The organism is Pseudomonas sp. WS 5410, from assembly GCF_012985645.1.
GTDB classification, from domain to species: domain Bacteria; phylum Pseudomonadota; class Gammaproteobacteria; order Pseudomonadales; family Pseudomonadaceae; genus Aquipseudomonas; species Aquipseudomonas shahriarae.
The window spans coordinates 1-111119 of the sequence record NZ_JAAQWS010000019.1 but is presented as its reverse complement, the minus strand read 5'-3'; the positions used below and the strand labels follow the sequence as shown (position 1 = coordinate 111119).

Annotated in this window: 108 protein-coding genes and 1 pseudogene (1 of these 109 running past the window's edge); 49 read left to right on the top strand and 60 right to left on the bottom strand. The window is 62.1% G+C overall.

Annotated elements, in window-relative coordinates:
- Positions 1-1107, top strand: partial view of a cbb3-type cytochrome c oxidase subunit I gene (locus HBO24_RS23875; RefSeq protein WP_057959561.1) — the 3' portion only. It extends 315 nt beyond the left edge of the window; 1107 of the gene's 1422 nt are visible here — the last part of the coding sequence; its start codon lies beyond the left edge, outside the window; its stop codon occupies positions 1105-1107.
- A 72-nt stretch (positions 1108-1179) separates the two neighbouring features.
- Positions 1180-3021, top strand: coding sequence for a VWA domain-containing protein (locus HBO24_RS23870; RefSeq protein ID WP_170060451.1), 1842 nt, complete (start codon positions 1180-1182; stop codon positions 3019-3021).
- Here the strand turns inward: HBO24_RS23870 and HBO24_RS23865 are convergent.
- Positions 3015-3215: a protein DnrP gene (locus HBO24_RS23865; protein ID WP_115128083.1), complete on the bottom strand. Its 201-nt coding sequence runs from the start codon at positions 3213-3215 to the stop codon at positions 3015-3017. The genes HBO24_RS23870 and HBO24_RS23865 overlap by 7 nt on opposite strands.
- A complete protein-coding gene (locus tag HBO24_RS23860; RefSeq protein WP_057444811.1) occupies positions 3212-3931 on the bottom strand; it encodes a Crp/Fnr family transcriptional regulator in 720 nt (239 codons plus the stop codon). Before HBO24_RS23860 ends, HBO24_RS23865 begins: the two co-directional genes overlap by 4 nt.
- Positions 3932-4445: 514 nt before the next feature.
- Between HBO24_RS23860 and HBO24_RS23855 the strand changes: the two genes are divergently transcribed.
- On the top strand, positions 4446-5633 hold the full coding sequence (locus HBO24_RS23855) for an NnrS family protein (protein WP_170060450.1): 1188 nt from the start codon (positions 4446-4448) through the stop codon (positions 5631-5633).
- A gap of 10 nt (positions 5634-5643) precedes the next feature.
- On the top strand, positions 5644-6075 hold the full coding sequence (locus tag HBO24_RS23850) for a hypothetical protein (protein WP_057959566.1): 432 nt from the start codon (positions 5644-5646) through the stop codon (positions 6073-6075).
- 40 nt (positions 6076-6115) lie between these two features.
- On the opposite strand, the pseudogene HBO24_RS23845 reads toward HBO24_RS23850, so the two are convergent.
- Positions 6116-6553 (bottom strand): annotated as a pseudogene (locus tag HBO24_RS23845) (hemerythrin domain-containing protein); the annotation flags it as partial.
- 190 nt (positions 6554-6743) lie between these two features.
- On the opposite strand from HBO24_RS23845, the gene norR reads away from it, so the two are divergent.
- From norR to HBO24_RS23810, 7 genes are all read left to right on the top strand, one after another.
- The gene (gene norR, locus HBO24_RS23840) at positions 6744-8261 is read left to right on the top strand and encodes a nitric oxide reductase transcriptional regulator NorR (RefSeq protein WP_170060449.1); all 1518 of its coding nucleotides are present in this window, start codon (positions 6744-6746) and stop codon (positions 8259-8261) included.
- Positions 8262-8360: 99 nt separating this feature from the next.
- A complete protein-coding gene (pdxH, locus tag HBO24_RS23835; RefSeq protein ID WP_057439727.1) occupies positions 8361-9008 on the top strand; it encodes a pyridoxamine 5'-phosphate oxidase in 648 nt (215 codons plus the stop codon).
- A gap of 92 nt (positions 9009-9100) precedes the next feature.
- A complete protein-coding gene (gene moaB, locus HBO24_RS23830) occupies positions 9101-9655 on the top strand; it encodes a molybdenum cofactor biosynthesis protein B (protein WP_170060448.1) in 555 nt (184 codons plus the stop codon).
- On the top strand, positions 9652-10887 hold the full coding sequence (gene glp, locus HBO24_RS23825; protein ID WP_057439726.1) for a gephyrin-like molybdotransferase Glp: 1236 nt from the start codon (positions 9652-9654) through the stop codon (positions 10885-10887). The genes moaB and glp overlap by 4 nt, the downstream gene beginning before the upstream one ends.
- A gap of 64 nt (positions 10888-10951) precedes the next feature.
- Entirely contained in the window at positions 10952-11947 is a 996-nt protein-coding gene (locus HBO24_RS23820) for a peptidase U32 family protein (RefSeq protein WP_057959567.1), read from the top strand.
- Between the two features lie 10 nt (positions 11948-11957).
- On the top strand, positions 11958-12848 hold the full coding sequence (locus HBO24_RS23815) for a U32 family peptidase (RefSeq protein WP_170045655.1): 891 nt from the start codon (positions 11958-11960) through the stop codon (positions 12846-12848).
- Positions 12842-13309, top strand: a complete 468-nt coding sequence (locus tag HBO24_RS23810; RefSeq protein WP_057439724.1) for an SCP2 sterol-binding domain-containing protein — start codon at positions 12842-12844, stop codon at positions 13307-13309. Before HBO24_RS23815 ends, HBO24_RS23810 begins: the two co-directional genes overlap by 7 nt.
- A gap of 212 nt (positions 13310-13521) precedes the next feature.
- Here the strand turns inward: HBO24_RS23810 and ampC are convergent, their stop codons facing one another.
- On the bottom strand, positions 13522-14664 hold the full coding sequence (ampC, locus tag HBO24_RS23805; RefSeq protein ID WP_170060447.1) for a class C beta-lactamase: 1143 nt from the start codon (positions 14662-14664) through the stop codon (positions 13522-13524).
- Between the two features lie 132 nt (positions 14665-14796).
- Here ampC and HBO24_RS23800 point away from each other — a divergent pair, with 132 nt between their 5' ends.
- On the top strand, positions 14797-15675 hold the full coding sequence (locus HBO24_RS23800; protein WP_057439722.1) for a LysR family transcriptional regulator: 879 nt from the start codon (positions 14797-14799) through the stop codon (positions 15673-15675).
- Positions 15676-16233: 558 nt separating this feature from the next.
- Here HBO24_RS23800 and yghX read toward each other — a convergent pair.
- The 3 genes from yghX to HBO24_RS23785 are packed head-to-tail and all read right to left on the bottom strand — an operon-like array spanning position 16234 to position 18604.
- The gene (yghX, locus tag HBO24_RS23795) at positions 16234-17121 is read right to left on the bottom strand and encodes a YghX family hydrolase (protein WP_057959570.1); all 888 of its coding nucleotides are present in this window, start codon (positions 17119-17121) and stop codon (positions 16234-16236) included.
- A 46-nt stretch (positions 17122-17167) separates the two neighbouring features.
- Positions 17168-17662, bottom strand: coding sequence for a PaaI family thioesterase (locus HBO24_RS23790; protein WP_057959571.1), 495 nt, complete (start codon positions 17660-17662; stop codon positions 17168-17170).
- 51 nt (positions 17663-17713) lie between these two features.
- Positions 17714-18604 carry a DMT family transporter gene (locus HBO24_RS23785; RefSeq protein ID WP_170060446.1) on the bottom strand — a complete coding sequence of 297 codons (891 nt, stop codon included), beginning with the start codon at positions 18602-18604 and terminating at the stop codon, positions 17714-17716.
- A 92-nt stretch (positions 18605-18696) separates the two neighbouring features.
- Here HBO24_RS23785 and HBO24_RS23780 point away from each other — a divergent pair, with 92 nt between their 5' ends.
- Complete coding sequence (locus HBO24_RS23780; RefSeq protein ID WP_170060445.1) at positions 18697-20019, top strand: PLP-dependent aminotransferase family protein; 1323 nt, start codon at positions 18697-18699, stop codon at positions 20017-20019.
- A 19-nt stretch (positions 20020-20038) separates the two neighbouring features.
- Here HBO24_RS23780 and HBO24_RS23775 read toward each other — a convergent pair whose 3' ends face one another.
- Positions 20039-25015, bottom strand: a complete 4977-nt coding sequence (locus HBO24_RS23775; RefSeq protein WP_170060444.1) for a glycosyltransferase — start codon at positions 25013-25015, stop codon at positions 20039-20041.
- Between the two features lie 811 nt (positions 25016-25826).
- Here HBO24_RS23775 and HBO24_RS23770 point away from each other — a divergent pair.
- From HBO24_RS23770 to HBO24_RS23760, 3 genes are read left to right on the top strand one after another with little or no spacing between them, the layout of a single operon-like run.
- Positions 25827-27236 carry an NAD(P)/FAD-dependent oxidoreductase gene (locus HBO24_RS23770; RefSeq protein WP_170060443.1) on the top strand — a complete coding sequence of 470 codons (1410 nt, stop codon included), beginning with the start codon at positions 25827-25829 and terminating at the stop codon, positions 27234-27236.
- Positions 27223-28461, top strand: a complete 1239-nt coding sequence (locus tag HBO24_RS23765) for an NAD(P)/FAD-dependent oxidoreductase (protein ID WP_170060442.1) — start codon at positions 27223-27225, stop codon at positions 28459-28461. Before HBO24_RS23770 ends, HBO24_RS23765 begins: the two co-directional genes overlap by 14 nt.
- Before the next feature lie 25 nt (positions 28462-28486).
- Entirely contained in the window at positions 28487-29902 is a 1416-nt protein-coding gene (locus HBO24_RS23760) for a glycerol kinase (protein ID WP_170060441.1), read from the top strand.
- A 4-nt stretch (positions 29903-29906) separates the two neighbouring features.
- Here the strand turns inward: HBO24_RS23760 and HBO24_RS23755 are convergent, their stop codons facing one another.
- Positions 29907-30686: a DeoR/GlpR family DNA-binding transcription regulator gene (locus HBO24_RS23755; protein ID WP_057959577.1), complete on the bottom strand. Its 780-nt coding sequence runs from the start codon at positions 30684-30686 to the stop codon at positions 29907-29909.
- A 386-nt stretch (positions 30687-31072) separates the two neighbouring features.
- On the opposite strand from HBO24_RS23755, the gene eutH reads away from it, so the two are divergent.
- The 6 genes from eutH (at position 31073) to HBO24_RS23725 (ending at position 38456) form a co-directional block, all read left to right on the top strand.
- Positions 31073-32317, top strand: coding sequence for an ethanolamine utilization protein EutH (gene eutH / locus HBO24_RS23750; protein ID WP_057440016.1), 1245 nt, complete (start codon positions 31073-31075; stop codon positions 32315-32317).
- A 56-nt stretch (positions 32318-32373) separates the two neighbouring features.
- A complete protein-coding gene (locus tag HBO24_RS23745) occupies positions 32374-32730 on the top strand; it encodes a DUF1937 family protein (RefSeq protein ID WP_115128094.1) in 357 nt (118 codons plus the stop codon).
- A 192-nt stretch (positions 32731-32922) separates the two neighbouring features.
- A complete protein-coding gene (locus tag HBO24_RS23740; RefSeq protein WP_170060440.1) occupies positions 32923-33768 on the top strand; it encodes a DUF1989 domain-containing protein in 846 nt (281 codons plus the stop codon).
- A gap of 284 nt (positions 33769-34052) precedes the next feature.
- Positions 34053-34559, top strand: a complete 507-nt coding sequence (locus tag HBO24_RS23735; protein ID WP_057959580.1) for a sigma-70 family RNA polymerase sigma factor — start codon at positions 34053-34055, stop codon at positions 34557-34559.
- On the top strand, positions 34556-35521 hold the full coding sequence (locus HBO24_RS23730) for a FecR domain-containing protein (RefSeq protein WP_170060439.1): 966 nt from the start codon (positions 34556-34558) through the stop codon (positions 35519-35521). Before HBO24_RS23735 ends, HBO24_RS23730 begins: the two co-directional genes overlap by 4 nt.
- Before the next feature lie 97 nt (positions 35522-35618).
- Positions 35619-38456 carry a TonB-dependent receptor gene (locus HBO24_RS23725; RefSeq protein ID WP_170060438.1) on the top strand — a complete coding sequence of 946 codons (2838 nt, stop codon included), beginning with the start codon at positions 35619-35621 and terminating at the stop codon, positions 38454-38456.
- Between the two features lie 10 nt (positions 38457-38466).
- Here the strand turns inward: HBO24_RS23725 and HBO24_RS23720 are convergent, their stop codons facing one another.
- The gene (locus tag HBO24_RS23720; protein ID WP_170060437.1) at positions 38467-39276 is read right to left on the bottom strand and encodes a helix-turn-helix domain-containing protein; all 810 of its coding nucleotides are present in this window, start codon (positions 39274-39276) and stop codon (positions 38467-38469) included.
- Positions 39277-39388: 112 nt separating this feature from the next.
- On the opposite strand from HBO24_RS23720, the gene HBO24_RS23715 reads away from it, so the two are divergent.
- Together HBO24_RS23715 and HBO24_RS23710 are read left to right on the top strand one after the other, a co-directional pair.
- Entirely contained in the window at positions 39389-39700 is a 312-nt protein-coding gene (locus HBO24_RS23715) for a hypothetical protein (protein ID WP_057959584.1), read from the top strand.
- The gene (locus tag HBO24_RS23710; protein WP_057959585.1) at positions 39697-40128 is read left to right on the top strand and encodes an MAPEG family protein; all 432 of its coding nucleotides are present in this window, start codon (positions 39697-39699) and stop codon (positions 40126-40128) included. The genes HBO24_RS23715 and HBO24_RS23710 overlap by 4 nt, the downstream gene beginning before the upstream one ends.
- Here the strand turns inward: HBO24_RS23710 and HBO24_RS23705 are convergent.
- The gene (locus HBO24_RS23705) at positions 40118-40720 is read right to left on the bottom strand and encodes a glutathione S-transferase (protein ID WP_170060436.1); all 603 of its coding nucleotides are present in this window, start codon (positions 40718-40720) and stop codon (positions 40118-40120) included. The two genes, HBO24_RS23710 and HBO24_RS23705, sit on opposite strands and share 11 nt — an antisense overlap.
- 226 nt (positions 40721-40946) lie before the next feature.
- On the opposite strand from HBO24_RS23705, the gene HBO24_RS23700 reads away from it, so the two are divergent.
- Positions 40947-41129 carry a DUF2188 domain-containing protein gene (locus HBO24_RS23700; RefSeq protein WP_170060435.1) on the top strand — a complete coding sequence of 61 codons (183 nt, stop codon included), beginning with the start codon at positions 40947-40949 and terminating at the stop codon, positions 41127-41129.
- A gap of 37 nt (positions 41130-41166) precedes the next feature.
- Here HBO24_RS23700 and HBO24_RS23695 read toward each other — a convergent pair whose 3' ends face one another.
- Positions 41167-41451, bottom strand: coding sequence for a hypothetical protein (locus HBO24_RS23695; RefSeq protein WP_057440027.1), 285 nt, complete (start codon positions 41449-41451; stop codon positions 41167-41169).
- Positions 41452-41746: 295 nt separating this feature from the next.
- Here HBO24_RS23695 and HBO24_RS23690 point away from each other — a divergent pair, with 295 nt between their 5' ends.
- Positions 41747-42478 carry a tellurite resistance TerB family protein gene (locus tag HBO24_RS23690; protein ID WP_120732868.1) on the top strand — a complete coding sequence of 244 codons (732 nt, stop codon included), beginning with the start codon at positions 41747-41749 and terminating at the stop codon, positions 42476-42478.
- 728 nt (positions 42479-43206) lie between these two features.
- Here HBO24_RS23690 and HBO24_RS23685 read toward each other — a convergent pair.
- The 9 genes from HBO24_RS23685 to HBO24_RS23645 form a co-directional block, all read right to left on the bottom strand.
- Positions 43207-43935 (bottom strand): hypothetical protein, encoded by a 729-nt coding sequence (locus HBO24_RS23685; protein ID WP_170060434.1) that lies wholly within the window; start codon positions 43933-43935, stop codon positions 43207-43209.
- Between the two features lie 107 nt (positions 43936-44042).
- Positions 44043-46757, bottom strand: coding sequence for a magnesium-translocating P-type ATPase (mgtA, locus tag HBO24_RS23680; protein ID WP_115128100.1), 2715 nt, complete (start codon positions 46755-46757; stop codon positions 44043-44045).
- A 208-nt stretch (positions 46758-46965) separates the two neighbouring features.
- Positions 46966-47250 (bottom strand): hypothetical protein, encoded by a 285-nt coding sequence (locus HBO24_RS23675; protein WP_115128101.1) that lies wholly within the window; start codon positions 47248-47250, stop codon positions 46966-46968.
- Positions 47251-47555: 305 nt separating this feature from the next.
- Positions 47556-48167, bottom strand: coding sequence for a LysE family transporter (locus HBO24_RS23670; RefSeq protein WP_057440032.1), 612 nt, complete (start codon positions 48165-48167; stop codon positions 47556-47558).
- Positions 48168-48212: 45 nt separating this feature from the next.
- Complete coding sequence (locus tag HBO24_RS23665; RefSeq protein WP_170060433.1) at positions 48213-49040, bottom strand: AraC family transcriptional regulator; 828 nt, start codon at positions 49038-49040, stop codon at positions 48213-48215.
- 52 nt (positions 49041-49092) lie between these two features.
- On the bottom strand, positions 49093-49779 hold the full coding sequence (gene arsH / locus HBO24_RS23660; protein ID WP_057440033.1) for an arsenical resistance protein ArsH: 687 nt from the start codon (positions 49777-49779) through the stop codon (positions 49093-49095).
- Between the two features lie 12 nt (positions 49780-49791).
- Positions 49792-50262: an arsenate reductase ArsC gene (locus HBO24_RS23655; protein ID WP_057440034.1), complete on the bottom strand. Its 471-nt coding sequence runs from the start codon at positions 50260-50262 to the stop codon at positions 49792-49794.
- Between the two features lie 12 nt (positions 50263-50274).
- Complete coding sequence (locus HBO24_RS23650; RefSeq protein ID WP_057440035.1) at positions 50275-51558, bottom strand: arsenic transporter; 1284 nt, start codon at positions 51556-51558, stop codon at positions 50275-50277.
- An 18-nt stretch (positions 51559-51576) separates the two neighbouring features.
- Positions 51577-51933 (bottom strand): metalloregulator ArsR/SmtB family transcription factor, encoded by a 357-nt coding sequence (locus HBO24_RS23645; RefSeq protein WP_057444819.1) that lies wholly within the window; start codon positions 51931-51933, stop codon positions 51577-51579.
- Between the two features lie 175 nt (positions 51934-52108).
- Here HBO24_RS23645 and HBO24_RS23640 point away from each other — a divergent pair, with 175 nt between their 5' ends.
- The 4 genes from HBO24_RS23640 (at position 52109) to HBO24_RS23625 (ending at position 53812) form a co-directional block, all read left to right on the top strand.
- On the top strand, positions 52109-52324 hold the full coding sequence (locus HBO24_RS23640; protein WP_003212603.1) for a hypothetical protein: 216 nt from the start codon (positions 52109-52111) through the stop codon (positions 52322-52324).
- A gap of 91 nt (positions 52325-52415) precedes the next feature.
- Positions 52416-53111 carry an AzlC family ABC transporter permease gene (locus tag HBO24_RS23635; protein WP_170060432.1) on the top strand — a complete coding sequence of 232 codons (696 nt, stop codon included), beginning with the start codon at positions 52416-52418 and terminating at the stop codon, positions 53109-53111.
- Positions 53108-53419 carry an AzlD domain-containing protein gene (locus tag HBO24_RS23630; protein WP_057440036.1) on the top strand — a complete coding sequence of 104 codons (312 nt, stop codon included), beginning with the start codon at positions 53108-53110 and terminating at the stop codon, positions 53417-53419. Before HBO24_RS23635 ends, HBO24_RS23630 begins: the two co-directional genes overlap by 4 nt.
- Positions 53420-53458: 39 nt before the next feature.
- Positions 53459-53812 carry a hypothetical protein gene (locus tag HBO24_RS23625; RefSeq protein ID WP_057440037.1) on the top strand — a complete coding sequence of 118 codons (354 nt, stop codon included), beginning with the start codon at positions 53459-53461 and terminating at the stop codon, positions 53810-53812.
- Positions 53813-53948: 136 nt separating this feature from the next.
- On the opposite strand, the gene HBO24_RS23620 is transcribed toward HBO24_RS23625, so the two are convergent.
- The 11 genes from HBO24_RS23620 to HBO24_RS23570 all read right to left on the bottom strand — a co-directional run bounded on the left by HBO24_RS23620 (position 53949) and on the right by HBO24_RS23570 (position 63758).
- Positions 53949-54653, bottom strand: coding sequence for a YoaK family protein (locus HBO24_RS23620; RefSeq protein WP_057440038.1), 705 nt, complete (start codon positions 54651-54653; stop codon positions 53949-53951).
- Between the two features lie 79 nt (positions 54654-54732).
- A complete protein-coding gene (locus HBO24_RS23615) occupies positions 54733-56367 on the bottom strand; it encodes an ABC-F family ATP-binding cassette domain-containing protein (protein WP_170060431.1) in 1635 nt (544 codons plus the stop codon).
- A 146-nt stretch (positions 56368-56513) separates the two neighbouring features.
- The gene (locus HBO24_RS23610) at positions 56514-57551 is read right to left on the bottom strand and encodes a DNA topoisomerase IB (RefSeq protein WP_115128107.1); all 1038 of its coding nucleotides are present in this window, start codon (positions 57549-57551) and stop codon (positions 56514-56516) included.
- A gap of 66 nt (positions 57552-57617) precedes the next feature.
- Positions 57618-58697: a molybdenum ABC transporter ATP-binding protein gene (modC, locus tag HBO24_RS23605; protein WP_170060455.1), complete on the bottom strand. Its 1080-nt coding sequence runs from the start codon at positions 58695-58697 to the stop codon at positions 57618-57620.
- A 5-nt stretch (positions 58698-58702) separates the two neighbouring features.
- A complete protein-coding gene (gene modB, locus HBO24_RS23600; protein WP_170060430.1) occupies positions 58703-59383 on the bottom strand; it encodes a molybdate ABC transporter permease subunit in 681 nt (226 codons plus the stop codon).
- Entirely contained in the window at positions 59384-60136 is a 753-nt protein-coding gene (gene modA / locus HBO24_RS23595; RefSeq protein ID WP_057440042.1) for a molybdate ABC transporter substrate-binding protein, read from the bottom strand.
- Positions 60137-60246: 110 nt separating this feature from the next.
- The gene (locus HBO24_RS23590; RefSeq protein WP_170060429.1) at positions 60247-61311 is read right to left on the bottom strand and encodes a nitronate monooxygenase; all 1065 of its coding nucleotides are present in this window, start codon (positions 61309-61311) and stop codon (positions 60247-60249) included.
- Positions 61312-61394: 83 nt separating this feature from the next.
- On the bottom strand, positions 61395-62471 hold the full coding sequence (ada, locus tag HBO24_RS23585; protein ID WP_170060428.1) for a bifunctional DNA-binding transcriptional regulator/O6-methylguanine-DNA methyltransferase Ada: 1077 nt from the start codon (positions 62469-62471) through the stop codon (positions 61395-61397).
- Between the two features lie 87 nt (positions 62472-62558).
- Positions 62559-63227, bottom strand: coding sequence for a DNA oxidative demethylase AlkB (alkB, locus tag HBO24_RS23580; RefSeq protein ID WP_057440045.1), 669 nt, complete (start codon positions 63225-63227; stop codon positions 62559-62561).
- A gap of 31 nt (positions 63228-63258) precedes the next feature.
- Entirely contained in the window at positions 63259-63426 is a 168-nt protein-coding gene (locus tag HBO24_RS23575) for a hypothetical protein (protein ID WP_162947682.1), read from the bottom strand.
- A 29-nt stretch (positions 63427-63455) separates the two neighbouring features.
- A complete protein-coding gene (locus HBO24_RS23570; RefSeq protein ID WP_003173824.1) occupies positions 63456-63758 on the bottom strand; it encodes a DUF1883 domain-containing protein in 303 nt (100 codons plus the stop codon).
- A gap of 213 nt (positions 63759-63971) precedes the next feature.
- Between HBO24_RS23570 and HBO24_RS23565 the strand changes: the two genes are divergently transcribed.
- The 4 genes from HBO24_RS23565 to HBO24_RS23550 all read left to right on the top strand — a co-directional run bounded on the left by HBO24_RS23565 (position 63972) and on the right by HBO24_RS23550 (position 66379).
- Complete coding sequence (locus HBO24_RS23565) at positions 63972-64322, top strand: hypothetical protein (RefSeq protein ID WP_057440046.1); 351 nt, start codon at positions 63972-63974, stop codon at positions 64320-64322.
- A 182-nt stretch (positions 64323-64504) separates the two neighbouring features.
- Positions 64505-65155, top strand: coding sequence for a c-type cytochrome (locus HBO24_RS23560; protein WP_169960849.1), 651 nt, complete (start codon positions 64505-64507; stop codon positions 65153-65155).
- A complete protein-coding gene (locus HBO24_RS23555; protein ID WP_170060427.1) occupies positions 65152-66075 on the top strand; it encodes a c-type cytochrome in 924 nt (307 codons plus the stop codon). The genes HBO24_RS23560 and HBO24_RS23555 overlap by 4 nt, the downstream gene beginning before the upstream one ends.
- Before the next feature lie 73 nt (positions 66076-66148).
- Positions 66149-66379: a hypothetical protein gene (locus HBO24_RS23550; protein WP_057440048.1), complete on the top strand. Its 231-nt coding sequence runs from the start codon at positions 66149-66151 to the stop codon at positions 66377-66379.
- A gap of 9 nt (positions 66380-66388) precedes the next feature.
- Here the strand turns inward: HBO24_RS23550 and HBO24_RS23545 are convergent, their stop codons facing one another.
- The 11 genes from HBO24_RS23545 to HBO24_RS23495 all read right to left on the bottom strand — a co-directional run bounded on the left by HBO24_RS23545 (position 66389) and on the right by HBO24_RS23495 (position 75443).
- Positions 66389-66670 (bottom strand): hypothetical protein, encoded by a 282-nt coding sequence (locus HBO24_RS23545; protein ID WP_057440049.1) that lies wholly within the window; start codon positions 66668-66670, stop codon positions 66389-66391.
- Positions 66671-66825: 155 nt separating this feature from the next.
- A complete protein-coding gene (locus HBO24_RS23540) occupies positions 66826-67779 on the bottom strand; it encodes a fimbrial protein (protein ID WP_057959603.1) in 954 nt (317 codons plus the stop codon).
- 112 nt (positions 67780-67891) lie between these two features.
- Positions 67892-68440: a fimbrial protein gene (locus tag HBO24_RS23535; protein ID WP_057440051.1), complete on the bottom strand. Its 549-nt coding sequence runs from the start codon at positions 68438-68440 to the stop codon at positions 67892-67894.
- A gap of 11 nt (positions 68441-68451) precedes the next feature.
- A complete protein-coding gene (locus HBO24_RS23530) occupies positions 68452-68931 on the bottom strand; it encodes a fimbrial protein (protein ID WP_170060426.1) in 480 nt (159 codons plus the stop codon).
- A 13-nt stretch (positions 68932-68944) separates the two neighbouring features.
- Positions 68945-69436, bottom strand: a complete 492-nt coding sequence (locus HBO24_RS23525) for a fimbrial protein (protein WP_057444807.1) — start codon at positions 69434-69436, stop codon at positions 68945-68947.
- Positions 69437-69446: 10 nt separating this feature from the next.
- Positions 69447-70028 carry a fimbrial protein gene (locus tag HBO24_RS23520; protein ID WP_170060425.1) on the bottom strand — a complete coding sequence of 194 codons (582 nt, stop codon included), beginning with the start codon at positions 70026-70028 and terminating at the stop codon, positions 69447-69449.
- A 25-nt stretch (positions 70029-70053) separates the two neighbouring features.
- Positions 70054-70812: a fimbria/pilus periplasmic chaperone gene (locus HBO24_RS23515; RefSeq protein ID WP_115128117.1), complete on the bottom strand. Its 759-nt coding sequence runs from the start codon at positions 70810-70812 to the stop codon at positions 70054-70056.
- Positions 70809-73418, bottom strand: coding sequence for an outer membrane usher protein (locus HBO24_RS23510; protein ID WP_170060424.1), 2610 nt, complete (start codon positions 73416-73418; stop codon positions 70809-70811). The genes HBO24_RS23515 and HBO24_RS23510 overlap by 4 nt, the downstream gene beginning before the upstream one ends.
- Before the next feature lie 21 nt (positions 73419-73439).
- Entirely contained in the window at positions 73440-74000 is a 561-nt protein-coding gene (locus HBO24_RS23505; RefSeq protein WP_057440056.1) for a fimbrial protein, read from the bottom strand.
- A gap of 50 nt (positions 74001-74050) precedes the next feature.
- Positions 74051-74572, bottom strand: coding sequence for a fimbrial protein (locus tag HBO24_RS23500; RefSeq protein WP_169960843.1), 522 nt, complete (start codon positions 74570-74572; stop codon positions 74051-74053).
- 685 nt (positions 74573-75257) lie between these two features.
- Positions 75258-75443 (bottom strand): hypothetical protein, encoded by a 186-nt coding sequence (locus tag HBO24_RS23495; protein ID WP_029294643.1) that lies wholly within the window; start codon positions 75441-75443, stop codon positions 75258-75260.
- A gap of 309 nt (positions 75444-75752) precedes the next feature.
- Between HBO24_RS23495 and galU the strand changes: the two genes are divergently transcribed.
- Both galU and gorA read left to right on the top strand, forming a co-directional pair.
- A complete protein-coding gene (galU, locus tag HBO24_RS23490) occupies positions 75753-76592 on the top strand; it encodes a UTP--glucose-1-phosphate uridylyltransferase GalU (protein ID WP_057440057.1) in 840 nt (279 codons plus the stop codon).
- Positions 76593-76692: 100 nt separating this feature from the next.
- Complete coding sequence (gene gorA, locus HBO24_RS23485; protein WP_169960842.1) at positions 76693-78051, top strand: glutathione-disulfide reductase; 1359 nt, start codon at positions 76693-76695, stop codon at positions 78049-78051.
- Here gorA and HBO24_RS23480 read toward each other — a convergent pair whose 3' ends face one another.
- A complete protein-coding gene (locus HBO24_RS23480; RefSeq protein ID WP_170060423.1) occupies positions 78052-79059 on the bottom strand; it encodes a DNA-binding protein in 1008 nt (335 codons plus the stop codon).
- Positions 79060-79240: 181 nt separating this feature from the next.
- On the opposite strand from HBO24_RS23480, the gene HBO24_RS23475 reads away from it, so the two are divergent.
- The 3 genes from HBO24_RS23475 (at position 79241) to ahpF (ending at position 82549) form a co-directional block, all read left to right on the top strand.
- Positions 79241-80173 carry a site-specific integrase gene (locus tag HBO24_RS23475; RefSeq protein WP_170060422.1) on the top strand — a complete coding sequence of 311 codons (933 nt, stop codon included), beginning with the start codon at positions 79241-79243 and terminating at the stop codon, positions 80171-80173.
- A 132-nt stretch (positions 80174-80305) separates the two neighbouring features.
- Positions 80306-80869: an alkyl hydroperoxide reductase subunit C gene (gene ahpC, locus HBO24_RS23470; RefSeq protein WP_010210361.1), complete on the top strand. Its 564-nt coding sequence runs from the start codon at positions 80306-80308 to the stop codon at positions 80867-80869.
- Between the two features lie 126 nt (positions 80870-80995).
- Positions 80996-82549, top strand: a complete 1554-nt coding sequence (gene ahpF / locus HBO24_RS23465) for an alkyl hydroperoxide reductase subunit F (protein WP_057959615.1) — start codon at positions 80996-80998, stop codon at positions 82547-82549.
- A gap of 138 nt (positions 82550-82687) precedes the next feature.
- Here ahpF and gloA read toward each other — a convergent pair whose 3' ends face one another.
- Positions 82688-83209, bottom strand: a complete 522-nt coding sequence (gloA, locus tag HBO24_RS23460) for a lactoylglutathione lyase (RefSeq protein ID WP_057440061.1) — start codon at positions 83207-83209, stop codon at positions 82688-82690.
- Positions 83210-83401: 192 nt separating this feature from the next.
- Here gloA and HBO24_RS23455 point away from each other — a divergent pair, with 192 nt between their 5' ends.
- Positions 83402-83938, top strand: coding sequence for a DUF4946 domain-containing protein (locus HBO24_RS23455; RefSeq protein ID WP_120732894.1), 537 nt, complete (start codon positions 83402-83404; stop codon positions 83936-83938).
- Positions 83939-84139: 201 nt separating this feature from the next.
- Here the strand turns inward: HBO24_RS23455 and HBO24_RS23450 are convergent, their stop codons facing one another.
- A complete protein-coding gene (locus HBO24_RS23450) occupies positions 84140-84505 on the bottom strand; it encodes a histone-like nucleoid-structuring protein, MvaT/MvaU family (RefSeq protein WP_170060454.1) in 366 nt (121 codons plus the stop codon).
- 197 nt (positions 84506-84702) lie between these two features.
- The gene (locus tag HBO24_RS23445; protein ID WP_170060421.1) at positions 84703-86244 is read right to left on the bottom strand and encodes an EAL domain-containing protein; all 1542 of its coding nucleotides are present in this window, start codon (positions 86242-86244) and stop codon (positions 84703-84705) included.
- A 350-nt stretch (positions 86245-86594) separates the two neighbouring features.
- Here HBO24_RS23445 and HBO24_RS23440 point away from each other — a divergent pair, with 350 nt between their 5' ends.
- The 3 genes from HBO24_RS23440 to hppD all read left to right on the top strand — a co-directional run bounded on the left by HBO24_RS23440 (position 86595) and on the right by hppD (position 89189).
- A complete protein-coding gene (locus HBO24_RS23440) occupies positions 86595-87158 on the top strand; it encodes a fimbrial protein (RefSeq protein ID WP_170060420.1) in 564 nt (187 codons plus the stop codon).
- Between the two features lie 27 nt (positions 87159-87185).
- The gene (locus HBO24_RS23435; RefSeq protein WP_170060419.1) at positions 87186-87842 is read left to right on the top strand and encodes a fimbria/pilus periplasmic chaperone; all 657 of its coding nucleotides are present in this window, start codon (positions 87186-87188) and stop codon (positions 87840-87842) included.
- 270 nt (positions 87843-88112) lie between these two features.
- Positions 88113-89189, top strand: a complete 1077-nt coding sequence (hppD, locus tag HBO24_RS23430; protein WP_057440066.1) for a 4-hydroxyphenylpyruvate dioxygenase — start codon at positions 88113-88115, stop codon at positions 89187-89189.
- 49 nt (positions 89190-89238) lie between these two features.
- On the opposite strand, the gene rarD is transcribed toward hppD, so the two are convergent.
- Positions 89239-90120, bottom strand: coding sequence for an EamA family transporter RarD (gene rarD / locus HBO24_RS23425; RefSeq protein ID WP_170060418.1), 882 nt, complete (start codon positions 90118-90120; stop codon positions 89239-89241).
- A gap of 134 nt (positions 90121-90254) precedes the next feature.
- On the opposite strand from rarD, the gene HBO24_RS23420 reads away from it, so the two are divergent.
- A complete protein-coding gene (locus HBO24_RS23420) occupies positions 90255-90731 on the top strand; it encodes an Lrp/AsnC family transcriptional regulator (RefSeq protein WP_120732899.1) in 477 nt (158 codons plus the stop codon).
- Between the two features lie 33 nt (positions 90732-90764).
- Here the strand turns inward: HBO24_RS23420 and HBO24_RS23415 are convergent, their stop codons facing one another.
- The 10 genes from HBO24_RS23415 to HBO24_RS23370 form a co-directional block, all read right to left on the bottom strand.
- A complete protein-coding gene (locus HBO24_RS23415) occupies positions 90765-91775 on the bottom strand; it encodes an aldo/keto reductase (RefSeq protein ID WP_170060417.1) in 1011 nt (336 codons plus the stop codon).
- Positions 91776-91829: 54 nt separating this feature from the next.
- Positions 91830-93002, bottom strand: coding sequence for an acyl-CoA dehydrogenase family protein (locus tag HBO24_RS23410; protein WP_170060416.1), 1173 nt, complete (start codon positions 93000-93002; stop codon positions 91830-91832).
- An 8-nt stretch (positions 93003-93010) separates the two neighbouring features.
- The gene (locus tag HBO24_RS23405) at positions 93011-94651 is read right to left on the bottom strand and encodes an ABC transporter ATP-binding protein (RefSeq protein WP_170060415.1); all 1641 of its coding nucleotides are present in this window, start codon (positions 94649-94651) and stop codon (positions 93011-93013) included.
- Positions 94648-95499, bottom strand: a complete 852-nt coding sequence (locus tag HBO24_RS23400) for an ABC transporter permease (protein WP_170060414.1) — start codon at positions 95497-95499, stop codon at positions 94648-94650. The genes HBO24_RS23405 and HBO24_RS23400 overlap by 4 nt, the downstream gene beginning before the upstream one ends.
- Positions 95496-96824, bottom strand: a complete 1329-nt coding sequence (locus HBO24_RS23395) for an LLM class flavin-dependent oxidoreductase (RefSeq protein ID WP_170060413.1) — start codon at positions 96822-96824, stop codon at positions 95496-95498. Before HBO24_RS23395 ends, HBO24_RS23400 begins: the two co-directional genes overlap by 4 nt.
- A 14-nt stretch (positions 96825-96838) precedes the next feature.
- Entirely contained in the window at positions 96839-98080 is a 1242-nt protein-coding gene (locus tag HBO24_RS23390; RefSeq protein WP_170060412.1) for an acyl-CoA dehydrogenase family protein, read from the bottom strand.
- Positions 98081-98173: 93 nt separating this feature from the next.
- Positions 98174-99097, bottom strand: a complete 924-nt coding sequence (locus HBO24_RS23385) for an ABC transporter permease (protein ID WP_170060411.1) — start codon at positions 99095-99097, stop codon at positions 98174-98176.
- A complete protein-coding gene (locus tag HBO24_RS23380; protein ID WP_170060453.1) occupies positions 99094-100806 on the bottom strand; it encodes an ABC transporter substrate-binding protein in 1713 nt (570 codons plus the stop codon). The genes HBO24_RS23385 and HBO24_RS23380 overlap by 4 nt, the downstream gene beginning before the upstream one ends.
- A 16-nt stretch (positions 100807-100822) precedes the next feature.
- The gene (locus HBO24_RS23375; RefSeq protein ID WP_233092186.1) at positions 100823-102952 is read right to left on the bottom strand and encodes a TonB-dependent receptor; all 2130 of its coding nucleotides are present in this window, start codon (positions 102950-102952) and stop codon (positions 100823-100825) included.
- 232 nt (positions 102953-103184) lie between these two features.
- Complete coding sequence (locus HBO24_RS23370; RefSeq protein WP_120732901.1) at positions 103185-104087, bottom strand: LysR family transcriptional regulator; 903 nt, start codon at positions 104085-104087, stop codon at positions 103185-103187.
- A gap of 101 nt (positions 104088-104188) precedes the next feature.
- Between HBO24_RS23370 and HBO24_RS23365 the strand changes: the two genes are divergently transcribed.
- Complete coding sequence (locus tag HBO24_RS23365; protein ID WP_170060410.1) at positions 104189-104893, top strand: SDR family oxidoreductase; 705 nt, start codon at positions 104189-104191, stop codon at positions 104891-104893.
- A 112-nt stretch (positions 104894-105005) separates the two neighbouring features.
- Here HBO24_RS23365 and HBO24_RS23360 read toward each other — a convergent pair whose 3' ends face one another.
- Entirely contained in the window at positions 105006-106316 is a 1311-nt protein-coding gene (locus tag HBO24_RS23360) for an MFS transporter (RefSeq protein ID WP_032860575.1), read from the bottom strand.
- Positions 106317-106486: 170 nt separating this feature from the next.
- Between HBO24_RS23360 and HBO24_RS23355 the strand changes: the two genes are divergently transcribed.
- From HBO24_RS23355 to HBO24_RS23345, 3 genes are all read left to right on the top strand, one after another.
- Positions 106487-107587, top strand: coding sequence for a sugar diacid recognition domain-containing protein (locus HBO24_RS23355; RefSeq protein WP_170060409.1), 1101 nt, complete (start codon positions 106487-106489; stop codon positions 107585-107587).
- 112 nt (positions 107588-107699) lie between these two features.
- Positions 107700-108848 carry a glycerate kinase gene (locus tag HBO24_RS23350; protein WP_170060408.1) on the top strand — a complete coding sequence of 383 codons (1149 nt, stop codon included), beginning with the start codon at positions 107700-107702 and terminating at the stop codon, positions 108846-108848.
- A gap of 60 nt (positions 108849-108908) precedes the next feature.
- Entirely contained in the window at positions 108909-109421 is a 513-nt protein-coding gene (locus HBO24_RS23345) for a GNAT family N-acetyltransferase (RefSeq protein ID WP_115128132.1), read from the top strand.
- Here HBO24_RS23345 and HBO24_RS23340 read toward each other — a convergent pair.
- Entirely contained in the window at positions 109409-110110 is a 702-nt protein-coding gene (locus HBO24_RS23340; protein WP_057440073.1) for an aspartate/glutamate racemase family protein, read from the bottom strand. The two genes, HBO24_RS23345 and HBO24_RS23340, sit on opposite strands and share 13 nt — an antisense overlap.
- Positions 110111-110229: 119 nt before the next feature.
- Between HBO24_RS23340 and HBO24_RS23335 the strand changes: the two genes are divergently transcribed.
- Entirely contained in the window at positions 110230-110724 is a 495-nt protein-coding gene (locus HBO24_RS23335; RefSeq protein WP_057440074.1) for a hypothetical protein, read from the top strand.
- Positions 110725-111119 lie beyond the last annotated feature (395 nt).

The following is a 111119-nucleotide window of genomic DNA, read 5'->3' as shown; positions in this document are numbered from 1 at the left end:
GTGTTGACCATTCTCGGTTACTTGCTGGTGCCCTATGCGGCCCTGGCCAAGTTGACCCATAACGAACTGCTGCCGACCATGGGCCGTGAGTTCCTGGAACAGCCGACCATCACCAAAATGGGCATCGTGGTTGTCTGCCTGGGTTTTCTCTACAACATCGGCATGACCCTGCTCAAGGGCCGCAAGACCACCGTGAGCATGGTGATGATGACCGGGCTGATCGGCCTGGCGGTGTTCTTCCTGTTCTCGTTTTACAACCCGGGCAACCTGGCTCGGGACAAGTTCTACTGGTGGTGGGTGGTGCATCTTTGGGTGGAAGGCGTGTGGGAGCTGATCATGGGCTCGATGCTCGCCTTTGTGCTGATCAAGGTCACCGGCGTCGACCGCGAGGTCGTGGAAAAATGGCTGTACGTGATCATCGCCATGGCCCTGATCACCGGGATCATTGGCACCGGTCACCACTTCTTCTGGATCGGCGCGCCTGAGGTGTGGTTGTGGGTCGGCTCGATCTTCTCGGCCCTGGAGCCCCTGCCTTTCCTGGCGATGGTGATGTTTGCCTTCACCATGGTCAAACAGCGTCGCCGCCAGCACCCGAACCGGGCAGCCACGTTGTGGGCCAAGGGCACCACGGTCACGGCGTTCTTCGGCGCCGGGGTCTGGGGGTTCCTGCACACCCTGGCGCCGGTCAACTTCTACACCCACGGTACCCAACTGACCGCCGCCCACGGCCACCTGGCGTTCTTCGGTGCCTACGCGATGATCGTCATGACCCTGATCAGCTACGCCATGCCCCGCCTGCGCGGTATCGGTGAAGCACCGGATGCACGCTCGCAGACCCTGGAGATCTGGGGCTTCTGGATGATGGTCCTGTCGATGGTGATGATCACCCTGTTCCTCACCGCTGCCGGTGCCGTGCAGGTCTGGCTGCAACGCTGGCAAGTGGACGGTGTGGCGCTGCCGTTCATGGCCACCATGGACCACCTGACGGTGCTGTTCTGGGCACGCCTGGCCAGTGGTGTGGTGTTTCTGCTCGGCCTGCTCTGCTACCTGTGGAGCTTCCGGCAGCGGGGCAAGGGTTTGAACTCTGCCGCTCCCGTGACGGCTTAACCGGTAAACGTCAATCCCCAAGAGGGCGGCCCGGCAGGTTCTGCGGGCCGTTTTACGTCTGGAGCACTTCACATGGCCTTTACCCTTGAGTTGGAAGAATGGGTCGGCAGTGTCTGGCACCGCTTTATCACCCGCCGCGCCAGTGCCGACTTCCCCGAGGCGCGGGTCGATCTGGTCGACCGCCAGCGCAGCCTGGCCCTGTTGTTCCGCGCCCTGGGCGGCGCCCATGGGATAGCCGTGGAAGCCGCCAGCGAGCGCGATCTGCTGCTGCGGCGCAACCTGTTGATGCGCATCGCCGGCACCTGCCAGCAGGCGCCCCTGGCCTCGTGCGATGGTCATCGCCTGCGCCTGCCGGCAAGCCTGGCGGTGTTTCCCTCGGCCGCCCTGAACCTGGAACTGTACCGCTGGCTGGCGCTGCTGGCCGCGCACGCCGGGCCGATGACCCACTGGGCCCGGGACAACCAGCGCTGGACCTGGCTGCTGTTGCAGCGCTACCCGGCCATGCTCCCCAGTTATCAGCGCCTGGTGGACGCCCACCTGCAATTGCGCCCCGATCCCGCCACCCTCAACCCCGCCGAAGCTGCCGTAGAAAAAGCCTTGCGCAAGGCTCTGCGCGAACCCGGCAGCATCCGCCAGTTACCCCGCAGCGAGCGTGCCGCCTGGCCGTTGCCGCTGTGGCTGTATCCACCCTTGCACCTGCACAGCCCGCAGGCCGCAGATCAGGACGAAGAGGGCGACGACCTGGCAACCCGGCCCGGCGAACAGCAGGGCGCGCCTAAACAGGCCAACCGGGTCGACGACAACAGCCGCGACGGCGGCCTGTTGGTGGTGCGCCTGGAAAACCTGTTCAGTTGGACCGAGCATGTCGATCTGGACCGCTGGGCCGACGATTCCGAGGACGAAGATGCCGCGCGGGTCGCTGAAGACCTCGACCAGTTGAGCCTGTCGCGCCAGCGCGTGCGCAAGAGCGGCGGGCTCAAGCTGCACCTGGTTCTGCCCCCGGCCGACGTCGACGATATCCCCCTGGGCGAAGGCATCAAGTTGCCCGAGTGGGACTACCGCCAACAGTGCCTGCAAGCGAATTTCGTCAACGTGCAACTGATGCAACCCCGGGACAGTGCGCCCCAGCCGTTGCCGGCGCGCCTGTTGCCCCAGGCCGCGCGCTTGCGCCGCCAGTTCCAGCAACTGCGCACCGACCGCCAATGGCTGCGCCAACAGCCCCAGGGCGCAGAACTGGACCTGCAGGCGTGGTTGGACTTCCATGTCGAACGCCAACACGGAGCGTGCGCCGAACGTGGCCTGTTCAAGGAGCAGCGCCGCACCCGGCGGGACCTGGCCTGTTTGCTGCTGGCCGATTTGTCGATGTCCACCGACGCCCATTTGAACGATACGCAAAAGGTCATTGACGTGATCCGCGACAGCCTGTTGCTGTTTGGCGAAAGCCTGGTGGGCCTGGGCGATGCGTTTGCCTTGTATGGCTTCTCGTCTTTGCGTCGCCAGCAGGTGCGCCTGCAACAGCTCAAGTCATTCCAGCAACCCTACGACGACCATACCCGTGGCTGCATCCAGGGCCTGAAACCGGGTTATTACACGCGCATGGGCGCAGCCATCCGCCACGCCACCCAGACCCTGGGGGCCTGCAAGCAACGGCGCAAACTGCTGTTGATTGTGACCGATGGCAAGCCCAACGACCTGGACTTGTATGAGGGGCGCTATGGCGTGGAGGACACCCGCCAGGCCGTGATGGAAGCGCGGCGCCAGGGCCTGGTGCCGTTCTGCATCACCATCGACAAACAGGCCGGGGATTACTTGCCGTACATGTTCGGCGCCCACGGCTACACCCTGATCCGTCAGCCGGAGCAACTGCCGTTACGCTTGCCGCAGCTCTACCGGCAGTTGACCGAAGATCAGTAGAAGTCCCGGGGCAGCCAGAAAAACATCACGATGCAGAACACGGCCAGCCCCAGGCAGAACCATTGGAAGCGCTTGAGCCGCCGCGCCTCAAGGTGTGCGGTGGAGGCGGGCAGGGGCATGGCGCAGCGTTCGCAGGCCGTCTGCGTCGGCGGGTTGGCATGTTGGCAATACAGGCAGACCCGCACGGCGTTCATTCGAATTGCTCCAGGCGCAGGCGGTCGAGAATGGCGATCTGGCGCCCGTCCTGGGTGATGATTTTTTCGTCGATCAAGCGGCGAATGATCCGCGAAAACGTCTCCGGTTGGATCGACAGGTGTCCGGCGATCAACTGCTTGGCCATGGGCAGTTCGAACGAACTGTCGACGCTGTGCAGGCGCACCAATTGCGTCATCAGGTAGCGCACCACCCGGTGGGTGGCGTTTTTCAGCGACAGGGTCTCGATCTCGTTGACTCGCTGGTGCAGGCGCACACACAACTTGCCCAGCAGGGCGAAGGTCAGGCGGCTGTTGCTATGGAGCAGGCGCATATAGGTGGCGTTGGACAGGCGATACAACTGCGTGGGGCACACCGCTTCGGCGCAGGCCACGTAGTTGGGGGTGTCCATCAGCATCATCGCCTCGGCGAAGGTCTGTCGCTCGCCGATCACCTCAAAGACTTTTTCCTGGCCGTCCGGGGTCAGGCGGTAGACCTTCACCGCGCCGGCAATCACGAAGTAAAACGCATCGGCCGGTTCGCCCTGGCGGAACAACGGCTCGCCCTTGTCGACACTGAGCAGTTGACTGCTGGCCATCAACTCATCCATCTGCTCTTCGTTGAGCGGCTCGAACAGGTGATGGCTGCGCAGGATCTGATGATGCACGCGGTGCAAAACCCGGGGTGCATCCTTGGAACAGCTCAGGGACGGGATCATACAAGCCACAACGACAGGCCGCTGGCCGCCGCCATCATCGAACCGAGGATCACGAACCAGGCGAGGGGCGGGATGACTTTTTTCATGGTGACTCCGTGGGGGGCAGTAATAAGGGATAACCGGGTAGAGCAAGAGCTGGGCCAAGGCACGGGCCTTGTAAAACCTGGGCTGTAGCGCCTTGAGGGTCAAAATGACCTGGCCTTTAAGGGTTCTTTTAACCCTCTAATGGTTATTTAAACCCTCATATACAACGCCGCCCCCCTGTGGGAGCTGGCTTGCCTGCGATGGCATCGCTGCGGTGTAACCGCCAGACCGAGGTGTTTGCATCCCGGGCACGCCAGCTCCCACAGGGGTGGGGCGGCGCACCGGGGAATTCGGCCCGGCCCTTGCAACGCTTATCCTGCGACGGCCCCAAGGATAGTGCGCCGCCTCTGGACCCCGCTTGATCTGCGACAAGGGCCAGGGGCGGGCAATCCCGGATGATCGGGCCGGCAATGACTTGAGGAGTGGTGGTATGCAAGTGCTGGATCGACGCAAGGCTATGTCGATTACCCCGTTGTTTCGCCTGGCTTTCCGGCCATTTTTCCTCGGTGGCTGCCTGTTGGCGCTGCTGGCGATCCCCCTGTGGCTGCTGGCCCTGGCCGGCGATGCGGGCTGGCAGCCGGCGGGCGGTTGGCTGGCGTGGCATCGCCATGAGCTGCTGTTCGGTTTTGCCCTGGCAATCATCGGCGGGTTCCTGCTTACGGCGGTGCAGACCTGGACCGGCCGCCCCGGCATCAGCGGCATGCCCCTGGCGGTGCTGGCCGGGGTATGGCTGGCCGCACGCCTGGCCTGGCTGTTCAACCTGCCGTGGCCGCTGCTGGCGGTGCTGGAGCTGAGTTTTCCCCTGGCGGTCGCCGGGCTGATGGGCTGGACCCTGTGGAAAGTGCGGCAACAACGCAACTACCCGATTGTGCTGGTCCTGCTGTTGTTGGCCCTGGCCGATGGCCTGTCCCTGTATGGCCTGCTGCGCGGTGACGAAGGCTGGCAGCGCCAGGCGGTGTTGACCGGGTTGTGGCTGGTGGCGGCGATGATGGGCTTGATCGGCGGGCGGGTGATTCCGTTCTTCACCCAGCGAGGCCTGGGGCGCACTGAAGCAGTGAAGCCCTGGCCGTGGCTGGATTACCTGCTGTTGGCAGGCTCGGCGCTGGTGGCGCTGCTGTATGCCAGCGGCGTGGCGCTGATACCCAGCCTTTGGGTCGGCCTGTTGTTTGCCCTGCTGGGGCTCGGTCATCTGCTGCGCCTGGTGCGCTGGCACGACCCAGGCTTGTGGCGCGTGCCGCTGCTGTGGTCGCTGCACCTGGCCTATGCCTGGCTGGCCGTGGCCTGCCTGGGTATGGCGCTGTGGCACGTGGGCGTGCCCCTGAGCCCGAGCCTGGCGGTGCATGCGCTGACGGTCGGGGCAATGGGCGGGTTGATCCTGGCGATGATCGCGCGGGTCAGCCTCGGTCATACCGGCCGGCCTCTGACGCCGCCCAAGGGCATGACCCTGGCTTTCACGCTGTTGAACCTGGCCTGCCTGAGCCGGGTGCTGCTGGTGCTGATCTGGCCGTATGCCGCACTGTGGCTGGCGGGCCTGTGCTGGACCCTGGGCCTGGGCCTGTATCTATGGCGCTATGCCCCAATGCTGTGGCGTGCGCGGGTTGACGGCCATCCGGGCTAGGAGAACGGCAATGCTCTATTCGTGGTTATTGATTGTGCATCTGTTGGCGGCCATCGCCTTTATCGGCACGCTGTTCTTCGAGGTTTTCATCTGGCACCGCGCCCGCGAAGAGTTGGCCTGGTCGGCGCAGTTCACCAGCGAGCAAGCCATTGCCCGGCGTTCGCGGCAGGTGCTGCATGGGGTGGTGGTGCTGTTGTATGGCGCGGGCGTCGGCCTGGCCTGGCATTACCGCGGCGTGCTGGGCGCGCCCTGGGCCAGTCATTTTTCGGCGATGTTGAGCCTGAAGATCGTATTGGCGCTGAGCATCATCGGGCATTACCTGTTGCTCGCGTACTGGCTGACGCAAAAGCGCCTGAGCCCATTGCGGGCGGTATGGATTCGCCGCAGCATCCTTGGGCATATGGTGCTGATCGTGATCCTGGCCAAGCTGATGCTGCGCTGAGTCCTGTAGGCGCGAGCAAGCTCGCTCCTACGGAGAGGGTTCAGGCTGTTAGCGCACGAACAAACAACACGTCATTTTCCAGATGAATATGCTCCAGCAAGTCTGCATGAAACGCTTCCAGCCCTTGATACAGGGTGCGCCAGGTATTGCACGCGTCAGCGGGCGGCTGGATGCGATGGGTCAGCGCCAGCAACTGCTCCAGGGCCTGGCCGTGTTGTTCATGCTCATAGCGCATGACCTGGATCGGCGGCGCGGCCTGGGGGCCCATGCCCATTTGCAGCATCGGGAACAGCACCTGTTCCTCCTTGAGCATATGGCCCTCCAGTTCCTGCTCGATATCCCGCAACAAGTCGGCCAGGCCATTGGGGCAGGCCAGGTGATGGCCGTGGACCTGCTCGACGCGGCTGGCCAAGCGGATCAGTTCCGGCAGTTGTTCGCGGTGGCGGGCGTGGTAACGCTGCAGCAAATGCTCGATCAATTGCGCCTGGGGCAGGCTGTCCGGGGCGATGGCGTTCATCGGGTTTCCTCATCAAGTGAACAGATAAACCGGTGATTGCATGCCTTGTGCCACCGGCAAGTCATTGAAAAAAAGCGATTAATTTTTTGTAGTGGTCAGGAACACCCTGATGCTGCACGGTAGAACCGACCATACAAGGGTAGTAATGACCATGTTGCGTGAAAGTCTGTCGGCCGATCTGATTGTCGAACTGCCCAATGCTGTGCGCCTGCAACGCCTGGTGCAGACCCTGCGCGAGTATTTCCATAGCGGCGCCGTGGGCCTGTTGCGCCTGGACGGCGACGACAGCCTGCGCCCGGTGGCCACGGTGGGGCTGGTGCATGAGGCCCTTGGCCGGCGCTTTGTGATTGCCCAGCACCCGCGGCTGGCGGCGATCATGGCGTCCCGCGAGCCGACCTGGTTCGAACCCGACAGCCGCCTGCCGGACCCGTATGACGGGTTACTCGATACCCAGGTCGGCGAACCGCTGCCAGTGCATGACTGCATGGGCGTGAGCCTGTTCGTCGAAGGCCGGCCCTGGGGCGCGATCACCCTGGATGCGCTGCATGCCGGGACCTTCGACGCCAATGCCCGCGAGCAACTCAAGCGCTGCACCTTGCAGATCGAGGCCGCGGTGCGGGTCACACGCCTGGAGCAGGAAAACCGCAGCCTGCGCTTGTCGCGCAATGAGCCGCTGGCGGGTTTGCCCAGCGTCGAAGATGGCGAAATCCTCGGCCAGAGCCCGGTGCTGCATCAACTGCTCAACGAGCTGGATGTGCTCGCCGATTCGGACCTGCCGGTGCTGCTGCTCGGCGAAACCGGGGTGGGCAAGGAGTTGTTTGCGCGCCGCCTGCATCGCCTGTCGCGGCGCAGCAAAAAGCCGCTGATCCAGGTCAACTGCGCGGCGTTGCCGGAGTCGTTGGCCGAGAGCGAGTTGTTCGGGCATGTCAAAGGTGCGTTTTCCGGCGCCACCAGCGACCGTGCCGGGCGTTTTGATGCGGCCAACGGCGGCACGCTGTTCCTCGATGAAGTGGGCGAGCTGCCGTTGAGTGTGCAGGCCAAACTGCTGCGCACCTTGCAGAACGGCGAGATCCAGCGCCTGGGTGCCGACAAGCCGTTGCATGTGGATGTGCGGATTATCGCCGCGACCAACCGCCAACTGCCCGAGAGCATTCGCCAAGGATTGTTTCGCGCCGATCTGTACCACCGACTGTCGGTGTACCCGGTACCGATCCCGGCGCTGCGCGAGCGTGGCCACGATGTGCTGTTGCTGGCCGGGCATTTCCTGGAGCTCAACCGGGCGCGCCTGGGCCTGCGCGGTTTGCGTCTGTCTCCGGCGGCCGAGCAGACCCTGCTCGGTTATGCCTGGCCGGGCAATGTCCGCGAGCTGGAACACGTGATCAGCCGCGCCGCCCTGAAGCAGTTGAGCCGGGGTGGCAATCGCAACCAGATCATGACCCTGGAAGCCGAGCTGCTGGATCTCGACAGCACCACCTTGGCCCAGGCCCCTGTGCCTGAAGTGCCGGCGCCGGCGTTCCAGAGCTTGAGCGATGCGGTGGACGACTGCCAGCGCCAGAAGGTGCGCCAGGCGTTGAGCCTGTCCGGCGATAACTGGGCCAGCGCTGCGCGCATGCTTGGCCTGGACTCCAGCAACCTGCACAAACTGGCGCGGCGCCTGGGGCTCAAGTAACGGCCTGTGACGCCATGCCGCAGCGCGCAGTTGATCGCGATCAAGGTGCGCAGGGCGGCGGCTGATCAGACTGTGGCGAATTGACCGGAGGTTCGCCCCATGCCCCTTTCCCTGGCGCAGATGCGCCGCAACTACACCCTGTACGGTTTGCGGGATGACCTGGTACAGGACGATCCCCTCGTATTGTTCGGCCAGTGGCTGGAGCAGGCGCGCAAGACTGAAGTGGCGCCGGTGGAGGCCAACAGCATGGCCCTGGCCACCGTCGATGCCCAGGGCCGTGCCCATTGCCGGATCCTCTTGCTCAAGGGCTTCAGCGCTGAAGGCTTCACCTTTTTCGGCCACTACCAGAGCGCCAAGGGCCAGGAGCTGGCGAGCAATCCCAGCGCGGCCATGACCTTTTTCTGGCCGGGCCTGGAGCGCCAGGTGCGCATCGAAGGCACAGTCGTGCGTTTGGCGCCGCAGCTGTCCGATGAGTACTTCAACTCACGGCCCCTGGCCAGCCAGGTCGGCGCCTGGGCGTCGCCGCAAAGCCAGCCCCTGGCCCATCGCGCCGAACTGGAAGGCCGTCTGCGCGATGCCACCCAACGCTTTGCCGGGCAACCACCGCCGCGCCCGGCGGAGTGGGGCGGTTACTGCCTGCAACCCGAGCGTGTGGAGTTCTGGCAGGGCCGCGCCGATCGCCTGCACGACCGCCTCGATTACCGCCTGCACGACGGCACCTGGCAGCGCAGCCGCCTGGCCCCCTGAATTCACCTAGAGGTACCTCCTCGGAGGAATAGGCTCGCCGGCCTTTGCGGTGCAGGCTGGCGCCATTGCTCATTTATTCCGGGATTTTCACCATGGCACATCTGACTCAACGCAATTTCGTCTCAATGAATATCGCCGTACTGACCATCAGCGATACGCGCAGTTTTGACAGCGACACCTCGGGGCAAACCCTGTGCGACCGTGTGCAAGCCGCCGGTCACGCGCTGATTGACCGGGCCTTGGTGGTGGACGATATCTACCAGATCCGCGCACAGATTTCGCAATGGATCGCCGACCCCCAGGTGCAAGTGATCCTCACCACCGGCGGCACCGGCTTTACCGCGCGGGACAACACCCCGCAAGCGGTATTGCCGCTGCTGGACAAGCATGTCGAAGGCTTTGGCGAACTGTTCCGCCAGGTGTCCCTGCAAGAGATCGGCATGTCGACCCTGCAATCGCGCGCCCTGGCCGGCATGAGCAATGGCGTGCTGGTGTGCTGCATGCCTGGTTCGCCCGGCGCCTGCCGCACCGGCTGGGACAAGATCCTCCTGGGGCAACTGGACAGCCGCACCGGGCCCTGTAACTTCGCCCCGCACCTCAAGCCCCAGGCCGCGCAAGTGCTGGAACCTTGTGAGGCGCGGCCATGACTATATCGGTGTGTGAAAGCGGCGAACTGATCCCGGTGGATGAGGCCATCGAACGCCTGTTGGCCCAGGCACCGCCACCGCCGTCCACGCAGCAGGTGAAAACCGCCCAGGCCCTGGGCCGGGTGTTGGCCGGCGACATCTTTTCCCCGGTAAACCTGCCGGCCTGGGACAACAGCGCCATGGACGGCTACGCCTTGCGCGCCGCCGACCTGCCGGCCGAGGGCGGTTACCTGCGCCTGGCCGGGCGGATTGCCGCTGGCGAGGAGGCCGCGACGGCGTTGGGCAGCGGGCAGACCATGCGCATTTTTACCGGCGCACCCTTGCCGGCCGGGGCCGACACCGTGGTGCCTCAGGAGCGTTGCCGGGTCTATGGCCAACGCATCTGGTGCCCGCCGATGCGCACGGGTGAGCATGTGCGCAAGCAAGGGGAAGAGGTGACCCAGGGCGCCTTGCTGCTGCCGGCCGGCAAGCGCCTGCGCGCCCAGGAACTGGGCCTGCTGGCGGCTGCCGGGCTGGCCCAGGTCAAAGTCTATCGACCGTTGCGGGTGTGCCTGTTGAGCAGTGGTGATGAACTGCGCGAGCCGGGCGATCACCTGGCTCCAGGGCAGATCTACAACAGCAATCGCCACTGCCTGGCGGCCTTGCTGCAAGGCTGGGGCGTGGAGGTGCATGACTATGGGGTGATGGCCGACGAATTGGCCGTCAGCCGCGATGCATTGAGCCTGGCGTCCTCGGAATGCGACCTGCTGCTGACCTCCGGCGGAGTGTCGGTGGGCGAGGAAGATCACCTCAAGCAAGCTATCAAGGAACTGGGCCACGTTGATTTCTGGCGCCTGGCGATTCAGCCGGGCAAGCCCCTGGCGTTTGGCGATGTAGCCGGCAAGCCGTGGATCGGTTTGCCCGGCAACCCTTCGGCCGCACTGATTACCGCGTTGGTGGTGGTGCGTCCGTTTCTGTTGCGCGCCCAGGGTGTGACCGAGGTCACGTCAGTGCCGCTGCTGGTGCCGGCCGATTTTATCTGGGCCCAGCGCAACCGCCGTCGCCAATACCTGCGCGCACGTCTGACCCCGGGTCTCGACGGCCAGGCGCGGGTCACGCTGCACCCCCGGCAAAGCTCGGCGATGCTCAGCGCCGCGTGCTGGGCCGACGGCCTGGCGATTGTGGAGCGTGATCAGCTAGTGGAGAAGGGCGGGCTGGTGCGGTTCGTGTCTTTTGCCGAACTGATGCAGTAACCCCCTTTGATGGAAATCACTGTGGGGGCGGTGTTGGTGATGAATTTTCTGATGAGGATCAACCATGCAACTGGTCTGCCCGGCAGGCAATCTGCCTGCGCTTAAAGCCGCCGTGCGCCAAGGTGCCGATGCGGTGTACGTGGGGTTTCGCGATGACACCAACGCCCGGCATTTCGCCGGGCTGAACATGGACGACAAGCAGTTCGACGGTGCCGTCGCCCATATCCGCCAGCACCAGCGCAAGCTGTATGTGGCCGTCAATACCTACCCGCAGCCCAAGGGCTGGGAGCGCTGGCAACGGGCGGTGGACCGCGCTGCCGACCATGGCGTGGATGCCCTGATCGCAGGTGATCCGGGGGTGCTGCAGTACGCCAGCAGCCGCCATCCGCAAATGGCCTTGCACCTTTCCGTACAGGGCTCGGCTACCCATGCGGCGGCGTTGCAGTTCTACGCCGAGCGCTACGGTATCCGTCGTGCGGTATTGCCCCGGGTGTTGTCCCTGGCCCAGGTCAAGCATGTGGCCGCCAGCAGCTCGGTGCCGATTGAGGTGTTTGGCTTTGGCAGCCTGTGCATCATGGCCGAGGGCCGTTGCCACCTGTCTTCGTACATCACTGGCGAATCGCCGAACCTGTGTGGCGTGTGCTCACCGGCCAAGGCGGTGCGCTGGAGTGAAGACGCCGACGGCCTGAGTGCGCGGCTGAGCGAAGTGCTGATCGACCGCTACACCCCGGACGAGCCGGCAGGCTACCCGACCCTGTGCAAGGGCCGCTTCATGGTTGATGGCAAGCGCTTCCATGCCCTCGAAGAACCCACCAGCCTCGACACCCTGGACCTGATCCCCGAGTTGATCGCCATGGGCGTCGCAGCGGTAAAAATCGAAGGCCGCCAGCGCAGCCCGGCGTATGTCGAGCAAGTCACCGGGGTCTGGCGCGCCGCGCTGGACGCCCACCGCAGCGCGCCGGAGCGCTTTGTGGTCAAGGACCAGTGGCGCAGTGTGCTGGCCGGTCTATCCGAAGGCAGCCAGACCACCCTGGGCGCCTACCATCGTTCGTGGCAATGAGGAGCCGTACATGAAACTCAGCCTGGGACCGGTGCTGTTTTACTGGGATAAGCAACAACTGGGGCAGTTCTACTCCGAGATGGCCAGCCTGGCGCTGGATGTGATCTACCTGGGGGAAACCGTGTGCTCCAAACGCCGCGCGTTCAACCTCGATCAATGGTTGGGCCTGGGCCGCGAATTGCGCTCGGCGGGTAACGCGCAAATCGTGCTGTCGAGCCTGACCCTGATCGAGGCCGCGTCGGAGCTGTCGAGCCTGCGTCGCCTGTGTGACAACGGCGAGGTGTTGGTGGAGGCCAATGACATGGGCGCCGTGCAGCTGCTCGCCGAACGTAAACTGCCCTTTGTCGGCGGCCCGGCGCTGAATCTGTATAACGGCCACGCCCTCGTGCAATTGCTGGATGCGGGGATGATGCGCTGGGTGCCGCCGGTGGAATGTTCGGCCGCACTGATTGGCGATGTGCTGGAGCAGGTGCGTGAACTGGGCCGGCCGTTGCCTGAAGTCGAAGTGTTCGCCTATGGGCATCTGCCCCTGGCCTATTCGGCGCGCTGCTTTACGGCGCGGGCGGAAAACCGGCCCAAGGATGACTGCCAGTTCTGCTGCCTCAACTACCCGGATGGCATGGCCTTGACCAGCCAGGAAGGGCAGGCGCTGTTTACGTTAAATGGCATCCAGACCATGTCGGCGGATGTCACCAACCTGTTGGCCGACTATCCCGGGCTGGTCAGTTGCGGCGCCGACCTGCTGCGCCTGAGCCCACGGGCCCTGGGCATGGTGGGCATCGTCGAAGCCTTTGACCGGGTCCGCCAGGGGGCCACGCCGCCGTTGTTTGTCGAAGGTTGCAATGGCTACTGGCACGGCCAGGCCGGGATGTTGCGGGTCGAGGAGGTGGGGCTGTGCTGAATCGCAAACAATGGCTGCTCAAGGGCGCCGACCGCTTACTGCCGCTGATGCGCAAGGTGCCCTTTGTGGTGCAGCGCCTGGCGTTGCAACAGGCGCTGAATCGCTGCCTGGCCGAACCTTTGCGCGATGGCGGCTTTGAACTGCTGCGTGGGCGCTGGATGTGCCTGCGCATTCCCGACCTGGGCTTGCGCTGGTACCTGACCCTGGGCCGGGACGGACTGCGCATTGCCGAAAAGGCCGAGGCGCAGGTGACCATCAGCGGCAACTGGCGCGAGTTCCTGTTATTGGCCAGCCGTCAGGAAGATCCGGACACCTTGTTCTTTCGTCGGCGGTTGGTGATCGAAGGGGATACGGAGTTGGGGCTGGGCCTGAAGAACCTGATCGACAGCCTCGACCCGGATGTGCTGCCGCCCTGGTTGTGGCGCAATCTGGAGCGGGCCGGTAAAGGCCTGGCGGCGTGAGATAGCGCTGGCGCAGATCCCCTGTGGGAGCGGGCTTGCTCGCGAAAGCGGTGGGTCAGTCAACATCAATGTTGGCTGGGCCGACGTCTTCGCGGGCAAGCCCGCTCCCACATTTGATTTTCACTGCTTTGAGCATTGCGTTCGCTTAACTGACCGGCTTTAGGGCAAGCCCACTCCCACATTGGGAACATGCCGGGTTCAAAAAAGCTGGGCTATTGCTCCATGGCCTGCAGGATCGCATGGGCCGCTTTCACCCGCTCGGCATTGGGGTAGTTCTTGTTCGCCAGGATCACTACGCCGATGCCTCTGCTCGGTACATAAGCGATATAGGCGCCAAAGCCACCGGTCGAGCCGGTCTTGTTTACCAGGGTGTTGGCGCGCAGCGGCTGGGCGGGTTTCAGCCAGGTGACCGGGTGCGGCTCCATGGCCATGGGCGTCGAATTACCGGCGAGCAGTTCGTCAACACTCAGCGGGTAAGGGTACATCTCCCATCCCAGGCCCTGGGTGGTGTTGCCCACGGTGTAATAGCCGGTATGGGTGGCGGCGATGGCCTGTTGCAGCGGTTGTTCCAACGGCGTCGGGTCCATGTTCAGCGCCATGTAGCGGGCCAGGTCCGCCGGGCTGGTCTTCACCCCGTAGGCTTCGCTGTCCAGCGCCCCCGGGCTGACACGCAACGGCTTGCCGGCCTTGTCGTAGCCCTGGGCATACAGACCCATTTGCGCCTTGGGCACTGTGAGATAGGTGTGCTGGAGGCCGAGCTTGGGCAACAGGGTCTTTTCCATGGCCACATCGAACGGTTGCTGAAGGCTCTGCGCCGCCAGGTAGCCGAACAGGCCCAGGCTGGGGTTGGAGTACTGGCGGTGGGTGCCAGGGGGAAAAGTGGCTTTCCAGTGCTGGAAGTAGCCGATCATTTGCTGTGCATTGTCCGCCTCGCTGGGGAACTGCAACGGCAGCCCGCCAGCGGTGTAGGTGCCCAGGTTGAGCACGCTGATGTGATCGAACAGGCTGCCGCGCAAGGCTGGCAGGTAGTGGCTGGCCGGCTCCGCGAGCTGCAGCTTGCCAGTGGCCTGGGCATAGCCGGCCAGGGTGGCGGTGAAGGTCTTGCTCACCGAGCCGATCTCGAACAGGGTGTTCTCGCTGACGGGTTGCTGGTTGTCTTTGGTGGCAATACCGTAGTTAAAGTATCGGGCCTTGCCATCTTGCACGATGGCGACCGCCAGGCCGGGAATTGCCTGCTGCTGCATCAGCGGCTTGACGGTGGCGTCTACCACCTGACGCAGGTCGGCAGCGGCCATGCAGTTGCCGGCACCGAGCAATAGGCTGAGAATTGTGACGTTGCGCACATGTTGGTACATGATGTGGTCGCTTCCTTGAGGAGGGTCGGGTTAATCACTGCCTGCGCAGGCGCCGCCAAGATAGGCAGTTTGCCGGCCCCGGACAACCGATGATATCTCGCCCCAGTCATTAGAAAAATTTGGCCTTAGACCATGCTGCGTTCCCATTTACCCCTTAATGCATTGCGTGCTTTCGAAGCCTCCGCCCGGCATTTGAGCTTTACCCGGGCGGCCATCGAGCTGTGCGTGACCCAGGCGGCTGTCAGCCATCAGGTCAAGAGCCTGGAGGTACAGCTCAACGTCATCCTGTTCAAGCGCCTGCCCCGTGGCCTGATGCTCACCCGCGAGGGCGAGACGCTGCTGCCGGTGCTGCGCGAGTCCTTTGACCGTATCGCCCAGACCCTCGGCCAGTTCCAGGCCGGGCATTACCGTGAGGTGCTCACGGTGGGGGCGGTGGGCACGTTTGCGGTGGGCTGGCTGCTACCGCGCCTGGCGGATTTCCAGGCGCGCTGCCCGTTTATCGATCTGCGGTTGTCGACCCATAACAACCGCGTGGACGTGGCGGCCGAGGGCCTGGATTACGCGATCCGCTTCGGCGCTGGCGCCTGGCATGGCACCCATGCCTGTGAGTTGCTGGAGGCGCCGCTGACGGTGTTGTGCGTGCCGGCGATTGCCCGCCAGTTGCAAGGCCCGGACGATGTGTTGAAGCACACATTGCTGCGCTCTTACCGGGCGGATGAATGGAACCTCTGGTTCCAGGCCGCAGGCTTGCCCGCCGACACCCTGGTGCCGCGCAGTATCGTGTTCGATTCGTCCCTGGCGATGATGGAAGCGGCGTTGCAGGGCAGTGGCGTGGCGCTGGCGCCGGCGATGATGTTCTCGCGGCAATTGGCCCAGGACGTGATCCGCCAGCCCTTCGATGTAGGCATCAGCACCGGCAGCTACTGGCTGACGCGCCTGCAGTCACGCGCCGAAACCCCGGCGATGCTGGCATTCAAGCAATGGCTGTTGGAGCAGGTGAAGGGCCTGTAGGCGCCTGGCTTGCTGGTGACGGTGGCTTCTCGGACGCCATCGCAGGCAAGCCAGCTCCCACATTTGATTTGCGATGCGGCGCAAATGTATGTCCGGCAAAGATCCCCTGTGGGAGCGGGCTTGCCCGCGATGGCGGTGGTTCAGGCACTATTTTGGCGGCTGGTATACCGCCATCGCAGGCAAGCCAGCTCCCACATTTGAATTGTGATGCGGCGCAAATGTGTGTCCGGCAAAAGTCCCCTGTGGGAGCTGGCTTGCCCGCGATGGCGGTGGTTCAGGCACTATTTTGGCGGCTGGTATGCCGCCATCGCAGGCAAGCCAGCTCCCACATTTGAATTGCGATGCGGCGCAAATGTGTGTCCGGCAAAAGTCCCCTGTGGGAGCGGGCTTGCCCGCGATGGCGGTGGTTCAGGCACTATTTTGGCGGCTGGTATACCGCCATCGCAGGCAAGCCAGCTCCCACATTTGATTTGCGATGCGGCGCAAATGTGTGTCCGGCAAAGATCCCTTGTGGGAGCGGGCTTGCCCGCGATGGCGTCCGAGAAGCCACCGCCGCAATTACACGAGGTATTTACGGAACCAGCCCAAGGTACGCTCCCAGGCCAGGTTCGCCGCAGCATCGTCGTAGCGCGGGGTCGAGTCGTTGTGGAAGCCGTGGTTGGCACCTTTGTAGATATACGCTTCATAGGTCGTGCCAGCGGCCTTCAACGCCGCCTCATAGGCCGGCCAGCCTTCGTTGATCCGCGTATCCAACTCGCCGAAATGCAACATGATCGGCGCCTTGATCTTCGGTACGTCCTTGGCCTCGGGTTGGCGACCATAGAACGACACCGCCGCGCCCAGTTCCGGGTAGGCCACGGCCGCCGCATTGGTCACGCCTCCGCCATAGCAGAAGCCGGTGATGCCCACCTTGCCGGTGCTGGCGTCATGGTTCATCAGCCACTCAATGGCGGCAAAGAAGTCATTCATCAGCTTGGTCGGATCGACGGTCTGTTGCAGTGCCACGCCTTTTTCATCATTGCCGGGATAGCCGCCCACCGAGGTCAGGCCATCGGGTGCCAGGGCGATAAACCCGGCCTTGCCCAGGCGCCGTGCGACATCTTCGATATAGGGGTTGAGCCCACGGTTTTCGTGGACCACCACCACCGCCGGGAGCTTGCCGCTGGCCTTTGCCGGACGCACCAGGTAACCACGCACCTGGCCGTTGCCCTTGGGCGAAGGGTAGGTGACGTAGTCGGCAACGATGTCCGGGTCGGTGAACTTCACCTGTTCGGCCAGGGCGTAGTTGGGGCTCAGGGAGGCCAGCAGCGCCGAGGCGGTCAGGCCGCCAAAGGTGAACAGGGCCGCGCGGTCGAGAAACTCGCGACGGTTGATCTTGCCGTGGGCATAGCCGTCGTAGAGTTCCAGCAGTTCGGGGGCAAAGTCTTTGGCGGTCAGGCGCGTCATCGTCAGGTTCCTTTTTTCGGCACTTGGCGTTGAATGTAGACCATTCTCAGGCGGGCCGGCCATGGGCCGACGCCGCCAGTTGCCCGGTATCGACGCGCACGAAGATCGAGTCGCCAATCGCCGTCAGCACATCGCCTGCGTACACCTCACAGACCACGCGGCTCTTGCGCCCGACCTCGCCCTCGACCCTGGCGCGCAGGGTCAGTGGCACGCCCATGGGGGTGGGCTTGATAAATTTGATGCCCAGGTTGCCGGTCACGCAGTCGATGCGCGGCGCCTCCCCAGGTTCGCGCTGCTCGGCACGGTAGTGATAGGCCATGGCGGTCCAGTTGGAGTGGCAATCCACCAGCATCGCAATCAGGCCACCGTAGACCAGGTCGGGCCAGCCGCAATACTGGGCGTCGGGCAGGTGCTCGGCGACGATATGCACGCCGTCTTCATCCCAGCGGCTTTTGATCTGCAGCCCGTGGGCATTGCGTGGGCCGCAGCCGTAACAGACGCCGTCCGGCGCCGTGGTGTCTTGCAGGGAAGGGCTGTGCATCGTGGATCCTTATTGTTTTTGGCCAATCCATGAGCCTAATGGCGCAGCCCCCTACCGCGCAAACTTCTTCGCCCCGGCCACACAGGCAATCACCGCGCCAGTCACCGCCAGCATGCCCAGGCTCACCTGTTCATGCAGCAGGCCGGCCGCCAGCGCCAGGCCGAAAAAAGGTTGCAGCAACTGCAACTGACCGACCGCCGCGATACCGCCCTGGGCCAAGCCGCGATACCAGAACACAAAGCCGATCAACATGCTGAACAGCGCCACATAACCCAGGCTCAGCCACGCCGGCAGGCTGATCCCGCTGAAGGAGGCGGGGGCCAGGAGCAAGGTCAGGGGCGCCACCACCGGCAGCGACACCACCAGCGCCCAGCAGATCACCTGCCAGCCGCCGAGGGTGCGTGACAGCGTGGCCCCTTCGGCATAACCGAGCCCGCACACCAGCACCGCCAACAGCATCAGCAAGTCGCCGGCGGGGGCGGCGCTCAGGCCCTGGGTCAGGGCATAGCCCATCACCAGCAGGCTGCCGAGGATCGAAAACAGCCAGAACACCGGGCCCGGTCGCTCGCCGCCGCGCAGTACGCCAAACACTGCGGTGGCCAGGGGCAGCAGGCCGATGAATACGATGGAATGGGCCGACGTCACGTACTGCAAGGCCAGTGCGGTCAGCAGCGGAAAACCGATCACCACACCGAGGGCAACAATCAGCAACGGCCGCCACTGGTGGCGTGCGGGGCGTTGTTCCCGGAACAGCCACAACAGGCACAGGCCCAGCACGGCGGCGATGCTCGCCCGGGCCACGGTGAGAAATACCGGCTCGAACTCCAGCACCGCCACGCGGGTGGCGGGCAGCGAACCGCTGAAAATCAGCACGCCAATCAAGCCATTGATCCAACCGCTGCGACTGTGCGCGGGGGTGATAATCCGAGAGGTCTGTTCCATGCAGGGTGTGCTCGTAGGGGGCGGGGTTGCGTTTGGCGCATCCTAGGGCTGAAGATTGTGACAATCAAAAAATTGTCATGGATACATCGCCTATGCCCCGTGCCCGTTACAAGTCGTTGGTGGATGCCTTTGCCCGGGATATCCGCGCTGGAACCCTGGTGCCCGGCACCCGCCTGCCCACCCACCGCCAACTGGCGGCCAGCCATGGCCTGGCCCTGGTCACGGCCAGCCGGGTGTATAGCGAGCTGGAGGCCATGGGCCTGGTCAGCGGCGAGACCGGGCGCGGCACCTTTGTGCGGGAAATTGCCCTGGCGCCCGGGCAGGGCATTGGTCAGATGGCGGTGGCGGCGGGCATGCTCGATTTGAACTTCAACTACCCGTCCTTGCCGGGCCAGGCCGACCTGCTGCGCACCGCCTTGCGCCAGTTGGCGTTGTCCGGCGACCTGGAAGCGCTGCTGCGTTACCAGCCCCATGCCGGGCGCCCCCATGAGCGGGCGGCCATGGCGCGGCATCTGCTGCACCGTGGTCTGAGCGTGGCGGCCGAGCAGGTGCTGGTGGTCGGCGGGGCCCAGCATGGCTTGGCGGTGAGCATGATGGCATTGCTCAAGCCGGGCGATGTGGTGGCGGTGGATGCGTTGACCTATTCCGGTTTCAAGGTGCTGGCCGAGGTCCTGCACCTGGAGATCGTCGCCATCGCGGTTACGCCGCACGGGCCGGATCTGGCCGCGCTGCGCCAGGTCTGTCGCCGGCGCCCGGTGCGCGCTGTGTACTGCATGCCGACCCTGCACAACCCCCTGGGCTGGGTACTGGGGCTCGAGCAGCGTGAGGAACTGGTACGCATCGCCCGCGAACATGGGCTGATCCTCATCGAAGACGCCGCCTATGCCTTCCTCGCCGAACACGCGCCGCCACCGCTGGCGCAGCTGGCGCCGGAACGCACCGTGTATGTGGGCGGGCTGTCGAAGAGCGTCGCCACCGGCCTGCGTGTGGGCTTCGTCGCTGCGCCCCTGGAATGGGTGCCGGCGTTGGAGCGCACGCTCATGGCCACGGTGTGGAATGCCCCCGGGGTGATGACGGCCATCGCGGTAGGCTGGATCGAGGACGGTACGGTCGTACAGCTGGAGGCGCAAAAACGCCAGGACGCCCGGGCCCGCCAGGCGCTGGCGACCGAGGTGCTGGCGGGGCTGGCGTACATCAGCCATCCCGCCTCGTACTTTCTCTGGTTGCCCCTGGGGGAGGAGGTGCGCGCGGACCAGGTCACCATGGCCCTGGCGCGGGAGGGGATTTCAGTGTCCACCGCCGAGCCGTTTTCGGTGTCGGGGCAGGTGCCCCATGCGATCCGGCTGGCGCTGGGCTCGGTGGATAAGGGGGCGTTGCGCGCGGCATTGCTCAAGGTGCGGCGGGTGGTCGAATGACCATCCGCCGAGTGAGGGGTCAGCCGTCGATCCAGGAATGCTCAGCACCCACCTTGATGTTGAATTTGTGAAACAGCGGGAGGTAGTGTTCCTTCATTTCCTTGATCCTCACACCCAGCAGGTTGGATGGAACAATGCCCTTGCTCACGTAAAACTCGCGTAGACCGTCTTCGATATTGACGCTCGGTCCGGATGAAACAACTTTGTTGCTGACGACTTTTGATTCTTTGGCAATGCCGTCAAACCCTAGGTCGTACATGTCGGGCCTTTTCGCTTTAAGTATGTCATTGAACAGATTGGGCCCTACCGTCTCAAAGATCTTGCGCTCATAGGCATTGAACTCGGGGGTGAATTGGACCTGTCCATTGGGGCCCCTGGAAACCGTGGGCCGATTGGCGGCGAAGTACGACTTGTTGGCGGAAAAGCGTCGGTTCATTTCTGTGATCATGTCCGTCAGCACGGGATTGCCCGGCTGCGTAGCAAAGTTACTGGTGTTATAGAACGGGTTGTAGCCGGTCAGGCTATGGGCAACAGGCTTGTTAAGAAGAACGTCATTGGCGCCGGCTTTTAAAACCACATTGCCGATATCGGCTTGAATCACATCATCGGTATCAAGATAGATGCCGCCGTATTTATTCATGATCGGATAGCGTGCGACGTCCGATGCGGCGGCCAGGTTTTTCCCCTGGCCTTGGCGAAAGTAGTTGTACATTTCGCCATTTTTCAACTGTTTGAAAACCTCGTCCTCATTGAGATTCACCACCGTCAGGTCGGGAGCCTTGCTCTGCAGCTTGCTTTTTATCTGTTGGAAAATAGCTGGGTTGTCGGCATCTACGTGGAGAACAGATTGGTAGCCTGGGGCTTTCTTGGCATTGTTGGCCATGTTTTCCACCAGGTTGGTGGGGATGTCCTGGCCTGCCCAGAAATAATGCAGTTGTTTGGGTAATGGCCTCGCATCTCTCGGGATATGTATGGAGATCGGCGGGCTGACATCCACGAACTGGAATCTATGGGCGTCGATTTTCTTGGCTTTGCCGAGTTGTTGTAGGGTTCCCCGCTGCCACTTGCCTTTGCCGGTTCTCCAGAAATACTGGTCAGTAACCCCTTCAACACCGGTAGAGGTATTCGTTGCCTTCCAGGCACCGAGTGAACTATTGAACGTGACGCTATGTTCCACACCCATGTAATTGAGCGTGTAGGGGGAGGGTGGGCGTCCGGTTGTTTTGACATCGTCTATCGGCACGACATAAGTATGTTCGTCGAGCCGCCACGGCGTGGGCGGGCTCCCGGCACCGCCCAGCAGACGGTTACCCCTGGACACCGGTTCCCAGCCAGCAACGCCCAGATCCTTGACGGGGATATCGGGGCTTGCGCCTCCCGCGCGCACGATCACGCGCTGGCCATCTTTCACGCGTGATTCATACAGCGCTCCGTCAACCTTTACATACTCTTTATTACTGCCCCCGACATACACATTGCCCTGTCGGCCCTTGATCTTTAGTTCTGACAGGGCGATATGTTTGACTTCATACCCGGATAAATCGGCATTCAGGGATTTCACCTCTCCATTGGCCGCTACCCGGTGGGGCTTGAACTCCTTTATCGGGGGGCCAAAGGCTCGCTTCTTGAGTGGGTCGTATTGATGCCAATTGCCTTGAAACATGACGACGTTACCTTCGGTCGTCTCCTGGCCAACCTTGAACGTGCCGGTTGCTGCCAGGCCGTGCTGCTGGCTGGCGATCTGGGTTGTGTCGCCGCCGAGAGCAATCGGGTTGTCGGGGGTGACCACAAAGTTGTCCAGGGCTTTGCCGTACGCCCGCTGGGTGTGCGGGTCAAAGGCATACCATTTTTGGCTCGCCTCATCGAACTTGGCCAAGGCTTTGTTTTCAAGTGCGCTATTGGCTGTCTTGTAGGTGCCTTCGGCGATATCAGGTTTTTTCGCCAACTCCAGCAGGTTCACGCTGCGGTAGGAGCCACGCAAGTATTTGACCCCCTTGTAGGCGGTACGCCCCAGCTTCGCTACCGCGCGCGCCAGGTCATCAAGCCCCCCCACGGGATTCAGCGCGCCAACCGCCGCGCGCCCGATGATCTTGCCGGCACGCCCCAGTTTTGAAAGGGCCGATGCTCCGGCTGCGAGGGCTTTGGCACCTTTGGCTGCGGTGCCCAGGCCAATTGCAAAACCGAAGATATCAAACGCCAGGTCGGTAATGCCCTCGCCGACGTTGCCGTCTATAAAGTTCTTTATGGCTGAGCGAAATGGAATGAGGTTCAGGGCGATTTCTTCAAGCGCCTTATAGAACGGTAGTTCAGTGTCAAAGGTGGTGGCGCCCTTGGCGTAGCGTTCTACAGCAGGCAGGTCCATGGCCTCGATCACTGCGTCAGCAATGTAGCGGGTCCGGGCACTGTTGAAGCTGTTGGGCGCGCCTTGTGCCCCCTGGTTTTCATCGGTTATGCCAGGCGGGTGCGGGCCCGCCGGTTTTACTGCATCGAATCTCTTGCCGCCTGATGCGTGTAAAAAGCCGCTGGTGGGGGCGTACTCCTGGTAACTCTGGTTCGGTCGCCTGGTCACCGTGCCTTTCAATCGGTCAATGGCATAGGTCATGACCTTACCGTTGCGCTCGGTCTTGACCAGCAGCACACCCGGTTCAACGAGAATGGGGTGATCGGCCCGGGTGTAGCGAACCTCCTTGCTGATGGATATTTTGCCGAGCTCGAGGTTCTCCCGGTCTTGTAGCGGCAGTTTTGAAATAAGCAGCTTGATCTGGGTGGCCGTGGCTTTCTTGACCGTATTGGCGTAGCCCGCAAATGTCTCGTTGAAGGCCTCCACCGGGCGCGCCAGGTTTTTAAGCTTTGGTATGACAGCACTGATGTTGATCGCCTCAGATGAGGAAACCCATGCCGCAGGTTTGCCATCAGGCTCGAGGGTGATCGCCCCAAACGTCAGGTCTTTTACAAAAGCACGGCCATGCTCCCCCCAATTGTCGGCCGAGTCGGGAGCCCCGCTGAGCGCGCGACCATCGATGTACAGGTCGAGGATCGAGTAGGGGCCCGGGAAATAACGGCTGGAGGGTTGCGAGGTAATGCACTTCTTGTCGAACAGTGCCGGGTCCATGTCCGGCAGGGCTTTCTTCAGTTGCTCCAGGGCAATTGCCTTGGTGGTAGGCATTTGCGCAAGTTGGGTTTCGGAGGCCTCTTTCAGCTCGCGAATCTGCGCACTGAACTCCTCGCGCACGGTATTTATGGCTGCGGGTGTTGCCGGGTAACCCATGCCGTTGGCTGCTCCCCAGTCTTTGATCGCCTCGCTCTGCGCCGTGTACTCAATACGACGTTCTTCGTCAGTGATGGGGGCGGTTGCGGCGTCGAGCATGATTTGCGCGTAGCTCATCGTCGCCGTGCTGCCTGGCGCTTTTGCTTCGAGGCGCGCGGTTGCCGTGACCAGGCTGACCCAGCTATGGGTGCCCGGCGTCACCTGATTCGGAATGCCCTTGACCAGGAACTCCGGTGCCCGGCTGGCCAGCAAAAGATGGGCCTTGACTGCCGCGCTCTCAGGGGACGAAGCGCTGCCTTGGGCGAGCAAGTGCGCGGCGAGTTCCTTGATGATCGCCGAGGCGGGCTTGCCCGTATTGTTCTCCGAGACCAGCCGATAGCCCTCGATCTGTCCGGGTGACGGGTTATGCAGGTGCTTGCCGCTCTCGATGTTCAAGGCCGCCAACAGCCAGTCCGTGGCACTGCCTTTGACGCCGCGCGCCTCGAAAGTGGCCTGGATGGCGCTACCCAGTGCCTTGCCCCGGGGCGAATGGAGCAAGGTATCGATCAACTGCCGTGGGTGTTTTTGGTCCTCGGCCGAGATTTGCCTGCCGTTCAGCAAGTAATCCAGCACATGGTTAAACGGACTCAGTGTGGTATCGCCGAACTTGCCGGCGCGTAGATCCGAGTGCAGTTGTTCCTGGCTGGCCCGGTCAAGGGGTTCGGGCCAGGCCAGCGCTCCACCCAGGTTGCCATTGGCCGGTGCCTTGGGGGCTGGCGTAGCGAGGGCGGTTGCAAGGTTTGCCAACTGCTCATGAGTGGTGGGCACGTCCCAGCCATGGTCTTCGATGAATTGCAGGAGGCTGACCTTGTTCGATTGCTCGGTGTGGTTGGCCTGGTAGGTGCTGTTGGGGGACAGCTCGATCATGCTTTTGTGCAGTTGGTTCCTGATCTGCCCGGCATAGTCGATGTCGTGCTCGACCGACCTTGCCAGGTGACGAAGCTCGGCGATGGCCTGGTGCCGGTGGTCAATGTCGCCCAGATGCGCTTCCTGGTTTTGCAGTTCATCTTGGCTGCGCGACTTGATCAAGGGGGCCGAGGTGGCTGGATCGAGCGGTGTGAAGCCCTGGTTCTGGTCGATTTGCGCAGCACGCTGGCGCATTGAGGGGGCGGTGAGGTCCAGCCGCTCATTGTAAAAGCGCCCGACCAACCAGTAGGGAACGGGCTCGATAAGGTCGCTTGCCGGCGGCGAGAAGGCCGTATCGCTGTCGCCCGCAGCGATGACTTGGCCGGCCTTGAGCACGGGCCCGCTGATGGCGGCCCAGCGGGCGTCGTCTTGCCCGACGGTGTGTCGCTTCTGCTCGGGATCAAGGTGCTGCTGGAGCTTGAAGGAGATTTTGCCGGATTGCGGATGCAGTTCGATCGAGCGGGGATTGATGCCTTTGTCTTGCATCCATTGACGGATGTCGGGCGATTTGAAGGCGTTTGACAGTTGCGTCCACCACTGGCCGAACGTGGACTCGGGAGCAAGGGTGTTGATCGTGACGTTTCTCTGGCCATTGGCGGCCAGCAACAGCGCCGAGTGATACTCCATCGCCAGCTCGCGATCACCTGCGATACGCGGGTTTTCGTTGGGGCCTTCGGGGTCGGGGGCTTCACGTTTTTGCCGGGAGGGCGGCGGTCCGGGGAGGATGTTGGAGGCAAGAGGTGGCTGACGTTGCGGCTTCACGTGCTTGGGAATACTGAGCATAAGGGCGACTGCCTGAAGGTTTGGGAATGGGTCCGGGGTTAAACAGCGACCGTGGCATTAGCCTTGTGTAGCGGTTTAACGCCGGATGATTCCCTTGCGTCTGCAGTTGTTGATTTACCTATTATTTCCATCAGCTACGGATCAGAAATCCCAGCGGGTAGTCAGCATCACGGTTCTTGCCTTCGGAGGGCTCCAGCAGTTGGTTGTTGCGGTCGCCTTCGGCTGTTGGCGCACCCGGTCAATCGCTTTGAGCACCTGTGCCGCCTGCAGAATCTGCTCGGGCGAGGGGCACCTTGGTCTCAGCGCAGCCCCTTTCAACGTCTTTAATAGAAGGACTCGAAGAAAGATGGCTTCACGTCGTTAATGCGCGGATTTCATGTGGTTAATTTTGGGTATCAGTCATTTTTTGTTGGTTTTGTTGACTGATCGGCGCTGGTAGAGCGAGATATGGCCGTGGGAAAGCGGTCTGGGTCATGCTTTATAGGTGTCGAAAGGTAACCATGTATAAAGTTTATGTGTATTTAGGTAGCGTTTTTGCGCGTATTGACCGAATCCACAGTAACGTCTTTTTGACAGAATCCGCTCTGTGCGCACCGATCCGGTCAGCCTTTTCCACGTTGTGTTTAAAGCTCGGATCCCCATAAACATTAGGCGCTGGCATGGCTGTGACTGCTTGTTCTGGCGTAGAGCCCTTGGGCACTGCGAGAAACGCCATGGCCAATCGGTCATTCCAACCCCGGTTCGGTCAGTGGCATATGCCCTGCACCCCTTCAAGGCATTCCATGCGTTCACTTCACCCATAGGCTTGATCATGACGAAACCCTTCCCGAATCAGAGCGGTATCTACGACGTCATCGTTGTGGGCGGTGGCGTGGTGGGATGCGCGATGGTCCGGCGCTTTACCCTGGAGGGGGCGCGGGTGCTGTTGCTGGAAAAGAGCCCGGATATCCTGTCTGGGGCGAGCAAAGGCAATAGCGCGATCTTGCACACCGGCTTCGATGCGCCCACCGGCAGCCTGGAGCTGCAGTGCATGAAGGACGGCTACCAGGAATACCTGGAGATCCACCAGCAGATGTCGCTGCCGCTGCTCAAGAGCGGCGCGATGGTGGTGGCCTGGAACGAGGACGACCTGGGCAAGCTGCAAGGTATCGTCGAGCAGGCACACGCCAATGGCATTGCCGATGTCAGCCTGATCGGCCGCGAGCGGCTGCGCAGCCTGGAACCGAACCTGGCGCACAATGCCCTGGGCGCGGTCGAGGTGCCTGGCGAATTCCTTATCGACCCGTGGTCGGCGCCCTTGGGGTACCTGCTCCAGGCGATGATGCATGGCGCGCAGGTGCGCCTCAACACCGAGGTCAACGGCGGCTATTTTGATGGCGATCTCTGGGCCCTGGAGACCACCAACGGGTTTATCCGCGGCCGTACGATCATCAACTGCGCCGGGTTGTTCGGCGATGTGCTGGAGCAACAGTTGCTGGGCGCATCGAGCTTTTCCATTCACCCGCGCAAAGGCCAGTTCGTGGTGTTCGACAAGGCGGCCGCGCGCTATCTGGGCAATATCATCCTGCCGGTGCCCAATGAGCGCACCAAGGGCATCGTCCTGACACGCACGGTCTACGGCAACCTGTTGGTGGGGCCTACCGCCGAAGAACAGGAAGACCGCCTGCACGCAGGGCTCGACAGCGAGGTATTGCGCCAACTGGTGGACGCTGCCGTCGAGCGCATTCCCGCGCTCGACGGCATGCCGGTCACTGCCACCTATGCTGCGTTGCGCCCGGCCACGGAAAAGAAAGAGTATCGGGTGCAGCGGGTCGAAGGTAAGAACTGGATCAGCGTCGGCGGCATCCGTTCCACCGGCCTGACGGCGGCGCTGGGCATCGCCCGGCACGTGTTCAGCCTGTATCAGCGCGAGCACACGCCAGTCCCCGCGTCGATCCTGCAATGGCCGACGCTGCCTAACCTCGCCGAACATTTGCCACGCGACTACCACCGGCCGGGCTACGGCGAAATCGTCTGCCACTGTGAAATGGTGACCCTGCGGGAAATCCAGAATGCCTTGGCCAGCGCGCTGCCGCCCGGTGACCTGGGCGGGTTGAAGCGGCGCACGCGGGCCTGCATGGGGCGCTGCCAGGGTTTTTATTGTGGGGCGCGGGTGGCCGAGCTGAGCGCTGGCCATCTGGCCATTCCCCTTGCAACAGGTGTTTGTCATGCAGCCCATTGAAGTCGAAAACATTGATGTCGCGATTATCGGTGGCGGGCCGTCGGGACTGTCGGCGGCGATCACCCTGCGCAAGCTGGGCGTGGGCACGGTGGTGGTGCTCGAGCGTGAGCCCGAGGCTGGTGGTATTCCGCGCCATTGCGGGCATCCACCCTTTGGTCTGCGTGAATATGGCCGGGTCTACACGGGGCCGGCGTATGCGCGCAAAAATGTCACGCAGGCGGTGAAGGCGGGCGTGGATATCCGCGTCAAGCACTCGGTGACGCAGATGGGCCAGGGCGGACGCCTGGAGGTGGTCAGCCCGCAGGGCGCCAAGGTGATCCAGGCGCGTCGGGTGCTGATCGCCACCGGGGCCCGGGAAACGCCGCGCTCGGCGCGCCTGGTGGGTGGCGACCGCCCGCTGGGGGTGATCAATACCGGTGCGTTCCAATCCTATCTGTACCTGGAGCACCTCAAGCCCTTTGAACGCCCATTGATCGTCGGTACCGAGCTGGTCAGCCTGTCGGCGGTCATGAGTTGCCGGCGTGCCGGGATCCAGCCGGTGGCCATGATCGAGGCCAACCCGCGGGCCACGGCGCGCTGGCCGTTGTCGCTGTTCCCGCGGCTGTGCGGGGTGCCGATGCATTTTGGCGCGCAACTCCTGCAAATCCACGGCACCGGGCGGGTCGAGGGCGCGACGGTGCGCCTGGCCAACGGGCAGACCCAGACGTTTGACTGTGACGGCGTGCTGCTCACCGGCCAGTTCACCCCCGAATCGAGCCTGGTGCGTTTGAGCGAGTTGCGCCTGGACCCCAACAGCGGCGGCCCGCATATTGATCAGTACGGGCGCTGTTCCGACCCGGCGTACTTTGCCGCCGGCAACCTGCTGCGCCCCGTCGAGACGGCAGGTTGGTCGTTTCGCGAAGGCCATAAGATCGCTACGATGATCGCCCGTGACCTGCAGGGGCAATTACCGTCTGCTGCGTCGAGTATCGAAATTGCCTGCAGGGGCGACTTGAAACTCTGCGTACCGCAGCGCCTGAGCCCGTCTGCCGTGGCGGGGCTGCAGCACCTGCAACTGCGGGTTCGTCGTGGGGTGAAAGGGCGCCTGGTGGTTCGCGCCGACGGTAAGGAGATCTGGTCGCGCGCCGACAGTTCGCTGCCCGAGCGGCGGATCTTGATACCCATCGCCAGCCTGAACCTGCCCCAGGGCGTACAGCAACTCGAAGTCGACTTTGTCGGCCCATAACAAGACCTGCCGAGGAGTCTTTAACATGCGCATTGCCGCGCTCGATCAAGGTACCACCAGCACCCGCGTGCTGGTGGTGAGTGACAATGGGTCTGCTGATATCCAGCTCTCGTTGCGCCATCAGCAACACCATCCCCATCCTGGTTGGGTGGAGCATGATCCACTGGAATTGCTCAATAACCTGCAGCGTTGCCTGGAGGCCACCGGCCAGGTGGACGCCATCGGCCTTGCCAACCAGGGCGAGAGTTGCCTGGCGTGGGATGCCCAGACTGGCGAGCCGTTATCCCCGGTGATCGTCTGGCAGGACAATCGCACCTCGGCCGAGATCGCCCAGTTGCGCGGCGACGGTGGCGAGGCCCTGACCCTGGAGCGCGCCGGTTTGCCGCTCGACCCGTATTTCTCGGCGAGCAAGCTGGCCTGGATCGTGCGCAACCTGCCGGCCGCGCAGAACGCATTGCGCGCCGGACGGCTGCGCCTGGGCACCACCGATGCGTACTTTCTCGACCGTCTGACCGGGGTCTTTGCCACCGATGTCACCACCGCTTCGCGCACCTCGCTGATGAACCTGGCGACCGGGCAGTGGGACAGCCAGCTCTGCGAGCTGTTTGGCGTGCCGATGGAAACCCTGCCGCAGATCCGCGACACCGTCGGGCACTTTGGCGAGATTGGCGCCACCCCGGTCACCGCTTCGATTGTCGACCAGCAGGCCTCGCTCTATGGCCATGGTTGCCGCAATGAAGGCGACGCTAAGATCACCTACGGTACCGGTGCGTTTGCCCTGACCTTGACCGGCGAGCAGATCATCCGCGCGCCGGAAAAGGGCCTGCTGGCAACCATTGCCTGGCAGATCGACGGCAAGCCCACCTATGCCATGGACGGTGGTGTCTACGATGCCAGCGCGGCGGTGGAGTGGGCCGGGCGGCTCGGCTTGTTCACGGATTTTTCGGAGCTGGCGGCGTTTGACGAGCCTCCGGCCATTGGCCGCCAACTGGCGTTTGTGCCGGCGCTGTCCGGGCTGGCTTGCCCCCATTGGGACCGCAGCGCGGCCGCCCTGTGGGTCGGTATGAACGGCAGCACCACACGCCAGGATATGTGCCAGGCGGTGCTGGAGGGCGTGGCGTTGCGCAGTGTTGAAGTGATCACGGCCATGGACGGGTTTCTCAGCGTCACCGATCACCTGTCGATTGATGGCGGCCTGGCGCGCAGCCCGTATTTTGCGCAGTTCCTCGCCGATGCCTTGCAGCGTTGCATCGTCACTCAGCGTTTCGACGAGTTGACCGCGTTCGGCTGTGCCGCGCTGGCGGCCAAAGGGCTTGGCGTGGCGCTCAAGCCGCCGCGCAATACCAGCACCAGCTTCCACCCGAAAGTCAGTGCCGCCCAGGCCCAGCAGTGGCGTGCCACGTTCAGTGACGCGGTGACGCGGTGCCGCGACTGGCGTTAACCAGTCACCACTCCGGGCGGGTCAGGGCAGGGGCTTGCAGCACTTCAACCTGGGCCTCTGCCAGGGCCTTGGCCAGTTCGCCCAGAGGCGCGCGGTCGATGATCAGGCGGTCGATGCGCTCCAGGGGGAACACCTGGAACAGCGCACGCTTGCCCATCTTCGAAGAGTCGGCAATCACCGTGAGGTAGCGTGTGCGGGCGATCATCGCGCGGGTGATTTCCGCCTCTTCGATGGAGAAATCGAAGGCGCCGTCGGTGTTCAGGGCGCCAATGGTGACCACGGCATGTTCGGCGTTGAAACGGGCGATCTGCTCCATGGCCAGGGCGCCGATATTCTGTTCCGATTCGGGGCGGTATTCGCCGCCGATCATGAACACGCGATTGCCGCTGGCGCCAATGGCGGCGGCGATCAACAGGGAGTTGGTGATCACTGTGATGCGGTTGAGTTTTGCCAGTTCACGGGCGAAGAACAGGGTAGTGGTGCCAGTATCAATCAGCAGACTGTCGCCCGGCGCGTAGAGCCCGGCGGCAAAGCGCGCCACTGCACGTTTCTCGTGGGAGAACTCATTCATTCGGGTCTGGAAGGCGTTCTCGTGCTCACCACTGGGGGGCAGCGAGGCACCGCCATGGAACTTGGTGACCTGGCCGTCTTCGGCCAGGGCCGTGAGGTCGCGGCGTATGGTTTCTTGCGAAGTGCCGAGGGTGCGCGCCAACTCGTCGACCGAAATGCGTTCACGTTGGCGTAGTAACTCAAGGATATGTTGGCGTCTTTCATTGGGGCGCATGGGTAATCATCCTCTTGATGCTACGTGAATGCGCCACAGGGGCGCGGCGCTGTTACCGAGGCACTCAAATGATGCCGCAGTCGCTAGCGCTGGGGCGTTTGAGCGCCAGCGGCAGGGAGGTGAACGTGGTATTGGCGTTTGTCGTTCACGGCCGTAAAGTCCGCTGCCTTGAAAGGTGTGACCAGAGATTACGCAATACAATTGACCGATTCCAGTGTGTTTAACCCGCAAAACCACATAAAACACACGATTGGCATGGGAAGTGGTTAGTAATAGGGTGTGAAAACACCGCAAATGGAGCTGTAAACGCGTTTGGCCAATGGAGCGACCGAACTGGGGCGTACTCCTACAAAAATAATTGATTCAGTACAGATGGAGCGAAAGCAATGGCGGAATTTGGCAACTACGTTATTTACCTGATCATGATCGGCGCGGTGGTTGGCGCGTTTGCATCCGTGATCAAGCCGGACAGCGGCCTGGGCAAGGAGTTTGTCAACGGCATCCACTCCATCGGCCCGGTGTTCCTGGCGCAGGCGGGCATCATGGTGGCGATCCCGTACTTGTCCAAATTCATCGAGGTCGCCCTGGGGCCGTACTTTGGTGCGATGGGGTCAGACGTGTCGATTGCGGCGCTGTCGATCATTGCCGTGGACATGGGCGGCTACCAGTTGGCCGATGCCCTGGCGGCGAACCGCGACATGTGGATCACCGCCATGATCGTCGGCTACACCTCCGGCGCGACCATTGTCTACCTGATCCCGGTCGGCCTGATGATGCTCGAGCGCAAGGACCACAAGTACCTGGCGCTGGGGGCCATGGCGGGCTTGATCAGCATCCCGTTCGCGGTGCTTGCGTCGCTGATGATGATCACCGCCTTCAACCTGCCGGTGCGGGACATTGTGTCCACCACGTCGCCGGCGTTGCATTACCTGAGCCTGGGTTTTGTCGACTGCGTGCGCTTGCTCGCGCCATTGTTTGTGTTCTGCTTCCTGCTGGCTGCCGGCCTGCGCTACCGGGCGGCGTGGATGGTGGCCGGGTTCCTGGTGTTCGGTAAGTTGATGGACGCCTTTATCAAGATCGTCCTGGCGTTGGCCATCGTTGAGCACTTCACCGGGTTCTTCATGAAGAATTTCGGTGTGTGGGGCTTTGACCCGATGTTCGCCGACGAGAAGGAGTTGTTCCGTGCCATCGAGATTGCTGGCTATATCGGCATCATGCTCGCCGGTACGTTCCCGATCTGCTACCTGTTCAACCGCTACTGCAAGAAACCCATGGAAGTGCTGGGCAAGCACATCGGGCTGTCGGCCGATGGTGCGGCGGCGTTTGTCATGGTGTTTGCCAACATCATCGCGGTTTACCACCTGTTCAAGAAAATGAATGCCCGGGATAAGGTCCTGTGTGTGGCGCTGGGTGTCTGTGCCCAGGCCACCATTGGCGATCACCTGGCCTTTACCGCGAACTTCCAGCCGACGCTGATCATGCCGATCCTGCTCGCCAAGCTGTTTGGCGGCCTGCTCGCCGTGGCGATCGCGATCAAGATCTCGGTGCCCGCCGCCCAGCGTTATGAAGCGCAGGAACGCGAGCGCGAAGAGGCCGATGCTCCCGGTGTGCCCGCTGCCCAGGCGGTCTGACGGCCACTGTTCAACCATCGCAAGGGTGCGAGCCCTTGCATTGCCCTGAGGTAACAATGAGAAAGATCTTTCTGGCCTGCCCCTACAGCCATGCCGATGCGTCCGTCACCCACGAGCGCTTTATCCAGTGCAACAAGGTGGCGGCCACGATTATCGAGGCGGGTCATGGGGTGTTCAGTCAGGTGTCGATGTCGCACCCGATCAACCTGGCGTTCGAAGGCAAGGACAGCGCAACCATCGGCAAGCTGTGGGCGCCGGTGGATGCGCTGTTCATGGACATGATGGAAGAATTGATCATCCTCGATCTGCCGGGCTGGGACTTGAGTTCGGGGATCAAGCGCGAGATTGAATTCTTCAAGAATCGCGGGCAGAAGGTCAGCCTGTGGTCGCAGGTTTCTGGCGAGTTCAACTAACAACGCAGATCCCCTTGTGGGAGCGGGCTTGCCCGCGATAGCAGTGTGTCAGGTTAAAACTACTTGACTGAAACACCGCCATCGCGGGCAAGCCCGCTCCCACAAAAGCCCTCCCACTTCGGGTTGTGTGCATGGCGCACGCCACATGCCACGTTGTATGGTCTTGCAAAACCCTGCAACGGAGCACCCCCCATGTACAAGGACTATCCCGCCGCCTACCAAGTCAGCAAAGGTGCTGCCTTGCAGGTCGACCAGGCATTTTATGATCGCGTGCGCGATGCCGAGCGCACCCTGGTCGAGCAGTTTGAAGTGCCGATCCGCACCGGCCGCGCCTGGAAAGTGCCGGCAGGTCATGTGTTCCGCGTGACCACCCCGGTCGGCCCGCAGGTTGGCGACTTCAATGTGTGGAATGCCAATGATCCGCGCGAGCGCATGTGGGCGGCCCGCACCCGCCAGTTGCAAGGCGCCCACGTCAGCACCTATGACCGCTTGTGGTCGAACCTTCCGTTCCTGCGGCCGATGGTCACCATCACCGATGACAGCCTGGCCGGCTACGGTATCGACGAGCACGGCGGGCGCCTGCACGACCTGTTGGGCACGCGCTGCGACCCATACGTGAACAAGATGCTCACCGGCGAGGACTTCCACCACCATTGCCACTCCAACCTGACCCGCGCCATCTTGCCCCACGGCCTGACCGAGTTCGATGTGCACGATGTGTTGAACATCTTCCAGTGCACCGGCCTGAACCACGACGACATGTACTTCATGAAGGCATGCCCGGCCAAACAGGGCGATTATCTGGAGTTTTTTGCCGAGATCGACTTGCTGTGCGCACTATCCACTTGCCCGGGCGGCGACCTGTCGCTGCCGATGTGGGGCCCGGATGCCCAGGATCCGCTGACCGTCTGCCGCCCGCTAGGCGTGGAGATCTATCGGCTCGACGCGGCCCTGCTGCAGGGTTGGAAATCGCCTGCGCGCGCGGCGTACAACGGCAACCATGGTTTGCTGATTCCCAAGGCAGCGTGGGAAAAATAAGGGAGCTGGGAAGGGCGGCGGTAGTGCTTTATGTGGCGGAAATTGCGTGCCCAGCCGCCCCCCCTGTGGGAGCGGGCTTGCCCGCGATGGCGGTGGTTCAGGCGCTACTTCTGGTATCTGACACACCGCCATCGCAGGCAAGCCAGCTCCCACAGTTGATGTGTGGTGTGTGTAAGGTTCTGTGCCAGGCAGAGATCCCCTATGGGAGCAGTCGAGACTGTACAAGCATCAGGTTCGGGCACTAAAATGAGAAGTATTATCATTCGCTGCTCATTGGACCTGACATGTACGACGACAGTCTCGTCTCGCCCGTCGAACAACTCTACACCCGTCATCACCCCTGGTTGCGCAGCTGGTTGCAGCGGCGCCTGGGGCACTGCGCCGATGCCGAAGACTTGGCCCACGACACGTTTATCCGGGTGTTGCGCACGCAGCAGGATGTGCGGGAGTTGCGCCAGCCCATGGCGTTTCTGGCGGCGATTGCCAATGGCTTGCTGATCAACCGCTGGCGCCGCCAGGCGATAGAGCGGGCTTACCTGGAAGCACTCGCCGCCCGGCCGGAAGGTGAGGAGCCATCGCCTGAGACCCGCTACCTGATGATCGAAACCCTGCTGCAGCTCGACTCGCTGCTGGTGGGCCTGTCGATGCAGGTGCGCAAGATCTTCTTCCTGTCCCAGCTCGATGGCCTGACGTATCCGCAGATCGCCACGCAGTTGAGCTTGAGCGTGGCCCAGGTGCAACGGGCGATGGGCAAGGCTTTCAGCGTGTGCTACGCGAGCCGTTTTGAATGACTGGCAAGCCGGTTGCACCGAAAGTCCGCGAGACGGCCATCGACTGGATCGTCCGCGTGCAGTCCGGAATGATGAGCCCGGCCGAGCAGCAGGCGTTGCAGCATTGGCGCCAGGCAAACGCCGAGCACGAATACGCCTGGCAACGCGTCGCCAGTCTGCCGCTGATGCTCCAGCCCGGGGCCAACCTGTTGGCCGATGTCACCGCGCGGCGGGCATTGGAGGCGGCCGGGGCCGATCCGGCACGGCGCCGGCAGGTGCTCAAGTGCTTGTTGGGCCTGGGCCTGCTCGGTGGTTTGTCCTGGCAGGGCGCGGAATCGACCCTGGTGCGCGCAGCCTTTGCCACGTACCGCACGGCCACCGGCGAGCGCCGCCGCTGGACCCTGGCCGATGGCAGCTCTCTGTGGTTGAACACTGCCAGCGCTGTCAGCCTGGACTTTAGCGCGCAGCTGCGTCGCGTGCAGTTGATCGAGGGCGAAGTGGCGCTGGATGCTCGGGTTGAATCGCGCCCGCTGCAACTGCTCACACCGGATGCGCTGCTGCGTAGCCAGGATGCCAATCTGTTGGTGCGCCATGATCAGCAGGGCACGTGGATTACCGTATTGCGCGGGCTGGTCGAGGTGAGTTCGCCGCGCCATCCGGCACCGGTATCAGTGGCGGCAGGCTGGCAGACCCAGGTCGATCGCCAGGGTGTGGGCACGCCACGGCAAACCGATGGGTTTCTGGCCCAAGCCTGGCTGCGCGGGATTTTGCCCGCCGAGCGCATGCGCCTGGATGTGCTGCTGGCCGAACTGTCCCGTTACCGGCCGGGCGTCTTGCGATGCAGCGAGCAGGTCGCGGCGTTGCGCGTGACCGGCAGCTTCCAGTTGGACGATACCGATGCGGCGTTGGCGTTGGTCGCCCATGCATTGCCCGTGCGTATCGAGCGGCGGACCCGCTATTGGGTGACTGTGGTGCCGGTCTGAATATTTTTTTACGTTCCCTCCGTAGTTTTTCCAGACTCGCTTGGCCTCTAGGAATAACCCACCGAAACAGGTGGGCCTTCACCTCTAGGAGTCCTGCATGATTTCTCCCGCAAGTGTCTTGCGCACCCGCACATTGGGTCTGTTGTTACTCAGCCTGCAACCGCTGTACAGCACGGCGGTTTTCGCCCAGGCCGAACGCCAGCTCTACAGCATCGAAGCCGGCCCGCTGGACCAGGCACTCTCGCGCTTCGGCGTGCAGGCGGGTATCAGCATGGCGGGCAGTTCGACGCTGACGGCGGGCAAGCGCAGCAACGGCCTGCACGGCGATTTCAGCACCGAAGCCGGCCTGGCAAAGTTATTGGCGGGCACGGGCTTGAGTTTTCAGCGCCAGGTCGATGGCAGCTTTGAACTGCATCCGGCGACCAGTGCCGTGGTGCTGCCGTCGCAGAAAGTCACTGGCGATGACCTTGAGAAAAAAGCGGTGTACACCGAGCCACGTTCGTTGGTGTATATCTCCAACGAAGAAGTGCGCCGCTTTGGCGTGATCTCCGCCGGCGACCTGCTCAAGGGCCAGCCGGGGGTGCAGGTGGGTGACAGCCGTAATGGCGGTGGCCTGGATGTGAATATCCGCGGGATCCAGGGGCAAAGCCGGGTCGCGGTCACGGTCGACGGTTCGCAGCAGGCGCTGGATGTCTATCGCGGCTATGCGGGCACGCAACAGCGCAGCTACATCGACCCCGACCTGATCAGCGACGTGTCCATCGACAAAGGCCCCAGCCTGACCTCCAGCGCCATCGGCGGCACGGTGGCAATCCGCACCCTGGGTGTCGATGACATCCTGCGCGACGGCAAGAACGTGGGCCTGCGCTTGAAGGGCGATCTGTGGAACAACGGCGTCGAGCCGGCCTCGCGCAACAGCCATTCGACCACCGAGGACCTGTACTCCGAACCGCACCAGAACCGTGGCGGCCTGTTCGGTTCCGACTCGGAATCGGGCAGCGCGGCGTTTGCCTATACCCATGACCTGTTTGATGTGGTGGCCGCCTACGCCCATCGCAACCAGGGCAACTACTTCTCCGGCAAGCACGGCCAGGACCGCTACCGCACCTTTGACCGCTATGGCCAGGAAAACATGACGGTGGCCACTACCTACAACGCCGGCGAAGAGGTGCTCAACTCCTCGGCAGAGACCGAGTCGATCCTGCTCAAGACCACCCTGCGCCCGGCCGATGACCACACCTTCGACTTCGGCTACATCCGTTACGATGGGCGCATAGGCGAGATCATGCCCTCGGACATCTTCCGTTTCGGCACCGGCGGTATCTACCAGTACCCGCGCGGCAGCACCAAGATCGACACCTACACCGCCCGCTATCACTACCTGCCCACGGGCAATATGCTGGTGGACCTGACGACCAGCCTGTGGATGACCGATGCCAAGACCAGCCAGTTGACCTCGGTGCTGGCGCCCAAATCCCAGGCCTATCGTTCGGACCGCAACTGGACGCGCCAGGATGACCGACGCATCGGCGGTGAACTGGCCAATACCTCGCGTTTTGATACGCGCTATGGCGATTTCAAGCTGGACCTGGGGGGCTCGTTCCAGCTCGAGGAACTGCAGCCGCAAAAGAGCGTGGTCACCACACAGAACGATATCAACGCCAACCGCAGCCTGCGTGACGGTTCGCGCAAGGAATTCAGCCTCAACGGCAAGCTGGAGTACAAACCGGTGGATGAGCTGACGGTGTGGGGCGGCGGGCGCTATACCTACTACCGCACCAAGGACCATGTACCGCACGCGACCGCCCAGCGCGAGGAGCGCGAGTTGCGCTACGTGAACGTGATCAAGCCGGGCAGCTACGGCAATATGCTGTGGTTCCCCGACGCCAACGGCCAATACACCGACGCCACCGACCCGCGCCTGAACAACGGGATTGTGTTCAGCGACACCAACAACCCGTTTGATGGCCCGCGCTACAACGACTATGGGGGCGTTGGCACACTCGTCTATCCGTCGCAGGTGGGCGAAGTGGTCACCGGCTACACCTATTCGGGCAAGCAGAGCGACAGCAAGGGCGCCTTTTCGCCGGCCATCGGCATCAACTACGAGATCGCTCCGGATACCTTCATCTATGCCTCGTACACCCAGGGCCTGCGCATGCCCTCGTTGTTCGAAACCAGCCAGGGCACCCTGCAGACCATGCCTGGCAAGGGCCTGAAACCGGAGCGTTCGAGCAACTGGGAAATCGGCGCGAGCACCCTGCAAAAAGGCCTGCTGGCGGACAACGACACGGCGGCGATCAAGCTGGCGTACTTCAATAACACCATCAAGAACTACGTGACCCGCTACTACGACCCGAGCCCTGGCCTGATGGGCCTGATGAACTTCAGCAATACCGACAGCTTCAAGACCAGCGGCCTGGAACTGCAATCGAAATACGATGCCGGTTGGGTCTTTGCCGACCTGTCCTCGACCTACTACCTGAAGACCGAAACCTGTGACTCGGCCTTCGCCGCGCGCCTGCGGGCCAGTTCCAACCGTTGGCGGAAGCTTGACGACACCCCCAACTGCACCGCGGGCAGCTTCATGGGCTCGTACACCAACACCCAGAACCCACCACGGGTCGCCGGTAACCTGACCTCGGGCCTGCGCTTCTTTGACCAGACCCTGACCGTGGGCGGGCGCCTGACCTACACCTCGGGCCCGACCGTCACCGCCGACAAATCCTGGCAGACCGGCGCCACCACGCCGCAACTGGTTTATCGCGAAGTGGCGCTGGTGGACCTGTTCCTCGACTACAAATGGCAAGACCACACCCAGTTCAACGTGTCGCTGGACAACCTGACGAACCGTTACTACCTGGACCCGCTGGCCCAGAGCTTTATGCCGGCGCCGGGGCGCACGTTGCGCATGGGCGTGGTGACCAAGTTCTGATCAGCGGCGCCTAGCGGTCCAGGGAATGTTCGTAGGCTGCGGTCATGACCTGCCAAGTGTGGGGATTGGCCGGGATCAGGTGCTCGATGCGCAATGAGGTGACGGTGATGTCCTGGGGCATGCCGAACGTGGTGAAGGTGGACATGAAATCCAGCTCGCCGTGCCGTGAATTCACGCGGGTCAGCACCAGCGGCGGCAGTTGATTGGCCAGGGGTGTCGAGCCGTGCGGCACGGGGAGGCTTTGCAGCAGCGTGGCCAGGGTCGGGTTGCCCAGTGCTTCACGGGCAGCCCGTTGCCAGGCGAGGTTGCGGATCTCGTCGGCATTGAGCAGATGGTCGCCCAGGCCCCCCGGTTGCAGCAGGGTGGTCAGCAGGTTCAGGCCTTGTGCAGCGTCTGGCGCCAAACCCACCAGGTCGAACAAGACCTGGGTGCTGGCATTGGCGGCGAGCACTTCCCAGTGACTGCCCAGCACGATCGCCGGCGCCGGATTGTTGGCCTTCAGTACATGGCTGATGGCATCCCGAATGGCATCCATTGCCGGCGCTGCGAGCGGCGTGGCTTCGTAGCGCGGGGCGTAGCCGGCGGCCAGGAACAGGCTGTTGCACTGCTCCAGGGGCACCTCGAGGGCGCTGAGCAGGTTATGCAAGGTGCCCGGGCTGGCCTTGGCGCGGCCGGTTTCGATACAGCTCAAGTGGCGTTGGGAAATGCCACTGATCAGCGCCAGCTGCAATTGGCTCAACTTCGCCTGACGGCGCAACAGCCGCAGTTGGGTGCCGGCGTCGGTCTCGGGGTTGGCGCGGGGGAAGGGTGGGCGGTTCATGGATGGACTCTGGCAGGGCGGGGCGGGGGGCGTCCATGACCTCGCAGGTCATTGAGATGGCGGCGACGTTATCACTAATCTGCGGCTTGCCCAATCCTGCGTGGTGGACCCTATGCACAGACCCTACATCGCCCTTGCCAGCCTGCTGGCGTTCTCCCTGTACACCCTGGGTACCCTGCTCTGGGCCGAGCAGTCGCTGCTGGCGTTCGGTCTTGAGCTGCTATCCAGGCCCGATACCGCCCAGGTGGTGATCGACCTGTACCTGATGGCAGCCCTGGCGTGCGTGTGGATGTACCGCGACGCCCGCGCCAAGGGTCGGTCCCTGGCCAGTGTGTTGCCTTATTGGCTACTGACGGCGGTCTTTGTCTCAGTCGGCCCGCTGCTGTACATCGTGGTCAACGGCTTTGCCAGGGGCCGGCAATGAGCAGCAGCCTGCATGTGTTTGCCCTGTGCGTGCTGGTGTTATTTGCCAAGATGCTGGCGATTTCCTGTTACCAGGGGTTTTTCCGCCTCAGGCACCGGGCGTTCACCAACCCCGAGGATGCCGGTTTTTTCAAGCGCGATGCCCTGGTGCACGAACTGTCCGCCGTCAGCCGGGCAAGCAGGGCCTGGGCCAATGACCTGGAGAATATTCCGCTGTTCTTCGCACTGGGCGGGTTGTGCGTGGCGTTGGGCACCCATGGGGTGGCGACGGCCTGGCTGTTTGCCCTGTTCACCGTCGCGCGGGTGCTACATACCTTGATGTACCTGGGTCGCCGCCAACCCTGGCGCACCCTGGCCTATGGCGTTGGCCTGGCGTGCCTGCTGGGGTTGGCGGGGTTGATCGGCGCGGCGCTGCTGCCTATTCGATAGGGTATTTGCCGAATGCCGGGTGTTGCTCGGCCAACTGGGCGTGGCGTTGCAGGTTGGGAAAGTCCTCGGCCTTGACCACCGAGGGCACGGCGTACTGGCTAAAGGACCATGCCACCGCGACGCTCAGCGACGCCTGGGTCAAGGGCTCGCCTGGAGCGTTGGCCAAGAGTTTTTCCAGGCCCGAATAGGCCGCCAGCAGTTGCCCGGTTACCCGATCGAGCCATGGCGCATGCAGCTTCTCTGCGGGCCGCAGGTTGTGCTCGTAGTAAATCTGCACGCTCTTGTCACAGGCGGCCAATGCCAGGCCGATCACTTGCAGGTCCCGTGCACGGGCCGCAGCGGTTTGGGGCAAGAGTTTTTTTTCGGCCGGCGCCAAGGTTTCGAAATAATCCAGGATCAGGCTGGAGTCCATCAGCACCGTCCCGTCGTCGAGCACCAGGGTTGGGGCCTTGACCACCGGGTTGATCCTGGCGAATTCGTCGAAGGTGCTGAACACCGAGAGGGATTGCTGCTCAAAGTCCACTCCATACAGGTCCAGGGCAATCGCCACGCGGCGTACATAAGGCGAGTCCAGCATGCCAACCAGTTTCATGAAGCCTCCATTGCTATCAAGGGGAAGGGGTTGTGCGTTGACTTGATGCCGCTGTTTTTTACCATAAATGCCTGGTTGAAACTGAGCCCGATCGTCTGTGGACCCTTGGCAGGATCATGGTGAGCGCGAACGGCAGTCAGCGACGTTCGGTAGGCCGCAGGGCCGGGATCGGGAGTATGGTGGACCGGGCAACCCGTGGATTATCTCTGGAAGAGGAGAGGTGACTATGAGCGTTCACCTGTTGAACAAGATGCAGCTCAATGGCTATGAAATTGTCCGGGTCAATAGCGGCCCATGGCGCGTCTGCACCAAGGATGATCGACTGGCTTCATTCAGCTCCCGCGAACAGGCGCTGGCCTATGCCGCGACCTTGCCGGGCTACAAGGCCCGGCCACGGCCGACCCCATAACCTTGGAGGGGGCCGGTTTTGCGGCCCCCGCACCGGGTCAGACGAAGGGCTGGCCGCTGAAGCCGCGTGGTAGGCGCTGCAGGCCGGGCAGCTCGGTCAGGCGTTGGGTCCAGGCGCTGCGCCAGTCATTGTGGGGGCTACCGGAGCGGGCTCTGCGTGCCGCGCGGCGCGATGCGTTGCGCTGGTTACGGCGGGCTTCCTTGTAGGCATCGGTGTTGCGGCAGGTGCGGCATTTAACCCGGTTCAGTTCCACCGTGGACGTCAGGTTATTGCCGTGATGGCCGCAAGCGAGGTGCCCCGCGACCTTGAAGTGAGTGACCATGTCAGCGTCTCCTTCTGTGAGGGTACGCGGCACCGCTAATCTGTTGATGCTCGCGCTCAAGGCCAGGCCGATTGAGGCCGAGCCCTTATATTTCCGACCCCACGCGCGCGCTGACGTTCACCACCCGTCTTGGTGTGCCGAATCTGAAGAATTCTCACGGTGGCTAAAGGCCTGCGCCAGGTTTGCTGGGGTGCGCTCAGGTCGCCAACTCCGTGCCTGCTGGGCGGCCTTGGCGTTACCGGTTCCAGGGACTATTGTTGATTGTCTGGCGCACAGCCCAAAGGAGGGCGATACCATGAACACCAGTGCTCTACTGGAACAACTGCTCCGTGCAGGCCAAGCCTCGATGGCGCAGCAAGGCGGCTCGGCGGCACCCCAGGGTGGCGCGGGAGGGCTCGGTGGCTTGGGCGGCCTGCTCGGTGGGTTGCTGCGCGGCGGCGGCTCCGCAACGGCGTCGGGCGGTGGCGGCCTCGGCGATCTGCTGGGTGGTCTGGGTGGCATGTTGGGCGGGACCCAGGCGGGCGGATCGACCCGCGCGCGCACTGGCGGTACCAACTACGCGGCCCTGGCGTCACTGGGGATGATGGCGTTCCAGGCGTATCAGGCTTGGCAACGGCAACAGGCCTCGGCGCCGCAACAGACGCTGCAGACGGTTGACCAGTTGTCTGGCGCCGATGTCGAGGCCCATAGCCATGCGGTACTGCGTGCATTGATCGCGGCGGCCAAGGCGGATGGGCGGATTGATGAGAAAGAAAAGGCCTTGATCTCCCAGGAGATCGGGCGCCACACCGACGATCCGGACTTGCAGCAATGGCTCGACGCTCAAGTCGCCAAGCCCCTGGATGCAACCGACTTTGCCGAATATGCCAATGACCCGGCGGTGGCTGCCGAGGTCTACCTGGCCAGCGTCATGTTGGTGGATGACCAACAGGACGCCGAGCGAAACTACCTGGACGAGTTGGCAGGTGCGCTGGGCATCGAGCCGGAGCTGCAACTGCACCTTGAGCAGCAAGCCAAACCGGCCTGATACCGAGGCAACTTGAAGAGTGTGCTTGCTGCAGAGCCCTAGTGCGGCTGCGATAGTGGTGGCTCAGCCAGCATCAAGGCCAGCCATACCGCCGCCATCGCAGCCTCGCCGGGGCTCGACAGCTCCCACATTATTTTGTGCCAGATGGCAGAACGTGTTCGCTATAGGGCGCCAGCGTTAAGGTCCGCAGTCCCGGCAAACACCGACAAACCCTGTGGGAGCTGTCGAGCCCCAGCGAGGCTGCGAAAGCGGTGGCTCAGCCAACATCAATGCCAGCAATACCGCCGCCATCGCAGCCTCGCCGGGGCTCGACAGCTCCCACATTGTTTTGTGCCAGTTGGCATAACGTGTTCGCTGTGGGACGCCCGCGTTCGAGAACACATATCTCGCAAACACCGACAAACCCTGTGGGAGCTGTCGAGCTTCAGCGAGGCTGCGAAAGCGGTGGCTCAGCCAAAATCAATGCCAGCCGTACCGCCGCCATCGCAGCCTCGCCGGGGCTCGACAGCTCCCACATTATTTTGGGCCCGCTGGCATAACGTGTTCGCTGTGGGACGCCCGCGTTCGAGAACACAGATCCCGCAAACTCCGACAAACCCTGTGGGAGCTGTCGAGCCCCAGCGAGGCTGCGAAAGCGGTGGCTCAGCCAACATCCATGCCAGCAGTACCACTGCCATCGCAGCCTCGCCGGGGCTCGACAGCTCCCACATTGATCTCCCTCCAGTGTTTCAGAACCGTAGGGTAGCCCCGGTGGTCAGCCAGCGGTCGCGATCCCCGGTCAGGTTGCGTCCGACCACCAGGTCCACATCGACTTGCTGACCCAGATGCACCCGCGGCCCAGCTTGCCAGGCCTGGTCGCCGCCTTGCTGGCCATAGCGTTCTGCCAATAGCGTCAACGAGTCCGCCAAGCGGTATTCCAGGCCTGTGCCCCAGGTCAGTCGGTGGTTTTGTTCGCCATCGTCATAGGCATGGGCCCAGCCGGCGTTGAGGTTCAAGCGCAGCGTCTGAGACGCTTGCCAGGTCAGCGGCAGGCTCAGGTCTGCGCCGTCGAATGGGTGCCGGCGATCCACCGCGATATGCGCTGCCGCCGCCCAGGCGATCTCCACGCCGGCATCCTGCCAGGCCCACAATGAACCCTTGAGCTGCGGGCTGAGTTGGGTCTGCTCAGGGTCATCCTCGAGGGCGGCGCCCCATTGCAGGTTGGGCATTGCGCGGGATGTGCAGGCGGCGGAGAGGGTGGTGTGCGATGTCGAGCGGGTGTAGCCGCCGTCGATATTGCATTCGCCGGGGGCGTTGATGGCGCCATCGTCCACCACATAGGAGCCACCGGCGGCGAAGGCCTTGGACAGCAGGCCGAGCACCAGGAGGGCGCCGATAAAAATCAGGTTGCGCCGCAGCGCCCGTTGCCGCGATGCCGGTAGCCAGTCAAAGGCAGCAAGGAAGGTGTGTTTGTGCATGGGGTCATGCTCCAAATGAACAGAATTATCTGTAGCGATGGTGCTGTTGGAGTGGGCTGGGTGTGGCAAACCTGTCTGCCACACCCAGCCCGGTCACAACAGCAAACTCAGTACCACTGCTTGAAGCGGCGGATGTAGATCGTCTTCATCAGCTGTGCCACGCAGCAGTAGGCGAGCAAGGTGCCGACCAGCCAAGGGAAGTAGGCCCAAGGCAAGGGTTGCAGGCCCACGATCGTGCCCAGGGGCGAGAAGGGCACATAGATCCCCAGGGCGATGACCAGGCTGGTCATCATCAACACCGGCCAGGCGGCGGTGCTCTGGAAGAACGGGATCTTGCGGGTGCGCAACATATGCACCACCAGGGTCTGGGAGAGCAGCCCCTCGACGAACCAGCCGGACTGGAACAGGGTCTGCATTTCCACACTATTGGCCGCAAACACGTACCACATCAGGGCAAAGGTGGTGATGTCGAAGATCGACGAGGTCGGCCCGATCCAGATCATAAAGCGCCCGATGTTCTGCGCGTCCCACTTGCGGGGCTTGGCCAGGTACTCCTTGTCCATCTTGTCCCACGGCAGGGCCAGTTGGGAGATGTCATACATCAGGTTCTGCAGCAGCAAGTGGATCGCCAGCATCGGCATGAAAGGGATGAACGCACTGGCCACCAGCACCGAGAACACGTTGCCGAAGTTGGAGCTGGCCGTCATGTTCAGGTACTTCATGATATTGCCGAAGGTCTCGCGCCCTTTAAGCACACCTTCTTCGAGCACCATCAGGCTCTTTTCCAGGAGGATGATGTCGGCCGATTCCTTGGCAATATCAGTCGCGCTGTCCACCGAGATGCCGACGTCGGCATCGCGCAGGGCTGGTGCATCGTTGATGCCGTCGCCGAGGAAACCCACGGTGTGACCATTGGCCTGCAAAGCCTTGAGCACCCGGGATTTTTGCAGCGGCGTCAGCTTGGCGAACACCGTGCGTTGCTCAACCTCCTGCTTGAGGGTCGCATCGTCCATGGCTTCGATATCCACGCCGAGCAGCGGCTCGCCAGGCTCCAGGCCAACCTGGCGGCAGATGGTGCGGGTGACCACGGCGTTATCACCGGTCAGCACTTTGACCGCGACTCCGATCTCTTGCAGCGCAGCAATCGCCGGGCCGGCGGTTTCCTTCGGTGGATCGAGGAAAGTCAGGAAGCCGTGGATCACCAGGTTGCGTTCATCGGTGGGGGTGTATTGCTGGCGCGCCAGGGCCTTGGGAATGTTGCGCGTGGCCACCACCAGCACGCGGAAGCCGTCCTCGTTGAACTCGTTGGCGGTGTTCAGCAGTTCCTGGCGACGACGCTCGTCCAGGGCCACGGCGCTCGCGCCTTCCATCACATGGGTGGCAATAGCGAGCATTTCTTCCACGGCGCCCTTGCACACCAGCAGGTGATCGCCGTGGCTGTCCTTGACCACAATCGACAGGCGCCGACGAACAAAGTCGAAGGGCAGTTCATCGACCTTGCTGTAGGCAAACGGCACCTGGAACTTGGGGTTGTGCTGGGAAAACGCGAGCACCGCCTGGTCCATCAGGTTCTTCATGCCGCTTTGGTGATGGCTGTTGAGCCAGGCCAGGGACAGTACCTGGTCGTCCCGCTGGCCGAAGGCGTTGACGTGGTGCTCGAGGATGATTTTGTCCTGGGTCAGGGTGCCGGTCTTGTCGGTGCACAGCACGTCCATCGAACCGAAGTTCTGGATCGCGTTGAGGCGTTTGACCACCACTTTGCGTTTGGCCATGGCATTCGCGCCCTTGGCCAGGTTGGCGCTGACGATCATCGGCAGCATTTCCGGGGTCAGGCCCACGGCCACCGCCAGGGCAAACAGGAATGCGTCGCCCCAGTCGCCCTTGGAAAAGCCATTGAGGAAAAACACGATGGGCACCATCACCAGCATAAAGCGGATCAGCAGCCAACTGACGCTGTTCACCCCGCGGTCAAAGGCGGTCTGCACCCGGGAGCCGACGATGGCCTTGGCCAGCGAGCCGAAATAGGTGCGTGGCCCGGTCGCCACCACCACTGCCTGGGCGCGGCCGCTGACCACGTTGGTGCCCATGAAGCAGATGTTGGGCAGATCCAGCAGGTTGCTCTGGTCGGCAGCGCTGAGGGTGGCGGATTTTTGCGTGACGTCGCCCAGGGTGTCGTATTTTTCCACGGGCAAGGCTTCGCCGGTCAGCACGGCCTGGCTGATAAACAGGTCGCGGGACTCGATCAGGCGGATATCGGCCGGGATCATGTCGCCGGCCGACAACTGCACGATATCGCCGGCCACCAGTTCACGCATCGGCACTTCGCGCAGGATGGGTTGGGCGCCGACCTGCTCGCGGCGCAGCACCGTGGCGGTAGTGCGCACCATGGCCTTCAGCGCCTCGGCGGATTTGGCCGAGCGATGCTCCTGCCAGAAGCGCAGCAGGCTGCTCAGGGCGACCATGGTCATGATGATAATGACCTTGGTCAGGTCGACTTCCTCACCGGCGCGCAGCGGCAGCCAGTAGTCGGTGACAAAGCTGATCACCGCCAGGGTCAGCAGCACATAGATAAAAGGGTTGTTCAGGGCCTGGAGGAATTGCACGACAGCGTGGGGCGGCTTGTCGTGGGCCACTTCGTTATAGCCTTCGCGTTGCAGGCGGGCGCTGGCATCCAGTTCGGTCAGGCCGTCCTTGGTCGCCCGGACGTTGGCCAGGGTGGCTGCCAGGCCGTTTTGCGCTTCGCGGGCGGCACGCATCGACAGTTTGCTGTCATGGGTGGCGCGGTGCTTGTTGGGCAGTTGCGTGGTTTTTACGGCGCTCATAGTGTGTACTCCTGTCGACATACTCATTACTTGCCTGGCGGGCAGGCGAGCACGAGCATGCCGAGTCGCAATTTTTGCGATCAGTTCTAATAACTTTAAAGAGGTGAGTTAATTAACGGGCGCGCAGAAAACTGCCGCTGGCTTAGTTCGCAAAGAACGCCAGTTAATTAATTGACCAACTATCAGGAAGTTGCTGTTTCCAGTCGGCTTATGCCGCGTGCGCGCTCAACAACAGGCGCACGTGAACAGGCAGGCTGGAAACGTTCCGTCTCTGTGGATCTTGAGGGTCGGCATGGTCCCATTGCTGGACCAGGTGGCCGGTGGTGGGGCACAGGCGCCAGTGAGCACGCAGGTGCACCGGGCTGATACGCGGGGAGGGGCAGGCGAGGGCCGTGCGCGCGGGGGCAACGCCCCGGGAAACACGGCACGGCGTGGCACGCAGGGCTGAAGCCAGCGTGCGTACATCAGGTAGAACAAGGGTCTGGAAATTCATAACACACCTCGGGACCGGACTGGCGCCGGCTCAAGGCAGTTACGTTGGAGCATCAAGCTCTAGCGCAGCTTACCCGGCCTGGAAGGCGAGTCCCGTCTTTACTCTGGGTTTGGCGTCCGCCCCCTGTATTCACGGGGAGCGGACAGCGACTAGATACTGTGTCCATTGGCTTCTTTTGTGAGGTTGAAATAAGGCCCGAGTTGCAGGCACGGGCAATCTACTCAGGCAGGTAGGGGATGTCAATCAATAATGAACTTGTTTGGGCGCTTGTTCAGACTTCATTCAGATTGGCGTTATATATAAGTTCATACACTGTAGGCGGCCAATAACGCCAGATACATCAATACCAGGCCGCAGGCGCCATGGCTGATTCGCTGCCAAGTTGGCGAGGCGTTCTTTCGCAAGACATTCACCAAGCCCGCAATCAGAAAACACGACAGGATCGACGCCAGCATAAAGCCGGCGAAAAACATCAGGGTCTGACCGTGACTCGGGGTGGTGCCGACGATGCCTGCCAGGGCACTGCCCAGGGCGCCCCAGTACACAATGTTCTTCGGGTTGGCCAAGGAGAGGGTTGCGCCGACCATCAGCGCGTTGCGCCCGGTGCTGGCCGGGGCGCTGTCGGGTTGTGGCAGGTGCCAGGCATCCAGCAGGCTGCGCAGACCGAGCCAGGCCAGGTACAGCGCGCAAACGGCGGTCAGGGGCACGCGTACCGCGTCGTGCTGGATCAGCAGGGCCATGCCGGTCAGGCCGATCACCGCCCAGGTCGCATCGCCCACCAGCGACCCGACCTGCACCAGCAATGCCGGGATGAACCCATGCAGCAGGCCGCGGCGCAGGGTCTCTGCCAGCACTGCGCCAGGGGACAGGCAAAATACAAAGCCGAAGACCAGCGCGGAAAAAAAGATTGTCAGCATCACCACCCCAAAATCAATCACGCACCTTCGCCGACACGTCGGCTGCTACAGGTCAGTTTGCTGCAGGGGGCGCTGAGCTGTCTTGGACCGGATTGCGCTCTGATAACGGCCAGGGGTAATGCCATACGCCGCACGGAAGTGCCGGTTGAGATGGCTCTCGTCGGCAAAGCCCACTTCATGGGCGACTTCAGCGGCGCTCAGGCCGCTGCGCAGCAGGCCTTTTGCTCGGCGGGTACGCAACTGCATGGCCCACTGCCGGGGGCTCAGGCCGGTTTCTTTCTGGAAGGTGCGCAGGACGTGGAATTTCGACAGGCCCAACTCGTCGCCCAGGTCCTCCAGTGCCACGCCTTGATGTAACTGCGCAGCGAGTAGTTCCTGAGCCTGGGCCACCATCCCCGACCCGGCGCTGGCGCTACTGGGCAAGCGCACACCACTGAGCCTGACCACTTCGCCCAGCAGCAACACCAGGGCGTCTTCACTCAGCCCGCAAACCAGTGGGTCGGCGCTTAATGCACCCTTGGCGGCCTGGGCCAGTTGCGCCGCCAGTTCCGGGGCAAAACACAGCGCGCGATCGAACTCCAGGTGCGCCAGCCCAAGGTCGGTGGCCAGGCGATCGGCCCCGGCGTACAGGCTGACAAAGTGCCAGGGTGCCCCCTCGGCCGCGCCGCCGCCCTGAATCTGGCCGGGGTTGTACAGGGTGATACTGCCCGGCCCGGCCTCGAAGGTGCGCCGGTCCAGCCACACCTGCTCGGCGCCGACCAGGTTGACGCCAATCACGCACTCGTCGTGACTATGCCGGGCAAAGGTCAGGCCGGTGCAGGTGGTGCTGCTGATTTCGTAAGGGCCCAGCCAGGCGTGGTGCAGGGAACTCATGGGGTGGGCTCAGTGGCATCGGGTGCAGCAAAGCATACGCGTTTACCTGCGTTCAGATCGACCGTTGATTGACCCGGTCAGACAGCGCCTGAGCATCTTCCTTGCGCTCAGAATAACGCTGCACCAGTTCCGGATGCTCACGCACCAGCAGGGTGAACTTGACCAACTCTTCCATGACATCCACCACGCGATCATAAAGGGCTGAAGGTTTCATCCGGTCCTGATCGTCGAACTCCATGAAGGCCTTGGGCACAGATGACTGGTTGGGGATGGTCAGCATACGCATCCAGCGCCCCAGGACGCGCAGTTGGTTGACAGTGTTGAAAGACTGCGAGCCGCCGCAGACTTGCATCACCGCCAGGGTCTTGCCCTGGGTTGGGCGGATGGCACCCAGTGCCAGGGGTACCCAGTCGATTTGCGCCTTGAACACTGCTGACATCGAGCCGTGCCGTTCCGGTGAGCACCACACCTGGCCTTCGGACCATTGCATCAAGGCCAGTAGTTCCTGGACCTTGGGATGATCGTTTGGAGCATCGTCCGGCATTGGCAGGCCGGCGGGGTTGAAGATCCGTGTCTCGGCGCCTAGATGCTGAAGCACTCGCGCCGCTTCTTCCACCAGGAGTCGGCTGAAAGAGCGCGTACGGTTGGAACCATAGAGCAGGAGAATCCGTGGCCGTTGTGCGGTGTCAGCGTGGAGTGGGGTGCTCAATGTTAGGTCGAGGTTGGGCAGGGTGGTCATGACATTCTCCGCTTATAACAAGCCAATACGATCCAGCTCAGCCTTGATCTGTGCCGCATCGAGGCGGTTGAACGGGAGGTCGAACAGCGCCCGGCAACGGGTTTCGATGATCTGCAGGGTGGCCTGGAAGGCGGCGTCAATCTGCGCCTCGTCGCCGTGTAGGTCCGACGGGTCCTCAAGCCCCCAATGCGCCTTGATTGCCGGGCCAAAGTACACCGGGCAGGCTTCCTGGGCGGCTTTGTCACACACGCTGATCACAATGTCGGGTGGGCTGTCTGCAAAGGCCTCATTGCCCTTGCTGTACAAACCGTCGGTGCTGATGCCCGCGGCCTGCAATGTACTCAGGCTGCGTGGCAGGACCTGGCCCTTGGGAAAGCTCCCGGCGCTGATGGCATGGAACCCTGGCGGGGCCAGGTGGTTGAACAGGGCTTCGCTGAGGATACTGCGGCAGCTGTTGGCGGTGCAGATGAACAGGACTTTCATGACAATTCTCCGTTAAACACTCAGGCGCAGGGCCAGCGCCGCCAGGGTAAGCAATAGCACCGGCAAGGTCAGGACGATGCCGACCTTGAAGTAGTACCCCCACGTAATACGGATGCCCTTGCGCGCCAGGATATGCAGCCAGAGCAACGTCGCCAGGCTGCCGATCGGGGTGATCTTCGGGCCCAGGTCGCTGCCGATCACGTTGGCGTAGATCATCGCCTCCTTGACCACGCCCACGGCATGGCTGGCCTCGATGGACAGCGCGCCGATCAGCACTGTCGGCAGGTTGTTCATCACCGAAGACAGCAGCGCCGTCAGCAGCCCGGTGCCCAGGGCCGCGCCCCACACGCCGTAATCGGCGAAGGTGTTGAGCCAGGTGGCGAGGTAGGTGGTCAGTCCGGCGTTGCGCAGGCCGTAGACCACCAGGTACATGCCCAGGGAGAAAATCACGATCTGCCAGGGCGCTTCCTTGAGCACCTTGCGTGTGGAAATCTTGTGGCCTTTGGCGGCGATCACCAGCAGGAGCAGGGCGCAGGCGGCCGAGATGGCGCTGATGGGAATACCCAGGGGTTCGAGGGCAAAGCAGCCGACCAGCAGGATGCCCAGCACCCACCAGGCCGCGTGGAAAGTTGCCGGGTCATGAATGGCACTGGCCGGTTCAGGCAGGTCGGCGGGGTCATAACTGTGCGGGATGTCACGACGGAAGAACCACAGCAGCACGGCCAGGGTAGCGGCGACGCTGACCAGGTTGACTGGCACCATCACTGCCGCGTACTGGTTGAAGCCGATGTTGAAGTAGTCCGCCGAGACGATATTCACCAGGTTGGAGACCACCAGCGGCAGGCTGGCGGTGTCGGCGATAAACCCTGCGCCCATCACGAAGGCCAGGGTGGCGGCGGGTGAGAAGCGCAGGGCCAGAAGCATCGACATGACAATCGGCGTCAGGATCAGGGCCGCACCGTCATTGGCGAACAGTGCCGAGACCAGCGCCCCCAGCAGCACCATATAGGCGAACAGCCGGCGGCCACGGCCGCGCCCCCAGCGCGCGACATGCAGCGCGGCCCAGGCGAAGAAGCCGGCCTCGTCGAGGATCAGGCTGATGATGATCAGGGCGACGAAGGTGCCGGTGGCATTCCAGATGATCTGCCACACCACGGGGATATCCGCCAGGCTGATGACGCCGCAAGCCAGGGCCAGGATCGCGCCTATGGATGCGCTCCAGCCAACCCCCAGGCCTTTGGGTTGCCAGATGACCAAGACAATGGTGACGAGAAATATCGCGAAGGCGATCAGCATAAAAGTGTTCTCCAGGGGTCAGCAGCAGGTGCTGGCGCGTTGCGGTCGGTCACCCATTGCAGCCAGGCGCTGTGCGTCGCTTTGCAGCCAGGCTTGATTGGCTTGCAAGGTGGTCTCCAGCACCGTGCTCACCCATTGCGGCAACTGGGGGTTTAGGCGGTAGTAAATCCACTGGCCCTGGCGACGGTCTACCAGCAGCGCGCAACTGCGCAGTTGTGCCAGGTGACGGGAAATTTTTGGCTGGCTGTCATCCAGGGCATGGATCAGCTCGCAGACGCACAGCTCGCCTTCGCGCAGGATCAACAAGATCAGCCTGATGCGTGTCGCATCGGCCAGGCATTTAAAAACGTCTGGGGGGGAGAACGGATCGCTCATGATCGGCGCCACTAAACATATGAGGATTCGAATATACGGATATCCATATGTAGTGTGCAACGAATATCCCGTTGATCCAGGTCAAGGGTCTGGGGATTGCCGGCAAGTGACTGAAATTAAAATGAAACACAACTGTCCTAAAGTGCCCGCCATTGATGAAAAAGGAAGTAACCGTGTGACCCGTGCCACTCGCAACCTGCGCAAGACCCTCGATTCCGTCGCGGACAACAACGAAACCGCGGCCTTCGATTTGATGCGCGCTGTCGAAAAACTCAGCGATGAAGTGCTGCGCCAGCGCCTGCTCAACACCATCCACCGGCTCAACCAGGATGCCCACGAACTGCGTGAGGCCAGGGATGCGGTGGAGCGGGTGTCGGTCAAGCTGGCCTGATTCGGCGGCTTAGCCGCGCGCAAGATCATTCAAGACAATCGCTGCGCTGGCAGGCATGCTTACGGGCTGTTTGCCGATGAGCCTGTTGTCCATGCCTACTGCCTTACCGCATTACGCTTTCGCCCGTGGCGCGATTGCGATTATTCCCCTGTCGCTGGCCTGTGCCCCATGGGGCCTGTTGGCCGGTTCCCTGGCGATTGACGCCCAGTTCACCCCGTTGGAAAGCCAGGGCCTGTCGGCCATTGTGTTTGCCGGTGCGGCGCAGTTGGTGGCGATTGGCATGGTCAAGAGCGGCGCGAACCTGATCGCCATTTTGCTCACCACCTTGCTGCTGACCTCTCAGCATCTGCTGTATGGCATGCATATGCGCAGCACCCTGTCGCCCTTGCCGGCGCGGTGGCGCATGAGCCTGGGCTTTTTGCTGACCGACGAGTTCTTTGCCCTGGTCAGCCAATACGACCGCCAGACCTTCAACCGCTGGTATGCCCTGGGCGTGGGCCTGACGTTCTACGTGGCCTGGAACCTGTTCACCCTGGCCGGCATCGTGCTCGGCAAGAGCATCCCCAACCTCGATCAACTGGGCCTGGAGTTCTCCATCGCCGCGACCTTTATCGCCTTGATCACCCCGGTGGTGCGTGATGTGCCGACGGTGGTGTGTGTGGCGGTGGCCCTGCTGTTTTCGGTACTGCTCAGCTACTGGCACTGGGAGTCGGCGGTGGTGGTCTCGGGGTTGTTGGGCATGAGTGCAGGCTATGCCTGCAAGCGCTTGGGAGTGGGGCAGCGATGATTTTTGTGATGATTATCGGCATGGGCCTGGCGGTGTTTTTCAACCGTTATCTGTTTCTTGAGCCGCGCTTGCCGGTTCGCCTGAATCGCGGCGCCCGGGAGTTTCTCGGTTTTGCGGTGCCCGGCATGTTGACGGCGATCTGCGGGCCAATCATTTTCCTGGCCGAGCACAAGCTCAACCTGAGCCCCACCAACCCCTACCTGCTGGCCGGTATCTGCGCGGTGGCCTTGATGTTCTGGACGCGCAGCGTCTTGACCACGGTGCTGTCGAGCATGGCGCTGTTCTATCTGTTTCGCTGGTTGTTGTAGGCAGTGGTACAGTCGCGTTTTTTTCAAGGAAGCGATGGCATGCGGAAGGTGGTGATAGGTGCGTTGGTCCTGGCGGCGCTGGCCGGTTGCGCAGGTTCGAAGATGAAAGACGCACGCGCAGGCGCGCCCTATAAAACCCTGGCCTCTGACAAGGCCGCGCTGGTCGTTGCCCAGTGCATCCAGTTCGGTTGGCAGGACGAAGCGGTGTTCGGCGTTGATGCCGGGGGCTTTATGGAGCCGGCGCAAGGCGGTGGTCATACGGTCTACACCACGGGCGGTGACTACTTTGTCGATGTGCGCAGTGCCGGCGCCAGCACCACCGTCAGTTACTACGCAGCCGAAGATAATTTCGCTGCCAAGCGTCGCCTGGCGGCCTTGGCGACCTGTCTGTAGTTTGTTTCCTTAGATTTCTTCAGAAATGCCCGGCGGACACACCGCCGGCTTTGCCTTAATATTCTCGCGCTCGCCCAACATCATGGCTCTTTACCAGTACATGGACGTCGAGGCCTTGTGTTGGGCGGGCACCTTTTCAGCGTGGCATATAACCCAAGTGCCAACGCCGTGGAATCTTCAGCGACAGCAGGCCCAGTAGCGCCGACAGCAGGCCGCTGACCAGCAGGGCGCGAATGCCCATCTGATGCTCCAGCAAAGCGCCGATCACCGCGCCGACAAACATCCCGGCCCAGGGAATCAACTGTACGCGCCAGCCATCGCGACGCTCCCCCAGCATCCAGCGCCCCAGCCCCCGACCGAACCGCGACAACGCGCCGGTCACGTAAGTCAGCCCCACGGGCAGGCCATTGACCTGTTCCACCGCCGCATTGAGCATGCCCATGGCAATGATCGCGGCCAGCACGGCAGGCAATTGTTCGGCCAGCGGCCACGCTGCTGCCCCGCACAATAGCGTGGCAATACATAGCAACAGCGGCAACGCGTGGCGCTTGCTGATCCGGCTGATGATCACACCCAGGGCGTTCCCCAGAATAAACGTCGCCACCAGCAGCGTCAGACGTCCGGTCAGCCCCAGGTCGCCTTCACTGATCGCCACCGCCAGCCGCGTGGTGTTGCCGCTCATGAACGAGACAAAATCGCCACTGGCCATAAAGCCAATGGCGTCAGTCATGCCGGCCAGTACCGAGAGGCTGGCCACCAGCGCCAGGCCAATGCGCCCGCGCCATTTGTGCTGGTGCTGCAGGACGGTATTGACCAAGGGTTTCGGGGAGGAGGGCAGCACGGCGAGAGGTTCCTCAATGAGATTATCCGGCCACTACCGTAGGACGCTTTCCTCTGAACTGCAATGACTTGGAACATCTTCAGTTCACCTCCAAGCGCCAGCCCATGGCGTCCCAGGTCAGGACGTGAGTCGGCTTGAGTGCCTGCAGAAATGCCGCGTCATGGGAGACCGCAATCAGCGCGCCGCTAAACCCTTGCAAAGCCTGTTCGAAGGCCATTACCGACTCCAGGTCCAAATGGTTGGTGGGCTCGTCCAGCAGCAGCAATTGCGCCGGGGTCTTGCGCCATACGGCAATCGCCATGGCGGCCTTCAACCGCTCGCCGCCACTGAGCTGGCCGATGGGTTGGGTTACGCGCAATGCGTCCAGTTGCAACAGGGCCAGGCGGGTGCGCAGCTCGGCTTCGGCCAGGGGCGTGCCCATCAGTTTGAGTTGTTCGACGATCGACTGCCGGTCATCGAGCAGCGTCAACTGTTGATCGAGATAGGCACAGGGTACGTGCACCGTGCAGGCGCCGCTGACCGGTTGCCATTGTCCGGCCAGCAGCTTGAGCAGGGTGGACTTGCCGCAACCATTGGGCCCGTGGACTGCGACCCGTATCGGCCCACACAGGCTTGCGTTGATAAAGGTGCTCGGCGCGTGGGGAGCGAGCCAGGGCAGTTGGCAGTCGGTCAGGGTTAGCACTTGGCGGCCAGCAGGCAGGAGGGTGCCGGGCAAGGCGAGGAAGGTCGGTGTTTCGTCCACCACCCGTTCATGGGCCGAGCGCACGCGTTCGTTCAACACCTGTTTGTGTTGCACATGGGCGCTGCGCACGTTGCTGACGATTTCGTTGGCGGCGCCTTTCCAGCGGGATTTGGTGAAGGCATCGACGTTGGCGGTCTCGGCATGTTTACGGGCGCTCGCGGCGTGGCGCTGGAAGCTGTCGAGGTCTTTTTTCAGGCGCTGGCGCTCGCGGCGCCGATCCAGGCGGGCATGTTCCAGGGCTGCCTGGGCGGCGTGCTGCTGGGCATCGCGCTGCGCCCGGTAGTCGTCGTAGTTGCCGCCGTAGAGCCGGGCCCCGAGGGGCGACAGCTCGATGATTCGCCCCAGGGTGTTGAGCAGGCGCCGGTCATGACTGACCACCACCAGGGCGCCGCGCCAGGCGTTGAGAGTCGCCAGCAGCCAGTCGCGACCGGCGCTGTCGAGGTGGTTGGTGGGCTCGTCGAGAATCAGCAATTGCGGGGCGCGAAGTAAAGCACCTATCAGCGCGACCCTGGCCAGTTGGCCGCCACTGAGCTGTTCGGCGGGCTGGTCGGGGCTGATCTCGGCCAGGCCAGCGGCGTCCAGTGCCTGGCGCAGGCGTTCGGCCAGGTCCCAGCGATCATCAATCAGTTCCAGGTCGTCAGCCTGCGCTTGACCCCGGGCCATGCGTTCAAGGGCGGCCAGGGTTTGTGCGCAACCGCTGGCCTGGGCCACGGTCTGCCCCGGTAACAGCTCAATGGTCTGTGGGACATAGGCGATACGGGCCGACGATTTGATCACGCCACAGGACGGAACAAGCACGCCGGCCAGCAGGCGCGCCAATACGCTCTTGCCCATGCCATTACGGCCGACAATCCCGGTAGGGGTGCAATCAATAGACAGGTTGAGGTCTTCCAGCAGAATCTCGCCATTGGCGAACTGAAAACCCACGTGATGCAAGGAAACAAGTACAGGCAGCCGGTTGACGTCAGTCATCAGCACCTCCAGAACAATGTGGCACAAGCCAACAAGCGCGCCAGGCGGCTCGTTGCGTTTACATGTTGGAAGGCTTAGTTGTTCACGTCGGCGGTCGTCCTGCGGTCGGAAAGGACCGGTAGCCTAGCGCAGTTGCGTCATTTTTCCTACATCGGTGATGCCGACGTCTGCAGTTGCTCAAGAAACATCGCCAGCCCCACCTCTTCGGCTTTCAAGCCCTTGCGCACCCTGGGCCTGGGCAGTTTCGCCAGCCCGCCCTGGCTGAAGTGCTCCAGCACCGCCGGGTGGATGTAGCACTTGCGGCACACCGCCGGGGTGTTGCCCAGTTGCCGGGCGACGTTCTTGACCATCTCCACCACGTGCCTTTTGGCATCCGACTCCGGTTGCCACGCCAGCTCCCGCAACACCGCCAGGGCCAGGGCGCTGCCGGCCCAGGTGCGATAGTCCTTGGCGGTAAAGTCGGCGCCGGTGAGGCTGTGCAGGTAGGCGTTGACGTCGGTGGAGCTGACGGTACGCCGCTCGCCGTTTTCGTCCAGGTACTGGAACAGGTTCTGCCCCGGCAACTCCAGGCAGCGCTTGAGCACGGTGGCCAGGCGCCGGTCCTTGATGCTGACCTGATGCTCGACACCGCTCTTGCCACGGAACTGGAACTGGATTTCGCTGCCCTTGATATCCACGTGACGGGTGCGCAGGGTGGTCAGGCCATAGGAGCGGTTATCGCGGGCGTATTGGCTGTTGCCGACGCGGATCAGCGTGGCATCGAGCAACAACACCACGGTGGCCAGGACTTTCTCCCGATTGAAGCCCGGTGCGTCGACCTGCGCTTGCAGTTGCTTGCGCAATTTGGGCAGCGCATTGCCGAACTGCTGCAGGCGCGAATACTTGTCACTGTCGCGCACCTCGCGCCAGCGTGGGTGATAACGGTATTGCTTGCGGCCGCGCGCATCGCGCCCGGTAGCCTGCAGATGGCCCTTGGGGTCGGCGCAGATCCACACGTCGGTATAGGCCGGCGGGATGGCGAGGGCGTTGATCCGCTGGATTTCGTCGGCGTCGGTCAGGCGTTGGCCGTGGCTGTCGAAATACTGGAACTTGCCCCGCAGTTTGCGGCGGCTCAGGCCCGGTTGGCTGTCATCAACGTAGTGCAGGTCACGGGGCAGGTCAGCAGGCACGGTGGAGTCGGGCATGGGGCAAAGTCCTTGGCAATAAATCAGGCCGGTATGGCTGATTGACCGCAGCGTTGCGCCGTCCGTTCAAGCCAGTACCGCGACCGCCTTGATCTGTGCCCACAGTGCCTGCCCTGGATGCACGTGCAACTGGTCCCGCGAGTAACGGGTGATCCGCGCCAGTAACGGCGTGCCCGCAGCATCCAGCCGCACCAGCACATGGGCACTGTTATCGGCAGGGATCTCCTGGATCACGGTCACGGGCAAGCAGTTGAGAATACTGCTGTGCTCCCCGGGTTGCAGGCTGAGGCTGACATCCCGGGCGCGAACCTTGAACCGCAAGTGTTTGCCCGGCGCCAGCGGTGTATGGGCCACGCGCATTTGCAATGGGCTGTCGGGCAATTGCAGGGTCAGCAACTGGTAGTGGGCGTCGTGGCTGCTGACCGTGCCGTTGATCACCACGCCGGCATCGTCGCCCAGGGCCAGCGGCAGGTCGAGCCGCGCCAGGGTTTCGCCAATCGGGCCGCTGGCCAGGGCCTTGCCCTCGCTAAGCAGGACAATGTGATCGGCCAGGCGTGCCACCTCATCCTGGGCATGGCTGACGTACAGCACCGGGATTTCCAGTTGGTCGTGCAGGCGCTCCAGATAGGGCAGGATCTCGCCTTTGCGCTGGCTGTCGAGGGCAGCCAGGGGTTCGTCCATCAGCAGCAATTGCGGGCTGGTGAGCAGGGCACGGGCGATGCCGACACGTTGGCGCTCACCGCCGGACAAATGCTCGGGATGGCGATCCAGCAGGTGGCCAATGCCCAGCAGTTGCGTGGCCTGGGCCATGTCCACACGGCGTTGGGCCTTGGGGATACGCTTGAGGCCGAACTCCAGGTTGGCCAGCACCGACAGGTGGGGAAACAGGCTGGCCTCCTGGAATACATAACCGAGGGCACGTTTGTGCGGCGGTACAAACACCCCGTTACGGCTGTCTTGCCAGACCTGCTCGTTGATTTGCACAAACCCATCACCGGCCCGCTCCAACCCGGCAATGCAGCGCAGGCAGGTGGTCTTGCCCGAGCCGGAGTGCCCGTAGAGCGCGGTGACGCCACGCCCCGGCAGCCTCAGGTCCACGTCCAGGGCAAACCCGGAATACTGCAGTTGCAGGCGCACCTCGATCATCGACATCAGCTCCAGCCCGCTTTGGTTTTACGGCTGGAGTAGAGCGCAAGCAACACCAGGAAAGAAAACATCACCATGGCCCCGGCCAGCCAGTGGGCTTGGGCGTATTCCATGGCTTCGACGTGATCGTAGATCTGCACCGAGACCACCCGGGTCTTGTCGGGAATATTGCCGCCGATCATCAGCACCACGCCAAACTCACCCACGGTATGGGCAAAACCGAGGATCGACGCGGTGATAAAACCGGGCCGAGCCAGGGGCAGGATCACCGTGAAAAATGTATCCCAGGGGTTGGCCCGCAAGGTGGCGGCGACTTCCAGGGGGCGACTGCCGATGGCCGAGAACGCGTTCTGCAACGGTTGCACCACAAACGGCATGGAATAGATCACCGAGCCAATCACCAGGCCGGCGAAGCTGAAGGTCAGGGTGCCCAGGCCCAGCCATTGGGTGAACTGCCCGAGGTAGCCATGGGGGCCCATGGTCAGCAGCAGGTAGAAGCCAATCACCGTGGGCGGCAGCACCAGCGGCAGGGCCACGATCGCGCCGATGGGGCCGCGCCACCAGGAGCGGGTGCGCGATAGCCACAGGGCAATCGGAGTGCCGATGACCAGCAGAATCACGGTGGTCAGCGACGCCAGTTTCAGGGTCAACCAGATCGCAGAAAAATCGGCACTCGATAGGGGCATTTACAGTTGATAACCGTAGGATTTGATAATCGCGGCAGCTTTTGGCCCCTTGAGGTAGTCAACCAGCGCCTTGGCGGCCGGGTTGTCCTTGCCTTTATTGAGGATCACCGCGTCCTGTTTGATCGGGTCATACATCTGGCCAGGAACGATCCACGCCGAGCCGCTGCTGACTTTGCCGTCTTTATAGATCTGCGACAAGGCGACAAAGCCCAACTCGGCATTGCCGGTGGACACAAACTGATAGGCCTGGGTGATGTTCTGGCCTTCGACCAGCTTGCTCTTGACCTGGTCGGTCAGGCCCAGCTTGGCCAGCACCTGGGTGGCTGCGAGGCCGTAGGGGGCGGCTTTCGGGTTGGCGATGGACAGGTGCTGGTATTGGTTTTTCTGCAGCACATCGCCCTTGGCATCCACATAACCTTCCTTGGCCGACCACAGCGCCAGGGTGCCGACGGCATAGGTGAAGCGCGAGCCCTTGACGGTGTCGCCTTCGCTCTCGAGCTTTTGCGGGGTGCTGTCGTCGGCACTGAGGAATACTTCAAACGGCGCGCCGTTCTTGATCTGGGCGTAGAACTGCCCGGTAGCCCCGTAGGCGGCGACCAGGGTGTGCCCGGTGTCTTTTTTGAAGTCGGCGGCGATGGCCTGTATAGGGGCAGTGAAGTTGGCGGCGACGGCTACCTGGACTTCATCGGCGTGGGCCGAGCCCAGGGTGAAGAGGGCAAGCAGGGTGGCCAGGCCTGGGGCGCGAATCATCATGCAGCAGCTCCTTGGGGTGCCGACGTGGCGGCTTGTTATAGGTAATCGCTATGTATGGGAATATATAGCGCTTCGCCATCGTCGGTACAGTGCAAAGTTGTCTCAGGGGCTCAGCGCTTGTTGAGCTGCGCCAGGGCCTGCCGGGCCAGGTTCAGCGTCAGCTCGCGGGTCGACAGGTCCTGCCCCAGGCGCAGCGCCTGGCCGGCCCACAGGCTACTGAAGTCGGCTTCATCCAGGGCGCGCAAAGGCATCAAGGCACCGCCGGCCAATGGAAACGCCGGCGCCGCTGGGTTGATCGGCCCCAGTTCGCGCATCACCCGATTGACGATCCCCCGCGCCGGGCGCCCGGTGAACAGGTTGGTCAGGGCCGTTTCGCTGGCCTGGGCGCTGTGCAATGCCTGATGGTGGGCGGGGGTGATAGTGGCTTCGGGCGTGAACAGATAGGCCGTGCCGATCTGCACCGCCGAGGCGCCAAGGGCGAACGCGGCAACCATGCCCCGTGCATCGCCAATCCCACCGGCAGCGATCACCGGCACACTGACCGCATCGACGATCTGCGGCACCAGGGCCATTGTGCCAATCTGGCTGGTGAGGCGATTGCTGAGAAACATCCCGCGATGCCCACCGGCTTCATAGCCCATGGCAATGATTGCGTCGCAGCCGTGCTGCTCCAGCCAGATCGCTTCTTCGACAGTGGTGGCCGATGACAGCACTTTTGCCCCGGTGGCCTTGACCCGGTCCAGCAGGGCTTTTTCCGGCAGGCCGAAGTGGAAACTGACTACCTCGGGGCGGAACTCTTCCACCACTTCGCAACTGGCAGTGTCGAATGGGGCGCGGTTGGAGACCGGGGTTGGTGCGTCAAAATCGGCCCCCAGTTCACGGTAGTAGGGCTCCAGCATCGCCTTCCACTGGCGGTCACGTTCGGGGGCAGGGACTGGTGGCTGATGGCAGAAGAAATTCACGTTCAACGGTCGGGCACTGGCCTGGCGAATGGTGCTCAGCGCCTGGCGCAGTTGCTCGAGACTCAAGGTGGCCGCCGGTATGGAGCCGAGGGCGCCGGCCTGGCTTGCGGCAATCACCATCTGCGGGCTGGTGCTGCCGGCCATGGGGGCCTGGATGATCGGCAGGTCAATGCCCAAGAGGTCAATAATCCGCGTATCTGGCCAGGTGCTCATGGTTCGCTTCTCCAGTGGTGGAACGCCCGGGGAGGGCTGCCCGGCATTTTTAACAGGGGCGGCCGGGGCAAGGCCAGTCTGTATTATTCACTGGACGCAGGCGCCTGTTCATGCACGGTGCGGCGTTCGCGCTGGAGCAATTGCTGCTTGCGCTCCACCCCCCAGCGGTAGCCCGAAAGATGACCATCGCTGCGTACCACGCGGTGACAGGGAATCGCCACGGCCAGGCGATTGGCGCCGCACGCCTGGGCCACGGCGCGAAAGGCGCTGGGCGCGCCGATGCGTTGGGCAATCTCGGCATAGCTGGCCGTGCTGCCTAACGGAATGTCGCGCAGCGCCTGCCAGACACGCTCCTGGAACGCGGTGCCGCGCAGGTCCAGGGGCAGGTTCAGGCCCAGGGCGGGCGCTTCGATAAAACCCACCACCTGGGCAATCAACTGTTCAAAACCGGGGTCGGCGCCGATTAGATTGGCCTGCGGGAACTGGTCCTGCAGGTCGCGCGCCAGTTGGTCCGGGTCGTCGCCCAGGAGGATCGCGCAGACCCCGCGATTGCTCTGCGCCACCAGAATCGCCCCCAGGGAGCACTCGCCGATGGCAAAGTGGATATCGTTATGGATGCCGCCGGCCTTGTAGGCGCTGGGTGTCATGCCGAGCAACTGGTCGGCAGACGCATAGAAGCGGCTGTTGGAGTTGAAGCCTGCGTCGTACAGCGCGTCGGTCACCGACTGGTTGTCCTGCAGGTGAGCCCTGACCTTGCGTGAACGATGGGCCCGCGCATAGCCCCGCGGCGTCAGCCCGGTCAGGGTCTTGAATACGCGGTGGAAGTGGAAGGGGCTCAGGCCGGCGCCGTTGGCCAGGTCTTCCAGGGCGGGCAGGGTCTCGGCCTGTTCGATATGGCGGCAGGCAGCGGCGACCAGGTGCGCATGGCGTTGCGCGACCTGGGTCTGATCGGCCGAGGTGCGTTTATTGGGGCGGTACCCGGCGGCTTCGGCTTGCTGCGGGGTGTCGAAGAACTCGACGTTCTTGCGCAGCGGCTGGCGTGCGCTGCTGCTGGGACGGCAATACACCCCGGTAGTCTTGACCCCATAGACGAAGGTCAGGTCGGCCGTAGCGTCACGGGCAACAATGGCCGCCCAGCGCAGATCATCTTCAGTGCTCATGGCAATAGCTCGGCAATGGATCAGTGGCCAGGATAATCACCGGGGAGGGGCCGCACACTCCGTTGCTTGCGGTTGAATTCACCGGGCTCAGCCGGCCGTGCGAAACGTCAGGTTGATCCGTTGTGGCCCCATGCGCGGGTGCGCGCCTTCCTTGATCGGCAGTACCCCATGAAAACGCAGGCGGTCAACGCCGCCCCAGACCGCCACGTCGCCATGGAACAGTGAGATCTTCTGCGTCTTGTCACTGCGTTGATGGCCGCCAAACAGAAACACCGCCGGCAGGCCCAGGGACAGCGAGACCACCGGCGCGTTGTAGTCGCGCTCGTTCTTGTCCTGGTGCAGGGACATCCGCGCACCCGGCACATAGCGGTTGATCAGGCAGGCGTCCGGCGCAAAACCGTCGAAGCCCGCTGCGCTGGCCGCGTTGATCGCCAGTTCGCGCAACACCGCCGGCATGCTCGGCCAGGGCTGCTGGCGCTCGGGGTCGAGGGGGCTATAACGATAGCCCTGGGGGCTGGTGGTCCAGCCCAGTGCGCCGCAACTGCTCAGGGCCGCCGACATGGTAAAACCACCGGGGGTGACCATATGCCGGAACGGGGACTGGACCAGGACGGCACGCAGCTCGGGCAAGACACGTTCAAGCCAGGGCAGGGCATAGCCCCTGAGGACGTAGGATTGTTCGCCGATTTGCTCGCGACGGGCCGGTTGCTGCAAGGCCTCGTCGCTGAACAGGTCGCCGGTGGAATGAGGGTCCATGTTGCACAATCACTCCGCTGCTGGTGATGGTTTACAGGGCCTTGCTCACGGTGATCTCAGTGATTTCGTCACTGGCATCGTGGATTTTCGCCAAGGCCGCCTGGGCTTCTTCGGTGCTGGCCGACTGCAGTTGGGCAAATTCAAAACGGCGTTCGCCGTTGAGCTTGTACTTGATGACGTATTTGGTGGTCTGGTTCACGGGCATTCCTGTGGTGTAAGGCAGCGCAATCAGCTGAGTTTGGTGCTGGTGCGGCGAACAATGCGGATTTTATGGGACAAGGCCGGCTTGCGGGTAACGCTGATGGCACGGCGTGTCACCACATCCAGGGTGATGTTCCAGAACCCGGTGCTTGGCGCGGTGATCTTGGCCGGGAATTTGTCGAACGCGCCACCGTGATACGTGTGGCGACCACCATTTTTGAAGCTGCGGAAATTCGCATCGCTCATCAGGCGGATATTGCAGGTCTGCGAGCATTCAATGACGACAATGTCCCCTTCGTTCAAGTGTTCGCGCTGGTGGATGAATTTCATGGGGGGTGTCTCCAGAAGGGCTTTTTCTGAAAAATCAGAACGATACGTGGGTTAAGATGGAGTTTATCAGCCCCAGCACGTTTATTATCGGGTCGTCGTCGGCGTCTTCGACAATTTAAAACAGTTATTTACCGATATATCAGGGATAAATCCTACGTTGGCGGGAGAAAAATACCATCTTCGCTGTCGTAGGGTCTTTATCGGAGGTTTTGTATGAAGTGGAGTGTATTGGTTCTGGCCCTGGCAATAGGTGGATGTGCTTCGGTTTCAGACATCAAGCAGACACCGCCAACCCTGGCGGTTATCTCCGGGAAAAAACCGCAGGAATACGCGGCGTGTGTGGTGCAGAAACTGTCGGCGACCCGTCGCCCGTCGCAGATCGAGCCGCTCAAGGAAGGTGTGCGGGTAATTGTGCCGCAGAAATTTTCGGCTGACCCATCGGCCATTTTCGAGATTGAAGACCGCTCCAGTGGTAGCAGCATCAAGCTCTACGAGAGCATGTCCAATGTGCCGATTCGTCCGGGTGATGTGAAGAAAGCTGCGGAAGACTGCATTTCCGGCTGAGTCCACCTCACCGCTCATACGCGATCAACTCCGATCAAGAAGCCTGGCCTGCGCTTGCAGTGCCGGGCTTTTTATTGCCTGAAATTTCTTACCCAGCGGTTGTGACTGTCAGCCCATTACCCTACCATTTGTAGGCTTATGCATTGTAGGTCTAAGCATATAACTATAAAAATGGAGTCGTGATGATGTCTGTGGAGAGAGTGTTGATGGGTGGCGCCCTGCTGCTCATGCTCGGCAGCGCGCAGGCGCTGGAGGGCAAAAAGGTGTTCAATGAAGGTGGCGCGCAGCCTGGCGCGGCGGCTTGCATGGCGTGCCATGGCGCCGATGGCCTGGGGCTGGCGGCTGCGGGGTTTCCACGGCTGGCGGGGTTGCCGGCGGCTTACCTGAGCAAACAACTGCATGACTTTCAGAGTGGTGCGCGCAGCAACCCGGTGATGACGTCGCTGGCCAAGGCGCTTACCGATGAAGAAATCGCCGCAGTGACCCAGACGCTGGCGGCGATGCCGGCGCCGGCCGTGCAAACCGGCCATCGCAGCATGGCCCCGACCAATCCCACCGAAAAACTGGCACTGCAGGGTGCCTGGGAGCGGCAGATTCCTGCGTGTGTCAGTTGCCATGGCCCTGCAGGTGTCGGCGTGGGCGAGGCGTTCCCGCCGCTGTCCGGGCAATCTGCCGCCTACCTGGCCGCCCAGCTCAATGCCTGGCGCAGTGGCACCCGGCACAATGATCCCAATGACCTGATGGGCCATGTGGCCAAATCCCTCACGGATGACGAAGTGCAGGGGATTGCCGGTTATTTCGCCTCCTTGCCTGGCCAGGAGGTCAAGCCATGAAGAACCTGTCATTTGCACCCGTGCTGGTCGCGTTGATCAGTGTGCCGGCGTTGGCCGCACCGATAGCCATGGAAGATCAGTCGCAACTGCAGGTGCCGGCTGCGGTGCCTGCCACCACGGCGTTCCAGCCACCTCAGGCAAGCGAGTTGCCCGACAATGCCTACGGCAAGTTGGTGATGCAGGGTTATGCGTTGTTCGTCGACACCAAGCGCCTGGCGCCGCAGTTTGTCGGCAACGGTCTCAATTGCAGCAACTGCCACCTGGATCAGGGGCGCCTGGCCAACTCCTCGCCGCTGTGGGGGGCTTACCCGATGTACCCGGCCTATCGAAAAAAGAATGACAAGGTCAACTCCTTCGCCGAACGCCTGCAGGGTTGCTTCCAGTTCAGCATGGACGGCGGCACGCCACCGGCAGCCGACAGCCCTGAGATTGCCGCGCTGTCGACCTACGCTTACTGGCTGGCGAGCAAGGCGCCGCTGGGCGTGGAGTTGCCTGGGCGTGGTTACCCTGATGTGCCACAACCGGCCAAAGGCTACAACCTGGCGCAAGGGGCCGAGGTGTACAAGGCACAGTGTGCGGTGTGCCATGGCGGCGAGGGGCAGGGGCAGAAGGTCGGTGATAGCTACGTGATGCCACCGTTGTGGGGCAAGGACTCCTATAACTGGGGCGCCGGTATGCACCGGATCAACACGGCGGCCTCCTTTATCAAGCACAACATGCCGCTGGGCAAGGGCGGTAGCTTGAGCGACCAGCAGGCCTGGGACGTGGCGGCCTACGTCAACCGCCATGAGCGCCCCCAGGATCCGCGCCTGGTGGACGGCTCGGTGGAGAAGACCCGCGTCAAGTTCCACGCCAATGATGGCGTGAATCTGTACGGGCAAACGGTTGATGGCGTACTGATTGGCCAAGGCATCCGTTAAACTATCCGCCGACCACAAAAAATGCCGCTCAAACCCCGGGGTTTGAGCGGCATTGTCATTTTGGAAAGCAATTATGAAACGTGAACGCGTCAGAGAGCGGCATGCAGAGGGTCACATCTCTGCGACCCATGTGATTCAAAATCCGGCCAATTCGGGGGAGTGGATTGTATTTTTCAAGAAAAGCGGCGGGCGCAGCTTTTTCCTGGTGGATGACCAGGACGAGGTCGAATCCTTTGCGAAACTGGATGACCTGATCGACACCATTCGTAGCCTGGGCATCAAGTTCGCCGAGATTCACATGTAACCGCCCGGGTTACTTGCAGACCACCACCACACTGCGGCCCTTGAAATTGCCTACGTCCACGCCCAGGGTCTTGTCGCTGTCCTGCAAGGCCGGCGTGCCTTCGGTACCGACGATGCGGTAACCGGTGCCTGCGCAGGATGCATCGGCTTTTTCATAGCAACTGGCCCAAGAGTTGGCCTCGCCCGAGCAGTCGATGGTCAGGCCTTGTTCGCCATTTTTCAGATAGATATCAGATGTGGTAGTGCAGCCGGCAAGCGCCAGTACCGAGATCAGTGCCAGGATTTTGTTCATGAGTTGGGTCGTCGTCGAGGGTGTTGGAGGGGCGCTGACACTGTCGTGGGGCGTTGGCGCGAGAGTATAGCGAACTGCCACTTAATGCGCAGTCTCAGAAACAAAGTCTGCGACTGCGCCCCCGCGATGTGTCCGGCCCTGGCCTTTTGCGTGTGTCATGGCACACCCATCACGAGTACACCGCTGCCGCTGACGGGGCCTGGGGTGGGCAGGGAGCCGGCTCGCCGGACGAGGGTAAACGTCACATCGTCGCCGCCCACGCTATTGGTAATACTGGACAGGAAGGCGCCGCCGACCTGGACGGCCGTTGCGCTCCTTACGAGTGCCGTGCCGACATCCGGGTTGCTCATCAGCAGCAGCCTGGAGTCGAACGATGAAGGGGTACCTTTGTAGGTAATGGTGATCGGCGTGGTGATCCCCGGGTCCGGGCACGCGTAGGTGAGTCGGCGGTCACGGCGAACGGTGGTTGTCAGCGGGTCGGTGCCGATTGCCCTTTGGTGTACATCGCCGAAGTCGATCTCGATCGGGTTGTTATTGTTGATCGTGCAGGTTGACGGGGAAATGGTGAAGTCGTTGGCGGCGGTATAAGTGACCGTGAGTTGCGGTCGGGTGCCGTCGAAATTGTTCGAGCTGGTGAGGCGCAACAGGCCGAGGGTGTCTCCTGTGCGCACATCAATCGGATTGGAGGGATCGTTACGCACCAGAATATAGGGGGTGATATTGATCGGGTAGCCGATCCCGTTGTTGGGCATGGTGGCCACGCGGATACCCGCCGGAACCGGCGTATCGAGGAAGCTGCCATTGATGCGCAAACCGCTCCTTTCCCGGGTGAATTTGGGGCCGGACGTCCAGGGTGTTCCCGAGGCATTCCCGGTTGCCCAGTAATCCTCCCCCCAAACGGGGCCTGCGCCGGCGGTAAACCGACATTCGAGCCGGGCGCCCTCCATCAGAATCCTCACGCGATCTGTATCGAGCCGTACGTCTACGGGGACGGTCAGGTGGGTCACCCGCGCCCACTCCCCACCATTGATCCGGCAATCGACAGCCAGCGCGGCCGAACTAACGCTAATCAGCAGGAGAAGCACCATGGCTTCATATAGTCGTTTCATCTTGATCTCTCGTTGCTTCTCTACGCAGGCGCTGTCCAGCGAACAATCAGTCGCTGTAAACCTGGTTGGCCTGAAAGCCTATGGGTATCAATCGGTTTTTTGAGCCTACGAATTACGGGTAGTCCAGGGTAAAAGTAGAGGTCGCGGTGTAGGCGCCATGGCCAATGCTCTGGTCCCTGATGGCATTCGGCTCACCCTGTACATAGGCTTTGAGCTCAATAACGTTGCTGCCATTACGCAACACCTGTTCGTCGCTGACTGTATTCAGAGGCAATGGCTTTTGGCTCGGTGTCTCGATACCGATGCCAATGCCTGAGGCACCACTCCCTGCGTCCAGCGCGAGCAATCCGGGCAGCGCCGGGTTTTCCCTGCCGCCGAACGTGATGGTGACCGTGTTGCTGATCGTGGTGTTGCAATCTTCCAGGTGCAGCTTGAAACCCCGACCCTGGGAGCGGGTGTTGATGTAGAGATGCTTGCTGGTCAGGTCCCAGAGCTCCAATGTGATGGCCTCGTCGCCTGGACGGATAGTGCAGGCCTCTTCCACCAGGTTGCCCTTCAAGCGCAGGTTGTCCGCCGCTTGCCCCTCGGGGGTCAGGCCGGTGGTCAGCAGTAAGGCCAGCCCTGCACTTGGCCAGCCCTTGTAAATCGTTTCGTGTCCCATGGACGGATCTCCTACTCGTATTCGGCCAGCAACGTAGCCACCGCCGTAAACTGTGCAGGGGACAGCGTGGTGCCTGGCTGTTTGACGGGAACAACCTCCAATGCCGGCGGTGACGACAGGGTGATGTCCAGCGGTGTGTTGAGTGGAAACGGCTGGTCATTCTGGAAAATCCGGATCCCCAGTGCAGGCACATTGGTTTGCAATGCGGCGCCGTCAAACCCTGTCGCCGTGCCCCTGATACTCAACTTAAGCTCCCACGGCAGCGTGGCGGGGGCACAACTGATGGTGTAGCCGAGCCCGCGACGGTACTTCACTCCGTCGACCCGCTTGACCCCGACATCCCCAAAATCGACTTCAATGCTATTGCCTGCGTTGATCGTGCAGGGCGGCGGCTCGTTCAGCGTGCCGCTGAATGTCAGGTTGGCCAGCGCATTGCTGCAAAGGCCGATGGAACACAAGGCGAGCAATGCTCGCTGCTGGCAACGGGTCATTGATCGCTCCTTTTCATTGGTACTCGATGACAAGGGTGGCGGCGGCATCAAACACCCCTCCTGTCAGACTGCTGCCCGCGCGTTTGACAGGCACGGCCTGCACGATCGGAAAGTTTGGATAGGTAAACCTCACAGCCGTATTCAGCGGCCAGTCGGCGTCATTCACGAACAGCTTTACCCCAAGATCGGCCTTGCGGGTGCCGAGCACGCGACTGTCAAACGCCGCTCCGGTGCCCTTGAGTTCCAGGGTCATCGCGTTGCTGAAGGGCGAGTCGCATGTCACGGTGTAAGGCACGCTTCGACGATAATTGACCCCGTCAACCCGTGATGTCAGGAGGTTATTGCCAAACGGCACATCGAGCGTGCTCCCGCTGTTAATGACGCATGGCGGCGGGGCGATGATTTGTGCCCGGATGATCAGATTGGTATCGGCCGACACTGCTTGGCCTGCCGCCCACACCAGGGCGCCGGTCAGAATGGCCTGCGCGCCGATTGACTTAGCCATTGTTTTGCCCTTAGTCATAATTGAGCCTGAAATCCACTACGGCGCGAAATGCCCCGCTGGTCAGTGGTGCAGAGGTGCGCGTAGGCTGAACATTCCAGGTCCGGGTGCTGCTGCCCAATGCCAGAAACAGTGGTTCGCCCCTGGAGCCCAGCCGTACATCCCGCCCCACGTCATCGGTCAGGCGCAGGCCCATCCCGGTGATGCCTTGTACTTTGACCAGCCGCGGATCATCGTCATCGGCAGGGGCGACAAACGTTACCGACAGCACCGGTTGAAAGGCACTCCACACCAGGTTCCCCGTACGTTCGCTACGGATGCTGCCGGCGGTGCGCTGGCAATCGGTAAAATGCAGCTGGAATGCCACAGCTGTTGCCTGGTCGCCCGGTCGCTGCAATTGGCTGGTGGACACGGCGCCCAGGTCAATCGTCTGGTGCAGTGACGTCATCTCCAGGCTGCAAGGGGTCTCATGCATGGCCCCGTTAATGTTCAGCAGCCCATTCATGCCCTCGATATCATCCTCGGCGTGTGCGCCCCCCACCAAGGCAAAGGCCAGCAACAGGCCGCCCAAGACCTTCCCATTGTGCGACTTCATGATGTTCTCCCGCGGCAGGCGCTACTCATTTGGGCGGTGGGGTTTGTGAGCTGACCTTGCAGGTTTCACCACTGCAGGTGAAAGCCAGCAGTGGGCGACCACCGTAGTCGTTGACGTAGGAGAAGTAGGGCGTAGTACCGAGTGTGTCGGCCGATGGCCCCAGCGTCAGCGCGCCTTTGGGCGGTACCATCACCGGCTCGAAGCCCGGTACGGTTTTGCCGTCCCTGCTGCTGCGCGCATCCACCAGGGTCACGTAGTAAGGCGTTGGGTTATTCACCTGATAACTGGCGCCTATGCGGGTCAGGGTCAGCTTTTCCTGCCAGGGGGTGGATAGGTCTTGCTGGCTCGGCGCAATGGCCTGCGGCCGGTAGAACAGTTTGATTCGGGTCTGCAGGGCGATTTGCAGGGTATTGGATTTATCACTGCGCGGCGGGATCTCCCTCAAATTGAAGTAGTAGACCGTCTCGCGATCCTGCGGCAGCATTTTTGCCGCCGGCAATGCCTGGACTTTCACCTGGCTCTGTTTCCCCGGCTCCAAGCGCTGAACCGGCGGTAACACGATCAGGGGAGTGGTGATTTTCGTGCCCGCTTCATCCTCGATCCAGCCCTGGGCCAAATACGGCAATTGGGTGTTGTTATTGGTGATGTTCACGCTGGTGGCCTGTTTGCCGCCATCAAAAATCACTCGGGTGCGGTCCAGGCCGATCGCGGCATTTACACTCGGGCTCAAGCCCAGTGCCAGCAGGGCGAAGGCCGGAAGAGGGCGGCGCGTCTTGAGCGTCATGAGGATGTGTTCTCCGTATCGGTAGGCTGCCCGCTCAGTACCGGCGGCACGGGCAAGGATTGATCAGTGGCGGTCTTGCGGCAGCTCAATTGCAGGGCATCGGTCAAGCCATCAGCAGGCAAAACGACAGGGAGCGTGAGGATGCACTGCTCGGCACCTCCCCAACTGACGGCCATCTGCCCGCCGGCCTGTATACCGCTCAGATAGACATGGCCGTCGTCATTCACAATCCCGGTATCCTGCTGTTTCATGTTCTTGACCTGCGCGCCGAACGGCGGTGAGTTGCCATCTTCCAGGCGAAGAACCGCCATGGCTTTCTCGCCGGCAATCACGTCCAGTGAGCGGTAGCCGATAGCCCCTTCGGTCAGTGTCAGTTGCGTCACCGATTGAGTGGCTTCGACATTGTTCGGCAGGCTCTCCAGGTCGACGCTGGCCGCCGTACGCTGATAGCTGCTGATATCCGAGATAACCGCCTTGCCAAAGGCATTGCTGCGGCTTGGGCTGCCGTAACCCCGCACAGGCACATCCGGTACGCCGCCGGTGTCGACCATCAGGCGGGTTCCGCCCGTGCTGTTGGTCCGGTGCAGCGCAGCGCCGTGAGACGTAAGCGTGCCACCGCCGCGCGCAGACACACCGAGGCTGCTGTTACCGGATTGTTGGCTAGCGCTGAGGTCGATATCGGCCTGATCGCCCATGTGGGTCAGATAGCCGCTGGCAGAGCTATCGCTTGCACGGAGTTGGTAGCTATTGCGCGCATCAAGGCGATCACTGAAGCGCGACGAAAAACTGTTATCGCCCGCGGCCCGGTAGGCATCCAGCGATAGCGTGCCGGTGCGCCCCAGCGGCAGGCTGACCGTCAGCGCCGCACCGTTATCCTTGTAGCTGTATTCCAGGGTGCGAAAGATGTTCAGGGACAGGCTCATGTTTTTCACGGTGCCCACATTGAAATAACGTGACACGGACATGTTCCAGCGCTGCGTGTGTGGCCGGTCCCAATAGGTTTGTTTGTTGTAACTGGCGTAGACCGTGGCCCCAAGGTCGCGAAACTGCTTATTCACCGTGGCCGTATAAAGGGCCTTGCTCCCGCCGATAGGCTTCCAGTCATCAATGCGTTCACCGTCCTCGTTGTACCCCCCGCGCCCGCCGAGTTCGCCGTTCAAACCGTAATGCCGAGCGTTGAGGTATTCACTCATGCTCAGGAAGCCCTTCTCGGAAAACCGGTAGCCGGCGAAGGTTATCTGGCTGTCGTACTGCTCAAAGTGCTTGGAGTATTGGAGGCGGTAGGATTTACCCGCGAGCCGCTCATTCCAGACGGTTGCCTGGGACTGGGTGACATCCAGCGACAGGGCCCCGAACGCGAGCAGGTCACGCCCAGCGCCGACGGACAGCGCATGGTAGTTGTTATCCGTGATCCCGCCGCCGAACAGCGACCAGCCATTGCTGACCCCCCAGGAGAACTCGCCGGTCCCGAAAAAATCACCGTCACCGTTGTACTGGAGGTTGGACGGTCGTCCCGTTGCCAGCTTGTAGCGAACCTGGCCGGGGCGTGTCAGGTAGGGAACACCCGCCGTATCTAGCTGGAAGCTGTGGACCGAGCCGTCCTGTTCTTCCACCCGCACATCCAGCGAGCCGGACACGGCATCGTTAAGATCCTGAATGCGAAAGGGGCCTGCCGCGACCAGGGTTTCATACAGCACACGGCCTTGCTGGCTGACGACGACTTTTGCATTGGTTTTCGCCACTCCGACGACTTCCGGAGCGTAGCCACGCAAGTTGGGGGGCAGTTGGTTTTCATCCGAACTGAGTGCGGCGCCGGTAAAGCGGAAACTGTCGAACAGGTCCGAATACAGGTAGTTCTCTCCCACCACGAGGCGCGACTTCAGCGCAGGAATTGCGCGATAGGCGTAGTAGCGCGTCCAGTCCAGTTTCTGGTCCTTGGCTTCGCCCTCACGGCGTCTCTCGAAACGCCCCTGCCAGTCGGCCCTGAGGCGCCAGGCCCCGGCATTCGCGCCGAGCGTTCCGTTCCCACTCAGGTTGTTGCGGTTGCCGCGATTGTTTTGATAGTTGGACTGCGCGGTGATGCTGTAATCCGCCAACAGCCCCGGCACACCTTCATCCCAGCGCGAGGGCGGGTCCCAATTGATGTCGCTGTATTCGAGATAAGCCTGGGGGAGGTTGATAGTCAGCGTCGAGGTGGTCAGATCCCCACTCACTTCCATGCCCGGCAGCCCTTGGATATCCAGGCACTGCCCGTTATTCCACCAGGTGAGTTTTGCCGCGCCGGACGCCTTGAGGCCAAGCTGCTCGACGAGATCGGGGGACAAACAGGCCTGGCTGCCCTTGGGATCATTATCGGGGGGATAGAACACCACCGACTGCTCAGCAATAGGCTGGGCATTGACCTGCACCACCATTGAGTAGGTGCCGGGCAGAATAAACCCGCTGCGCGCAAATCGGGACAAGTCAATATTGGTGCGATCATTCAGATCAAGAACATCCGTATTGAACTCGATATCCCCGCTGGCCATTGCAGTTCCAGCCAGTGACATCAACCCGCTAAATAGGCCTGGACGCAGCGAATATTTGACCTTCGACGTATTCAACATGAAAAAGCGACTCATCAATGTTCAAAAATATTCCAGCTTGAACCGCACGGCGGCACCGTGAGCGCCAGGCATCAGCGGCAGCCCGTTGCCGACCAGGCGCAGCGTGTAGTGCAGTGTCATGTCGCCTTCTGCCAACGGCAGCAACGGCATCGGTTCACCCGGAATGCTCTCCTGGCCGGCCGCATCCCAAATGTGCAGGGCGACCCCCTGTGAACCACCAAAGGCAGCAAAGGAGCGACCGTCTCTATCGCGGGCACCGTCAAAGGTCACTTGCAGGTGCTGCCAATCCGGCAGGTTCACATCCGGGCGTGACGGGTCAGGGCGGGTCAAGGAGCAATTGACCAGGCGCAACTGGAAGGGGTGAGGTTCACCTATCGCACTGCGCAGTAGCCGGCCTATGGGCTCGGGTGGCATCTCGATGGTTTGATCGGCACTGACCAGTTCCAGCCCGCAAGCGGAGTCAATGACTTCTCCTCCCAGGGTGACTAACCCCTCACCTTGCGCCGCCGCATTCGCGAAAACGCAAGGGCTGATGAGCACCGTCAATGAAGAGGCAATGGCGAAACTCAGGAATGTTTTCACCTGTATCTCCCGTCAGAATCCCCCGCCACCCGAAGTGGCGGGGGCCGTACTTACTGATAGGCCAGGGTGAAATTGGTCACCGCGCTGAAATCACCAGGCACGATCGTGCCGGTGGCGGCACCTTGTACATAGGCACCAAACTCCAGGGTGTTGTTACCGACGGCAATGGCTTGCGGGGTCGTTGCGACACCCAGCTCAATGGGCTGGCTACCATGGGTCATCATGATGCCGATACCGCCCGCGCTACCCACTGTGCCCAACCCGCCCGGGACAACGCTTGAGGGCGCGCCCGTGAATGTAGTCGTCACCGTATTATCAGTCAGGCCTGCCAGGTCGCAGCCTTCAAGTTCAATCAGAACGCGCCGGGCTTCAGATTTCCCCCCTGTCTGCAATTGATGTTTGGCGATCGCGCCAAGATGAACAGTTTGATCTACGGAGTCAGGCTTAATAGAACAAGCACCCGAGTGGACCGACCCTTCGAACGTAACTGTCCCATCTGCCGCATGAGCGGCAGAGATCGCGCCAGCAAATAGTCCGATAGTTAGCAGTGCAGTTTTAAAATTATTTTTCATTTGCAGATACCTACAGAGTAAGTGTTGTTGAGAAGTCCGGCCGCAACTGTGCGTAGGACCTATTAAAAAGCGGTTATGAAGTGTGCAGTTAAGTGTCCAGGTTTCAGTGCTTTGGATTTCTCCTCTTCTCTTGAGGTATCGAAAGCTTGCGATTGAGTTCGCCGCTTTATAGGCGCAGTCCAGGGTCGTGCGGCAAGCCGGAACGGTCCGGCCAGTCGGCTCTTTGCCTCAGCGGAGGCTCGCAGAAAACTCAGCCCGGGTGCGGTTGAGTTGGTGTTCAGCGAAGTCCTGATTTTCCAACTATTTGTATTGCGCTTCGGGAGAACATTCGAGGCGGGGCAATTATTAGGCTACTAGTTTTAGTAAGGAAGTCGTCCGGTTCCCTTGCTTGCGTAGTCTTTTAGTGGTGGGGCATATAGGAAAGTTATGGCCGTTTTCCAATAATCGAGAAATGACCGTAAGACGTGGACTACATTTGGTTTAGCGAGGGGGCGAGTTGCTATAAAAATAGGTTGGCAAGTGTTTGGAGGCAATAGTGTATGTTGAGGAGAGCGAACTAATTTTCCCTCTCCTGAGTGAGTGCGTCGGCTCTGCCAGGGCGCAGATACAGGCAATGCAATGGGATGGCTGTTGTCAAACAAAAAAGCCCCGATCATCGGGGCTTTTTATGTGCAATCGTAGGGGCTTATTTCCCCTTTGGCCTTTTGCTCGATGCGTGACCGGCTTCGTCCACAAACACTTCGGCTACTGCAATAGCCTGGCTCTCGGTGGCGAATGCCCCGGCGACGCTGTCTCCGTGAAAATTGATCAGGTGCCAGCCGTCTGCTCGCTTAGTGATCAGGTAGCCGTTTACGCCTTTGGGTTCTGACATCGATTAACAATCTCGTGGTCTGGTTCAAGCGGGCTATGATAACGCCAAACGCGCAGGGCAAGCGCAAGTTGTTGCAGGTCAGTGCTCTGCACCCAAAAGCGTGCTAAAACAACCGAAGGCCTTTTAAGTAGCGGGGCACGGTTGGTTTGAGCTTGCCGTTGGTAGGGCCAATTGCAGGATCGGTGGAACTAACGCCGACATTTTTTCTCTATGTTGACATCGCAACGCCAGCAGCGCCCATTGTAAGGTGGCTGCGGCCTGATTAGACTGCGCCGAATTTCGTACGCACAGCCCTTATTAAGGACTTTTATGATCAAGAAATGCTTGTTCCCAGCAGCCGGTTACGGTACTCGCTTCCTGCCAGCGACCAAGGCCATGCCTAAAGAAATGCTGCCGGTGGTAAACAAGCCACTGATCCAGTACGGCGTCGAAGAGGCACTGGATGCCGGCCTCAACGAAATCTCCATCGTCACCGGCCGTGGCAAGCGCGCACTGGAAGACCACTTCGATATCAGCTACGAGCTGGAAAACCAGATCAAGGGCACTGACAAGGAAAAATACCTGGTCGGTATCCGCAAGCTGCTCGACGAGTGCTCGTTCTCCTACACCCGTCAAACCCAGATGAAAGGCCTTGGCCACGCGATCCTTACCGGTCGCCCACTGATCGGTGACGAACCGTTTGCCGTGGTCCTGGCGGACGACCTGTGCGTCAACCTGGAAGGCGACGGCGTCTTGACCCAGATGGTCAAGCTCTACCAGAAGTACCGCTGCACCATCGTTGCGGTGCAGGAAGTCGACCCTGCGGAAACCAACAAGTACGGGGTGATCGCCGGTGATGACATCGGTGATGGCCTGATCCGCGTTCGCGACATGGTCGAGAAGCCGGCGCCGGAAGATGCTCCGTCGAACCTGGCAATCATTGGTCGCTACATCCTGACCCCGGATATCTTCAAGCTGATCGAAGAAACCGAGCCAGGCAAGGGCGGCGAAATCCAGATTACCGATGCTTTGCTGAAACAGGCCAAAGACGGTTGCGTGATTGCCTACAAGTTCAAGGGCCGTCGTTTTGACTGCGGTGGCGCTGAAGGCTACATCGAGGCGACCAACTTCTGCTACGAGCACTTCTACAAGACTGGCAAGGCTTACTGATTAAGCATTGCCTGTTGAGTCTCAAGAAAGCCACCTTCGGGTGGCTTTCTGGTTTTTTGGGCGCAAGCGGGTATCCTGATGCCCTGCCGAGGAGAGTGAAATGGCCTACGATTTTGATCTTTATGTGATTGGCGCCGGTTCCGGTGGTGTACGGGCGGCGCGGTTCGCCGCAGGTTTTGGCGCGAAGGTGGCCGTGGCGGAAAGCCGCTACCTGGGCGGTACCTGTGTCAACGTTGGCTGCGTGCCGAAAAAACTGTTGGTGTATGGCGCGCACTTTGCCGAAGACTTCGAACAAGCCAGCGGCTTTGGCTGGTCCTTGGGCGAAGCGAACTTTGATTGGGCGACATTGATCGCCAACAAGGATCGCGAGATCAATCGCCTCAACGGTATTTACCGTAACTTGCTGGTTAACAGCGGGGTGACCCTGCACGAAGGCCATGCGCGTCTGACCGGCCCCCACGAGGTCGAGATCAACGGCGAGCGCTTCACGGCCAAGCACATCTTGATCGCCACGGGCGGCTGGCCGCAGATCCCCGAGATTCCGGGGCATGAGCATGCCATTGGTTCCAATGAGGCGTTCTTCCTGAAGCAACTGCCCAAGCGCGTACTGGTGGTGGGTGGTGGTTATATCGCGGTGGAATTTGCCGGGATTTTCCATGGTCTGGGCGCGCAGACGTCGTTGCTGTATCGCGGCGATCTGTTCCTGCGCGGCTTTGATGGCGCGGTGCGCAAGCACTTGCAGGAAGAGCTGACCAAGCGCGGCCTGGACCTGCAATTCAACGCCGATATCGCACGTATCGACAAGCAGGCCGATGGCAGCCTCAAGGCCACCCTGAAAGACGGTCGTGTATTGGAAGCCGATTGCGTGTTCTACGCCACGGGCCGGCGCCCGATGTTGGATAACCTGGGCCTGGAGCACACCGGGGTCAAGCTGGACAAGCGTGGCTTTATCGAGGTTGACGATCTGTACCAGACCGCCGAGTCGTCGATCCTGGCCATTGGGGACGTGATTGGTCGCGTGCAACTGACACCCGTGGCATTGGCTGAAGGCATGGCGGTGGCGCGGCGTCTATTCAAGCCTGAGCAGTACCGCCCGGTGGATTACGCGATGATCCCCACGGCAGTGTTCAGCCTGCCGAATATCGGTACCGTGGGCCTGAGCGAAGAGCAGGCGCGGGCCGATGGGCATAACGTGCAGGTTTTCGAAAGCCGCTTCCGGCCGATGAAACTGACCCTGACGGAGTGCCAGGAGCGCACGCTGATGAAGCTGGTGGTCGATGCCGATACCGACAAGGTGCTGGGTTGCCACATGGTCGGGCCGGATGCGGGCGAGATTGTCCAGGGCCTGGCGATCGCCCTCAAGGCGGGGGCGACCAAGCAGCATTTCGACGAGACCATCGGCGTGCACCCGACGGCGGCGGAAGAGTTTGTCACCATGCGCACGCCTGTCGCTGGCTGATCAGGTATTCCCTGTTGCCTCTGGCGCCGTTGCAACGACGGCGGCCAGGCGCAGCGCCTCAATGGTGGCCTGGGCCTTGATCAGCTCCAGCTCCAGGGGTTTGCGGCTGTGCTGCTGCTCGGCCAGGGCCTCCTGCCGTGCCTGGTTGTCCAGCACGGCAACCCGCAGACGCTCCTGGAGCAGGGTGCGCTCGCTATCAATCAGGCTTACCTGTTCGCTCAGCTTGAGCTGCTGGGCCTGATCCTTGCGGCTTTGTTCTTGCAGAGTCGCCAACTCCTTCGCCGTGACCCGGTGCTCAATCAATAGCCGCTCATTGTCACGGTGCAACTGGGTGATTTCGTCCTGACGCACCATGGCGCTCTGCTGGGCCTGACGCAGTTCGGCCTGCAGTTGCTGCAGCTGGCCTTCGTGGCGGCGTTGTTCCTGTTCGCGCTGGTCTTTGATTGCAGTGCGGTAGTGCTCAAGGGCGTCGCGGGCGTGCAGGTGTTTGTCTTCCAGCGAGCGAATCTGTTCGTCCTTGTCCGCGAGTCGTAGCTCGTAGTCGCTGCACGCCTGGCTGAGTCCGGCGTTACGGGTTTGCTCGGTTTGCAGGCTGGTGCTGGCGGTCTGCAGGGCTGCGCTTTCTTCCGCCAGGGCGGCGGCCTGAATATCAAATTGCTGCTGGAGCTGGTTGTGGGCTGCGGTCAGTGCCTCTGCCTGGGCGAGCAGGGCGGTTTTCTGCTGCTCGAACTGCGCCAGGGCCTGGTCGATGGGTTCCTGGGCCTTCTCTTTCAAGCGCTGGGCCAGGCGTGCGACCAACTCGCCAAGCTCATCGTCGATGGGCGCCTCGGTAATGGCGAGGCGGGTTTCGCTCTCGTCCAGCTCCTTTAAATAGCGGTGGATGGTGGTTTTCGAGCCGGTATTGCCCATTTCGATGCGTACCGCATCAATGCTGGGGTTTTCGCCGCGGGCGAGGATTGCCAGGCGTGCCGTTTGAACTACTGCTTTATTGATGCCGCCGCGAGCCATGGGGTCTCCGTCGATTTAGTACTGTGGTATGTATTATGTATATACATACTCTATCACGAATAAAATTTCCTTTAAATTGATGATTTTACAGATGGGATATTGGCGTATTATCCCGTGTGATGACCCATTTGACGCAGATTCACCCCCTATGCCCGTACACCAACCCCTTGGCGATAGCGCTATGAGTGAACTTGATCGTTACCTGAACGCCGCCACCCGCGATAACACCCGACGCAGCTATCGCGCCGCCATCGAGCACTTTGAAGTGAGTTGGGGTGGCTTCCTGCCCGCCACCAGCGACAGCGTGGCCCGTTATCTGGTGGCTTACGCCGGGGTGTTGTCGGTCAATACCCTGAAATTGCGCTTGTCGGCGCTGGCGCAATGGCATTCCAGCCAGGGTTTCCCGGACCCGACCAAAGCGCCGGTGGTGCGCAAGGTGCTCAAGGGCATCCGCGCCGTGCACCCGGCCCAGGAAAAACAGGCCGAGCCCTTGCAGCTCCAGCACCTGGAGCAGGTGGTCAATTGGCTTGAGCGCGAAGCTGAGCAGGCGCGGACAGAGGGCGATCGGCCGCGCTGGCTGCGCGCCAAGCGCGACGCGGCCTTGATCCTGCTGGGCTTCTGGCGTGGTTTTCGCAGTGATGAGCTGTGTCGGCTGCAGATCGAGCATGTGCAGGCGGTACCAGGCGCGGGCATCACCCTGTACTTGCCGCGCAGCAAGAGTGACCGCGAGAACCTCGGCCAGACCTATCAAACCCCGGCACTGCTGCGCTTGTGCCCGGTGCAGGCCTATGCCGAATGGCTGAGTGCCTCGGCCCTGGTGCGCGGCCCGGTGTTTCGCGGGATCGATCGCTGGGGCAACCTGGGCGAGGAGGGGTTGCACGCCAATAGCGTGATCCCGCTGCTGCGCCAGGCCCTCGGGCGCGCGGGCATTGCTGCCGAGCAGTACACCAGCCACTCCTTGCGCCGGGGCTTCGCCACCTGGGCCCATCGCAGCGGTTGGGATTTGAAGTCGTTGATGGGTTACGTCGGCTGGAAGGACATGAAGTCCGCCATGCGCTATGTTGAAGCGACGCCCTTTCTTGGCATGACTCAGGCCCGCGATCCGCTGCTTTAAGATTTCTTCTATTAATACAGCTGGTTGATAGCCAAAACCAATCGGCGGCATCAGGTTTGGCAATGAGCCATCGGCGATGAGACTGGGTAGGATTCACCCATCAACTTACTAACCCCTGACGGAGAGTCAACGATGCCTATCATCAACAGCCAAGTAAAACCGTTCAAAGCCACCGCTTACAAAAACGGCAACTTCGTAGACGTGTCGGACGCTGACCTGAAAGGCAAGTGGTCTGTCGTGTTCTTCTACCCAGCCGACTTCACTTTCGTCTGCCCAACCGAACTGGAAGACCTGGCTGACAACTACGCCGAATTCCAGAAGCTGGGCGTCGAGATCTACAGCGTGTCCACCGACACCCACTTTGCCCACGCTGCCTGGCACAACACTTCGCCAGCCATCGGCAAAATCCAGTACACCATGATCGGCGACCCAACCCTGACCATCTCCCGCAACTTCGACGTGCTGATCGAAGAAGCTGGCCTGGCAGACCGTGGCACCTTCGTGATCAACCCTGAAGGCCAGATCAAGATCGTTGAACTGAACGACGGCGGTGTTGGCCGTGACGCTTCCGAGCTGCTGCGCAAAATCAAGGCCGCCCAGTACGTCGCTGCCCACCCAGGCGAAGTGTGCCCAGCCAAGTGGAAAGAAGGCGAGGCTACCCTGGCTCCGTCCCTGGACCTGGTCGGCAAGATCTAAGTCTGTGAAGTATCAAGGGCGGATTGCCGCACCTTAAGTAAGCCGCACCGCCCTCAAAAACGCCCGGGCGAGATTCGCTCGGGCGTTTTTTTTTACCGAATTGATTTGAAATAGGAAATCGCCCGTATGTTGGACGCCAATCTTAAAGCTCAGTTGAAGTCATACCTGGAGCGGGTCACCCAGCCGATCGAGATCGTTGCCTCCCTCGACGACGGTGCGAAATCCCAGGAAATGCTTGCTCTTTTGCAGGACGTAACCAGCCTCACCACGCTGATTACCCTGAAAACCGATGGCAATGATGGGCGCAAGCCGTCGTTCTCCATCAACCGCCCGGGTGCCGATATCAGCCTGCGTTTTGCCGGCATCCCCATGGGCCATGAATTCACTTCGTTGGTGCTGGCCCTGCTGCAAGTCGGTGGCCACCCGTCGAAGGCCAGTGTCGAAGTGATTGAACAGATTCGCAGCCTTAAAGGTGAGTTCAACTTCGAGACTTACTTCTCGCTGTCCTGCCAGAACTGCCCGGACGTGGTCCAGGCGCTGAACCTGATGGCCGTGCTCAACCCCAATATCCGCCACGTGGCCATTGATGGCGCACTGTTCCAGGCGGAAGTCGACGAGCGCCAGGTCATGGCGGTGCCCAGCGTCTACCTCAACGGCGTGAACTTCGGCCAGGGCCGCATGGGGCTGGAAGAAATCCTCGCCAAGCTCGACACCAGCGGTATCGAAAAGGCCGCCGAGAAAATCAGCGCCAAGGACGCGTTCGATGTGCTGGTCGTCGGTGGTGGCCCGGCCGGTTCTGCCGCCGCGATCTACGCCGCGCGTAAAGGTATTCGTACCGGTGTGGCCGCCGAACGTTTTGGTGGGCAAGTACTGGACACCATGTCCATCGAGAACTTTATCTCGGTGCAGGAAACCGAAGGCCCGAAACTCGCCAGCGCCCTGGAAGCCCACGTGCGTCAGTACGACGTGGACATCATGAACCTGCAGCGCGCCAGCAGCCTGATCCCGGCGAAAAATCCCGGTGAGTTGCATGAAATTCGCTTTGAAAGCGGTGCGACCCTCAAGTCCAAGACCGTGATCCTGGCCACCGGTGCCCGCTGGCGCGAAATGGGGGTGCCGGGCGAGCAGGAATACAAGGCCAAGGGTGTGTGCTTCTGCCCGCACTGCGATGGTCCGCTGTTCAAGGGCAAGCGCGTGGCGGTGATCGGTGGCGGTAACTCCGGCGTTGAAGCAGCCATCGACCTGGCCGGTATTGTCAGCCACGTGACCTTGCTGGAGTTCGACAGCAAGTTGCGCGCCGACGCCGTATTGCAGCGCAAGCTCTACAGCCTGCCGAACGTTGACGTGATCACCAGTGCGCTGACCAGTGAAGTCAAAGGTGATGGCCAGAAGGTTACTGGCCTGGCGTACAAAGACCGTGATACCGGCGAATTCAAGACCGTCGACCTGGAAGGTATCTTTGTACAGATCGGCCTGTTGCCCAACACCGATTGGCTCAAGGGCACCGTGGAGCTGTCGCCCCGTGGCGAGATCATTGTCGATGCCCGTGGCGAGACCTCACTGCCCGGCGTGTTTGCCGCCGGTGACGTCACCACCGTGCCCTACAAGCAGATCGTGATTGCGGTGGGCGAGGGCGCCAAGGCTTCCCTGAGTGCTTTTGATTACCTGATCCGAGCGTAAGGCCCGATACTAAAAAACCCATGAGTGATCATGGGTTTTTTGTGGGTGTTGCTTTTGTGGGAGCTGGCCTGCGAGGCAGGCGACTCGGCGTGACCGTTACACCACGGTGATACGCTCCTACAGGGGCAACAAACCGGTTTACAGCGGCGCTGGCTGAATGATCTCAACCCAGTACGCATCCGGATCCTTGATAAACGCCAGGCTTTTCATCCGCCCATCGGTCAGGCGCTTCTGGAAATCACAGCCCAAGGCTTCAAAGCGCTCGCAGGCCGCGACGATATCCGGCACCGAAATGCAGATATGGCCAAACCCGCGCGGGTCGGTGTTGCCATTGTGGTAGGCGAAGTCGGCATCGTTTTCGGTGCCGTGGTTGTGGGTCAGTTCCAGGATGCCCGGGATCGACTTCATCCACTGGGTGCGCGCGGCGGCATCGGCTGGAATCTGCGCCTTGTCGACCAGGGCGAGGAAGTACAGGCTGAATTCGGCTTCCGGGAAGTCGCGTTTTTCAACCAGGGAAAAACCCAGGACGCGGGTATAGAAGTCCAGGGACTTAGTGATGTCCTTGACCCGCAGCATGGTGTGGTTGAACACGAAGTTCGAAGTGGCGGTGTCGGGTTGGGCGGTGACGCCCGGGAAGGTGTTCAATTCGTGCAGGCTCATGGGCCCTCCAGAAAAAATGGGGCAGACGCAGCTCGTGATTTGAGCGGTCCCTTGGCGTGCGGCAGATCCGTGTAGCCGGATCATGATACGCAAGCTGCACCGGCCGCGCCAAATGAAAAACGCACCCGGGCCTTGCGGCCATCCCCTCGGCGGGCTCAAACTTTGCGGCTTGAACTTCGAGTGTTTTTTGCAATGAGCCGATTGAACAAACCATTGTTGGCCGCCTTGTGGCTTGTCTTGGGCAGCACCGTTGCACTGGCGGCAGACCCGGAGATTCATTGGCCCAGCGGCTGGCAGGTGGAGGAGGTGGTGGCGGATGCCGATGCGCCGGCCACGCCGTCACCGGTGTCGCGCCAGCGCGCGATCAAGAACGATGAGAACGGCGAGACGCTGATGGTCATGGAGTTGACGGGTACGCCGATCGAGCCTGGGCATGTGGTCAATCTGCAAGGGGTGTTGCTGGAGATGCGCAAGTCCATCCAGAAGGACTTTGCCCGCAGTGGTTATCAAAGTGTCTGCAACAAGATTCACTCAAGCACCTTAAGTCATCTTGAGGCGCTGGAAACTACCTGCGTGATTACCGAGAACGGTCGGCATGTGCTCTCGCAAACACTGGTGGGTGCTGTCGATACGAATAAGGCCTATGTTTTTTCATATGCCGGGCAAGCCGCTGCCTATGAGTCGAGCAAGGAAGAAGTCAGCTCGGTACGTGCAAGCCTGAAACTTTGATCGGCGATGGCTAGATGCCTGACATGGCACATTGACAGAAAAACCCATAACTACAGGACTGCGGTGTACAGCGGCTGTTCGGCGATTGTGTTCGAAGTGGAGTGTATTTCAAAGTTCACTTTCGCACGCGGCAGCGTTTGAAATCGAGGCGCAAAAACAAAAAGCCCCGCATCAGCGGGGCTTTTTATTAGTGCGCCTGTATTAGCCGCGCAGCCAGGAATCTACAGTGGCAGCGCCATACTGTTCTTTCCAGGCCTTCAAGCCGCGGTGGTTGCCGCCCTTGGTTTCAATCAGTTCACCCGTGTGCGGGTTGTGATACACCTTGATCACGCGTGCGCGGCGGGTTTTGGGGGCGGCTGCCACTTGGATCCCCGACTTGCCTGGGTTTGGATCAAGGATGGAGATGATGTCGCGCAGGCTCTTGCCGTAGGTTTTCATCAGCCCTTGAAGCTTTTCTTCAAATTCGATTTCTTTCTTCAGGCCAGCGTCGTTCTTCAGGGATTCCAGCTGGGCGAGCTGTTCTTGAAGGGCTTTTTCTGCGGCACGAAATTCGGCGAGTCTGGACAAAATATTTACTCCAATAGTGTATTTGGCTGATACCCACTGCAAACAAAGCTATAAGCCAAGAGCCTCAGCATGACTCGGTAAAAGTGGTTCTCCTGCCGATTCGGCGCAGGCAGGAAAAATTGTAGTAGTTAATGCGCCACGAGTAAATCACGTCTTTTGTATAAATAACAATTTTTCATCTGATGCTAGATGGATATTCAATCGCGCCGCAAAGATTTAATGAACGCGTCAAAAGGCTCCGGGCGACCAAACAGGTAGCCCTGCAAGAAGTCCACACCTTGCGCGGCCAGATAGTCACATTGCTCTTGGGTTTCCACGCCTTCGGCGACGATGCCCAAATCAAGCTTGCCGGATAACTCAATGATGCTGTCGAGTATATGCCGCGATAACGCATCGGCTCCGATCATGGCCACAAAGCTTTGATCAATCTTCAAGTAGTCAACATTGAAGTTGCGCAAATAACCCAGGCTGGAGTGGCCGGTGCCGAAGTCATCAATGGCGATCATCACGCCCAGTTCGTGCAGGGCCTGGAACAGCTGGCGGGTGACCTCGGTGGGTTCGATCAGTTCGCGCTCGGTCAACTCCAGCGTCAAAAGTACCTGGCCCGGCTTGAAGGCGGCGAGGAACTCCTGGCAGTCCTGCACCAACACCAGGTCCTGGCAATGCCGGGCGGTGATATTGATCCCCACATGGAAATTGCTGCCCAGGCGATCGGCATGGGGCGCCAGTTGTGTGGCGACCTGGCGCATCAAGGCGCGGGTCATGGGCACGATCAGCCCGGAGTGCTCGGCCAGGGGGATAAACAGGTCGGGGCGCACCAGGCCTTCCTTGGGGTGCTGCCAGCGCATCAGGACTTCACAGCCGGCCCATTGAAGGTTATCGCCACGAACCACCGGTTGGTAATACGGCACGAACTCATTGGCGCCCAGCGCCCGCTGCAGTTCGTGGGTGGGGGCGGAGGAGCGTTTTTGCACCCAGTGCGCCAGCACGCCGGCCAGCACGCCGAAAAACACCAGCAGGCTGAACAGCGCCGGGTAGCGCGCTTCCATATACCGCCAGACTTCCCCTTCGGGCATGCCGGCTTCCACGCTGTACGCGTAGCGCTGGGAGGCGAGGTGCTGGTGGGCCACGGGAAACTCCGGCGGCGCACTGTTTTTGACTTTTCCGTCGCTGCCCAACCAATTGGGGCCGACCTGCAACACCAGGTCCGCGTAGCGGCTGATCAGGCGCAGGGCATTGGTCAGGTGGTAACCGTCAATCGAAGCAAACGCAGCCTTGTCGCCCTCCACCAGCCGGTACACCAACAGGGCGGTATCGGGGGTGACCGGGTTGCCATTCATCAGCCACAGGCGACCCTCGACGTAGTCGTCAGGATTGACCGCAGACACGTGGGTGTCACCAAACAGCGAGGTGCAATAAATGGACTTTTTCCACGACAAGGTGGTTGCGCGTACAAAGGGGCGCCGTGTGACTTGCTCGCGCAGCGCCAGTTGCACCGCGTTGTCACAGGCCTTGCCCGCCAGCGGCAGCAGTTCCTGGGCGGCACGGGCGGTGTTGTCGAGCATCAGGTCGAATTGGCGCACGGCCTCGGTCGCCGTCTGCGACGTGCTGTGCTCCAGGGTGCGTTTGGCCTGCAGGTGCAGGATGGCCACTCCCAGCAGAATCGGCAGCAGGCCGCACAGGACCGTGATCAAGGAGCGGGCGGCGCGCTTGCGCGGACCTTTGAGGGTAAGTGGCATTTACGCAGCCTGTAGCAAAGTGAGGGAAGGGCCTGGTAGCGGCTACAGGCAGTACGTCTGAAGTAACAATGATAGTTGGTCTATGGCATTAGCAAAGCGTAGACCTAACGACTTGGCTAGTTGTGCGTGTTTTTTAATCTTGCCAAACTTTGCAACATATTTTGACGAGAAAAAATTGTTTGGTCTATTGCGTTGTTGCTTGGATCAGTGCTCGCCAGAAAAAACTTCAGTCTCGTGAAGAGGCTGCCATTCAAGAACCAACAGTTTTGCTGCATTGAGCTCGAACTCGGCGGGCGGGCTTGTGCCTGCGCGTCGTCTGACCGGGGCTCGTAACCCTTAGGAACACGTGTATGAAAAACCATGTCCTGGCGATTGCCTTGCTGCTTGCTTGCGGGCTTGCCGTACCGTTGGCCACTGCCGCCGATGGCACCATCACCCTGACCGGAGAAATCACCGGCACCACCTGCACGATCAGTGGCGGGACCGGTGGTTTCGCGGGCTCCGGTGCGAACTTTCCGGTGGTCCTGGACAAAGTGCAAGCCAGCGCCCTGTCGACGGAGGGGGCAACCGCCAGCGCCAAGCCATTCTTTATTTATGTGGGCGGCGGCGCCAGTTGTGCGGATGCGACCAAGGTGGCTGTGTTGTATGAAAGCACCAGCCCGGCGATCAATCCGGCCACCGGCAACTTGCGCAACATGGCCCCCAAAACCGCTGCCGCCAAAGTAGAGGTGCAAATTCTCGACGGCGCCACCCAGAAGCCGATGGACTTGCGTACCGGCCATGCTTCGAGCACGGCCACGGTCACCTGCGGCCTGGCAACCTTGCCCTTTGCGGTACGTTACATCGCCACGGGCGGGGCGGCGGGGGTAGGGCTGGTGACTACGGCGGTGCAGTACTCGGTGATCTTTCCCTGATCGCCCGATAGACCGAGGGCCCGGGCCATGGGTTGCGTAGCACGCCTGCAGGTAGCGCTCTGCCTGTGCCTGGTCTTCGGGCAGGCACAGGCCGGGGTGATCATCAGTGGCACCCGGCAGATTTACCCTGAGCCGCGCAGGGAAATCACCGTGCAGGTGAGCAACGATGACGCACATGCCGCGCGCCTGGTGCAGGTGTGGCTGGATGGCGGTGATGCACGGCTGACTGCCGAGCACAGTGAGGTGCCGTTCACCCTCAGCCCGCCGGTGTTTCGCCTGGATCCGGGCAAGAGCCAGGCCATACGCCTGGCGTATACCCAGGAACCGCTGCCCAGGGACAGGGAATCGCTGTTCTGGCTCAACGTGCTGGAGGTGCCGCCCGCGACCCGCCAGCCGGAAGCATTCGCGGCTGCAGAGCGCCAGAACCAGTTGCGTTTCGCCTTTCGCATTCGCACCAAGGTGTTTTTCCGGCCCCAGGGCTTGTCGGGTAGCCCCCAGGATGCGCCGGGGCAACTGATCTGGACGCTGCACACCGGCAAACCGGCGGTCCTGCGTGTCTTCAACCCGTCGCCTTTCCATGTGACGTTCCATGACGTCGCGTTGGTCGTGGGCGGGCAGGTGGTCCCCAGCGATCAGCAGGGCATCTATCTGGGCAATAAACCCCTTGCGCCCGCCTGGGCATAGGGATTTGATAAGGAATACGGACAAAGCTGTTTACGCTGTGTAGAATCGGTTTACGCATACAAGAATAAGCGCCTGTTTCCATGCAGGCCTCGTCCGTCAGAGACGCCCGTAAGAGAATGACTCAACCATGAAGCTACTCGGGTTCCAACTCATCTACGGTGACTTCCTCGCCCGCAGCGTGCGGGGCATTTCCTGTGCGCCACCTGCTCACCTCATCCTTGCTGGCAATTAATTTACTTAATTCTAAAAAAGATGATGAGGCGCCAAATCATGGCAGATCTATACGAAAACCCAATGGGCCTGATGGGCTTTGAATTTATCGAATTCGCATCGCCGACCCCGGGCACCCTGGAGCCGATCTTCGAGATCATGGGCTTCACCAAGGTGGCAACCCACCGCTCGAAAAACGTGCACCTGTACCGTCAGGGCGCGATCAACCTGATCCTCAACAACGAACCCCACAGCATCGCTTCGTACTTTGCCGCCGAGCACGGTCCGTCGGTGTGTGGCATGGCGTTCCGCGTCAAGGATTCGCAACAGGCCTATACCCGTGCCCTGGAGCTGGGTGCCCAGCCGATCCATATCGAAACCGGCCCGATGGAGCTGAACCTGCCGGCCATCAAGGGCATCGGCGGCTCGCCGCTGTACCTGATCGACCGTTTCGGTGAAGGCAACTCGATCTACGATATCGACTTCGTGTTTATCGAAGGCGTGGACCGCAACCCAGTGGGCGCCGGCCTGAAGGTCATCGACCACCTGACCCACAACGTCTATCGCGGGCGCATGGTCTACTGGGCCAACTTCTACGAGAAGCTGTTCAACTTCCGCGAAGCGCGCTACTTCGACATCAAGGGCGAATACACCGGCCTGACCTCCAAGGCCATGAGCGCCCCGGATGGCATGATCCGCATCCCGTTGAACGAAGAGTCGTCCAAAGGCGCCGGCCAGATCGAAGAGTTCCTGATGCAGTTCAACGGCGAGGGCATCCAGCACGTGGCGTTCCTCACCGACGACCTGATCAAGACCTGGGACGCGTTGAAGAAGATCGGCATGCGCTTCATGACCGCGCCGCCGGACACCTACTACGAGATGCTCGAAGGCCGCCTGCCAAACCACGGCGAACCGGTGGAGCAGTTGCAGTCGCGGGGTATCTTGCTGGACGGTTCGTCCGTGGCCGGCGACAAGCGCCTGCTGTTGCAGATCTTCTCGGAAACCCTGATGGGCCCGGTGTTCTTCGAATTCATCCAGCGCAAGGGTGATGACGGTTTCGGCGAAGGTAACTTCAAGGCCCTGTTCGAGTCGATCGAGCGTGACCAGGTTCGTCGTGGTGTGTTGACCACCGACTGATCCTAGCCCCCTGTAGGAGCCGGCTTGCCAGCTCCTACACCTTTCCCGTTCAAGCCCGGCGCTGACGCACCAGATGCTTGAACCCTTCGAACACCAGCACCATCACCGCCAGCCAGATCGGGATATAGGTCAGCCATTCACCCGGCCCGATGCTTTCCCCCAGCAGCAGCGCCACCCCCAGCAACAGCACCGGTTCCACATAGCTGAGCAGGCCGAACAGGCTGAACGCCAACAGGCGGCTGGCGATGATGTAGCACACCAGCGCCGAAGCACTGATCAGCCCGAGCATCGGGATCAATCCATACAGCCCTTTGTGTTCATCCAGCACGGCGAAGCCCTGTTCGCCACTTTGGACAAACCACAAGGCCACCGGCAGCATCAGCGCCATATCCAGCCACAGGCCGCCCAACTGATCGGTGCCCAGGCGTTTGCGCAGCACGAAGTAGATCGGGTAACCGATGATCACCAGCAGCGTCGCCCAGGAAAAACCACCCACCTGGTACAACTCGTTAAGCACGCCAATCGCCGCAAACACCACTGCGATCAGCTGCAGTCGCGAGAGTTTTTCGCCATACACCAGGCGCCCGGTCAGGACCATGGTCAGCGGTAGCAGGAAGTAGCCCAGGGACACATCCAGGCTGCGGCCATTGAGCGGCGCCCACATAAACAGCCACAGTTGCACCCCCAGCAGCACCGACGACAGCACAATCCCACCGATCAGCCGTGGCTTGCCCGCAAGCAATCGCAGCAATTGCCACACCTGACGCCACTCGCCGCTGACCACCATAAATACCGTCATGCACGGCACGGTCAGCAGCATGCGCCAGCCGAAAATTTCCAGGCCACTCAAGGGCGCAAGCAGTGATGTGAAGTAATACATCACGGCAAACAACACCGAGGCCGCTACCGATAAAACAACGCCTTTAGACACGCAGTCCTCGCCAAACCGATTCAAACAAAAGAGGGGGGGAATTTCAGGTGGGAATATATTGCTTTTGAGGTGAGACGTTTGCTCTGTTTTACGGCATCTTATGGGAAATTTTCTCACCTCCAAGGTTCGCCAGCATGCCCGTCAGCCCCCAGCCGCCCCTGGATGATTTCGACCGCGCGATTCTCAAGCACCTGCAACGCGACAACACCACCGCGCTGCGGGTGATTGGCGAACAGGTCAACCTGTCGACCGCCGCCGTGCAGCGGCGCATCAAGCGCATGGAGCAGAGCGGGGCGATCAGCGCGAATACGGCGGTGGTCAATCAGGATGCAGTGGGCAAGCCGATCACGATCCTGGTGGAGGTGCACGCCGAACGCACCCACATCGAGGACCTCGATGTGCTCAAGGTGCAGATGTCGATCCCCGAGGTGCAGCAGTGCTATTACGTCACCGGCGATGCGGACTTTATGCTGGTGATTGTGGTGGAGACCATGAAGGCCTACGAAACCCTGGCCCGCACGCTGTTCTACGAGAACCGCAATATCAAATGGTTTCGCAGCATTGTGGTGATGGACCGGGTCAAGGTCAGCCTGGATGTGCCGCTGGGCTGATGTGGGAGCAGGCAAGCCAGCTCCCACAGGGGCTCAGGGGCGGTGGATGCGCCCGGAAACAAAGTGCCCCACATCATTGAACCCCGGTGTCGACGCATGCCCCGGCGTCACCAGTGAGTCAATAAACGCCTCATCCTCGGCACTGATCTTCACATCGAGCGCCCCGGTGTAGGCATCCCACTGCGCCTCGGTGCGCGGTCCGACAATCGCCGAGCTGACGGCCTGGTTGTTCAGCACCCAGGCAATCGCAAATTCAACGATGCCCACACCGCGTCCTGCGGTGTATTGCTGGATCTGCTGGGCAATGCGCAGCGATTCCACGCGCCATTCGGTTTCCAGGATGCGTTTGTCCTGGCGCGCAGCGCGGCTGCCGGCTTCGGGGCTGATATCCGGCGCGTACTTGCCACTGAGCACCCCGCGGGCCAGCGGGCTGTAGGGCACCACGCCCAGGCCATAGGCGGCTGCGGCGGTGATCTGCTCCACCTCGGCCTGGCGGTTGACGATGTTGTACAGCGGCTGGCTGATGATCGGCCGGTCGACCCCCAGGCGTTCGGCCACGCGCACCACTTCGGCGATGCGCCAGCCGCGGTAGTTGGACAGCCCCCAGTAACGGACCTTGCCCTGGCGGATCAGGTCGCCGATCGCCGAAATCGTGACGTCCAGTGGGGTGTCGTGGTCTTCGCGGTGCAGGTAGTAGATGTCCAGGTAGTCGGTGTCGAGCCGGGTGAGGCTGGCTTCCAGCGCGTTGAAAATGCGCTTGCGGTTCAGGCCGCTGCGGTTGGGCAGGCCATCCGGCGGGCCGAAGCCGACTTTGGAGGCGACGACCCAATCGGCGCGATGGCGGCTGATGGCTTCACCGACGATTTCTTCCGAACGCCCGCCGGTGTAGACGTCGGCGCTGTCGATAAAGTTGATGCCCTGATTCCAGGCCTTGTCGATGATACGCAGCGAATCTTCGGTGTTGGTCTGTTCGCCAAACATCATGGTGCCCAGGGTCAAGGCGCTGACCTTGAGCCCGGACTGGCCCAGTGTGCGGTAAATCATGGTGAACTCCTCAAAAGCGCAGACGGTTGCTATGCAATACCAGAGAGCAAGGCTCTAGAACAAGCCCGACGTCGGTGGCTCGGTGCCTTTGAGCTGATAAGCGCCGACTACCGCGGCCTTCCAATGCCGGGGATTATGGTTGGCCACGGTGCGCGCATTGCGCCAGTGCCGGTCGAGGTTATGGCTGCGCCCGGTGGTGGAGGCGCCGCCGACGTCGAACAGCAGCTCGCCAGCCTTGAGTGCCGACTCGGCGGCGATGTATTGGGCCTGGGCCACATCGATGGCAGCGCGGGTCACGGCCTCATGGCTCAACTCCTCGGCCCACGCCGCGTCGAGGGTGTCGGCGGCGCGCAACACCGCCGCTTCGGCGGCAAACGCACGGGCCGAGATCTCACCCACGGAAAACTCCACATAGGGGTCGTCCACCGAGCGGCTGGCGCTGCTGTGCTTGATCGGCCGCGCATGGTCCCTTGCAAAGGCCACCGCATCGTTCAAGGCATTGCGCGCGATGCCGGCCTGCACCGCGCCGAGGAACAGTTGCAGGAACGGCGTGATGATCGAACGCTGGCCTTCCTCCACCACCCGCGTGCGGATTTCCTCGCGGCGCACCAGCACGTTGTTCAGGCGCGTGGTGCCGCTGGCGGTCAGGCGCTGGCCCATGGCGTCGAAATCATCCATCAGCTCCAGGCCTTCGCGGTCACGGGGCACCACGAACGACACCGGCTCGTCGTTCTCGTCCAGCGCCACCGCGCTGACCCAATCGGCATACAGCGCGCCCGTGCTGTAGTACTTACTTCCATTGGCGCGAAAGTGCTCGCCCTGCGGCACAATCCGCGCGCTGACCTGGCCGTTGGCGCCACCGATTTCCCAGCCGGCATTGCCGAACACCTCGCCCTGCAAGTAGTGGGCAAACCACAGCTGGCGCTCGGTTTCGGACTGCTGCACCAGCAGGCTTTCGATAAAGGCAAAGCTGGGGCGCAGGGACTGGGCGATATTGGAGTCCACCGCCGCCAGGTCGATGACGAACTGCACCACCTCGCGCACGCTGGACTCGCTGCCGCCGTAGCGCTGGGGAATGCGCAGGGTCAACAAGCGCGCTGCGGCCAACTGGCGGATCTGCTCATGGGGCAGTTGCCGGGTGCGCTCGCGTTCGGCGGCGCCCTCGGCGATCTGCGGCAATAACACAGCGGCACGCTGCAACAGCTCTGGCACGGACAAAAAGCTCATGACAATCCTTATATGGCAATGGCGTAGGTAATGAAGTGGTGCTCGGGCACCGGGGCGGGCTGGTCGATCTGCGGGATGGCATCGAGCAGGGCACGGGTGTAGGCATGCTGCGGGTGGTCAAACACATCGCGCACAGGGCCGCTTTCAACCACCTCGCCGTCCTTCATCACCAGCACCCGTTCGCTGACCTGGTTGATCACCCCCAGGTCGTGGGAGATGAACAGGCAGGCCAGTTTCAGGCGGGACTTGAGGTCAGCCAGCAACGCGAGGATCTGCGCCTGCACCGACACATCCAGGGCCGACACCGGCTCGTCGCACACCAGCACCTGGGGGTTGGGCGCCAGGGCGCGGGCAATGGCGATACGTTGGCGCTGGCCGCCGGAAAGCTCCAGGGGGCGGCGCTCGAGCACGCTGGCGTCCAGGCGCACCAGTTCCAGCAGCTCCAGGGTGCGTGCCGGCCATTCGCGGCGTGGCAGGCCGGCCACCTGCAGCGCCTCGTTAAGCACGCGGGCCACGGTGTAGCGCGGGTCGAACGAGCTTTGCGGGTCCTGGAACACCGCCTGGATGCGTTGGCGCAGTTGGCGCCGTTGTTGATCGTTCAGTGCGCTCCAGGGCCGGCCGTTGAGCCACACATCGCCGGCGTCCGGGCGCTCCAGGCCCAACAGCATGCGGGTGAGGGTGGTCTTGCCGCTGCCGGACTCGCCGACAATTCCCAGGGTTTCCCCGGCGCGCAGGCTGAAGCTGGCGTTGTGCACTGCAACATGGGGCTGGCCGTCGGGGCCGATAAAGGTTTTTTGCAGGTTGCGCGCCTCGATCAACGGCAGGTCGAAGCGCTCGACGCTGGCCACTTTCGGCGCCGCCACGGCCGGGCGCTGGAAATGCACCGCTCGCCCGGCCCGCAGTAGCGACTGGGTGTAGGGATGCTGCGGGTCATGCAGGATCGCCTCCACCGGACCCTGCTCGACAATCACCCCGTGATGCATCACCGCCACCCGGTCCGCCAGGCGCGACACCACCGCCAGGTCATGGCTGACCACCAGCATCGCCATGGCCTGGGAGCGCAGGGACTCCAGCAGCGCCAGGACCTGGGCCTGCACCGTGGCGTCCAGCGCCGTGGTCGGTTCATCGGCAATCAACAGGCGCGGGCCGGCGGCAATCGCCGAAGCGATCAGCGCCCGTTGGCGCAGCCCGCCCGACAGTTGATGGGGGTACTGCAAGGCGCGCAACTCGGGCTGCGGCACGCCGACCGCGCGCAGCAGTTCGATGACCCGTGCCTGGCGCTCATCGCGACCCAGTGGCGTGTGCAGGCGCAGCGGTTCGGCAATTTCCTTGCCTACCGGGTGCAGCGGGTCGAGGGAGCCGAGGGCGTCCTGCATCACAAAGCCGATCTGCGCACCGCGCAGGGTTTGCCAGGCGCGGTCGTCCAACTGGCGCAGGTCGGTGCCGGCAAACGCCAGGCGCGCGGCCTGTACCCGCGAGCCGGCGCCGCTCAGGCCGCTGAGGGTGCGCGAGGTGACAGTCTTGCCCGAGCCAGACTCGCCCACCAGCGCCAGGCATTCACCGGCGGCCAGGCTGAACGATATGCCCTTGATAATCGGCGTGTGACCAAACTGTACCCGCAGGTCTTGTACATCCACTAACGTACTCATCGGGATTTACCCTCGCTGCGCGCCAGCCAGTCCCGGCCAAGGGCGGTGATCGATACCACCGTCAGGATGATCGCCACACTCGGCCAGGCCACCAACCACCAGGCATTGGCCAGGTAGTTGCGGCCCATGGCGAGCATCGAACCCCACTCCGGCGCGGGCGGCGAGGCGCCAAAGCCGAGGAAGCTCAGCGCCGCGCCGGTGATGATGTTGTGGCCGATGCCAATGGTGGCGAGGATCAGGATCGGCTTGATCGCATTGGGCAGCACATGCCGCAACACCACGGCTGCGCGATGCCGGCCGAGGGTGGTGGCGGCTTCGACGTAGGGTGCATCGCGCACCACCAGGGTCTGCGCGCGCACCATCCGCGCAAAGCGCGGGATGCTCGCCACGCCCACTGCAATCAGGCTGATCCACAGGCCCTGGCCCCAGAATGTGATGATCACCAGGGCCAACAGCAGGTCGGGAAAGGCCAGCAAAACGTCGATCAGGCGCATGATCGCGCCATCCACCAGGCGCGGGCCGAGGCCGGCCGCCAAGCCGAGGATGATCCCGGCGCCCAGGCCGATGGCCGTGGACACCAGGCCCATCAACAGTGAAGGGCGCACCCCGTGGATCAAGCGGGCGAGCACATCGCGCCCGTTTTCATCGGTGCCCAGCCAGTGGCTGGCGCTGGGTGGCAGGTAGGCGTTGCGGGCGGCGGCGGCCAGTGGGTCGACGCCGGTCAGCCAGTGCGGCACGAGCGCCGCGATAAACAAGCCGATCACAAACAGCCAGGCCAGTGACAGGCCGGGGCGAAAGGTGCTCGGCAGCGCCAAGGGCAAGCGCCAGGGCAGGGTATAGGTGCTCATGCCAGGCTCCTCGCATACTGACTCTGTGGGTATGGCAACCCCAAGTGCTCACGCAGCGTGCTGCCACTGTACTCATGGCGAAATACCCCGCGCTTGCGCAGCAGCGGCACCACTTCATCGACAAACACCTCGACCCCCGAGGGAAACATGTCCGGCATGATGTTGAAACCATCGGCGGCGCCCGCGAGGAACCAGTGTTCGAGGGTGTCGGCCACCTGTTCCGGGGTGCCCACCAGCAGGCGATGGCCGACCAGGATGCGCCGCGACAGTTCGCGCACTGTCAGGCCTTCGCGGCGGGCCAGATTGAGTTGGGCTTCGAGAAACCCCTGGGAGCCTTTCTCATAGGTGCCCACTTCACCGATCCGCGCCCACGGCAGTGTCGCATCCAACTGCAGTTCCTCGGCGGGGATGCCGATTCGCGCGGCCACTTGCTGAATCAGGCCATGTTCGCCGTGGTAGGCATTGAGTTGATCAAAGCGCGCATGGGCTTCGGCCTCGCTGCTGCCGATCACCGTGGACAAGCCCGGCATGATTTTCAGGTGCTCGGGGTTGCGCCCCCATTGGCGCGCGCGCTGCTTCATGTCGCGGTAGAAGTGCTGGCCATCTTCCAGGCTGGTCTGGGTGGTGAAAATCGCATCGGCATACCGCGAACCCAGGGCCTTGCCACCCTCCGATGAGCCCGCCTGCACCAGCACCGGCCGGCCCTGGGGCGAGCGGGGCAGGTTCAGCGGGCCCTTGATGGAAAAATGCCGGCCGACAAAGTCCTGGCTGTGGATTTTGTCGGGATGTGCGTAGCGGCCGTTGCCGGCATCGCCGATGATCGCGTCGTCTTCCCAGCTGTCCCAGAGCTTGCACGCGATGTCGATGAATTCTTCGGCGCGGGCGTAGCGCTCCCCGTGCTGCAACTGGTTGGCCAGGCCGAAATTCTGCGCGGCGGCGTCAGTGGCGTTGGTCACCACGTTCCAGGCTGCGCGGCCGCCGCTGATATGGTCCAGGGAGGCGAAGCGTCGCGCCAGGTTGTAGGGGTCGTTGTAGGTGCTGGAGGCGGTGGCGATCACCCCGATGTGCTGCGTGGCCAGGGCCACGGCGGTCAGCAGGATGGTCGGTTCCAGGCGGCCTACCGGTTGCGTGGCCACATCGCCCGCCAGGGCCGGGCCGTCGGCGAGGAAGATCGCATCCAGGCAGCCACGTTCCGAGATGCGCGCGATAGTGCGGTAGTACTCCACATCCAGGTAGGCATCGGCCGGCACTTCGCCGACGCGCCAGGCCGCCGCGTGGGCGCCGAAACCGAGGATGTTCATGCCAATGCTCATGTGCTTTTTCATGCAGGTTCCTGGGGTTAGACGGCGCTGGCTTCATCGCGGGCGCTGGCATGCTCGGGGTGGTCGGCCACGGCCTGTTCCTGGGCGGCGCGCCAGGCGGCAGCGGGGCTGACATCGTTGAGGTAGAAGTCGCCCAGGGCCCGCTCGCGGTAGATCGCCGGGTTGTGCGAGGCCAGGGTGCGGGCATTGCGCCAATGCCGGTCAAGGCGGCGCACCTGGCTGGTGGCCGAGGCGCCGCCGACTTCGAACAGCAGGCTGGTGGCCTCCAGCACCAGCGGCAGGATCACTTGCTGTGCCTGGTAGGTGCGCACATCCGCATCGACGTATTGCGCCTCGCTGATGGAGCCGTCGAGCACCGCCTCATGGGTGCTTTGCAGCACCTGCGCGCAGGCCTGTACCAGGCTGTCGGCGGCATAGGACAGGCTCGACAGCTTGCCGATCACCCGCTGCACCAGCGGGTCCAGGCGCGGGCTGGATTGCCCGGGAATGCCGAATGCGCGGGTGCGGCCCTGGACAAAATCGACGGCGTCGCGCAACGCGGCGCGGGCGATCCCGGCCAGGGTCGCGAGGTGGAACAGCTGGTAAAACGCCGAGATATACGACTCGGCGCGCAGCTCGCCGGGCTTGAAGCGCCGCAGTACCTGATGCTCGGGCACCGCCACCTGCTCGAAGCGCGTGCTGCCACTGCCGCTCAGGCGCTGGCCAAAACCGTCCCAGTCATCCACGCGGGTCACGCCGGGCGCATCGGTGGGCACCACCACGCTGATAAAGTCGGGCCCGTCGGCGGCGGCCACGGCGATCCAGTCGGCATACAAGGTGCCGGTGCAGTAGTACTTCTGGCCGTCCAGTTGCCAGCCTTCGGCGGTGGGTTTGAGCGTCACCGAGTTGGTGGTGGTGTCACTGCGCTCGGCCATGGCTGCGCCCCACAATTGCCCGGCGACCACCTTGGGGAACCAGTACGCCTGGGACTCGGGGTCCTGGCTCACCAGCCGGCCCTCGACGAAGCCAAAATGCGCGCGCACGATTTGTGGCAGGTTTGAGTCGGCGCTGCCCAACTCGATCAGCAGGGCGAACAACTCCGGCAGGCTGGCGCCCAGGCCGCCCTGGCTAAGGGGTACGCGCAGGGCGCCGAAACCTGCGGTTTTCAGCCAATCGACGGCGTCGAAGGCCAGGGTGCGTTCTTGCTCGCGTTGCACCGCGCCCTGGGCAATACGCTGGAAAACCGGGGCGAAGCGTTCGTGCAGTGGGGTGTCGCTCATGTTCGGATCCTTACTTGAATACAGTATTTGAAGCTGTCGGTGATCCACTGTGGGAGCGGGCTCCCACTTAAAGCAGCCTGTGTGAATCAGCCGTCATCGCGGTTTAACCCGTGGATCAATCAACCCGTTGAGTACATCCACCAACAGGTTCACCACCACATAAACCAGTGCCGCCAACAAGGTGATCCCCAGCACCACCGGCGCATCCTTGGCCACGGCTGCATCAAGCATCATTCGCCCGATACCCTGGCGGGCGAACAGCATTTCCGTGACCACCGCACCCCCCAGCAGGCTGGCGAAGATGAACCCGGACAAGGTCACCAGCGGCACCAGCGCATGGCGCAATGCGTGGCGCAGGCGCACGGCGGTCTGCGACAGGCCGCGGGCACGGGCCATGGCGATAAAGGGTTGTTCGAGGATGTCTTCCAGTTCCTGGCGCAGCACCTGGCTGAGCATCCCGGCAATCGGCAGGGCCAGGGCCAGGGTCGGCAGGATCAGGGTTTGCCAGCCGTTGGAGCCGGCTGGCGGCAACACCGGCCACTGGAACGAAAACACCAGCAACAGCAAAATCCCCAGCACGAATGACGGCGATGACGACAGCACCAGCTCGCTGGCCGAAGCCACGCGGCGCACCCAGGGATTGCGCTTGGCGGTAAGCACGGCGCTGGCCAGCGCCAGGCCGATAGCCAACAGTGCGGCACTCAGGGCCAGTTGCAGCGTCGCGCCAATCTGCTTGCCGATGGCCTCGGTGACGGGAATGCGCAAGCGGTACGACTCGCCGAAATCACCGTGGGCGATCCGCCCCACATAGCGCCCGTATTGCACCCACAACGGTTGGTCAAAGCCATATTCCTCGCGGACCTGGGCCAGTTGCTGCGGGGTGGGGATGGCGTCCGGCCCGCCGAGAATCGCCAGCACCGGGTCGCCGGCACTGAAATGGATGGCGACGAAGGTCAGGGTGGCCGCGCCCCACAGCACACCCACGCCAGCCAGTAGTCGAGCGGCAAGCCGTTTCATGGTGCCTCCTGGTCCAGCCAGACGCTGGTAAAGAATGGGGTGTTGTGCACGGTGTCGAAAATCAAGCCCTTGACCGCCGTACGATAGGCAATCAGCACCTGGCTCTCGAAGTCCGGCACCGCCGGCACCACTTCGGTCAGGCGTTGTTGCGCGGCGCTGTACAGGGCTTGCAGTTGCACCGGGTCATGGGAGCGGCGGGCGGCGCTGAGCAACTGGTCCAGGCGCGGGTCGCTGAGGTTGCTGAGGTTGTTGCCGCTTTTGCTTGGCGAGGCGCGCGAGTCGCTGTGGTACAGGATGTACAGGCCGTCAGGGGTGTTGGTGTGCCAATAGCCGCCGCCGATGGCGTCGTAGTTGCCCGCCGTGCGGCGGTCGGTGAGCTGGGCCAGGGGCATCATTTCGATGATGAACTGCATGCCGACTTTCTTCACGTCCGCCTGCACCGCCACTGCGACGCTGCTGGGGAATGGCGGGCTTTCAAAACCCAGCAAGTGCGCCGACAGGCGTCGGCCGTCCTTGACCCGATAGCCCTGGGCGTCGCGTTGGGTCCAGCCGGCTTCGTCCAGTTGGCGATTGGCGGCGTCGACGTCGTATTTCAATACGTCGCGGTAAGCCGGGTCGTAGAACGGCGTGTTCACCGCCAGGTAATCGCTCTTGGGCAAGAACTCACCGAACCCGGCAATCCAGGCCAGGCCGTCACGGTCGATGGCCTGGGCGATGGCTTTGCGCACCCGTACATCGTCGAATGGAAAGCGCAGGGTATTGAACGTGAGGCTGCGGTAAGGGCTGGCCATGCGGATCCGGTTGCGCACCACCAGGTTCTGCGAAGCACGCATCGCCGCGGTATTTTGCGCCGGTGCATCCAGGGTGAAGTCCGAGCGTTTGGATTGCAGGGTGCTGTAGCGGGTCATGGCCTCGGGGACGATGCTCAGCTCGATACGGTCCAGGTAGGCTGGGCCGATGTGCCGGGTGACCGGCGGTGCCCAGTGGTAATCGGCGCGCTTGATAAAGGTCGCGCCTTGTTCGCGGGTATAGCTTTGCAGCACGAACGGCCCGGATCCGATGGGGTGCTCGGCGATGCTCTTGGGCGCTTCGCGGATCTGTTTGGGCGAGACCATGCTCAGCCAGGACTGCGCCAGCACATACAAAAACGGCGAGTAGGGCTCGCGCAGGTGCGCCTCAAAGGTGTAGTCGTCGATGATCCGGCCATCGACGTAGGGCGCGATGTACGCCGCCGCCAGCGGTGATTTGGTGGCTGGGTCGCGCATATGCTCCAGGTTGATCCTCAGCGCCTCGGCATTGAATTTTTCGCCGTCGCTGAAGGTCACGTCGTCGCGCAAATGGAAGGTGTAGGTCTTGCCATCCTCTGAGACGTCCCAGGACTTGGCCAGCCAGGGCGAGAGTTTGCCGTTCTCGTCCTGATACAGCAGGCAGTCGTAGACGATGCGCGCCAGCCATTGCACGTTGCCGTGGTAGCTGGAATGCACATCGAAGGTGCCGGTATCCAACGCCGCCGACACGCGCAGGGTGCCGCCCGGCGTGCCCTGACGGGTTTCGTGGTAGTCGCTGGGGTCGTAGCTGAGCAGGCCCTGGGCATCCAGGTGGCCGTCCACCCGCTGCACCGAGCTGGGCGGTGGGGCGTCCGGCGAGCAGGCGCCCACCAGCAGCAACCCCAGGAGCAGGCCGTACCGGCTCCAGTGATTGATCGGCATAGTCAAGGCTCCCACCTTAGAAGTTGAACGCCACACCGGTGAATGCGCCAAAGCCGTCCCCCGGATACAGCGCGGCAACGTCCTTGCCCTGGGCGTCGTAGATCGGCTGGATGGCGGTGACGTAGTTCTGGTCGGTGAGGTTTTTCACGTCCAGGTACACCTGCCATTTCTTGCTCGGGGCTTCATACCCCAGCGTGGCGCCGAAAATCGTGTAGGAGGGCGCATACAGGGTGTTGGCGTAGTCCACGGCGGTACTCGATACCGAGCGCACATTGACCCCGGCGTAGAACCCTTCCGGATGGCGGTATTGCAGCTCGGCCTGGTACACGTGCTTGGGCAGCCCCGGCAGCTCGTTGGAGCCAAAGCGCGCGTCGTTGCGGTAGTAGAAGTCGTTGAGGGTGTAGGCTTGGCGCAGGCTGACGGTTTCGCCGCGCGCGCTTTGCCACAGCTCGGTATCCAGGCCGGCTTCGATGCCCTGGTGGATGGTCGGGCTGGCGTTGGACGTGGAGTTGACCGCCGCCGTGGTACGGGTGGCCGGAATCACTTCGACGGTGAGCAGTTCATCCTTGATCCATGAGCGGTACACCGCCAGGCTGCCGTCGAAAATCCCGGCTTTGCCGCGCACGCCGAACTCAACGGTATTGGCCTTCTGCTCGGTGAGGGTCTTGGCGTAGTTGCTGGCCACCCCGGAGCCCGATGACGACCAACTGCTGGGTGGGTCGATAGAGCGGCTGACGTTGCCGAACACCTGGAAGTCCGGCGTGATCTCGTAGCGCAGGCCCAGGCGCGGCGCAACGTTCCAGCTGTCGTAGTCGTAGTGGTCCGGGTAGGGTGAGGTATTGGCGCGGTCCGAGTAGCGCACCTCGATATCGCGCTTGATCTGGCTCAACGACAGGCCGGTGGACAGCCACAGGCGGTCGGTCAGTTGCAGGTCATTGCCAGCGGCAAACACGCGGTCGAACGAGCCGGTGTAGCGTGCCTGTTTCTGCAAGGCGCCGTAGGTACTGGAGGCAGGGTTGCCGTTGTAGGTCTTGACCCCGGCCTGCAGGTGCTGGGTGCTGGTCAGGCTCAAGGAGGTGTTGCTGGTGTGTCCCTGGATCTGGTCGCTGCGGCTATAGGTCAGCGACAGGTTCAGGTCGCGCCAGTCCCAGTAGTTGGGGTTGACCGTGCTCTTGCGGTACAGCACCTGGGGATAGTTGTGATAGACCAGGCCAAAATCCAGGGTGGCGTCATCGTCGAAGGTGTAGGTGGTCTTGCTGCCGACCCAGGTCGAGCCACGCTTGGTCGAATCATCGCGGCTGGCCAGGGCCACCGGGTTGGTTTGCGACGAGTCGTGCTTGAGCTGGGCCTTGGTCAGGGTGCCGGAGCTTTCGTGATATTCCTCGCGGTAGCGTACGAACAGGCGGGTCTCCAACTTGGGGTTGAAGCGATAGCCGAAGTTGGTGACCACGCCCTTGGCCTTGGTGAAGGTCCAGTCCTGGTAACCGTCGCGTTCGGAGTTGCTCAGGCTGACGTAGTAGTCGCCGTTGTCCACCACGCCGCCGGTGCTCAGTTGTTGCTTGCGCCAGCCAAAACTGCCGGCCTCGAAGCGCGCGTGATTGCCCGGCGCAGTCAGGCCGGAGTTGGTCACCATATTGATCGCGCCACCCAACGACAGCGCGCCGTACTGGAAGGCATTGGCCCCGCGCAGCACTTCGGTGTAGTCCAGGCCCTGGGTTTCCAGCAGCTCATAAGGCGTGCCGCCGGAGCCGGTCAGGGCCAGGCCGTCGAACAGGAACTTGGTGCCTTCGCGAAAATACCCCGGCGAGGTATTGGCCCCGGAGCCGCGGATGGAAATCTTGATTGCATCGTTGCCGCCCGCCGACTGCGCATACACGCCGGGCTGATAGGCGAGGGTGTCTTCCAGCGTTGCCGAGCGACCGCGCTCGACGTCAGCGGCCTTGACCAGACTGACGCCGCCGGCCACCTCGTCGAGCTTGAGCTGGGCTTCTTCGCTGGCGGTGACCTTGCTGGCCTGCACCGTTACGGTCTGCAGGCGCGAATCCTCGGCGTGGGCCCATTGGGCAGCGAGGAACAAGGTTAGGGCGCTGACGGTTTTAAACGAACTGGAGGCGAGTGGCGGCAGAGGCCTTGAGATCAACTTCAATTGTGCATTCCCTGTGATTGGCTACGAGTGGAGGCGAGTTTCTATTCGTATAGTCAATCTCTGGCAGGGATAGAGCAGAAAGCATGCCAAGACCAGAAGGGTGTTTTTGTGGGGTTTTTGGTTTTAAACAGCGGGCCGCTTATGCCAAAAAACCACACCTTTGTTGAATTGCTGTTGGATTTTGTACAGTGCCGAGGGCCCCGCGCTAGAGCGTTTTTGCGTTGTGTTGCGCTTATTCGGCGAGCAGTTCGCCAGCGCGCGCCTGCAAGAAGCGATGCAGCACTTTGACCCGCTCCGACACTTGCAGGCGATGGGGGCACATCAGGTTGAAGGGCGTGGGCTCGCCTTGCCATTCGCCGAACAACGGCACCAGGCGCCCGGCCTTGATATCGCCGGCTACATCCAGGTTGGCCTTGTAGGCAATACCGTGGCCGGCCAGGGCCCAGCGCCGCACGATTTCCCCGTCATCACTGAGGTAGTCGCCGCCCACTTCGACCTCTTCCAGCAACGTGCCCTGGCGAAAATACCAGGTGCTGTTGGCGCGGCCCTGGCGCATGTAGCGCAGGGTGCTGTGCTGCGTCAGCTCGGCCGGCACCTGGGGTGTGCCGTGGCGTGCCAGGTACGCGGGGCTGGCGCAGGCGATACGGCGGTGATCGGCGACCACCGGCAGCGCCACCAGGCTGGAATCCCTTGGCACGCCAAAGCGCAGGGCGATGTCCACGGTTTCGCGGAACAGGTCGGCGTTGCTGTCGTTAAGCAGCAGTTGCAGGCGGATATTCGGGTGTTCGCGCTTGAACTGGTCCAGCCAACCGAGCAGTACATTGCGTCCGAAATCCGAGGGCGCGGACAGTTGCAGCAAGCCGCTGAGGCTCTGGCCGTGTTGCTTGATTGCCTGTTCGCCCTCAGCCAGTGCTTCCAGGGCCACCCGCACGCTGTCCAGGTAGCGCCGGCCTTCTTCGGTGAGGCGCATGCTACGTGTGGAGCGGGCCAGCAAGCGCATGCCCAGGCGGGTTTCCAAGCGTTTGAGGGCAATGCTGGCGGCGGCCGGGGTCAGGCTAAGGCTGCGGGCGGCCGCCGAGAGGCTGCCACTGTCGGCGGTGCGCACAAACACTTCCAGGTCAAGGATTGAGCTCATTTGTAAAAATCCTTTAAAGATCCTGTCGTTTTACCGGGATTTTTCCACGATTGCCAAGCTGGGAAGATGAACGCTCATTTTTTCAGGACGAGGCAGTTCCCATGACATCTCCCCTCAAGGGCCAAACCGTGGTGGTGATTGGCGGTAGCAGCGGCATTGGTGCGGAAGTCGCCCGACAGGCGGCATCCCGTGGCGCGCACGTGGTACTGGCCGGGCGACGCCTGTCGTCGACGGTCGACAATAGCGTGCGCAGCGAGCCGGTGGACGTCACCGACAGCGCCGCCCTGCAGCGCCTGTTCGAAGCGGTGGGGCGTTTTGATCACCTGGTGTTCACCTCGGGCCCGGCGGTACAGGCCAAGCACCTGCAGGACACCGACCTGCAACTGGCCCAGGACAACTTCAATGTGAAGCTCTGGGGCGCCTTGCGCGCAATCCAGCAGGCGCTGCCTTTTCTCGACGAGCGCGGCAGCATCGTCCTCACCTCGGGGCAGCTCGGGCGCAAGCTGGTGCCAGGGCAATTTATCAAGGTCGGCATCAATGCCGCGACCGAAGCGTTGGGCAAGCAGTTGGCCAAGGAACTGGCGCCACGGCGGGTCAATGTGGTCAGCCCAGGGGTGATCGACACGCCGGCATACGCGGGGATGCCTGAGGAACAGCGTCAGGGCATGTTCGCCAAGGCGGGTGGGGCGTTGCCGGTAGGGCGTGTGGGGCAGGCGGAGGAGGTGGCGGCGGGTTATTTGATGGCCATGGAAAATGGCTTTATGACCGGCAGCGTGATCGACATCGACGGCGGCGGTTTGCTGTAAACACCGAACCCAATGTGGGAGCGGGCTTGCCCGCGATGGCGGCGTGTCAGTCAATATATAGGACTGATCCACCGCTATCGCGGGCAAGCCCGCTCCCACATTTTTTACCGTGTCAGGCCTTCAGGGTACGGGTCATGCGCAACGCCAGCACACTACCCGCGACGATCACCGCCGCCAGCAGGTACAGCGCCAGGTCGGTGGACCCGGTGGCGTCTTTCACAAACCCCACCACATACGGGCTCAAGAAGCCCGCCATCTGGCCCATGGAGTTGATCAAGGCCAGGCCGCCCGCGGCCGCGCCGGCGCTGAGCATGGCAGTGGGCACCGGCCAAAACATCGGCAGGCCGGTGAGGGCGCCCATGGTGGCGATGGTCAGGCCAAGGATCGCAATGGCTGGGGTGGTGGCGAAGTTCACCGCGATGATCAGGCCCACAGCGCCCATCAGCATCGGCACCACCAGGTGCCAGCGGCGCTCTTTGCGCAGGTCGGCGGAGCGGCCCACCAGCAACATGAACACCGCCGCCAGCAGATAAGGGATCGCACTCAGCCAGCCGATCACCAGGTTATCGCTAAAGCCCATGTTCTTGATGATCGACGGCAGCCAGAAGTTGATGGCGTACACGCCGCTCTGGATGCAGAAGTAGATCAGGCCGAACGCCCAGATCGCCGGGTTCTTGAACACTTCCAGCAGCGAATCAGTGGTGGTCTTGGGCTTGTTGGCCAGGTCGGTGGCCTGGTCGGCCTCGAGCACTGCGCGCTCATGGGCGGTCAGCCATTTGGCGTTGGCGAAGCTGTCGCTGAGCAGGAAGTAGGCGAGGGCGCCGAGAATGACCGTCGGCACACCTTGTAGCAGGAACATCCACTGCCAGCCCGCGAGGCCACCCTGGCCCGCCGCGAAGTGGTTGAGGATCCAGCCGGAGAACGGGCTGCCGAGCAGGCCGGACACCGGGATTGCCGACATGAACAGCGCCATGATCCGCCCACGGCGGAAGGTCGGGAACCACTGCGAGAGGTACAGCACCACGCCCGGGAAAAAGCCCGCTTCAGCGGCACCGGTAAACAGGCGCAAGGTGTAGAAGTGCGTCGGCGTGGTCACAAACAGCAGGCAGGTGGACAGGGTGCCCCAGGTGATCATCATCAGCGCAATCCAGCGCCGTGGACCGAACTTGGTCAACGCCAGGTTGCTCGGTACGCCGCACAGCACGTAGCCGATAAAGAAGATCCCGGCCCCGAGGCCGTACACGGTCTCGCTGAACTTCAAGGCGTCGAGCATCTGCAACTTGGCGAAGCCGACGTTGACGCGGTCCAGGTAGTTGAACAGGTAGCAGATGAAAATGAAGGGGATCAAGCGCAGGGTGATGCGCTTGTAGACGGCGTTTTTGTCGTCATCGTTGGCCAGGGTAGCGGCGGCGCTCTGTGACATGGCGTTCTCTCTTTATTATGATTTTTCGCGATGCGCGGGTAACGTTGATCGCCCCAAGAGTCTCGGTCACGGGACGGTGCCGTGTCTTTGTGCCCCCGCACAGCGATCCATCCATTGCGCTGTGCCTTTGAACAATCGCGTAATGCAGCGCTTTCAAGGAATTTAGCCCCATGTTCGAACTCGATCATGACTTGGCGCAGGAAATCGTCAATCGCACGATGGCCATTTTGCCCTATAACGTCAACGTCATGGACAGCCAGGGCCTGATCCTCGGCAGCGGCGAACCGGAGCGCATCAACACCCGCCATGAAGGCGCGCAGTTGGTCCTGGCCAACGGTCGCGTGGTGGAAATCGACAGCCAGACCGCCAAGCACCTCAAGGGTGTCGCGCCGGGGATCAACCTGCCGCTGCTGCATGATCAGCGCCTGATCGGCGTGCTGGGCATCAGTGGTGAACCGCAGTTGCTGCGCACCTATGCCGAACTGGTGCGCATGACCGCCGAGATGCTGGTCAGCCAGCGCCATCAACAGGCGGAGCAGCAATGGCGACGCCAACGTTGTGATGATCTGCTGGCGTTGCTGCTGGCCGACAGCGGCGAATCGCCGCGCCTGGTGGATGAGGCCCAGCAACTGGGGCTCAAGCCGCAGTTGCCGCGCACCCCCTATCTGTTTGAACTGGGCCCGGGGCAGACCGCCGAAGCCCTGGCAGCCTGGCTGGCCTCCCGATACCCGGACAGTTGGTGTGTCAGCTCTGCAGAGTTTTCGTTGCTGTGGTGCCGCCCGGCGGCGGTGCCGATGGACAACCCGCGCCTGCTGGAAAAACTCGAGGCCTCGGGCTGGAACATCCTGCGGGTCGCCGTGGGTGGCCAGGCCGATGGGTTGGCCGGCTTGCGCCGCTGTTATCGGCGGGTTGCGGACTTGCTCGCCTATGGCCGCGACGTACTGCCCCAGTCACGCCTGCTGACCCTCAACCGCTATCGATTGCCGGTGATGCTCTGGCGCCATCGCAACGACGACGCCCTCGATGAACTGCTCAACCCGTTACGCAAGGTCCTGGCCAAGGACGCCAACGGCCAACTGCAGGCGACGCTGCGCAGTTGGTGCGAACACGACGGGCAAAGCCAAGCGTGCGCCGACGCCCTGGGCATCCACCGCAACAGCCTGCGCTACCGCATGGAGCGCATTGCCGAATTGAGCGGTGTCGATCCCCTGACCTTGGATGGCATGCTCGCGCTGTACCTGGGGGTGCAACTGCTGCCGCAAACCCTGTAGGAGGCGCTTTTGTAGAAATGAACAACAAACCCCAGCCACGCTTGTGCATTGGACAGGCGTCATTGCCGGTGCCAACTGGCAGCATGGGCGTCATAAAAACTGGAGAAAGCCCATGAAAGTCATCATCGCCCCCGACTCATTCAAGGACAGCCTGAGTGCCGAAGGCGTGGCCAAGGCCATTGCCCAAGGGTTGGCTCAAGTCTGGCCGGATGCCGAACTGATCCAGTGCCCGATGGCGGACGGTGGTGAAGGCACGGTGGAGTCGGTGCTCGCGGCCTGCCACGGGCAATTGCGCAGTTGCACCGTGCAAGGCCCGTTGGGCGGCACCGTTGAGGCGCACTGGGGCTGGTTGGCTGAAAGTGCCACGGCAATCATCGAAATGGCCGAAGCCAGCGGCCTGCAACGGGTCCCGCCGGGGCAGCGTGATGCCTGCTCCAGCAGCACCTTCGGTACGGGTGAGCTGGTCCGCGCCGCCCTGGACGCCGGGGCCCAGCGGATCATCCTGGCGATTGGCGGCAGCGCCACCAATGACGGCGGCGCCGGAGCCATGCAGGCCCTGGGCGTGCAACTGCTCGATGCCCAAGGCACACCCCTTGCGCGCGGCGGTCTGGCCCTGGCGCAGCTGGCGCGGATCAAGCTTGAACAGTTGGACCCGCGCCTGGCCCAAGTGCGTTTCGACATCGCCGCCGACGTCAACAACCCCCTGTGCGGCCCCCACGGCGCCTCAGCGATTTTCGGCCCGCAAAAAGGCGCCAACCCACACCAAGTCGAGCAATTGGACCAGGCCCTCGGACACTTTGCCGACCACTGCGCCGAGGTGCTGCCCCGAGACGTGCGCGACGAGCCGGGCAGCGGCGCGGCCGGTGGTCTGGGCTTTGCCGCCAAGGCCTTCCTCGGCGCGCAGTTTCGCCCGGGTGTGGAGGTGGTCGCCGAACTGGTGGGCCTGGAACACGCCGTGCGCGGCGCCGACCTGGTGATCACCGGCGAAGGCCGCTTCGACGCCCAGACCCTGCGCGGCAAAACCCCCTTTGGCGTGGCGCGGGTGGCCAAGCTGCACGGTGTTCCGGTGATCGTGATCGCTGGCACGCTGGGCGAGGGCTACGAGCAGATGTACGCCCATGGCGTCGACGCCGCGTTTGCTTTGCCTGGCGGGCCGATGAGCCTGGAGCAGGCCTGCAGCGAAGCACCACGGTTGCTGCGTGAGCGGGCGGCGGATATTGCGCGGGTGTGGCGCTTGGGCGCGCAACGCAGCCGCGGATGACAGCGCTTGCTGTCGCTGCCTACACTGCTCGGCCACTTGTCTTTCAAAGGATGAAACACAATGCCTACACCTGATTCCACGATCGTGATCCAGCGCTTTGCCGAAAGCCATCTCGAAGGCATGCGTGCGCTCTACAACGACCCGGCCGTGTGCCGTCAGGTGCTGCAGATGCCGTTCCAGTCACTGGAGGTGTGGCGCAAGCGCCTGGCCGATACCAATGAGCGACTGCTCAGGCTGGTGGCGGTGCAGGCGGGCGAGGTCATTGGTAACTGCACCCTGGAGCAATATGCGCGCAGTCGGCAAAGCCATGTCGGCAGTATCGGCATGGGGGTGGCCGTGGCCTGGCAGGGCAAGGGCGTGGGCACCCAACTGCTGGGCGCGGCGCTGGAGGTGGCCGACAACTGGATGAACCTGCACCGGGTGGAACTGACGGTGTATGTCGACAACGAGCCGGCCCAGGCGTTGTACCGCAAGTTCGGTTTCGAGACTGAAGGCCGGCTGCGCGATTACGCCGTGCGCGACGGCGTATTTGTCGACGCCCTGAGCATGGCCCGCCTGCGTCAGACCGCCTGATCCCCCAGGGCAAACGCCACCGCAGCCTGTGCATGCAGCTCGGTGGTGTCGAGCAACGGCAGGTGGCTGTGCTCGGGTTTGATCAGCAGGCCAATTTCGGTACACCCCAGGATAATCGCCTGGGCACCACGGGCTGCAAGGTTGGCAATGGCCTGCTGGTAAACCTGGCGTGAGGCTTCGCTGATCACCCCGACGCACAACTCTTCATAAATGATCCGGTGCACGGCGTGGCGTTCTGCTGCGTCGGGCACCAGCACGTTCAAGCCCTGGGTTGCCAGGCGTGCCTTGAGAAAATCCTGTTCCATGGTAAACGCGGTACCCAGCAGGCCGACGGTCAGGGTATCGGCCTTGACCGCCGCTGCGCCGGCCGCATCGGCAATATGCAGAAACGGCAGCGATACGGCGGCTTCGATCTGTGGCGCCAGCAGATGCATGGTGTTGGTACACAGCACGATGCAGTCGGCGCCACCGGCTTGCAGGCGGCGCGCGGCGTCTTGCAGGATCAGCGCCGCGTCATCCCAGCGCCCGGCGTGCTGGGCCTGTTCCACCGGGCCGAAGTCGACGCTGTACAGCAGGATTTGTGCCGAGCGCAGCGGCCCCAACCGGTCGCGTACCTGCTGGTTGATGATCCGGTAATACTCGGCGCTGGACTCCCAGCTCATGCCGCCGATTAGGCCGATGGTGCGCATGCAAAGCTCCTCAAGCGGATAGGCGAAAGCCACACCTTACCCAACCAGTGAGCGTTAGTCATACGCGGCGCTGCTGCATCTGCCATGATCGTTGTTTGCAGTCCCCGAGGAACACCGCAATGGACGATGTACAGCAATTGGGCGAGATGCTTCGTCACTACGCCGACAGCGAAGCGCACAAGCGCCAGCAGTTCGAGGTGCAGTCAGCCCGCTGGACCCAGAAAATCACTGAGCTGTACGGCGAGATCGAGCAGTGGTTGGCGCCGGTCAAGCGTGATGGTTTGCTGGAGGTGCAGCGTGAGGCTTATGTGGCGTCTGGCCCAAGCGTGCCGGTGGAGACGTCGACTTTCAAGACCGAGAAACTGACCATTCATATCGCAGGCAAGCCGGTGGAGTTTGTGCCGGATGTGATGGGGGCGGGTGGGTTGATTTCGTTGTCGGTCATGGGGCTGACTGCTGCTCGCTACGGCAGTATTTCGCTGGTGTTGTTGCCGGGGAATGATGATTGGCTGTGGAAGAAAACCAATGGTTTGAAAGACCCGGACACGTTCACCTTTGATGCCAATTTTCTGGCCTTGCAGTTGCAGAGCCTGATTCCGCGCGAACGGGGCTGATCCCCGGGCAAATGTGGGAGCGGGCTTGCCCGCGGTAGCGGGGTGTCAGGCAAGTATTCCTAACCTGATATACCGCCATCGCGGCATGAGTATTTAAACCACTCTTTTCTGGGTTTGTGTACATATCCGTTGCTGCGGTCACGGCGGCTATTGGTTCCGCTCTTACAGCGGGTCACTTTTGGAAAAGAGCCCCAAAAGTAACCAAAAGGGCTCTTGCCCCACCACTCGGCACCTCGCCCAGGCTCGGTGTGCCCGTCATCCGACATTGATTTGGGGGGCCGCCGCGATGGGCCATCCATGGCCCAGCGCGGCTAACCCGGCGTCCTGCCGGGTTACCCCCCAAATCAATATCGGATGACGGCCAGCGTGGTTTAACGGGGCGCCTCAGATCAAAA

What these genes read in the sequence shown, in the direction of transcription:
- HBO24_RS23870 (WP_170060451.1), top strand. Translation starts at nt 1,180, where the DNA reads ATGGCCTTTACCCTTGAGTTGGAAGAATGGGTCGGCAGTGTCTGGCAC.
- HBO24_RS23865 (WP_115128083.1), bottom strand. Translation starts at nt 3,215, where the DNA reads ATGAACGCCGTGCGGGTCTGCCTGTATTGCCAACATGCCAACCCGCCG.
- HBO24_RS23860 (WP_057444811.1), bottom strand. Translation starts at nt 3,931, where the DNA reads ATGATCCCGTCCCTGAGCTGTTCCAAGGATGCACCCCGGGTTTTGCAC.
- HBO24_RS23855 (WP_170060450.1), top strand. Translation starts at nt 4,446, where the DNA reads ATGCAAGTGCTGGATCGACGCAAGGCTATGTCGATTACCCCGTTGTTT.
- HBO24_RS23850 (WP_057959566.1), top strand. Translation starts at nt 5,644, where the DNA reads ATGCTCTATTCGTGGTTATTGATTGTGCATCTGTTGGCGGCCATCGCC.
- norR (WP_170060449.1), top strand. Translation starts at nt 6,744, where the DNA reads ATGTTGCGTGAAAGTCTGTCGGCCGATCTGATTGTCGAACTGCCCAAT.
- pdxH (WP_057439727.1), top strand. Translation starts at nt 8,361, where the DNA reads ATGCCCCTTTCCCTGGCGCAGATGCGCCGCAACTACACCCTGTACGGT.
- moaB (WP_170060448.1), top strand. Translation starts at nt 9,101, where the DNA reads ATGGCACATCTGACTCAACGCAATTTCGTCTCAATGAATATCGCCGTA.
- glp (WP_057439726.1), top strand. Translation starts at nt 9,652, where the DNA reads ATGACTATATCGGTGTGTGAAAGCGGCGAACTGATCCCGGTGGATGAG.
- HBO24_RS23820 (WP_057959567.1), top strand. Translation starts at nt 10,952, where the DNA reads ATGCAACTGGTCTGCCCGGCAGGCAATCTGCCTGCGCTTAAAGCCGCC.
- HBO24_RS23815 (WP_170045655.1), top strand. Translation starts at nt 11,958, where the DNA reads ATGAAACTCAGCCTGGGACCGGTGCTGTTTTACTGGGATAAGCAACAA.
- ampC (WP_170060447.1), bottom strand. Translation starts at nt 14,664, where the DNA reads ATGTACCAACATGTGCGCAACGTCACAATTCTCAGCCTATTGCTCGGT.
- HBO24_RS23800 (WP_057439722.1), top strand. Translation starts at nt 14,797, where the DNA reads ATGCTGCGTTCCCATTTACCCCTTAATGCATTGCGTGCTTTCGAAGCC.
- yghX (WP_057959570.1), bottom strand. Translation starts at nt 17,121, where the DNA reads ATGACGCGCCTGACCGCCAAAGACTTTGCCCCCGAACTGCTGGAACTC.
- HBO24_RS23790 (WP_057959571.1), bottom strand. Translation starts at nt 17,662, where the DNA reads ATGCACAGCCCTTCCCTGCAAGACACCACGGCGCCGGACGGCGTCTGT.
- HBO24_RS23785 (WP_170060446.1), bottom strand. Translation starts at nt 18,604, where the DNA reads ATGGAACAGACCTCTCGGATTATCACCCCCGCGCACAGTCGCAGCGGT.
- HBO24_RS23780 (WP_170060445.1), top strand. Translation starts at nt 18,697, where the DNA reads ATGCCCCGTGCCCGTTACAAGTCGTTGGTGGATGCCTTTGCCCGGGAT.
- HBO24_RS23775 (WP_170060444.1), bottom strand. Translation starts at nt 25,015, where the DNA reads ATGCTCAGTATTCCCAAGCACGTGAAGCCGCAACGTCAGCCACCTCTT.
- HBO24_RS23770 (WP_170060443.1), top strand. Translation starts at nt 25,827, where the DNA reads ATGACGAAACCCTTCCCGAATCAGAGCGGTATCTACGACGTCATCGTT.
- HBO24_RS23765 (WP_170060442.1), top strand. Translation starts at nt 27,223, where the DNA reads ATGCAGCCCATTGAAGTCGAAAACATTGATGTCGCGATTATCGGTGGC.
- HBO24_RS23760 (WP_170060441.1), top strand. Translation starts at nt 28,487, where the DNA reads ATGCGCATTGCCGCGCTCGATCAAGGTACCACCAGCACCCGCGTGCTG.
- HBO24_RS23755 (WP_057959577.1), bottom strand. Translation starts at nt 30,686, where the DNA reads ATGCGCCCCAATGAAAGACGCCAACATATCCTTGAGTTACTACGCCAA.
- eutH (WP_057440016.1), top strand. Translation starts at nt 31,073, where the DNA reads ATGGCGGAATTTGGCAACTACGTTATTTACCTGATCATGATCGGCGCG.
- HBO24_RS23745 (WP_115128094.1), top strand. Translation starts at nt 32,374, where the DNA reads ATGAGAAAGATCTTTCTGGCCTGCCCCTACAGCCATGCCGATGCGTCC.
- HBO24_RS23740 (WP_170060440.1), top strand. Translation starts at nt 32,923, where the DNA reads ATGTACAAGGACTATCCCGCCGCCTACCAAGTCAGCAAAGGTGCTGCC.
- HBO24_RS23735 (WP_057959580.1), top strand. Translation starts at nt 34,053, where the DNA reads ATGTACGACGACAGTCTCGTCTCGCCCGTCGAACAACTCTACACCCGT.
- HBO24_RS23730 (WP_170060439.1), top strand. Translation starts at nt 34,556, where the DNA reads ATGACTGGCAAGCCGGTTGCACCGAAAGTCCGCGAGACGGCCATCGAC.
- HBO24_RS23725 (WP_170060438.1), top strand. Translation starts at nt 35,619, where the DNA reads ATGATTTCTCCCGCAAGTGTCTTGCGCACCCGCACATTGGGTCTGTTG.
- HBO24_RS23720 (WP_170060437.1), bottom strand. Translation starts at nt 39,276, where the DNA reads ATGAACCGCCCACCCTTCCCCCGCGCCAACCCCGAGACCGACGCCGGC.
- HBO24_RS23715 (WP_057959584.1), top strand. Translation starts at nt 39,389, where the DNA reads ATGCACAGACCCTACATCGCCCTTGCCAGCCTGCTGGCGTTCTCCCTG.
- HBO24_RS23710 (WP_057959585.1), top strand. Translation starts at nt 39,697, where the DNA reads ATGAGCAGCAGCCTGCATGTGTTTGCCCTGTGCGTGCTGGTGTTATTT.
- HBO24_RS23705 (WP_170060436.1), bottom strand. Translation starts at nt 40,720, where the DNA reads ATGAAACTGGTTGGCATGCTGGACTCGCCTTATGTACGCCGCGTGGCG.
- HBO24_RS23700 (WP_170060435.1), top strand. Translation starts at nt 40,947, where the DNA reads ATGAGCGTTCACCTGTTGAACAAGATGCAGCTCAATGGCTATGAAATT.
- HBO24_RS23695 (WP_057440027.1), bottom strand. Translation starts at nt 41,451, where the DNA reads ATGGTCACTCACTTCAAGGTCGCGGGGCACCTCGCTTGCGGCCATCAC.
- HBO24_RS23690 (WP_120732868.1), top strand. Translation starts at nt 41,747, where the DNA reads ATGAACACCAGTGCTCTACTGGAACAACTGCTCCGTGCAGGCCAAGCC.
- HBO24_RS23685 (WP_170060434.1), bottom strand. Translation starts at nt 43,935, where the DNA reads ATGCACAAACACACCTTCCTTGCTGCCTTTGACTGGCTACCGGCATCG.
- mgtA (WP_115128100.1), bottom strand. Translation starts at nt 46,757, where the DNA reads ATGAGCGCCGTAAAAACCACGCAACTGCCCAACAAGCACCGCGCCACC.
- HBO24_RS23675 (WP_115128101.1), bottom strand. Translation starts at nt 47,250, where the DNA reads ATGAATTTCCAGACCCTTGTTCTACCTGATGTACGCACGCTGGCTTCA.
- HBO24_RS23670 (WP_057440032.1), bottom strand. Translation starts at nt 48,167, where the DNA reads ATGCTGACAATCTTTTTTTCCGCGCTGGTCTTCGGCTTTGTATTTTGC.
- HBO24_RS23665 (WP_170060433.1), bottom strand. Translation starts at nt 49,040, where the DNA reads ATGAGTTCCCTGCACCACGCCTGGCTGGGCCCTTACGAAATCAGCAGC.
- arsH (WP_057440033.1), bottom strand. Translation starts at nt 49,779, where the DNA reads ATGACCACCCTGCCCAACCTCGACCTAACATTGAGCACCCCACTCCAC.
- HBO24_RS23655 (WP_057440034.1), bottom strand. Translation starts at nt 50,262, where the DNA reads ATGAAAGTCCTGTTCATCTGCACCGCCAACAGCTGCCGCAGTATCCTC.
- HBO24_RS23650 (WP_057440035.1), bottom strand. Translation starts at nt 51,558, where the DNA reads ATGCTGATCGCCTTCGCGATATTTCTCGTCACCATTGTCTTGGTCATC.
- HBO24_RS23645 (WP_057444819.1), bottom strand. Translation starts at nt 51,933, where the DNA reads ATGAGCGATCCGTTCTCCCCCCCAGACGTTTTTAAATGCCTGGCCGAT.
- HBO24_RS23635 (WP_170060432.1), top strand. Translation starts at nt 52,416, where the DNA reads ATGCCTACTGCCTTACCGCATTACGCTTTCGCCCGTGGCGCGATTGCG.
- HBO24_RS23630 (WP_057440036.1), top strand. Translation starts at nt 53,108, where the DNA reads ATGATTTTTGTGATGATTATCGGCATGGGCCTGGCGGTGTTTTTCAAC.
- HBO24_RS23625 (WP_057440037.1), top strand. Translation starts at nt 53,459, where the DNA reads ATGCGGAAGGTGGTGATAGGTGCGTTGGTCCTGGCGGCGCTGGCCGGT.
- HBO24_RS23615 (WP_170060431.1), bottom strand. Translation starts at nt 56,367, where the DNA reads ATGACTGACGTCAACCGGCTGCCTGTACTTGTTTCCTTGCATCACGTG.
- HBO24_RS23610 (WP_115128107.1), bottom strand. Translation starts at nt 57,551, where the DNA reads ATGCCCGACTCCACCGTGCCTGCTGACCTGCCCCGTGACCTGCACTAC.
- modC (WP_170060455.1), bottom strand. Translation starts at nt 58,697, where the DNA reads ATGATCGAGGTGCGCCTGCAACTGCAGTATTCCGGGTTTGCCCTGGAC.
- modB (WP_170060430.1), bottom strand. Translation starts at nt 59,383, where the DNA reads ATGCCCCTATCGAGTGCCGATTTTTCTGCGATCTGGTTGACCCTGAAA.
- modA (WP_057440042.1), bottom strand. Translation starts at nt 60,136, where the DNA reads ATGATGATTCGCGCCCCAGGCCTGGCCACCCTGCTTGCCCTCTTCACC.
- HBO24_RS23590 (WP_170060429.1), bottom strand. Translation starts at nt 61,311, where the DNA reads ATGAGCACCTGGCCAGATACGCGGATTATTGACCTCTTGGGCATTGAC.
- ada (WP_170060428.1), bottom strand. Translation starts at nt 62,471, where the DNA reads ATGAGCACTGAAGATGATCTGCGCTGGGCGGCCATTGTTGCCCGTGAC.
- alkB (WP_057440045.1), bottom strand. Translation starts at nt 63,227, where the DNA reads ATGGACCCTCATTCCACCGGCGACCTGTTCAGCGACGAGGCCTTGCAG.
- HBO24_RS23570 (WP_003173824.1), bottom strand. Translation starts at nt 63,758, where the DNA reads ATGAAATTCATCCACCAGCGCGAACACTTGAACGAAGGGGACATTGTC.
- HBO24_RS23565 (WP_057440046.1), top strand. Translation starts at nt 63,972, where the DNA reads ATGAAGTGGAGTGTATTGGTTCTGGCCCTGGCAATAGGTGGATGTGCT.
- HBO24_RS23560 (WP_169960849.1), top strand. Translation starts at nt 64,505, where the DNA reads ATGATGTCTGTGGAGAGAGTGTTGATGGGTGGCGCCCTGCTGCTCATG.
- HBO24_RS23555 (WP_170060427.1), top strand. Translation starts at nt 65,152, where the DNA reads ATGAAGAACCTGTCATTTGCACCCGTGCTGGTCGCGTTGATCAGTGTG.
- HBO24_RS23550 (WP_057440048.1), top strand. Translation starts at nt 66,149, where the DNA reads ATGAAACGTGAACGCGTCAGAGAGCGGCATGCAGAGGGTCACATCTCT.
- HBO24_RS23545 (WP_057440049.1), bottom strand. Translation starts at nt 66,670, where the DNA reads ATGAACAAAATCCTGGCACTGATCTCGGTACTGGCGCTTGCCGGCTGC.
- HBO24_RS23540 (WP_057959603.1), bottom strand. Translation starts at nt 67,779, where the DNA reads ATGAAACGACTATATGAAGCCATGGTGCTTCTCCTGCTGATTAGCGTT.
- HBO24_RS23535 (WP_057440051.1), bottom strand. Translation starts at nt 68,440, where the DNA reads ATGGGACACGAAACGATTTACAAGGGCTGGCCAAGTGCAGGGCTGGCC.
- HBO24_RS23530 (WP_170060426.1), bottom strand. Translation starts at nt 68,931, where the DNA reads ATGACCCGTTGCCAGCAGCGAGCATTGCTCGCCTTGTGTTCCATCGGC.
- HBO24_RS23525 (WP_057444807.1), bottom strand. Translation starts at nt 69,436, where the DNA reads ATGGCTAAGTCAATCGGCGCGCAGGCCATTCTGACCGGCGCCCTGGTG.
- HBO24_RS23520 (WP_170060425.1), bottom strand. Translation starts at nt 70,028, where the DNA reads ATGAAGTCGCACAATGGGAAGGTCTTGGGCGGCCTGTTGCTGGCCTTT.
- HBO24_RS23515 (WP_115128117.1), bottom strand. Translation starts at nt 70,812, where the DNA reads ATGACGCTCAAGACGCGCCGCCCTCTTCCGGCCTTCGCCCTGCTGGCA.
- HBO24_RS23510 (WP_170060424.1), bottom strand. Translation starts at nt 73,418, where the DNA reads ATGTTGAATACGTCGAAGGTCAAATATTCGCTGCGTCCAGGCCTATTT.
- HBO24_RS23500 (WP_169960843.1), bottom strand. Translation starts at nt 74,572, where the DNA reads ATGAAAAATAATTTTAAAACTGCACTGCTAACTATCGGACTATTTGCT.
- HBO24_RS23495 (WP_029294643.1), bottom strand. Translation starts at nt 75,443, where the DNA reads ATGTCAGAACCCAAAGGCGTAAACGGCTACCTGATCACTAAGCGAGCA.
- galU (WP_057440057.1), top strand. Translation starts at nt 75,753, where the DNA reads ATGATCAAGAAATGCTTGTTCCCAGCAGCCGGTTACGGTACTCGCTTC.
- gorA (WP_169960842.1), top strand. Translation starts at nt 76,693, where the DNA reads ATGGCCTACGATTTTGATCTTTATGTGATTGGCGCCGGTTCCGGTGGT.
- HBO24_RS23480 (WP_170060423.1), bottom strand. Translation starts at nt 79,059, where the DNA reads ATGGCTCGCGGCGGCATCAATAAAGCAGTAGTTCAAACGGCACGCCTG.
- HBO24_RS23475 (WP_170060422.1), top strand. Translation starts at nt 79,241, where the DNA reads ATGAGTGAACTTGATCGTTACCTGAACGCCGCCACCCGCGATAACACC.
- ahpC (WP_010210361.1), top strand. Translation starts at nt 80,306, where the DNA reads ATGCCTATCATCAACAGCCAAGTAAAACCGTTCAAAGCCACCGCTTAC.
- ahpF (WP_057959615.1), top strand. Translation starts at nt 80,996, where the DNA reads ATGTTGGACGCCAATCTTAAAGCTCAGTTGAAGTCATACCTGGAGCGG.
- gloA (WP_057440061.1), bottom strand. Translation starts at nt 83,209, where the DNA reads ATGAGCCTGCACGAATTGAACACCTTCCCGGGCGTCACCGCCCAACCC.
- HBO24_RS23455 (WP_120732894.1), top strand. Translation starts at nt 83,402, where the DNA reads ATGAGCCGATTGAACAAACCATTGTTGGCCGCCTTGTGGCTTGTCTTG.
- HBO24_RS23445 (WP_170060421.1), bottom strand. Translation starts at nt 86,244, where the DNA reads ATGCCACTTACCCTCAAAGGTCCGCGCAAGCGCGCCGCCCGCTCCTTG.
- HBO24_RS23440 (WP_170060420.1), top strand. Translation starts at nt 86,595, where the DNA reads ATGAAAAACCATGTCCTGGCGATTGCCTTGCTGCTTGCTTGCGGGCTT.
- HBO24_RS23435 (WP_170060419.1), top strand. Translation starts at nt 87,186, where the DNA reads ATGGGTTGCGTAGCACGCCTGCAGGTAGCGCTCTGCCTGTGCCTGGTC.
- hppD (WP_057440066.1), top strand. Translation starts at nt 88,113, where the DNA reads ATGGCAGATCTATACGAAAACCCAATGGGCCTGATGGGCTTTGAATTT.
- HBO24_RS23420 (WP_120732899.1), top strand. Translation starts at nt 90,255, where the DNA reads ATGCCCGTCAGCCCCCAGCCGCCCCTGGATGATTTCGACCGCGCGATT.
- HBO24_RS23415 (WP_170060417.1), bottom strand. Translation starts at nt 91,775, where the DNA reads ATGATTTACCGCACACTGGGCCAGTCCGGGCTCAAGGTCAGCGCCTTG.
- HBO24_RS23410 (WP_170060416.1), bottom strand. Translation starts at nt 93,002, where the DNA reads ATGAGCTTTTTGTCCGTGCCAGAGCTGTTGCAGCGTGCCGCTGTGTTA.
- HBO24_RS23405 (WP_170060415.1), bottom strand. Translation starts at nt 94,651, where the DNA reads ATGAGTACGTTAGTGGATGTACAAGACCTGCGGGTACAGTTTGGTCAC.
- HBO24_RS23400 (WP_170060414.1), bottom strand. Translation starts at nt 95,499, where the DNA reads ATGAGCACCTATACCCTGCCCTGGCGCTTGCCCTTGGCGCTGCCGAGC.
- HBO24_RS23395 (WP_170060413.1), bottom strand. Translation starts at nt 96,824, where the DNA reads ATGAAAAAGCACATGAGCATTGGCATGAACATCCTCGGTTTCGGCGCC.
- HBO24_RS23390 (WP_170060412.1), bottom strand. Translation starts at nt 98,080, where the DNA reads ATGAGCGACACCCCACTGCACGAACGCTTCGCCCCGGTTTTCCAGCGT.
- HBO24_RS23385 (WP_170060411.1), bottom strand. Translation starts at nt 99,097, where the DNA reads ATGAAACGGCTTGCCGCTCGACTACTGGCTGGCGTGGGTGTGCTGTGG.
- HBO24_RS23380 (WP_170060453.1), bottom strand. Translation starts at nt 100,806, where the DNA reads ATGCCGATCAATCACTGGAGCCGGTACGGCCTGCTCCTGGGGTTGCTG.
- HBO24_RS23370 (WP_120732901.1), bottom strand. Translation starts at nt 104,087, where the DNA reads ATGAGCTCAATCCTTGACCTGGAAGTGTTTGTGCGCACCGCCGACAGT.
- HBO24_RS23365 (WP_170060410.1), top strand. Translation starts at nt 104,189, where the DNA reads ATGACATCTCCCCTCAAGGGCCAAACCGTGGTGGTGATTGGCGGTAGC.
- HBO24_RS23360 (WP_032860575.1), bottom strand. Translation starts at nt 106,316, where the DNA reads ATGTCACAGAGCGCCGCCGCTACCCTGGCCAACGATGACGACAAAAAC.
- HBO24_RS23355 (WP_170060409.1), top strand. Translation starts at nt 106,487, where the DNA reads ATGTTCGAACTCGATCATGACTTGGCGCAGGAAATCGTCAATCGCACG.
- HBO24_RS23350 (WP_170060408.1), top strand. Translation starts at nt 107,700, where the DNA reads ATGAAAGTCATCATCGCCCCCGACTCATTCAAGGACAGCCTGAGTGCC.
- HBO24_RS23345 (WP_115128132.1), top strand. Translation starts at nt 108,909, where the DNA reads ATGCCTACACCTGATTCCACGATCGTGATCCAGCGCTTTGCCGAAAGC.
- HBO24_RS23340 (WP_057440073.1), bottom strand. Translation starts at nt 110,110, where the DNA reads ATGCGCACCATCGGCCTAATCGGCGGCATGAGCTGGGAGTCCAGCGCC.
- HBO24_RS23335 (WP_057440074.1), top strand. Translation starts at nt 110,230, where the DNA reads ATGGACGATGTACAGCAATTGGGCGAGATGCTTCGTCACTACGCCGAC.